Source organism: Labilibaculum filiforme (assembly GCF_002843315.1).
GTDB lineage: Bacteria > Bacteroidota > Bacteroidia > Bacteroidales > Marinifilaceae > Labilibaculum > Labilibaculum filiforme.
The window spans coordinates 173,014-288,356 of record NZ_MVDD01000006.1; the positions used below are offsets into that span (position 1 = coordinate 173,014).

Consider the following 115,343-nt stretch of genomic DNA (forward strand, 5'->3'; position numbering starts at 1 on the left):
TAAAGAATTAAAAAGAATACGAAACTTATTCTCACTCTGTTTTAAATTATTCTCAACAATCTTACTTTCGGTAACATCAGTAATATATCCTTCTATAAATAACGGTCTGTTTTTCTGATCTTTAATGGTAATTCCTTGTTCAAAAACCCATTTAAGCTTTCCATCCTTACTATTAATTCGATACTCGATAGTAAATCGTTCATTCCTTTCACTGCCTTCTTTTACCACCTCATCTACATAGCTTCTGTCATCGGGATGTATCAAATCATTATAGGCAATAGTGGAATTATAATTTAATTCTTCGGGTGTATGACCTGTTAAACTCAAAACACCCTGACTAACATACAGCATAGTCCAGGATTCATCAGCTAAACAACGATATACCATGCCGGTAAGGTTTCCCATTAATGTAGATAATCTCCTAGTTGCCTCTATGGATTTACGATGCAATCTTTTTTGCGCCGTTACATTCCTAACAATAGCAGTAGTTTCACTTTCACCACTATTACTAATTCTGAATTCGAAATAACAAACTCCTCGATTCTCTATTCGTTGTCGATAATCAAAAACCTGTACTCTTCTAGATTCTGAAGCTTCTGTCATAGCTCGAACGAACTCTTGCGTTAAACTCGCTTCAAATACTTTACGGATATCCAAACCAACTACTGATTCTTCCAATAAAAACAGGCCTTCCTCCTCCCCGTGAAGATCAATCACCTTACCACTTTTTGATATTCTTAAAATTAAATCGGGAATGGTTTCCAGTAAGGCATTTGCTTTTGCTTCGCTCTCTTTTAAGCGTTTTTCGGCTACTAACCTTTCGGTGATTTCCTCGAATATTGTGAAAACCTGTTCTATTCCTCCTGTATTTTTATTCAAAAGAGGTGTAGAGGTGATAGAAACCCAAACAACAGCCTGTTTTTCGGGGTTATATATACCAATAATAGCGTTAGTTACTTCTTTTCCCGTTGTTAGTGCAATATGTGCTGGATGAAATTCTTTGGTCATCAAAGTGCCATCTGGCAAGATATTTTTTAGCTGTGGTTCAAAACTTTCTGTATGCAATAAAAATTCTTTGTCGACACCTAAAATTCTAGAAGCAGACGGATTCACATAAACTATTTTCCCAATCTTATTTCGAATAATAATTCCTTGATTGGTAGTATTAAAAAGGACATCCGCTCTGTCAATACCATCTTTGCGTTCCTGATTTTGCGTAAGTTTATCTCTCTCTTCCTTTACTTTCTCAAGCAAATTTTCTAACTCAACAATTCGCTCCTTATATTCAGAAAGTTTCCTTTCGAATTTATCAAATGACATATATTGATTGTTATTAGACATAAACTTGAGATGTTACAACACCATTTAAAAATAACCTATTACAAGTTACAAAACCCTTGCAAGATTTTAAGTAGAAACAGAAATAAATTATTTCATCACAAAAATACTTATCGTATGTAATACTCAGATGTTTGCTTAATTTCTTTTATCACAAAAGTACTGTTCAGCACTCCAATATTTTTAATTTTCGACAGCTTATACCGAACAAATTCATGATATTCTTCCAGACTTTGAACGTGAATTTTAAGAATAAAATCAACTTGACCAGCCACATGATAACATTCCTGTACTTCTTGCAAATTCTGTATCTGCTCTTCAAATTCATCAATAAATGCCTCGTTGTGATATCGCATGGAAACCTGACACATGGCGGTGACAGATCTTCCAATTCTAGTTTTATCTAGAATAGCAACATACTTTTTAATAAATCCTTGGTTCTCCAACCTTCTAATTCTTTCGTAAACGGGCGAAACCGTAAGGCTCAACATGCTCGCAATCTCCTTCGCAGTCTTCTTTGAGTCGTTCTGAAGTATCCTCAAAATTGTTTTATCTGTTTGATCTATATTCTCCATATCAGAAAAAATTACTCCATTTATAACGTTTGCATAATCCTAACAAGTAAAAAATACGGTCATCCTTTAAAAATGCAGGAATTATTACTTAAATATTTTAGAAATATATGAAATAATACGGAAAGCCATTTACTTTGCTAGAAAATAATACGGTTGAACCTTAAAAAAACCAATTCGAAAAGATCAAATGAAAAAGGATGTAATTTTAATTATTGGAGCAAACGGACAAATTGGTTCTGTGCTTACAAAAACTCTTCAGGAAAAATTTGGAGTTAGTTTTGTAGTTGCCTCTGATTTGCGAAAAGATCCTAATTTTGAAGGTGTTTTTGAAGTAATTGATGCTACGGATTTTGAACAAATTCAATCTGTGGTAAGCAAATACGGAGTCAACCAAATTTATCATCTGGCAGCTATTTTATCTGCTAAAGGCGAACAAGCTCCATTGGCTACTTGGGATATCAATATGAAAACCCTTTTTAATGTATTGGAGGTAGCTCGTTTAAATAATCTGGATAAGGTATTTTACCCAAGTTCCATTGCTGTATTCGGCGACGCTGCAGCAATGAATAACACACCACAAGATGCATTTTTGAATCCCGCTACGGTTTATGGAATTAGTAAATCATCTGGCGAAAACTGGGCACAATACTACTTTTTGCGTTACGGATTAGATGTTAGATCGCTTCGTTATCCTGGAATTATTGGTTACCAATCGTTACCAGGTGGTGGCACAACCGATTATGCTGTTGATATTTATCACAAAGCAGTGCTAAATGAAGAATTTACCTGCTTTTTGAATGCGGATTGTGAACTACCTATGATATTTATGGAGGATGCCATTCGTGCCACTATTGAATTAATGGATGCTCCTAAAGAATCAATCAAGATTAGAACCTCCTACAATCTTGCTGGTGTTAGTTTTTCTCCGGCAGAGGTAGCTCGTTCCATTCAAAAAATATATCCTGATTTCAGTATTAAATACGAAGCAGATTTCAGACAAGATATTGCTTCTAAATGGCCAAACTCTATTGATGACTCGAAGGCTAAAGCGGATTGGGCTTGGAAACCTGAATATGATTTGGAAACAATGACTCGCACCATGATTGAAAAACTGAAACAGCAATACAAAAAAAAACAAGTAGAACTTGAAAATATAGGTTAATCACCGAAGTAAAAACAACAACAAACACACACAACACACTTACAAACACTAATTCGAACGCCTCGTTTCCATCCGGAATCGAGGTGTTTTTTTTGAATATGACTCGAAATTGATCAACAAAACTAATCCGATTATTAAAATCGAGCTAAGTTTAGCAAAATCTATAAAAGAAAAATGGATGTCTGCAAGAAGTATATTTAAATACAATTTAATACCGTAAATATACAGAATCATTAAAACCATGAGGATACTTTCATCCATTTCTCAGTATAAACAAACTCGTTAAGGGAACAAAATAGTTTCTAATAAAGCCAAATAATTTATCTTTTTTTAGGACAATTGCTACTCTTTAATCATTTCCGCTTCATTCATATGATATAACCTTCCATATTCTACTTGTATTCTAAACTTTGCATCCTTATCAATCAGTTTATGAAGCACATCACAAGTTTCTTTATTCGAAAAAAGCTTAAAGCATACATCACAAATAGCATCTTCAATATACCGATCGGGTAAAAGTCTCTCGTAACCATTATCTTTAAGTAATTTAACTAACACTTTAGGACCAAATGTGCGAATTGCATGAAGAATATAATTCATTTCGGCCCTATTGAAAATAGTAGCAATACTCTCCTTATTTAAATTTCCCAAATATAAAGGATTCGTTTCGGGCAAAGTTATAGGAGGTCCTATACAAGCAATAACATTTCCATTAGGAAAAATAATTGGAAAACTTGCCATTGGGCATGCACTTACAGCAGGAGATGAAGAATAATTAAAAAGACTGGAATCAATTTGTTTCTCGGCTCTACCAACCGGTAATATAATTGAAGTATTAATAAACTCCCTATCTACAAACTCTAATACATCATCAATTATATTCAAATACTCAGGAGAAGTTTCACTTTCGGTAGCTACAGCAACATTATATATTTTATTCAATTTTTTTGCTGCCCATATCGCATTTCGGACATATTCTATGGGAATAAATTGCTGATGAGATGAATCAGTACTGATAGAAATCATCTGAATAGACTCACACAAACTCATTATTCGAAGAGCTTCCTGCTTGGATGTTGCCCAATATGCGTTACTCACCACAGTCGTAATAAAACCAAGTTTATGTGAGTAATCAGCTACTTTTATTAAATGCTGAAGATTGTAAAAAGGTTCTCCTCCCGTTAAAGAAATACCACAAACAAAACCATCTCGATAAGCCTTTATTTGATCAAGCCAAGCATACGCAGACTCTAAAGTCATTTCTTCTTTTCTATTTGGCCCTGCTTTTACAATACAATGCTTACATGCGATTGTACACTTATAGGTAAGCATTATTCCCACGTTACTCAAAAAAGGAACTTCTTCCATTTGATTTTTAGTCATTACTATACTTGGTTATAAGGTAAAAATAAGTTTGCTTATCGAATAGATGTATCAACAAGCAAACTTTCCTGTAAGTTTCAAACTAATAAAATATCATACTTTCGGAGTAAGGATCATATCAAACTTTCTATAATCAATCTTAGCATTTTTAAGCCATCTCCAAGGAATTAGTAGCCCACACAGAGGAATTCGACTAATAATACGTCCTTCGACAGAAACTAATCCTAATTTTGAAAAATCCTTTTTAATCTTTACTCCTGAAGCACCAACAAGGTCTACATTTACAGATTCATTCCTTTTAACTCTAATTGATGAACCTCGCTCTTTTTTCAAAACAGATTTCTCCTGCAGAATTTTATCTTTATAAACAATCGCAACATCATACCTTTTCATAATGTCTTTATCTTTCATTAACTCAGGTATTCTTTCGCGTAACTCTTTAAGCTTGAGTATATCTACAGGCCACATCCCTGCCGGATGTAATCGATCTACGATTCTTATCGAACCTTTAAACAAACTAAGAATCTCTTTTGAAATCACGATATCTTTTACTCTAATCATGTCTTTAACATCAGTATTCATAAACTTGTTTTTTTGATTACCCTACTCGTATGGCTTTTCAGTGCCGCCCTGTTTTTAAAGTGTTTCAAGACTCCACTTGTAATTCAACACCATTATATTATTAACTATTATAACAATATTCATTACGCACTATCTAATTTAACATGATATATCCTAAAAGTCAATAGCTAATTTAATTATTTCTAATAAATCGATAAATAAACCTTTGCGCACCAACATTAACCAACTAAACTATAAGCCTGTAAGAATATTAACGACACATACAAACTTCAACTAACTTGATGTGCGAAGCTACTATTTAGATAACTAAATCACTTTAAAACAAACAATAATTATAAACATAACATAGATTGAAATAGCTCGAATTTAATTAGCCAGAAATACCCATTAATTAATGCAATACCAATTTCATTTGAAAATAGACTTTCATTAAAAATGAATTAATTTTTAGCTGTAACGAGGCAAAAAAGTAAAGCATAGCCAAGTTACGGTGCATCTTTTTTAACAAAGATATAGCTGACAAGAAACATTTTATAGAACTTATTTTGATGTTAATTTACCAATCAACACCTAAAAACCGCACATCATAACAAGTATTTTTTCAAGCCAATTTCTCTTTTTTATCTTTCCTTATTTCAGTTAATAAAAAATAAGATGCTCACTTAACTTGTTATAATACTGACAGAATATTTTAAACAGCCTCTTATAACAAAAAAAAATGCGCTCTTTTCAGAACGCATTTTAAAATAAAGTATTTGATTATCTATTTCTTAAGATCGTAACCATCAACAATTCCTTTTTTAACAGCAGGAATCCCATCAATCATCCATTCTGGAGCAGGTTTTCCCTTTAAATAAAAATCAAAAAACTGCATGGTTCGGATGGATAAATCCATTCTGTTAGGTCGCTTTTTTAAATTATGATCTTCGTTGTTGTAAGAAAGCATCCAACAAGGCTTTTGCAAACGACGCATTGCCACAAACAATTCAATTCCCTGATACCAAGGCACCGCTCCATCCTGATCGTTGTGCATCATCAGTAAAGGAGTTTCGATTTTTGGCGCATAGAATATTGGTGAATTTTCAATGTACTGCAAAGTACTGTTCCAAAGAGTTCCTCCTATTCTGCTTTGAGTATGTTCGTACTGAAACATTCTACTCATTCCTGTTCCCCAACGAATTCCACCATAAGCCGATGTCATATTCGAAACTGGAGCTCCAGCCATTGCACATTTAAATAAATTGGTTCTCGTTACCAAATAAGCAATCTGATATCCACCCCAACTTTGTCCTTGTAATCCAATATTCTCCTTATCGATGAACGAATAACGATCGATCATACTTAATGTTCCGGTAACAATAGAACTGTAAGCACTTTCGCCCGGATAGCCAACTTTATGGTAGGTAATATCCGGCATAAAAATAAGGTAATCATTACTCACGCAATAACTTGGATTAATAATAGACCAATTGGGTTGTGGTACATGATGACGATGCAATTCATCTGAACTTCTCTCGTAAAAATAAACGAACATTGGATATTTCTTTTTTGGATCGAAATTTTCAGGTTTGTAAAGTAAACCCTGCAACTCTTCTCCATCACCCGAAATCCATTTTACCAGCTCAACATCTCCCCATAAGTATTTTTTTTGCTGTGGATTTGCATCCGAAACCTGTTTATAATCCTTCAATTTTAAATCACTAACCCACAAGTTTGGATATTCTTTAAAAGTAGATCGCGTCCAAATTAATTGATTCGCTTTTTTTGCTTTTACTGGAGTACTAAAATTCGCATCCTCGAATATTATTTGGTTGGGTTCTTCATCTTGTTCTAATGTATAGAATCCTGATTTTTTATTGAACTCGTGAAATGCACTTAGTATAATTGGCTTTCTCAAATCAATAAATAATTCTTCCTCATCCAGCTTCACGTAATCAAATCGAATTTTATTTCTTCGACCAAAACTATTGGTTAAATTTTCAGCCCCTCTTATTCCTGCTGGATCTAATTTCCAAAAGTCATATCGATCACTAATAATTACTTCCTTGTCTCCATTTGTCCATCCAACAATTCCGTATGGACTTGGATCGCTTGGTGTGTCGTGAATTTCATCGTAAAAATTCGCTTTAATTTTTTTGGTTAAGGCTACTGTTTCACGACTTTCAATTTGGAAAGAATACCAAATACTATCCTGAGTTTCGAACCAAACCAGGTATTTTTGAGCAGGTGAAATAGTTACTCGTGAATTTTTCTTCTCCAATAATAAATCCTTCTTTCCCGACTTGGTGTTCACTACATAATAGTCTGAATACCAATCATCCCAAGAGATTAACTGCTGATATGGCAAACTCGAGGAACCAAGTGCCAATGTTGAATTTCCATTGTCGTAAAGTTTTACTTCGGGTAAATTCTCATCGCCCAACTGCAAAAGCATATCGTTTCCCGAATTATAAACAGCCAACCAAGTTCTTTTCTTCTCTTTTTCGGCCTGTACTTTTTGTTGTGGCTGCAACAAAGGATCTTTCCAGTTCCAGACATCCACATGGTATTTTTCATCCTCCAACAAAGTATCCTTTGGCTCATTAACTGGTCGCGGAGCAAGTCCGAAAAACAATTTTTCACCATTCTTCGAAAAATAAATTTCCCCATTTTCACTCACTGTCCACGCTTTTTGAATCTCCTTACTTAGCGTATCAACAATAATTTTAGGCTGTTCTAATTTTTCATTTTGATAGTACAGAGCAAAAGTTTTATTCTTAAGTGTGTCGGCAGAAAACAAAAATGAAAGTTGATCGCCATTGGGTGCAATTGATGCTTTCTTAGCTTCTCCCACTTTTTCAAAAACAGTTTTTACCTGCTCGTTTTTAGCAGTAAACCAATTCACTTTCGAGGTTTTAATGCTATCGCCTTCCATTTGAATAAAGGAAACTGCATTTCCATTTTCTGCTAAAGCATAATCAGAAACATCTTTATATCGATATTCTTTTCCAGTTAAAAAATCGAAAATAACAAGTTCTCCAGTTTCAATTTTATCCTTCTTGCCTTTTTTCTTTTTCGATTTTTCTTTCGATAATTCGAGAGAATCTACTATCAAAGTATCTTTTATCTCCTTTGGCATTTTCAATAAAAAAGCCATCCAATCGCCTTTCTCTTTTGGCAATTTAAACGACTCCAATTCCGCAAACTTACGAATACTGTTCTCCTGTAAATTCCATATTCCCAACGAATCTTTTGGTAAATCCTTTTTTTCAAGCTTTTTTACCTTTGCTTTACGAATCGTATCGAACTGCGCTTTAATGTTAAAACTTAACACATCACTACCTGGCGAGAATACGGCTTTGTAGGCTCTGGAAACAGAATCCAACTTCCCTGAACTAACCTGATATAAATAAAGGTAACCATCCCCTTTTTGTGGATTTACTTCATACGAAATCCATTTTCCATTATCGGAAATTTGTTGGTTTTTAAGATTTTTCCAACTATCATAATCGGTATGACTCAATGGAATTTTATTGGTTTGTGCCATTAAGCTGCCAATAAACAGACAAAGCAATATGGCAAATATTGATTTTTTCATTCCCTATATTTTATTGCGTTTATATCTATCGTTTTAGTATTGTCTTTTACAAATAAACCAAGGATTTAAAAGATCTGGTTTATTGTATGAAATTTCAAGATCAGATTCTAAATGTAAAACCTTTCCGCCCGAAGCTGTTACAATTGCATGACCTGCAGCAATATCCCATTCCATGGTGGGAGCATATCGGGGATACACCTCTGCTTCCCCTTCCGCAATCATACATAATTTTAAAGAGCTTCCCTTTGATATTAGCTCCACATCATCATGCTTCTCTTGTAGTTTCGAAATAAAATCTTTCGTTTCCTGATTCATATGAGAACGAGATCCTACCACACGAATCGCTTTTCTATCTTGAGCAATTGGAAGTGTTTTTGATAGTTCTATTAATTGATCCAAATCACCAGTCCAATCTTCGATAGCATCCATTCTGAATGCTCCCAATTCCTTATCTGAAAAATACAATTGCTTATAAACCGGCACATAAATTACACCAGCAATGGATATTCCATTTTCTATTAAAGCAATATTAACTGTAAATTCATCATTCCTCTTTATGAATTCTTTTGTACCATCTAAAGGATCAACAATCCAACAATATTCCCAACTTTTTCTGATTTCGTAATCTAAATGCTCTCCTTCCTCGCTAAGTACTGGCAGACCTAGATCATCTAATATTGCCACTATAGCTTGATGTGCTCTTTGATCAGCAATTGTTAATGGGCTATTATCCGACTTTGTCTGAATTTCAAAATCTTTAGAATTATATACTTCCATTATCTCTTTGCCAGCATTTAAAGATGCTGTTATAGCCGCAAAAAGAAGTTCTTTTCTTTTACTAAAATTCATTTATATATAAGCTTAACAATCGCAATGGATTGTGAAATTATCGATTAATAAAAATAGATATACGATAGTATTAAAACAGTTACCAGCATATAAATAATGGTGAGAGGAAATCCAATTTTAAAGAAATCCTTAAAGGTATACCCTCCTGGACCATAGACCATTAAATTGGTTTGATAACCAATTGGAGTCATGAAATTTGCTGCTGCCGCAAAAGCAACCACTAACACGAATGGCTCCGGATTTAAATGAAGATTTAATGCAATTGTAAGAGAAATAGGAAATACAATTGCAACAGCTGCCTTATTCGTTATGTAAGCTGCAAGGACCGATGTAATCAAATAAATTCCAAACAAAACTCCAACTCTTCCCATTGGAATAAAAACCGATATCAATAAATCGGCAATGATCTCAGCTAAGCCCGATTTAATCATAGCTGTTCCAAAAGCTAAAGCCAGAGAAATAATTAAAGCCAAATTAAAATCGACTCTCGAAGCAATATCTTTAGGGTTGGAAATTTTTAAGGCCAGAATAACGATAATCATTACAATTAAAGTCATGAATAAAGGCACAATCTTAAATGCTGAAAAAACAACAGCTAACACAGTTCCTCCAAGTAATAACCATATTTTATAGCCTTCCTGCTTTCTGAACTCTTTTACTTTTGATATAAAGTAAAAATCCTGCACTAAATGAGAACGATCTACAAAATCGTCTCCTCCTAAAAGTAATAATACATCACCAGCACGAAGTTTTACTTCTCCGATTTTACCATTCACACGACCGCCATTTCTATGTATTCCGATTACTGCAGCATCAAAATGTCCTCTGAAGTTAGCCTCTTTAACTGTTTTTGAAATTAAAGTTGAATTGTGCGAAATAACAATCTCGACAACCTCGATATGCTTTTTATGAGTAAGCATTCCAACGGTTGGAAGTGTTAATCCAGAACTAGGAAGTACTAAATCGGCAATGGTTTCTGTATCGCCTGCAAATAACAATCGATCGCCTTCTTTCAATCTATAATCGTGCGAAACTGCAGCTATTCTAACATTCCCCCTATTGATCTGAAAAAGGTAAAGACCTTTTAGATTCCTTAAATCTGCCTCTTCGATAGATTTTCCGATTAAATCGGAATTTGGTTTCACGTGCGCTTCAACAATATACTTTCGTGAATTTTCGGAAAATTCACCCAAAACATCCTCTTTTTCCGGCAACCATTTCTTACTTACCAATAAAAGATAAGCCGAACCAACAAACATCATGGGTATTCCAACATATGCAAAACTAAACATATCAAGAGATCCCATTGCAGGTATAATCTTCTGATCAATCACCATTCCATTAACAATCAAGTTAGTAGATGTTCCAATTAAGGTAATACATCCTCCTAATATAGCTGCATACGATAAGGGAATTAGTAATTTTGAAGGTGAAATATTGTTTCGTTTGCTCCAATTATGCACATACGGCATCATTACTGCAACAAGAGGTGTATTATTTAAAAATGCCGAAAATCCTCCAACCAAAAATATCATGCGAGCCATAAATTGCCGATAGGTTGTGGCCTTTTGAAATACCTTGTCAAAAAGAGTTTCTACAATCCCCAAATCCCTGATAATATCACCAATAAGCAGGAGCATTAAAATTACAAAGACCTGATCATTAGCAAATCCAGCTAGTATTTCGGAGGGAGTTAAAATTCCAAAAATACCTAACACTACAACTCCAATTAGGAATGTAAAAGCAGGTCCAACCCATTCTTTATAGAATGATATCAGAATAAAAACCAATACGATTAATACAACGATCGCATCAAATGAGAGCATAGAGTGGGTTTTGGATTGAGTTTTAAGATACGAAGATACAAAAATACTATCAGTAGAAAACTCATTTTTCAAACCTTTGCAATCAAACGGTGTTAAATAGATTAAAATTATGTCCTTTAACCTATAAAGGAGACAGATGCAAAGTGTTTAAAATAACTAAATTTACGATTCCGAAAATACTGTGAAAATGATAAATTACCAAACAGGCTCCTTGCTAAAAAAATACCATAACATTCCCATAACTATTCATTTTAAGCAAGTTAAACTTAAAATAAAGGAATTAAAACCTTACCTAAACCCAAAAAAATTTAATACCTATTGCGAAGCCTGCCCGAATCATTCTCAGAAATGGACTTGTCCTCCAAACTGCCCACCTTTTGATGATTATGCCAAAGACTACTCCCATATAACCCTCTACCTATTTTACACTTCGCCAAATCAATTTGAAAAAGCAAAAAATAAAGATAAAGCCTTAGATGCCTACAACTTTATAAAAGAAGAACTGCAAAACTACCTTCGGGAAGTAGAACCCAGCACTGGGAAAATGATTGCTGCAAATAGTTGCGAACTTTGTAAAACCTGCGGGCTTGTTGATGAGAAAGAATGTTATATGCCAAACAAAATGCGTTACAATTTGGTTGCCTTTGGTTTTAATGTGAACCAACTAATGACCGATTTGTTTCAACATGAACTGCAATGGGCAACAAAAAACCAAACACCTAATTTTGTAAGTAGTGTTGGAGCTATTCTAAAAAAATAGTCCGATAAATTACTTAACGGACTTTACTTGTATGCGATTAAGTGTAAAACTATACTTTCAACCTTTCTTTAAAAGGAAGAAAAGTCATAAAATCGGCATGATGTACAATGTAAGCTTCGGTGCTTCTTTTCACCATATTTCCTTCGCCAGCATGCGTTGCAATAATATGACAAATCTCTGGAGGAATACCACACTCCTGGGCAAGCGAAACACCTGAAAATGGATGACGAATATATTTTCCATAGGTCCCCTGCACAAGTTTATTCTCCTCATCAAGAACATACTCTAATAATTTACCTACATCACAAAGAATAGCTCCCGAAAGCAATACATTCATATTCACAGGTAGTTCCTCTTTAAAAAAGGAATTCATTTTTTCGCCACATTCCCTGGCAATGTGCACTACACACTTCTTGTGATCCATGAAACTCACCTTAAGATTAGGACCAGCTAGAAGCGTAAAAGGAATTCGTTGCAGATCTTGGGCAGACAGCTCACTTCTTTCCAAAGCAATTTCCCACACTTTAGCTGTTTTTTCTCTTAGCACCTCCTCTTTAATCCAATCGAGTTCGGGCCACAATTCCTTAACTATTTTTCTCGTATTCATAATCAGGATTGTTGAAGTGTTTTGCTTTTAACTTTTCGATGATACCATCAGCCATTTGCCGAGTGGATGCTGCTCCTTTTGATATAACATCCGCATTTCCATTCATCCTCATCATATCATAAGTTTGAATCTTTCCTTCTTTAATTACTTCAGCAACTGCTTTTCTAATTCTTATTGCAATTTCCTTTTCTTCCAAATAGTCCAACATCATGCAAGCCGATTCTACCATCGCAATAGGGTTTACAATAGAAATAGCATAATCAGCATATTTAGGAGCAGAACCATGAGTTGGCTCGAACACGGCAATTCCATCCTCTGACATTTGGGCACTGCACGCAAATCCCAGACCACCAATAAGCCCGGCAAATCCATCAGAAACAATATCTCCGAACATGTTCCCTGCTACAATTACACCATAATTTTCAGGATTTTTAGTCAACCACATCATTTGAGCATCAATATTCGTGTTCCAAAGTTCAATTTCAGGAAATTTTTTCCTTTGAATCTCTTTTGCCAACCGAAACATCATTCCGGAAGTTTCACGAATAACATTTGGTTTTTCGCAAAGTGTTACTGATTTATATCCTTTCTTTTTAGCGTAATTAAAAGCTGCCATTACTATTCTTGTAGTACCTGTTTTTGTGAAAATTCTTGTTGAAATGGCTAAATCCTCTCTTGGCACATTAGCAAAATTCTTCACAAACTTTGGATGTGAAGTGAGCGCTGCATATACTATATTATCCGGATTAGACCATTCTACACCACTATATAAACCCTCTGTATTCTGTCTGAAAATCACCACATCAACTTTTGGCTCTTCAATACCACCATCTTTTCCTCTGCGGATAAAATTTAATGGATTTCCTTGATAGCTTTTACAAGGACGAATACAAATATCAAGCTTAAAATATTGTCGTAAACCAACAATTGGACTTGAGTATACCAATCCTTTATTTTGTAGAACTGCAGCCAATTCTTTAGTCGCATCCTCCTTTGGTTTAGAGGTAATAGCACCAAACAATCCTATTTTATATTTTTCGAGTAATGCAATCGTCCGTTTAGGAAGCGGGTTTCCTTCTTTACACCAGAACTCCCAGCCGATATCACCCGTCACGTAATCCGCATCAAATCCTGCAACCTTTAAAATTCGAATCGTTTCATTAAGTACAAGTCGGCCAATTCCATCCCCTGGCATAACAACAATAGTTCTTCTGCTCATAAGTTTCAATTTTGCAAGTTAGGTACGATATATCTATCTTAAATATATCAAATTAGAACCATTTATCATATGAGTAAAATCAGTATTTAGACCAAAAAAAAAGCTCCAAAAGGAGCTTTATATCGATATTATAATTAAGTTTTAGTTTGAATTTCGAAAACTAACAGGAACCTTGATGCTCAAGATCCTATCATTTTGATAGCTTGTTTTCTCGACTGCAACAATATGAATATCTTTTTCGATAGTAAACCCCTTCGGCACACTAATTCTCAATTCACCAACACCGGCTACTGTTTGCATTGCCTGAAAACCTCTTCCATCGGCAGGAAAAAATTGTCCATCGATTAATTTTCCCTGATAAAACTGAACTTTCTTGCGTGCATTACTCAATCGGAACTTTAGAACGTACTCCTTTTGAGACTTTATTAAATCTATTTTTTCCACTTTAATAAAAGGAGTGCTTTTTTCTTTTCCTTGATTATTAATTTCTTTTAAGCCGATAGCAGGCAAATCATTTTTGTATAAAAGTTCCGATTTTAGTGTTCCCTTGTCCCAGAATTTTTTTTGATATCCGTTCTTTTTTCCTTTTGCATAACTAGTTTCGCGATAAACCTTTCCATTTTTATAGTACCAGTTTACAAGACCATGCTTCATTCCATCTACATAGGGAATATCGTACTGCTTTTCACCAGATTTGTAGTAAGTAGTACTAACGCCTACTTTTTTGTTATCCTTATATTCAACAATGGATTTTAATTCCCCGGTATCAAAATAATACTTCTTAATTCCATTTTTCAGTTTTGAAACTGCAGGTTTTTCAGCTACAACCACCTCATTACTATTCACTTTTTCCGATTTCCCTTTTAGAAAATCACAAGAGTTAAACACCAGAAGGACGCTTATCAGTACAATAAAATTTCTCATTTAGTTCGTTTTTTGAACCCGTTAAGGTAATAGGAATTCAATTTGGATACAATAAGAATTATACCTCTTCAATTTCGGAAAGCTTGCCATAAAGAACAAAGGCTTTTACCTCCTCGAAACCAAGCTGTTGAATTAGTTTCTTATAAGACAACACCTGCTTCTTGTGACTATTCTCTTTTTTCTTTCCAAACTTAAAATCGATTACAATAGCCTCTTTTCCTTTGTAAATTACTCGGTCTGGTCGTTGCACTTCGCCTTTCCCCATTAAAATGTCGCGTTCATTAACCACCGTCCATTCTTTCGAAAACCATTGGGAAACCGTTGCGTCATTCAATAATTCGGCAGCAAAAATAGTAAGCTCATCGGCCTGAATTTGATCCAATTTCCCTTCAAATTGTAATTGGCTCACCGCTTTTTCAACATCCTCTTTATACTCTATCAATTGAAATAACTGATGCAAAATATTCCCTCTACTCACTGGCGAAAAGGTCTCCACGGATTCTGCTTCTGAGAAATCGAAATAATCTGCAGAATGCGCCCGCAACTTTAAGCGATCATCGAGTAAAGAAGCGGGATATTCCTTTCGCTTCTCTTTCGGTTTTTGAATTACTTCCACAGTCCTGGCTTTTAGTTCGCCCATTTCAAAAAAGTGACCTTCCTTGTTCCAATGTTGCGCTAAAGACACAATTTTATTCCCATTAAAATCCGAAGAATAATTATCCGAGTTTTCGAAGGCAATTAGAAGCAGATCCGATATATTTTTCAGATCTCTTTTGGCAGAAAGTGGCGAATAGCTAATAAAAACCTCTTCGGCTCTGGTTTGAGCAACATATAAAAGATTCAAATTATCGATATAAGACTGCAACTTTTCCGTAAAATATTCCTGATAATATATGGTCTCCTTTAAACTACTACTATAGCGAACTGGAAGAATATCCAACGCATTAAAACCTTCCACCTTTGGCTGACACCATAATATATTTGTATGCCTTGTATTGTCCAAATCCCAATTACAAAATGGTAGTATCACCACTTTAAACTCCAATCCTTTCGATTTGTGAATCGTCATAATTCGAATGGCATCCTGTTGATCGGAAACAGAAATTACCTCTTTATCTTTTCGTTCGGCCCAATAAGTCACGAATGAATTTAAATCGGGAGCATCTGTTTTTGTAAATCCTAATACTAAATCCTGAAAAGCTTCTAAAAATGGAAAATCCTGAGCATGCTTATTCAAATTAAAAATCTGGATCAATTTCTCAACCAAATCATACAAAGCCTGTCTTTTCAATTCTGGAATATTAGCAATAAATTCGTCAGGAAAAACCGATTCAAAGGTACTCTCCTCTAAAGAAATTGTATATAATAAATCCTTATCCGCTGGCACTTGCTCTTGAATATAAACCAGGTATTCCTGTTTTAAAAAGCCCAAATTAATTTTATCATTAGGATATACAAAATAGTGCAATAAATGCGTCAGAAAACTAATCACCGAAGAATTCTTTAGGTAAAGAGAATCATTCGATATTACATCGTAATTAATACCTTCTTTTGCATTTTCGCTAGCCCGATATGCCATTAAAGTATCTGCTATTAGGCCTCCTTCTTTCCCATTTCGCACTAAAATAGAGATATCTCTGGCCTGATAACCCATTTCCTGAAATTGTTCGATTTTCAATGGCAAATCTTCCAATACTTTTTCCATCCAATCGGAATCACTTTCCTTCTCAATAAAAAGTGCCTTTATGTATCCAGAAAACTTACCTTGACTATCGGGAAAGTACTGATAAACATCCTGATAAGCATCTATAATTTTTTCCCGTTCCTCTAATAATCCATCCGAAATTTCGGCAGGAATTGAGGCATTGTATTCGTTTTGTAATAACTGTGCTCCTAGCGCAAACACAGCATTATTATAATTAATTACATTTTTAGAACTTCGCCAATTGTAATTTAAAGTCATGCCATTCACTCCAAAACCATCAAAATCCTTATCTAATTGTTCCGATAAAATTTTCCAGTCGCCGTTTCTCCATCTATAAATGGATTGTTTTACATCTCCAACCACCAAAGAATGATTCCCTTCGGCCAAAGAATTTGTTACCAATGGTCTAAAACTCTCCCACTGCATAGATGAAGTATCCTGAAACTCATCGATCATGAAATGCTTATAAACATTCCCAATTTTCTCATAAATAAAAGGCGTTTCATTATCTCCAATAATACTTCGAAGTAAACGACTAGCATCCGAAAGAAGAAAAATATTTTCACTTTCTGAATACTCCCGAATCTTTTTAGACAAATCAGTAAGAACACCTAATGTGTAGATATAACTCAAAGTCTTATCTGTTGATTTATACAACATTGCCTGCTCATCGTAATGATTTATTGCTTTCTTCAACAAGTCATTCAAACCCGAACTATAAACCGCTCCTACTGCTTGTTTAGTAGCCGCACTAGCCTTGCCTGTAGTCCATTTTTCAGGAGTATCTACTGCCGATCTAGCTCTAATTCCGGGCTCCATTTTTCCTCCCTCTCCTAATCCATACAAATAACCAGCAACACCTGATTTCCCATAGGCAAACTCCGTTATTTCTAAGGCATGTTGCTCCAAAATACGTATGGTTTCTGCACCAATTTTATGAAAAAAGCTTTCGAAATCATCCTTTATTTCCTTCAATATTTTGCGATAGGAACTCAGAAATTTTTTATCGGAAAGTTTCTCAATTAATTTATCGGAGAAATTTTTAAAATCTTCTTTAAAGACTTCATTTCCCACCTCTAAAATTTCCTGTTTAAAATTCCAGTTTTTTCCTTCTCGGATTTTTGATTCTGCAAAATCGGTAAGCCATGACCTTAAGTGTGGATCCTTATCTACATCAGCAAATAGTAAATCGGCTACCTCGTTCAGCACTCTACGTTGATCCAATTCAATATTATACCCCATCTGCAAACCAATTTCCCGGGTAAAGGATCGAACTACTTTCTGGAAAAAACTATCAATTGTTGTAACCGAAAACCGGGAATAATCATGAAGCATCCTGTTCAAAATTTCCTTTGCTCTGGAAATCAATTCCTCTGAATTTAAGTGATGCTTCTCTTTCAATTCGTTAGCATAAGGAGAAACATCCGATTGAGAAAGTAGATAAATCTCCTTCACAATCCGGGATTTCATTTCGTCGGTAGCTTTATTTGTAAAAGTTACAGCAAGAATACTTTTATAATTTAATGGATTTTCAAAAACCAAATTCAAATACTCTTTGGTTAGCGTGTAGGTCTTACCAGACCCTGCGGATGCTCTATATATGGAAAGTTCGGACATGTTTGAATCTATATTTAATCCGAAAATAGTAATAATAATTAGGAGGCAAGGAGCAATATTCAAATAAAATATTCATTTAACTACATTACTTCTATAATTTCTAAATAAGCACCATATGTAATAAATTTCACACTAAACTTAATTATCAAATTAAGTTTAATTAAAAATAACCTGATTTTCATCAATATTAAATAAATACATCCCTATTTATTTACAATAATACAAGAATGTAACTATTTTTCACTAATGAAACATAACTATTTTTTATTTGTTGAATGCAACAATAATTGAACCCATCATAACAAATTACTATTGACATAGTCTGTATTTATACCTAACTTTTGTTTTGTTATCAAAATATTCACTATAAACCATTAGTTATGAAAAAAATCTTTACTCTTCTTATTTGTTGTATTTTTATTATCTCATCGGGATACTCCCAAAAACGGGAAGTCGATTCGGATGGAAAATACCAAGGAATTATTCGTATAAAATTTACATCCAAATCGGATAAAAAGGTAGCCGATCTGCACCAGCTTCTTATAGATAGAAGTAAATTACAAACCAAAAGTGCCGAAGAATTTGTTCGTACCAACATTCCGAATCTCGACAAGGTAAACCAACTGTTTAAGGCAAACAAAATGCGTCGTGTTTTTCGTGATGCTGGTAAATTTGAAGCTAAACACAAAGAATTTGGTTTACACCTTTGGTACGAAGTGGAATTTAATTCATCTACACCTGTATCTCAGCTAATTCAATCGTACCAAGGAGTAGCTGAAATTGCAATGGCTGAAGGAATTAATGCAACAAAACAAATAGAAGGTGTTCAATTTCTGGAAGGTAATAATAATCCTGTTTCAACAGCTCTTCCGGTAGGTACTAATGATCCACGTTTTGGAGATCAGTGGCATTACGAAAATACCGGACAAAATAATGGAACTCCAGGTGCTGACATTAGTTTACTGGATGCATGGAAGATTGAAACTGGTAATTCCAGCGTAATTGTTGCAATTGAAGATGGTGGTGTTGATTTTGACCACGTTGACTTAGCTGCAAATATGTGGATAAATCCTGGTGAAATAGTTGGCAATGGTATCGATGATGATAATAATGGATATGTTGATGATATTTATGGTTATAATTTTGCTGATGATACTGGAGAAATTTATGTAGGCGATCATGGAACCCATGTTGCAGGAACAGTAGCGGCAGTATCAAACAATGGTATTGGCGTTAGTGGTATAGCAGGAGGTAGTGGAAATAATGATGGTGTTAAATTAATGTCCTGTAATGTGTTTTCGGCCGGCAGTGGTGGTTTTGCAGAAGCTTACACCTACGCCGCTGATAATGGTGCAGTTATCTCTCAAAACAGTTGGAGTTATTCCTATCCATACCAATTCGATCAGGCTGTTTTGGATGGTATTGACTACTTTATTGCAAATGCAGGTGGTGCCAATGCACCAATGAATGGTGGTATTGTAATTTTTGCAGCTGGTAATGATAATTCTCAAAGTAGATATTATCCTGCTTATTACGATAATGTACTTGCAGTTGCTGCCACCAATAAGAACGATGTGAAATCTTACTATTCCAATTATGGAACATGGGTAGATATAGCGGCTCCAGGTGGTGAATTAGAAACAACCAATGAAGATCCTACTGCCGTGCTAAGTACTTTTCCAAATGATAATTATGGCGTTTTTCAGGGAACATCCATGGCTTGTCCTCACGTATCCGGGGTTGCTGCTCTTATTATCTCCAAGTATGCAGGAAATATTACTCCGACAGAATTATGGACGAAATTAGTTGACAATACCGATCCTATCGATGCCTTGAATAATTCTCGTTATGCAGGGAAACTTGGTAGTGGAAGATTGAATGCTTACCGTGCACTTACTGATGATAATTTACCTTCTGTACCTTCTGGCTTAACTGCTACAAATGTAACTCAAACCAGCTTTACCATTGGATGGAATGCTGTTAGTGGTGCGCAAAGTTACGACCTTCAAATAAGAGAACAAGGAGGTGCCTGGCAAAACATCAACACAGCAGAAATTACCTATAACTACTCTGGTGCAACTGCTGAAACAACTTATGAATTTCAGGTTAGAGCGAATAATGATGCAGGATCTAGTAGTTATTCTGCAATTGCATCCGTTATAACCGAAGCTGCTCCAACTGTTCCTGTAGCTCCATCGAACCTTACAGCCTCGAATATTACTTATAATTCACTCTCTGTAAATTGGGATTCTGTAACAGATGCGACAGATTACGATCTTGATTCACGGCCATTAGGGGGAACTTGGACTACGGTAAATTTAACTAGTACAAATTTCGATTTCACGGATCTAATTTCTGAAACTACTTACGAATTTCAGGTTAGAGCAAATAATGCCATTGGCACTAGTGCTAACTCGAACTTAATAGCTGCAACTACCCTTATTGCTCCAACCGCACCTAATGTACCAACAAATTTAATTGCTTCGAACATCACTTACGACTCCTTTACCATTACTTGGGATGTTACTACCGATGCCACCGAATACGATTTAAACGTACGACCAGTGGGGGGAACTTGGACAAGTATAACCCAAACTACTACTAGTTACGAATACTCTGATTTAACTGCTGAAACAAGCTACGAATTTCAGGTAAGAGCAACTAACAGTATTGGTTCAAGTGAATATTCAGCAATTGAAACTGCTACTACCTTAATTGCTCCTGCAGCACCAACTACACCAGTTAATTTATTGGCATCGAATATCACCTACAACGCCTTTACCATTACTTGGGATGCAAGTACTGATGCTACTGATTACGATTTAAACCTACGACCAGTTGGTGGAACTTGGACAAGCATAAATCAAACTGCAACTAGTTACGAATACACTGATTTAACTGCTGAAACAAGCTACGAATTTCAGGTAAGAGCAACTAACAGTATTGGTTCAAGTGAATATTCAGCAATTGAAACTGCTACTACCTTAATTGCTCCTGCAGCACCAGCCACACCAGTTAATTTATTAGCATCGAATATCACCTACAACGCCTTTACCATTGCTTGGGATGCAAGTACTGATGCTACTGATTACGATTTAAACGTACGACCAGTTGGTGGAACTTGGACAAGCATAAATCAAACTGCAACTAGTTACGAATACACTGATTTAACTGCTGAAACAAGCTACGAATTTCAGGTTAGAGCAAACAATGCTAATGGTTCCAGTGCTTACTCGGGTATTGTGAGTGCAACTACTTTAGTAGGTCCTACAGCTCCTGTAGCACCTTCGAATTTACTAGCAACAAACATCACCTACAATTCATTTACAATTAGCTGGGACGTTGTTACAGATGCAAGCGATTACGATTTAGATATTCGAGAAGCAGGAGGAACTTGGTCAACTATGAATACTAGTACCACCACTTACAATTACACCTCAGCAATAGCTTCTACTATCTACGAATTTAGAGTTCGATCAAATAATGAGATTGGTTCTGGAGAATACTCAGCTATTGAATCATTAACAACAGATCCTATCCCTGTACCTGAAGTACCAACAGCACTATCGGCAAGCAATATTACCTCAAGTTCGTTCAGCTTAAGCTGGGATAATATGGAATTTGCAGCTACTTACGAGCTTCAGATTAGAGCACAAGGTGAAAGTTGGGAACTTTTCACTACATCGGCTACAAGTTTCGACTACTCTGGTGCAATGGCCGAAACGAGTTATGAATTTCAAGTTCTAGCGAGTAATAGCACTGGTTCAAGTGCATATACTTCAATTCAATCCGTAACCACCTTGCCTGAAGCTGCAACTCCAGATTATTGTGAATGCTACGGTAAAGATACTCGATATGAGTATATTGATTTAGTGGAATTAGCAAATATGAGTAATCCATCAGGTGACGATGGCGGATATGGCGATTATACCAATATGATCGCAAATGTTCAACCAGGCAACAATTATACTCTAAATTTCTCATTAGCATACAAAAGCAGAACTTACACTGCTAACTGGAGTGTATACATTGACTTTAACCGAGATGGAAATTTTACAGCTAATGAATTAGTTGTTTCAGGTTATACTGCAAGTGCAGCTATTTCAACATCTAATATTTCTATTCCAGCAAGTGCAGCAATTGGACATACTAGAATGAGAGTAATTCTTAAACACAGAAGAGCTGCCAAATCTGGATGTGAAATATTTAGTCAGGGCGAAGTGGAGGACTATACTCTAGACATTAGTAATACCGCTCCAGCAATAGCTGCTAGGTCATCAGCAATCAATTTTGGCGCACCACTTAGTCAAACCCCTCCTATCGAGGAATTAAAATTATTCCCAAATCCAGCTAAAGATTATGTAACCCTTTACATACAAGGAAACATTCAATCTAAAGTGAAAATTAGCTCTATAACAGGGAAAACAATTAAAATGCTAACACTTGATCAGGAAAATAATACCATAGATGTCTCCAATTTACCTTCGGGAATTTATTTTATCTCGATTGAAGATGGTGATGAAATTATTTCTAAAAAATTGATAAAATTATAACTCAACCTGCTATTACTAGTTTCGAGGACAGGATTAATCTCCTGTCCTTTTTTTTACCTCCCAAATCAAAAAATATCATGCTAACGTTTCAACTATCAAACTCGTATAATTAAAAACAGCTTCGAAATTACGAACTATTCCTTTTACGATACCTTTTCTATTGGATCACTAAATTTGTATTGTCATGAAAAAAGTCACTTATCTAATTGCGATTTTAGCCATTACATATGGATGCTCCAGTTTTTCCTCATTCAAAACTCACCCGGTACAGAAGAAAGAAAATATATTACTTACAAAAGATAGTGTTGAATATGAATTGCTAATTATTGATTCTGGATTTGAATCGTGGTTTGCTGCCAGAAATACAATTGCCACAGTACATTCTGATATTTACTACCAAAACTGGAATCGAATTTACGTAGTGGAATGGAATCAACTATATATGCAAGGAAGACCTTTCATTGAAAATTATATAGAATATGATCCGGCGGAAAATTATGGTTTGGAAATAAACTACAAGCTATACTATTACTTTCAGTTTGTTGAAGAAAAAAATCGCATTTCAATCATTAACAGATAAGAAAAGCGGAAGAACCTTAACTGATGGTTCTTCCGCTTTTTATTTATTTAAAGGAGTAAACTTCTACTAAACTTACTGCATTTAAAATTTGTAAGCCAATCCAATCCCTACAATTTCTTTAAACTGAATTTTTGGACCTTTTCCTTCGTAATCAATATCATCATCATATACTAAGGTTGTATTAACGGTAGCAGTTAAGTAATCATTAACTTTCATATTAATCATCACATCCCACAATACATCAATATTTCCAAAACTATCCGAGTAATTGGTAAATAAATCTAAAGTACTCTTCAAACTTACATTTTTCATGATATCCTTTTTCAAGGTCATTTTTGAAAAGGCACCAAACTCTCCTCTAAATTTATCACCTGGATCAACTCCATAAGCACCAGCATCCGATAAATCATCATCGTTAACAACAGTCATTTTTGAAGTTAAGGGAGACAGGTAAGCTGAAAACACATCGTTTGGTTTGTAATCCATACCTAATGATAATGTAAGATACGCTAGCGCCAAAAAATTTGATACTTTCACATCATCCACACCATCGGTATTCGAATATTTATATCCTTTCGCAAATTGTGTTTTAAAATCTAATAATGCACTATAATACCAATGTCCTCCGTTCTTATGTCCAAATTTGGTAGTAAAATCAATTTTATCGATACTTTTACGAACGCCTTGATCGCCTTGTTTAATCATACCATACTCTAAATTTAGAGTGTTTTCCCAACTATTCTTTCCTTTGTTATAATTAGAAAATAAATTTAATAATGCATTGGTAGATATTGCATTATCACCACCACCCGACCAATTGGTAAGAGAGGTTTGAGAAAAAGTAATTGAAGCAAGTCCTCCTTTTTTCCAGTAAGAGGTATCTTGTTTTTCCTGTGCGGAAACGAATATAGCCATGCAAACAAATAACAGGGCAAAAGTAATTTTTTTCATCTTTCAAAAATTTTAGGTTCTTACATAATAGATCTCATAAATAAGATCATTACTTATATTCAATCTAAGTTAGTTATTTTTTTATCCCAAAAAAATACATAACTAAATTTAGGTGTTAAATTATTTGCAATTCATCAGGTACAATTGGCACTAAGCCAAAAATTGAATACTTTTGCATCTTGAAAAACAAGGATTTATTAGTGATGAAGAAAAAAGTTGTAATCGGATTATCGGGTGGAGTGGATTCTAGTGTTGCTGCACATTTATTGATTGAGCAGGGATACGAGGTGGAAGCACTTTTTATGCAGAACTGGAACGATACCGTTGGGTTAAAATCAGAAGAATGCCCATTTGAAGAAGATGTTCTATTTGCTCAGATGGTAGCTAAAAAGTTAGGAATACCATTTCATTTTGTAGATTTAAGCGTAGAATACCGCGCGAAAGTAATTGATTACATGTTTGCCGAATATGAAAAAGGACGTACTCCTAATCCGGACGTACTATGTAATCGTGAAATTAAATTTGATGTATTCCTGAAAAAAGCTCTTGAGCTTGGAGCAGATTATGTGGCTACAGGTCACTATTGTCAAAAGGAAACTATTATAAAAGATGGCAAAGAAATTCACCGATTAATTGCCGGAGAGGACAACAATAAAGATCAAAGTTATTTCCTGTGCCAGTTATCGCAGGAACAACTGTCAAAAGCAATGTTTCCTATCGGACACATTATAAAACCTGAGGTTCGGGAAATTGCCCGTCGCGAAAAAATGGCTTCTGCCGAGAAAAAAGATTCACAAGGCATCTGCTTTGTAGGTAAGGTTGATTTACCTGTATTCTTGCAGCAAAAGCTAAAAGCGATGAAAGGCAATATTATTGAAATTATGGCCGATAAGGCGGATGAAATCATCCCAAAATCTGAAGCTTTAGCGGATATTTCAGCACCATATCATTTTAAACCAGAACACGGAACAGTAGTAGGAGAACACAATGGTGCCCATTTCTTTACTGTTGGTCAGAGAAAAGGTTTAAATGTTGGAGGAAAAAAAGAACCTTTGTTCGTGATTGGAACCGATGTGGTGAAAAACATTGTTTACGTAGGCATGGGACATGGCCATCCTCTATTGGCAAGAAAAGCGCTGTTCATTCCAAAAAGTGAAGTGCACTGGATTCGCGAAGATTTAATGCCAACCGAAGAATGTGAAAGAAGATACGATATCAGAATAAGATATAGACAGCCTTTGCAAAAGGGAACTATCTATTTTAAAGAAGAAGGCATTTATATTCTGTTCGATGAAGCACAACGTGCGGTGGTTTCGGGACAATTTGCTGCCTGGTACGAAAAAGAAGAACTACTTGGTTCGGGAGTGATTGACTAAAGAATTGAATTTAACTAGATACAGAAAAGGCTGTTCATTTCATTTTGAACAGCCTTTTTTATTTTCTCTTAAAAATACTTTACTTCTTCCGCTTTTGGTATACGTACACAAAAAACTCTACAGCAGCTATGAACAACAACGTGTAGCCGAACAGCTCACATCCCTCTTCTACCGCATTTTTGACCCATCTTTGCACAGGTTCAAGTGTTTCCACATCAAATAATGCTCTCCAAACATTCTTTGTTCCAAATAATCGAGAAAAAACAAATACGCACAAAAAACCTGCAGTAAATACACCAAATGCAGGAGTAGAGAAAAACTCTTCCAGATTTTCCCAAATTTGCTTTTTCTGACGATAAACCAAAAATACTGAAACTAACAAAACTACCATGGCAAAAGGGAACCACGCACCATGATAAATCTGATCGAAATACACATCCAATTCTCTTATTAAAGCAACCATAGCACCTCCTCCAAAAAGGTAGGATATCGCCTTATGTGAATTGGAACGAATACCGGCCAAAATAAAAATTAAACTTGTTAACAACAAAAATAATTCTTGCATCCATTCGGTTTGAGAATTTTCTCCAAACTTAAGACCATCGATAATAATTGCAGCATCACTTTTTATTATTAATGCAGCAGCTACAACTGGAATAGCATACAATACTACTCGAAAAGCAGCGTAAATAATTGGCTTTAGATTCATCGTTATTAGATATTTATGATAATTTTTAAACTATTTTATTTCATTAAAGACTCTTCTCTTCCCTACATTTTTCAACGATTAAAACAAAAATATACAGAAAAGGCCATCATTACGAATTGCAAAGTTCCGATTAAAGAAATTTGATATATTCTAGCAATGGGATATGTTTCTTCTACTGGTTTTTTAATTAAACTAGTTTGAAAGTACCTTTTCAACAAAAAATATCCTAAATAAGCCATTACAATTCCAATTAAAGCTCCTCCAATAATATCACCTGGGTAATGTACTCCCAAATAAATACGGGAATAGGATATAATTACTGCCCAAAATACAAGAAAGTAAGTTGTAAGCCTATCCTTTACAATTAAACTTACCAAAACAGCCAAACCAAAAGCATTCGCTGCATGAGATGAAACAAAACCATATTTTCCTCCTGTGTAACCTTGTACTAAATTTACTAAATGACTAAACTCAGGATCTCTGGATGGTCTAAATCGTTTAAATATTGGCTTAAATATGCCTGAGGCTATTTGATCACTTACAACAACTACAAAAATTAAACTTAAAAGAATTATTCCACCCTTTTTCCATCCAAATATATTCACAATACAAGAGGCAAGTACTATATAGAACACATACCACATTTCTTTTTCAGAAATTAGTCGCATTAAATAATCCCAAAAATAATTTTGCTGGCCATTTAACAATAATAGCAACTCCCTATCTAAATTTAGTAACCAATCTAACATATTTTCTATTTTTATACTTTTACTACTTCATTTGTACTACTTCAATCTGTTTCAGAATTTCAACATTCAAAGTCTCTGCTAGAGCTTTAGGCTCCCCATCCACATGATATGTTTCCGAATTAGAATCGATTACCAAATTGTTTACTTTTACAAACTGGACATATTTAGAATTCTTCAATTTTCCTAAAAACAAACGAATTACAAAACCCGGTACTACATAAAAGGGAATTTTTTTTATCAAAACCAAATCGAGCAAACCATCGTTGTAGATTGCCCCTGGTGCAATTAAAGCATTGTTTCCAAATTGTCGTGTATTTGCGATGTTAATCATGTGGTACTTTCCTTCAATAACAGAACCATCAAAAGTAACTTTCGCTTGTATCGGTTTGTATTTTATTAGTGCCTGAATGGTACAATAAACATAGGTCTTTAGTCCGCGAGTAGGCATTTTATCGAACTCATTAGCCACATAACTATCAAAACCCAAACCAAGCATATTACAGCTCAACTCATTATTTACTTTTAGAAGGTCGACCATTTCGGTTTCCCCTTTCAAAATTTTATTCAATAGTTTTTTGATATCCCCGGTAAAACCAAGTTCGCGAGCAAAACCATTGCCCGACCCATTGGGCAAAACTGCCAATTTAAGATTTGGATAACGTACCAAATATTTAAGCGTGGTATTGATTGTTCCGTCTCCTCCACAAATAATTAGCACCTTATATTTTTCACATTTAGTGGTAAGAAACACATCAAATTCTTCGAGAGAATTACTAATGAAATAATCAACTTCGGGAGCAATTTGAATAAACTTACGAAGAATTTTACTTGATTTTGTACCTGAATGAGGGTTGATAACAAAAATGATATCCTGTAAGGTAATTTTTTTCATATTTACTATTGGCCTTTGCCTCTATATCTTTTTTTCATGAGAAATAACACCATCCTCATTTAATAATTCCCAGCCAAAAGTAGATAATTTATTTTAGATGTTCCTCTGCCCAAGCCAAATCATCTGGTTTTCCAAGGTCTGACCATATTTTAGAATTATCTTTAAAAGCCAATATTTTTTCATTTTTAGCTAGGCGTAAATACAAATCGATAACGGAAAACTTACCTTCCTCAGTAATCAATGAAAACAGTTTATAATCTAATAAATGAATTCCACTAAAAGCCAGATGTTCCGATTTAGTCATCTCTTTCCTGGCCACCTTTATTTCTCCGGTTTTACAATTTTCCCATCCGGTTAATTGATTATCCTTGTTAAAATATAAATAGCGACTACTAGATCGTTCTCGCATCACCATACTTACCAATGCTCCGGTAAGCTTGTGAAAATTAATCAGCTCTGTTAAATCCAAGGATGAATAAACATCAACATTATAGATTAAAACTGGTGCTCCAGGAATAAATAAACCTGCTGCCTTCTTCAATCCTCCTCCTGTATCCAACAATTCTTCCCTTTCATCTGAAATGCGGATATCTGCACCAAAATTGTTATTTGCATGAAGAAATTCCTCAATTAGATCGGCATAATGGTGCACATTAATAACAATACGATCCACTTTTAATTCTATTAGCTTCCGAATTGCTCTTTCTAAAAGTGGCTTTCCTCCTAGTTCAACCAAAGCTTTGGGTTTTGAATCGGTATAAGGTTTTAAACGAGTGCCTAAACCCGCCGCAAAAATCATAGCATTTAACATCCTATTTAATTAAGAATTATAAATTAATAATGGAGAATTATTATTCTCAAAAAGTTACATTCAGCTAAGCTTCTTTATTGGTTTGCATAGTTTTTTTGCCATTTTGGCAATCCTGTTGCATTTTTTGCAAACAAAATTCTCCGAATCGCATACTTTTTCTGCATATTCCTTCGGTGATAATTTACAACGTTTCTTGCCCATACTAGCTTCCTTCTATTTCTCTCTCGATGTGACGTAAACTGATATTTACATCAAACTTTTCACGCAAATGTTTTGCCAAACTCTCTGCCGAAAAAACGGAACGATGCCTCCCACCTGTACAACCAAAATTCACTTGTAAATTGGCAAAGTTGCGACTAATATATTTATCAACACTCATATCTACAATACTATAAACGGAGCTTAAAAATTCCTCCATTTCACTGTGCTCTTTAAAAAATTCAATTACCGGCTGGTCTTTTCCTGTCATTTCTACATATTCCTGATATCTTCCAGGATTATGAATGGCTCGACAATCGAAAACAAAACCTCCACCGTTAGTCGTTTTATCTAAAGGAATTCCTCGGCGATACGAAAAACTATTTATTTCGACATGCAATTTTGGCTTTTCTTCTTTGCCTACACTTTTCAGAAAATCAGAAGAAATTACAGCTTTAAGAGCATTCAGCAATTCAGGTAATTCAACGGGAATATCCATTCTTTGCAAAATAGTTTCCAAATTTTTCAATGCGAAGGGAATTGATTTTAAGAAGTGATCTTTTCTTTCGTAAAAACCTCTAAAACCATAGGCTCCCATTGCCTGCATGATACGAATTAAAACATAACCCTCGAAAAATGAAGTAAAAGCTTTTGAATCAACTTCCTGTACTTTTTGAATTTCCTCCAGATAAAATGCCAATAATTCATCTCTAACATCCTGTGGCAGATCGGCTTTGGCATCGTACAACAAGGAAGCCAAATCGTATTGCAATGCTCCTTTTCTTCCTCCCTGATAATCGATAAACCAAGGCTCACCATTTACCAACATGATGTTTCTGGATTGAAAATCCCGATACAAAAAGTAATCGCGGGGAGCATCTAATAAATAATCCGAGAATTGCTGAAAATCATTCTCGAGTAATTGTTCATCGAATGGAATTTTTGCCAATTTCAGAAAATAGTATTTGAAATAATGTAAATCCCAAATCATCGATTGCTTATCGAAACTATCTCTGGGATAGCAAACCGAATAATCCAATCCATTCTCTCCTTCTAGCTGAAAACGAACCAATTGAGAGATAATCTTTTTGTAAATTACGATTAGATCGGTGGCGAAACCTTCACCTATTCTCAAATGAAGTATGTAATCGAATAAAGTTGTATTGCCTAAATCCTGTATAAGATAAATATCATGATCAAGATTCTCGCAGTATATTTCAGGAACAGATAAGCCTTTAGATTCAAAATGTTTACTAAAACTGATAAAAGCAATATTCTCCTTTTTATCAGCATTATAAACTCCAATAACCGTTCTCTTTTCTCCAACTAAGCGGATGTATTCACGATAAGAACCTGATTGAGGTAAAATTTCTGTTTCAATTACTCTATCGTCAGCCCATTCTTCAAATAAATGAATTAGAGCAAGTTTAATTTCTTCTTTCAAATCGTATGTATTTTGATTGCCTAAAAGCGTTTTCTTATGAATACAAATCTACAAAAAGATCTTCTACCTACTGGTATGTGTTGGCTTACTAATCTTTCAAAAATTGATCCGTACCACTATCCAACTTATTCTAAGTTAAAAAGAGGTAACATAACAATACTTCTACCAACAAAGCGGGCAGCATATTTAAAATTTTTATTTTTTTTATTTCTAAGATACTAATTCCTAATCCTATAATAAGGACTCCACCAACTCCGGCCATTTCGGTGATAATGGTCTCGGGAATTACTTCGCCAAAAACTGCTGCCAATAAGGTTAATCCTCCTTGATATATCAGTAAAGGAATTACCGAGAACAAAACTCCAATACCCATTACTGCCGCCAATGCAACTGCCGAAAATCCATCCATCATCGATTTGGTAAGTAGCAAGGTTGGTTCTTTGCCCATTCCTTCCTCCATACTTCCTAAAATGGTCATCGCACCTAGACAGAACAACATGAATGAGGTAACAAAACCTGTAGAAAATTTATCATCCTTACTTCCTATTTTCCTCTTTAATAAGTCACTGAATTTTTCAACTCGCTCCTCTAAGCGTAAAAATTCACCGATTAACGCCCCAACCACCAAACTAAATACCATCAGCAATAGTTCGTTGGCCTTTAGAGCCATACTTACCCCAAGGTATAAGGTGAAAATCCCAATGGCTTGGAAAACAATTTTAAACATTCGCTCAGGAATTCTGGTCCTAAATAAAAGGCCTAAACTTCCACCTATTAAAATGGCAACAACATTTACCAGGGTTCCGATCATAAAATGATTTTATTTTTGAAAAACTAAATTTAATAGAAAATCAGCAAAAGAGGCGATTTAGACAAAAAAAAACCGAAACCTAATAAATAGGTTCCGGTCTACTAGCGATAATATATACTAAATCAAAAAAATATACTATAATACACCCTGACTATTACCCAAGGCAATAATTACAACACCAATAATCATACAAGCAAGTCCGATGTACAAATACAATCTTGCTTTTCCTGATGCTTTTACCCACTCTCTGGTTAGTAAACCACCAACAATTGCAACAGCAACGCAAATGGTATTAAATATTGCATATCCAACCGTATTGCCAGCTTTTCCAAGCTTGAATGCTGCGTAAGCAAAAGTTGCCGATGCTGCAAAATTTAAAATAGCCATAACAAGAATAAGCAAAGTATTTTTTCCTAAATGTGGAGTTTTAAAATTTTTCCACAAGCCTTGTTGGGTTAATTTAACGATAAAATAAGGTGTTACAACCAAACCTCCACATACATAAATTACAAACATCACTGCTACCGAAGTTACCCATTCTGGATTTCCTGTAGCTTGACAAGCTTCATGCAAATAAGGTCTTCCTACTGCGTTTGCAAAACTAAATCCTGTAGCTAATAAACCTCCAACTACAGCGATAACAATTCCTTTAGTCATGGATACCTTCTCTGTTGTACTATCTGACTTTTCATCAGACTCTCTAACCATACCGGCTTTTCCATTCACAATAACACCAACAAGAACAATGGCAATACCTACCAAAATATAAACAAGCACATTACTTGGAGGCAATCCATCCACCAAAAAAGGTAAAAGGGAACCAACTAATATTACGGTTCCAATAAAAATTGAAAAACCCAATGAAAGACCAATATAATTAATTGCCTTTCCCCACATCATAGCTCCTATTCCCCACATAACACTGGCGATAGCCATTTTCAATAAAATATCGGTTGGTATTCCACTAAGAACGCCTCCAAAACCTTTTATTAGTAGCGCTGCAGAAATAATTGGGATTAAAAACATGTTTAACGTAAACATAAGTCCCCAGGTATTTTCAAAGGCAAAATCTTTCGTAAATTTCTCTGGTAAAGCATAGGTTCCCAGCATTATGCCGGCTATAATTGCCCATATAATTCCTTCAATCATGATATTACTATTTTAGGTGATTAGCACTTGTTTATTATTGGATTAAAATGTCAATCGAAAAATGGTTTGACTTTCGAATATCTCATTTGGTTTGGTAAATGTTTTTGGAGAATTTGGAATGTTTGGACCATTTTGATAACGGTGGGTTTCGCAACAAAAACCTCGATATTTTCCAAATTGATTACCAGTTTCGCGTTTCAGTTCATTAGAAGTATACATTCCTGTATAAAAAAGCATACAAGGTTCTGTAGTTTCTACCTCCAATTTACGACCACTTTCTGGCTCAACAACTTCGGCAACTTTCTGTAATTTGAATTTTGCATCATCGAATATAAAAAAGTGTTCGAAACCGGTTCCCATTGCCTTATGAACATCTGCAACTGTTTTCCCAGCTCTTAAGTCATCTACCGCATTATCCAAGTTCAATACAAGACCTGTTGCAGCTCCAGTTTCATCTAATTCTAAGCGTTTTCCTGTTAATACAGATACTTTATGACCTGTAATATCCTTTTGAAAACCAGATAAGTTGAAGTAAGTATGATTGGTTAACGAAAGTGGTGTTAATTTATCTGTTGTTGCTTTATAGCTAATGATTATCTCATTCTTATTCGTTAATTGGAACGTAACGGCAGCCACAACATTTCCAGGAAAGCCTTCCTCCATGTCTGGACTTTTTACTGTCATTTCCACACCTACGGTATTGTCACTATTTATTGATTTTGCCTGCCATACTTTCTTATCAAAACCAAGTTTTCCACCATGCAAATTATTTTCGCCAGCATTCTTTGCCAATTGATACTCTTTCCCTTCCAAATTGAATTTCGCATTCTTTATTTGCGAACAATACCTCCCAACAGTACATCCAAAATAAGGTGAGTTATTCACATATTCTTTTGAAAAGTAGCTGTCGAAATTTTCGAAACCACAAACCAAGTCTGTTCTTTCGGAACTGTTGGCAACTGGAATAGACACAGAGGTTATACATGCACCATAATTCATGATTTTCACAATCATTCCATTATCATTTTCCAATGCAAATAAATCTATTTTACTTTCCTGATAATCTCCAAAGTGTGATTTCTGAATTTTCATATTTTTTGAGCTAAGGATTAATATAACTTATTTTTTTATTCAAACGTTTGAGGGAGGTCCAACTTCTCAACAATCCGACAAGAAATGCAATTTGCTTATTTACCAGGTTCGCAAAAGAGAAGATCGTAAATAAGCAAATGAATATTAAATTTGATAAGGAGCTAACTTTTCCCAGTTAAACGTAACACCGACACCTGGAGCATCTGAAGCAATGGCTCTATGGTTTTCGACCACTAAAGGACGAGTTGTGTATTCATCTATTGGAAAGCTATGAACTTCGAGCCAACCCGAATTCACCTGCGATGAAACGAGGCTTACATGCAATTCCTGCATTCCGTGGGAACAAACAGGTAGATTGTATTTCTGAGATAATTTTGCCGCTTTCAGCCAACCTGTTACCCCTCCACAATTCGATGCATCGGGCTGAATATAGGACAATTTAGCTTGCTCGAAAGCATATTCGAATTCGTGAATGGTATGAAGATTCTCTCCCATTGCCAAAGGCATACCAGTAGCTTCGGCAATTTTCGCAAAACCTAAATAATCATCAGGAATGGTAGGCTCTTCGAACCAAAGAATATCATATTTTTTAAAGGCGTTTGCAGCTTCAATGGCTTTCTCAACACTCATAGAGTAATTCGCATCCACCATAAAAGTAACATCAGGTCCGATTAGTTCCCGAACCGCCTTGATTCTTTGAATATCTTCCTCTAAATTGTCACGTCCGATTTTTATTTTAACAGCATTAAATCCTGAGGCAAGATATCCTTTTATATTCCCTAACAATTTTTCAAGCGGAAATAACAAATCGATACCTCCACAATACGCCTTACAACTGTTTGAATAACCACCAGCCATTTTCCACAACGGTTGATTTGCTTTTTTACACTTAATATCCCAAAGAGCAATATCAACAGCCGATATGGCAAAAGAAGCAATTCCTCCTCTTCCTACATAATGAATATGCCATTCCATGAAATCATAGATCTCATCAATTTTAGATGCATCTTTTCCAATAATAGCTGGAGCAAGATCATGTTCAATCATTGCTTTTATTGCATAACCACCTTTTCCTCCGGTGTAAGTGTACCCTGTACCTTCGCTACCATCTTCCAACACGACAGTTGCTGTAACCAGCTCAAAATGATAATGATCACCATGCTTAGCATCAGAAAGAACCTCAGGTAAAGGTACTTTAAACAACTGTACTTTGATATTTGAAATACTACTGCTCATTCGAAATTAATTATGAATGTAAATCTTCTGAATAAAATTTTCGTCATCCCTTTCCTTCGCAGAAATGACGAAAAGATCATCTTTAAACAACACTTAAGTTTAACTACCCTTTAAATCTTACGTAGAATGTTTTCTTCTCGAGATATTGCTCGAATCCATATTTTCCATCTTCCCCGCCAGTTCCACTCTTTTTATATCCATTATGGAAACCTTGATGCAATTCACCATGACCACGATTCACATAAATTTCTCCAAAATCCAACTGACTATTACAGCTCATGATTTTATTCATATCGTTGGTATAAATCATTGCAGCTAAGCCAAATTCACAGTCATTTGCATATTCAATTACCTGATCGAAAGATGAAAATTTGATTACCGGAAGAATAGGACCAAAAGCCTCTTCGTGAACAATTGTCATGTTTTGTTTTACATCAGTAAGGATGGTAGGCATGAACCAATTTCCTTTTTCGAAGGCTGCACCTTCTGGAGCTTTTCCTCCATATGCCAAAGTCGCACCTTCTTTAAGGCTAATTTCAACCAGCTCGTGCATGTGTTTTAACTCCGATTTATTTACTTTAGCTCCCATATCGGAAGTGGCATCGAATGGATCACCAACTTTAATTTCTTTTACTTTCGCCATAAATTTCTTCATGAACTCTTCGTAGATATCTTCGTGCACATACATTCTTTCATTGCAAGTACAAACCTGTCCGCAATTATCGAAACGAGAATGCAAGGCACCTGCAACAGTTGCATCAATATCACAATCTTCAAAAGCAATAAATGGAGCTTTTCCACCTAATTCAAGTTGCACATGAGCTAAATTCTCTGATGCAGCTTTAAAAATAGCTTGTCCGGCAGGTGTACTACCTGTCATACTTACCATTTTGGTGATTTCGTGCTTGCATAAAGCTGTTCCCATGGTACGGCCTGGACCAGTAATGATATTTAAAACGCCATCAGGAATACCTGCTTTTTTTGCTAATTCGCCTAACATTAAAGTAGACATTGGTGTTTCGGTAGTTGGTTTTACAACAATCGAATTTCCAGCAACCAATGCAGGACCTATTTTTCGACCCGCCAATGCTAAAGGAAAATTCCAAGCTGTAATAGCCACAACTACTCCACGAGGAATTTTCTGAATCCAAATTTGCTCGTTCTCATTGTCTGAAGGAATAATATCCCCTTCGATACGACGAGCCCATTCACAAGCATATTCAATAAATGAACAACAAACATCTACTTCGAACTGAGCTACTTTAAATAGTTTACCTTGTTCTTTGGTTAACACCGTTGCAAGCTCTTCCCGATTTGCTTTTATCTCTGCAACAAAAGCATACATTAACTCAGCTCTTTTACGTGCTGGTATTTTCGCCCAGACTTTTTGGGCTTTTTCTGCCACTTTTAATGCGATAACTGCATCCTCTTCGTTTCCGTTAGCTACGGTTCCAACCACTTCGTCGTTAGAAGGATTAAAAACATTAGCAGTTTCTCCATTAGTTGGTTCTACCCAAGCTCCGTTGATATATTGTTTGAAATTTAAATCCATATTATTTCCGCTGTTTTATTTAAGTATCCTGATTAAAGTAATAGGTAAACAAGTATGAAATACCAAGTGAAATAGGAACAAGTAACAGGAATGTAAATAAAAAACATCCTGGTACTTGTTCCTTATATTTTTGAAACGATTCAATTTATCGTCCCATCCAACCACCATCAACCAATACTATGCTTCCTTGCATATACGATCCGGCCTCTGAACAAAGAAATACGATCGGTCCACCAAAATCTTCTGGTTTTCCCCATCTTCCTGCAGGAATACGTGATAAGATTTGCTCTGAACGAACTGGATCGTTACGCAAAGCTTCTGTATTATCGGTATCGATATAACCTGGTGCTATTGCATTCACATTTACTCCTTTAGATGCCCACTCATTTGCAAAAGCCATAGTCATTTGACCAATAGCACCTTTACTGGCAGCATAACCAGGAACAGTGATACCTCCTTGAAAAGTTAATAAGGAAGCTGTAAACACAATTTTACCAGCACCCCGAGCAACCATTTCTTTTCCAATTTCACGAGTCAAAATAAACTGAGCATTTTGATTTACCTCAATTACCTTATCCCACATTTCATCTGGATGCTCCACTGCAGGTGCTCTTAAAATAGTACCCATTTAAAACAATACGAGTGGAATATAAAGTAATAAATATGGAGATCAACATTTTCCCATAAAGGAAACCAGTGCTTAAAACGACTCTTTTTGCTGCTTGCATTATTATTTTTTAACTTGCTTCCTCTTTTTTCAGGTAGAAAACAATTGTAATATGTAAGGTTTTGAATAGTTATAGTGAATTCCTCTTAGGCACTAAAAAGCCTCACCCCCGCAGCTTTTTGCTTCGGTTTGGTACTTCGGAGGTGCTCCCCCCTACTTAAAAGCTTCGGTTTGGTACTTATTTGCTTCGGTGTCGAAGCTTTTTGCTCCGGTTTGGTACTTATGAGCATCGGCTTGGTACTTATTTGCTCCGGTTTGGTACTTCTGAAGTACCCCCTAGGGTGTTAAATAGAAAAGGCGCTCTTTTTATTTGCCTCGGTTTGTATTCGAGGCGATTGCAGCAGTCGTTTAGGCTTCTTCGCAATGACAACTATCCTTTTTTTTGCTCGTCTCGTCCCGATTAAATGGGATCGTCATTCGTAATTATTTCGCCTTTGGCGAAAAACCCAGACAGTGGGTAAATATTACTATATATCTATTTTCTTACTTTTTAGAGTTACCGGGGAATCTTTTACTTAGATCCTCGTAGATCATATCTGTTCCAGGCACGCCAGCTTTTCCGGCTCCCTTCACGTAATTGTAAAATGCAAGTGCGCCAATATAAGCTTCACTTCCTGAAAGCAACATGGTATCGTCCAATAAATTGGCCAACTGCTGTATGGGTCCATACACTTGCTTTAAAGATTGTACCGCTTCCAAGTCTACTTGTAACTCATCGACTGCCACATAGGGTGGCACCAGATTGGGATTGGCTTGCATGTGCGCATAAGCTTTGCTCACAAAAGCAAAGGTTTTGTCTCCCATTTTAGGAATCACACGGCGGTCGTCGGCCGAAAGATTCTTTAAGTGAGGTAATAATTTATCATCCAATATTTGAATGGCATCCATAACAGCAACTAGGTCGGCCTCTGGAATTTCTACTGAAACTTGGTTTTTAGTTATCATTTTGTTTTTTATTTTGAGTTAGAACCACTGTCTGAAGTTCATTCCTTGGTTTACATCGTTTCACAATAGTACAACGACATAATTTCCGAACTAATGTACAGTAATTTTTCAAATTAAAAACCATCTGCCTAAACAATATATTTATTACTACCGCTCAAAGCCTAGTAAACAAACGTAATTTTTATTTCCCGTGAGCATTATTAGATAATAAGTTAAGATGTATCCATAACGAATACCTACCTCTTGCATCTCTCACTTTATACTTATGTTGCTTTTTTTAATGTTAACAGCCTAATTACCTTTTTAATCTCCTATTTTGTCGCTTACTACTTAATTCCCCAGCGATCCTTCGTATCCCGACAGCTTTCGGGACGAGGTTCGTATAAATTGGCATTGTAACGAACGCGAACAGATTGCCACGGCATCGTTCCTCTGCCTCGCAATGACAATTCAATGTTGCGGTATCTGCGTTTTAATTAATAATTGATAATCCGTAATTAATAATTATCTCTTGTTTATTCTCCTTTACCAATATTATAAACTTTAAAACCAATCGCACTTAATTCCTCTTTGTCCACCACATTTACCTTAATGTGCGGGCATTTTTGGGCAAGAACTGCCATGCTTGGCCCACCTACGTATCCTGCTCCTATGCAACAAATGTTTGTTATTTTTTGTATTGTCATGTTTATATATGTCTTGAAGAGTCTTTTTCGTCGCACAGAATGCCTTCTTCTCCAAATAAGATTAGCTCGTGCGCCGATTTGTATGATTACCGCGTAAACCCAGGGTGACATTCGCTTCACTCATTTGCCCTGAGCTATCATCTATTTGCCCTTCAGGCAAAAGGAGAATTAAAAATTATAATTATTAATTTTTGGCTTGAGATTAATAACACCCCCTTTCTCCCGCCTGAATGGGGGACTAGTGCTTCGGATGAGCTTTATCTTTCCAGCTTTGCTGGTCCCGGCACCTCGGGATTATCATCTTTAATCAAACTTTTCTGCGTAATCTGCGTCAGAATTCTTAATTCCCCAGAGATCCTTGGTCCTTAGGCTTCTCTTAGAGTGACGAGCAATGAGGAGCATCCAGTCTCTGAATTGGTAATTGATAATTTTCAATTCCTAATTGACTCCTCCCTTGTTGGGACAGCCCATTACATCTTCCGCTTTAATTTCTGTTAATACGCAGGCACCCAAAGATTCGAAACGGATGGCCAACCGATGTTTGCCACGCACTTCAATCACCTCACCAAAAACTCCCTTTAAAGGACCGGCAATTACTTTTACCCGATCTCCCATTGCCATATCTGCGCCTCTCATCTCGATTTCCCGCCCCTTATCCGCCAAAAAACAACGAAGTGCATCAATCTGAGCATCGCGAATAACGACCGCTTTTCCAGCAATTCGAACGTAACAAACCGCATAAAAAGAATGCAATACCTCGTCGTACTCTTTTGCACTTACCTGCGCAAAAACATAGGAAGTAAAAAGAGGAGTTTCTACCCATTTTTTTCGATCGCTCCAAACCCGAAGTTGCTTTTGCATGGGCAAATAGGCTTTAATTCCTTTACCACAAAGCTCATCGTACAATTTTTTTTCGGAACGTGATTTGGTATAAATCGCATGCCAGGCATAATTCTTCTTTATTTTTATGATTTGTTTCTCTGTAGTCATAACATTTCACATCATCAATTACAAATAATACCTTCCATACAATTAACAATACAAAATAAGTACTTCCACAAATAAGAGAATTATCTCATTTTATTAAAAACCAAGGGTATAGATACAGCTTCGCCCCTTCAGTCACATGCTATTCATGACTTATTTAACTAATTATCTATCTCAATTGTAAATAAAAAACCTTACTTATGTACTAAAAACACATTCTATCCACAGAGAAAGTCACTGTTTAAAAATGAGAACGCAAATATAATCAAACAGTATAAATAATGCGAATGGTTTGTTTTTATTTGCAAAAATCCCCCAATTAAGGATAAACGTTTTTTTTTGCAAAAAAATATGGGATAGGTAAATTAAATTGAATTTTACAAAAATAGTTTCTTTTTAAAGATGGATACTTGCTTTTATTTGCAGACAAATTCCAAGTAATAACCACCTCCTGTTTTGTAGTTTTGAAGGAACAAAACCTAGCTATATTCCTAGTTACTATATACAAACAATCTTATCGGCCAAACGGATTTTTGTGAGCTTACTGCGAGAAACAAAAGAAACATAAAGTGATATATTTTCAAATAAAGAATAAGAGGTCTGTTATTTATATTATTTATCAGAAAAGATTAATTTTGTTTTTTTTGAGAGAAAAAAAATAAAATTAAGACAAATTAGCTTATAAAAATTACAAGCGCTAAAAAATGAGCAACTGCAATTTTTAGCAATAAAACGCTAAAAATTAGACCATACACACCATTTATCAAGCAATTAATCAATAATGTAATTTTATAAATAATATTTTGATTATTTTCGTGCGTTTAGATGTAATAAACCAAACCCGAACTTCTATGAATTTAAAAAACATCCTTGTTTTATTGACTTTTTCGCTATTCAGTCTTTCGCATGTTACTGGTCAAAAATTACTATCGGTGAAAAAAAGTGATTTTGTGGATGGTAGTGAAAAATCTAATCTTGCTTACTTTAAAATTAAACAAGCAATGGACTTTTCTCAACAAAATGCTGAAAATACGGATCAATGCCTTCCTTTGTTTTTACAAGCTTATGCTTACAAACAAAACAATCCGGAACTAAACTACAACATCGGAATTTGTTACCTGAATGGTCATTTAAAAGAAAATGCAAGCAAGTATCTGCTGGACGCTTACCAATTAAATGCTGCAGTAAGTAAGGATATTTGCTACCAAATAGCTTTGGCACACCAATACGATTCCAATTTCGAGAAGGCCATAAAAATGTATCAGCTTACTATCGAGAACCTTGTAAAAGACAGAGGAAATCGGAACAAAGCACTCATTGAATCCTGCGAGAAACACATCTACGAATGTAAAAACGGCATTGTTTTGCAAGCAATTCCCGCTACCCTAACAGCAAACCGCTTGAATAAAGAAGTGAATTCAAAGTTTAATGACTTAAATCCAATAAAAAAGGGGGATACCTTTTATTTTAGTTCCCAAAGATCGGTGAACTCGAAAGGCCAGCTAATTGAAAAAGTTTACTCGGTAAGCATAGATAATAACAACTATCGGGATCTTAAAAAGGAATACATTCCTTTTGGAAAGGACGAAAATGTAGCTATCGTTAACATCGAAGACAAGGATAAGTTCGTTTTTTACACAGGGATTGATGGTGGCGGAGATTTTGTTTTAGCCAAACAAAAAGGCGGAAGATGGATTGCAAGCGGCGACTTTCCTACCGTAAATTCAGCCATCTCAAGAGAAGCTTCGGCATGTATCGCAGGCAATGAACTGTTCTTTGTTAGTGACAGAGAAGGTGGCGCCGGAGCATGCGACATCTACTTTTGTACCAAAGATAAAAATGACAATTGGTCGCAGCCAAAGAATATTGGACTTAGTATCAATACTGAATTTGATGAAGCAGACCTTTTTGTTACTCCAAACGGAAAAGAATTGTACTTCAACTCCAAAGGACACAACGGCATGGGAGATTACGACATTTTTAAATGTGATCGTCTCGCTAATGGCACGTGGAGCTCTCCTAAAAATATGGGAATTCCGGTGAACAGTCCCTACAACGACATTCAATTTTATAAATCGGAAACGGGAGAGCAATACTTTTCTTCGGATCGAAACGGAGGTGCGGGAGGCTTCGACATCTACAAAACCGAAAAGATTAAAGTAAATACTCCGGATCCTAAAGCTGTCGAGACTTATGCCGCCGCACCTGCAGCACAAGCACCTATTGTGCCGCAAGCGCCAAAAGAAATTATTCCTGAGCTAATCTACCGAATTCAAATTTTAGCCTGTAAAAATGAAGCAAATACCGACCAACTATACAAAATATATCAGGGAAAAGAGCCTATCGAACAACAATTTTTGGATGGATGGAACAAGTATGCCATCGGAAAATTTAAAACCTACGCAGAGGCAGAAGCCTTTAAAGACTCCTGTGGCATTGAGGGAGCTTTTATCGTTCTTTTTAAGAACGGACAACCATTAAAAATAAGAAGGTAAGAATTGATTTTCTTAAGAAACAGTACAAAATAGCTTAGCAAGCACTTAGTAAAAACGAAGAAGAGCCATTCATAATCATTGAAGGCTCTTTTTTTTTTGGGAGCTGCAGATGGTTTTTGGTTTTGTTAAAACCGAGCATGCATTTAAATCAATTTCAAAAGGAAATGAATTTTCGTTCGCCCCTTTGTCATCACTTTTTTTCCGAGCCTAAAGGGCTCAAATATCATAAATCAGGGTAAATGAGCCGCGCGAATACCGCCCTGAAATATTGAACTGACCTGAAAGTGCCACCCCAGATAAAAAAACATTTGGAAGCAATTCTCGTTTGCGTCGGGATACTAAACAACAATAAATCGATTGTTTGTCTATTTGCAAGTATTTTTACCAATAATAATTGCCAGTTCTGCCGCAATATTATTTAGCAAACTTCTTTCTTCCGTAAAAAAAGGCCCCTCGTTCATATCCGGACATTTTTCGGTATAAATAACTTCTACAAGTCCGCATTTTTCATTTTCAACAATAATGGGCGCCACAAGTTTATGCTCACAACTAGTTATGGGAGCGCTGGTATATTCGATGCCATTTACCGTAATTCGGGCTTGAGTTATTTCTGGGTACTGCCAGGCAGGTGGTATTAAATTAATAATTTGATGAATACTATCTTTCAGCGAAACGGAACTTTGCTTGGTAATATTTGACATCTCGTACAAGAAAGCCAACTCTTTTACTCGTTCCTGTAAAAGCGCTTGTGTATACTGGTTGATGAGAATGGCACTTAAAGTTTGTGCAAATTCTTCGAATAAATTAGTGCCCAAACTCGAAAATAACTCTCTCTTAATATTTTTAAGCTGCAGCAAGCCTACTCTTTTATTTCCATATAAAAATGGGATAATTAAAAGTGAACAACTACTCTTTGGCTGCAGTAGATTACTATTTTCAGCCAAACCTAATTTCCGGCGATAAGGAATGGAAAAATTATTAAAATCTATGGTCCAAAACGTTCCTTTTTCGGTAAAAAAAGTGGATGTAGAATCAAAATTATTCGTCAATATTGGCTCCCAAAGCATTGTAGTTTCGTCTTCAGATAGCTGTTGCAACAAGTCTTGTAAACTTATTTTTTTGTATTCAAAAGCGTCCTTTGTGCCGTGTACAAATTCGAACTGCAATTCATTTTCCCGCGTCTGAAATAAAAGCCTTAGTTCCGAAAACTTCAACGAGTCAAGAAGTAAGTTCGAAATTTCGTTCAGAAAAATAGACCTTGGTAACTCGCGGTTAGCAATTTTTAATATTTCATACGACAAGGTGGGAAGGATATTTTTCATTTTCATTCTTTAGATAAATGCACAAAAGCTACTTTTGGCAAAGATATTAAATGCTTGGAATTATTAAAGTACCTAAGCTCAATCATAAAAAAAACAGCAACATGCTATTTGTTGGTACTATTCAAAAAAGAGAGGATGTCCTAAATCAGGAACATCCTCTTCATTTAATGGTGAAGTGATTTATTTTATTCTCCTCTCCCCTTTATTATGCTGCTTTTCCAGGCTTTAGTATCCTTACTTGAAAAAACAGTTGCATCGAGCAGGCATGGGTAAATGTTTGCTTTTTCGCACAATAGCTGAATGCCGTTGGATATAAAATGATAAAATGATTTATCCTGAAGCGCTATCGGAGAAAACAAAATTGGAAACCCAAAATTCTTTAACCATCCTATAAATTGAGGGGTAATGGGAATTTCGTATTTTGTTAAACCTAAAGTTTGTAAAAAGCTTCGTGCCTGTATAGAACCAAAACCTTTAAATACCTTATCGATATAATCAGCCAATTCTCTTTCTTGAGCTACCGTATAATCTTCTGCACTGCACTTCTCCAGCTCAACCATTATTTCCCAATTCGACTGCAAAAGGTAAAAGTAATTTAGAATGAAAAAGTTGATCGTTTTACCCGATGGAATAATTCCATTTGAAGCCAAAGCCTCTTGTACAGCGCTTTCAATATCATATTCTTTCGAAAGAAATTCATCGGTGAATAAAAATGGTGTTTTATTGAAAAAGGCATTTAATTTTTTGTCTTGATTTATATCCTGCTGCCCTGTCAGCAAACATCTTAGCATCTTTTTTAAAATGATATCCTTACTAATAACCAGCTCTTTTCGGCGAATATTTTTAAGCATTCGTTTTTCAACCAAGAGCGTTTTATTATTATTTACAAAATCAACGACCTTCTTGATATCCGAATCGTTTACATCCCAAATAATTTTCATTTTCCTGACCTTTATAAGTTAAAATCACCTGCAGCCTCTGGTTGATAAACTATTTCATCAATTCTTAATTCGGTTAATCCAGCAGGTACCACCCATTCGATATGATCGCCAATTTGATAGCCGATTAGTGCTGTGGCGATGGGAGAGAATATGGATATTTTATGTTCTTTAAAATTTGCATTCCCAGGATAAACAATTTGAAATTCGACTTGTTTGCTGCTGTTTAAAAAACTCAATTTCACAATAGAATTCATAGTAACAACATTGGAAGGAATGGCCTCTGGCTCTACTATTTTGGCCGAATTTAATTCAGCTAATAATTTAGCGGCTTCAACATTGTTAATTGAATTAAACTGTTTAGCATCATTTATGCACTTTTTAATTCGAGCGTAATCAAGTCTGTTTACAATTAATTTACTCATAATTACAAGTTTAAAATTAGTTTGATGTTTTTAAATAATTCGTAACACAAAAAATAACCGATGTTCCTTCTTCAAAATTTGGATTGCTTTTTATCTAGTGAATCACATTCCAACTGCCCGGTAAAAAAATAATTACAGAGAAAAGTCGAAATCATCCTACCAGCAAATTAAGGCATATTATTTAAATTTCGGAACTAAAAAACAGCAAATAGGAAATAGGATTTTTACGGACAAAATCGCCTTCATTTTAATCAATATAGAGCTGGTGAAATGCCATGTAGTAATAAGAAAATTTCCTTTTTTAAGTGGGACTATTTTTAAAAACAGGAGCTGCCTGTATAAACAATCGGCACAACTTCTTTATCCTTCCATTATCTACGAAAAAGAGATAAAGTTGAAGAAAGCTGTCGTCTAGCGAATTGGGTCAAAAGTCCGATAATCAAATTCACTTGTGACGCTGAATAACGAACCCGAAGTATTTTTTTAAGAAGGATTTGTTCTCAGAAATAATCACTTTCCTGCAAATAAATATCCTGTTTCTTCTAATGGTATCATTTTTATGCTAAAAATATAAAAACAGAAATCTCTGTTACTACTAATTACTTAACTCCAAACAACATCAAAAATATTTTTGAGTTTTTTGAAATGTAATAGCCTACGAGGCCATCCTTCTTTACACAAAAAGTATTTTTAGTGAGGTTTTAAACTAATTTTCGTTTACTATTTTTTTGGAAAAAGCTTTGTAGATTTATCTGGAAAAATTACATTTGCACATCATATGCCTTTTGGTGCATATGAGTTATTTGTATTTCCTTTTAAGTATGGGGGCATTGAGCAACGAAAAAATAAGGAAATAAAATTCACATTACGCGAAATAGCTCTTTAAAAAGAAACCTTTAATTATAATCCAATGAAACCTACGCTACAATACAGCATTACTATTTTTAAAGCTTTATCCGAAGTAACTCGTCTTAAAATTATATGGCTTTTAATGAATATGGATTCTAAAATCTGCGTTTCTGAAATCATTGAAGTCTTAGAAGAACCTCAATACAATGTTTCTCGCCATCTTAAAATCCTTAGTAAAGCTGGTTTACTTGAAGAAAGTAAAGAAGGTAAATGGGTTTACTATTACATAAAAAAAACAAATAGTGAATTTTTACAACACATTAAAAATGCGGTTAGTATCATATCTAAAAACGATATGACAATGGAAATACAACGTTGTAAACAAAAACTATTAACTCGGGATAAATAAGTTAAAATCAAAAACTCAAATATAATTTGTTGGGATTGCTATGCTTTTTCGTATGCACCATAACGCATATGACGGAGGTTATAATCTTATTTTCAGTAACTATAATAATTAAATAAAAAACAATGAGAGAAAATTTAAAATTGGCATTTGATGAATTTATGCACGTTGGCGTAGCCTTATTCTTTATTATTGCATTCGTTTCTATTCTTACCGGATTTATTAGGGCATACATTCCACAAGATAAATTGCAAAAACGATTAAGCACAACGGGTAAATTTAGTGGACTTATGGGTGCTTTACTTGGAATTCCAACTCCGTTTTGCAGTGCATCAATGGTTCCTGTATCTATGGGGATGCTTGAAATGGGAGCTCCTTTAGCAATGGTATTTTCATTTTTATTAGCCGCACCATTAGCAAACTTTGTGGTAGTAGCTTTTATTTTTGCTGTATTTGGATTGAAAGTTGCCACCATTTACTTTCTAATTGTATTTATCGGCGCTGTTGTTTTTGGAACCATTATCGGCAAAACATCCCTGATTAACCAAGTGAAAATAATTGGCTCTAAGTCAAAAGTGAAAGATTGTTCTGGTAAATCATCTAAAAATTACAATGGTAACACACCTGCCCCTTCATCGAATACAACAGCCTGTTCCGAATCGCCAATTTGTGTAGAGGCAAAACACATTCAAAACTCCTGTACAGGTATGCCAACAGTTTCAGCTTGCGCTGGCAGCGGTAGTACTTGTTTAAAAATTTCAGCAATTAAAAATGAAAAGGCAAGAGAAGCACTTGACTTTGCTTGGTCGCTATTTAAACGAATAATGCCCTATGTGCTTATTGGTGCAGTAATAAGTGCAATATCGGTAGTTTTTGTTCCTGATGCATTTGTTGAAAAATACCTAGGCAACGATAATCCTTTAGCGATATTTTTAGCTGCCATTATTGGTGTACCTTTATATCTTCGCATTGAAATGGCTATTCCCTTATTAAGTGTATTAATAGGAAAAGGAATGAGCATGGGTGCCGCTATGGCTTTATTAATTGGAGGAACCGGAGCTAGTTTACCCGAAATAGCAATAATTTCGTCGATGTTAAAACCTAAAGCAGTGGCCGCATTTGTTGGCTCCATTGTGGCAATAGCAATTATTGGTGGTTTTATATTCTACTTTCTATTTTAATCCTCTTACTTTAGGTCCCGAATTTTGGGATAAAAGATCTAAAGTTCTACACTTATTAAAATCATTAGTGCTCGGTACAAGATTTATTGTCCCGGGCATTTTCTATTTAAACTTTGTTCAACCTAAGGCTTTTCAGCTAATTGAAGAACAGGTTTTGCATTGGAGAGAACTTCAAAAACATTAAACCACTGCATTTACTAATGATAATAGGTACAATTTTAGAATTATCCAGGTATCATCGCATTTTAACAGCTACAAATTTTACCAATTTCAAACAGCAATACAAGCCATTCACGTTATTCTTACTATTGATTTAGAGAAATTGACGAGCTTACAGAAAACGAAACATTCACAGTATGTCTGTTCTCGATATCGTTTCGCTTAATACGCGGCTATTTGCCTTTAATGGATGTTTTCAAAAAACAAAAAAGCGCTTAAGTGCATGACTTTAAGTGCTTTTGTTTTTATTTAACAGTTAAGAAGTGCCCAGAAAAAGACTCGAACTTTCACGACCATACGGCCACCAGCCCCTCAAGCTGACGCGTCTACCAATTCCGCCACCTGGGCAAGGCTAGCAAAAGTAACAAAAATGTGACAAAAGCAAAACGAATCCCTCCATTCCTAAAATTTATTAATAAAATAGTACTGGCTTTGTTTCTTATTCTTTGGAGATGCAATTCATTTTCTATCTTTGCCACAAATTAGTACAGAACAGATGGCAGAAAATAAAAAAGATTACTCCTACTTAGATAAATGGGCAGTTCAACCTGAAAAATGGCTGGAATTAGATCAAAATGAATTTCAGGTAATGACATTCAGAACTTGTTTTTTATATGGCGTAAGTCAGAATAAAAAAATGATTCCTGTTCTTTTTCAAATCTACGAACACCTTCAAACCATCACCAATACTGAACAAAGAGTAAAACTTTTAACTGCTTTAAGTGCTACCATCCGAAAAAGCAAACCAAAAGCAATCATGGCATTATTCCCTTTCATTCAGGTGGAAGAGGAAGGAGAAGTAATAAGAGCCGCAAGTCAGTTTTTTGTGAATTTGTCCGTTTTAAGCAATAAAGAATTCAAATCTGGAGCCTCAATTTTATTGGAATTGGTAAAAGATGCTCCTGAAGATCGTAAATCTGCCTACCTGCTTCTTGGTCTTCTAGATATCAACAACAAAAAAGTGGACCAACTCGTAAGTCCTTTTAAATCAATTATTGGCAACGAAGTAAAGAGCATTTTACACAACAACGGAATCACCCTTTAAATCTACTTTTAGCTGTACATAGAGGAATATTTTCCTCTCATCAAATACAACTATCTATATTTTTGCATTTTTTAACAGACTATTTGTGTCGTGTGAGATATATTTTTAATAGATTTGAATAATTAAAAATAGATTCGGATATTATAGTATCTATTGTAAAACGAAATTATTCAAACACATGAGAAAAATAGCCCAATTAACATTTCTATTGGTCTGCATCACCATTTTAAGTACTGCAAACTCAATAGCACAAAGTAGTTTAGAAGAGGCACTGCAAAAAGCCAAAACAGAAAACAAATATGTATTTGTAAACTTCTCGGGATCGGATTGGTGCAGATCGTGTATTCTGCTTAAAAAAACAATATTAAATACCGAGGAATTTAAAAAATTCGCTTCCGAAAAATTAGTCATTCTGGATGTCGACTTCCCAAGATTAAAAAAGAACAGCTTGTCCGACGAGCAGACAGCTGTTAATGAGAAACTAGCTGCAAAATACAATTCCAATGGTCAGTTCCCTACCATACTCCTACTCGATTCGAATGCGAAAGTAATGGGGAAAACGGGATACAAAAAAGTTTCTCCGAAAGATTATGTGAGTCATATTCAATCTATTATAGCACAATAAGCATGAAACAACTTGGCCTATTGATCGCTTTATTAACAAGCTTCCTGTCTGCCACAAGCAGTCAGAATAACCAATCGTACACCGAAGTACTACTGTTAATGGGATCGCGATTTGAGATTACTGCAGTAGCTACTAATGAAAATCAAGCCAAACTTGCCATAACTGCCGGAATTGAAGAAATTAAACGAATCGAACGATTAATCTCCTCGTGGGATGCCAAATCACAAACCAGTAAAATAATTGCTAATGCCGGAATACAAGCGGTAGAAGTGGATCAAGAACTTTTCAACCTAATTCGGCGTTCCATTAAAATATCGAATCTTACTCATGGTGCTTTTGATATTAGTTACGCTTCGATGGATAAAATCTGGAAATTTGACGGCAGTATGAAAAGCATGCCCGATTCTGCTTCTGTTGCTGCTTCGGTTTCCCAAATCAACTATAAAAACATTATTCTTGATGAAGAAAAACACAGCGTATTTTTGAAAAACCCTGGAATGAAAATAGGTTTTGGAGCCATCGGAAAAGGATATGCGGCGAATAAAGCTCTCGATTTAATGGCTAAAATGAATCTGGACGGAGCACTGGTAAACGCATCGGGCGATTTAATTAGTTGGGGAAAAGACCAAGGAGGAAAAGATTGGAAAATTGGCATCTCCAACCCAAAAAATAAAAGCCAGATTTATTCCTGGTTAACAATTGGAGAAACTGCCGTTGTTACCTCCGGAAACTATGAGAATTTTGTAGAATTTAATGGTATAAAATACAGTCACATTATCGATCCTAGAACTGGATATCCGGTAAAAGGATTGAGTAGCGTAACCGTAATTTGTCCCAATGCCGAACTAGCAGATGCTTTGGCAACCTCTGTTTTCGTTTTAGGAAAAGACAAAGGTTTAGAATTAATCAATCATTTAAATGGCATTGAGTGCATTCTGGTTACCGATGAACAGGAGCTAATTACTTCCTCTAACCTAAAACTGGAATATCACGATACAAAAAAGAATTAACTATTAATTACAAATTGGAGAAACCAATGAAAAAGAAAATCAACTTACTCATCCTGGGTTTATTTGCAATACTGGCAATGAACAGTTGCGTTTCCGTTGCAGCTTATCAAAAAACCTATTTAAACGATGAAGAAATGGCACTTCAGGCCAAAAAACTAGAAGTTTATGAATCTAATTTCCAAGCCTACCGCGAAGGAGCTGCAGGCGCTAATGGTGGAAAATCAGGAGGAGGATGCGGATGCAACTAAAAACTATTTTATCCCTAAGCATATTCTTATCGGCAGCATTTGCAGTAAATGCTCAAACTGATAAAAACAGCATCGACGACAAACAGGAAGAGAGTCGTAAAAAAGTAAAATCATCGGAAGAGTATCAGGAAACAGAAGTAAATTTCTTGCTGAATTACTACGAACAGGATGGAGATCATTCGCCGGTAACAGGCGGACAAGGCACCGAAGAATTAACCAATGTAGCTCCTAGCTTTGTGGTACATATCCCAATGGATTCTTTATCGAGTCTCGATTTGAATTTTGGTATTGATATCTACTCTTCGGCTTCCACCGATAATATCGATTACTTCGATACACATAAAACTTCTGCTTCGAGCAAAGACGCAAGAGCTCATATTAATGCATCCTACTCGCACCAGTTAATGAATTCGGGCAATGCATACAGTGTTCTTGCCGGATTTTCACAAGAATACGATGTTAGTTCCTATCATGCAGGAGGTTCCTATACCTTCAATTCTAAAGATCAGAACCGATCTCTTAGTCTTAGTGGAGTGTATATGAGTGATAAATGGGATCTTCTTTATCCAACCGAATTAAGAGGCAACTCCAACGAAACACTAAAAGATGATACTCGAACTACTCTCACCTTTGGTGTAACGTATTCTCAGGTTATTAATAAGCGTTTACAAGCTTTATTTTCGGCCGAAATGGTATCGCAAAGCGGATTGTTATCAACTCCTTTTCACCGGGTATTTTTTGATGATGCTTTTTCTTTTGCAGCAAACAAAACAGAATTAGCCAGCAGAAGCCATATCGAACGACTGGATGATAGTAGAATTAAAATTCCAGTATCCTTGAGAGTAAATTACTATTTAAGCGATTTTATTCGATTAAAAACCTTTTACCGATACTATTCGGATAGCTGGGGAATTTCGGCACATACAGCAAGCTTAGAGTTACCAATGATGGTGAGTCCCTCCTTTATTGTTTCTCCATTTGTGAGGTATCACACACAAACTGCTGCCGATGATTTTTATGAATTTGGACAAGCTAGTTCCTCTTCTGAATTTTATACCTCCGATTACGATTTATCCGATTTTAATAGTGTGAAAGTTGGTGTGGGATTCCAGTATTCGCCGGTAATGGGAATCAGCAACTTTAAATCTCCTTTACGGAAAAATAAAGTAGCTCAATTAAAAAGCATTGGCTTGCGAACTGCCTACTACGACCGCAGCGATGGTCTTAACGCCTGGTTAGTAAGTCTTGATTTTGGATTTACATTCTAATAACATTCCTATAATAACAGTACATGGGTTGCTAATTATGGCAACCCATTTTTTATATAAAATAGGATCAAATTATAAAGCACAAAAAAAACTGTTCCATGTAAATGAAACAGTTTTAGCTGAGCGAGAAACGAGACTCAAACTCGCGACCCCAACCTTGGCAAGGTTGTGCTCTATCAACTGAGCTATTCTCGCATTTTCCTTTTTGCAAAACTCTAATTATTGAATAAAAGGATAACATCAATAATTCCTGGAGCGAGAAACGAGACTCAAACTCGCGACCCCAACCTTGGCAAGGTTGTGCTCTATCAACTGAGCTATTCTCGCATATAATCGAGTTGTGCTCTAACTCCCGAAAGCTTTCGGAATGAGCTATTCTCGCATTAAAAAGAACAATTGTTCTTGACTTCTGCGATGCAAATATAGATATTCCAACGCTTCTAACAAGTGGTTTTCTAAAAAAAATATCAAAAAAATCATCGCATTAAGGCTAAAAAACTGACTATTTGAGCAAAAGAATAGAGGAAACTGTAAAAACAATCTCCTCTATTCCTTATTGCTTGCCTTTTTTAAAGGCTATAATTTATCTTTTAAAAATTGATTGAACCGATTATACAAGTGCAATCTTGTTTTTCCACCATATATACTATGATTTCGATTGGTATATATTTGCATTTCGAATTGCTTATTGGCCTGAACCAAACGTTCCGACAATTCGTAAGTATTCTGAATATGCACATTATCATCTGCCGTGCCATGACAAAGCAGAAGCGCTCCTTTTAATTTATCGACATGATTAATAGGCGAGTTATCGTCGTAGCCTTTTGCATTTTCCTGTGGAGTTCTCATAAATCTCTCGGTATATACCGAATCGTAATACCTCCAATTGGTAACCGGCGCAACAGCAATTGCCGCAGCAAACACATCGCTCCCTTTCTCTAAACAGAGTGTTGACATGAATCCACCATAACTCCATCCCCAAATTGCAATTCTATTTTCGTCAATAAAACTCTCCTTGGCAAGGCTTCGCGCTGCCGCGATTTGATCATCAGATTCTAGTCGTCCCAATTGCATGTAGGTGCACTTGCGAAATAATTGTCCTCTGGCACCCGTTCCTCGTGGATCCACACAAACAACAATATATCCTTCCTGAGCCAAATATTGATACCAATCAAAACTCCACGAATTCTCAACACTTTGCGAATTTGGACCGCTATACTGAGTCATCACAACAGGGTATTTTTTACTTGGATCAAAATTAAACGGCTTAATCATCCAGGCATTTAACATGGTCATTCCATCGGCGGCAGGAAGCATCGTGAATTCTTTGGGAGTATATTGATATCCCTTTAATTTAGCAACCAATTTTTCGTTATTTTCCAACACACGAATTAACTTCCCTTTACTACTATACAAACTAACCGTAGTGGGTTGAGTTACACTCGAAAAATAATTGATATAGTACTTAAACCCATTGCTGAAAACCGTGCTATTTGTTCCCTTATCAGGAGTAAGCAATTTTTTAGAGCTTCCATTTAATTTCACCGAATAAACATTTCTATCCATTGGCGACACCTCTGCAGATTGGTAGTAGCAAACCTGATTTTCTTCATCGAAGCCTAAAAATTCGGTAACATCCCAATCTCCTTTTGTAATTTGCTGTACCGACTTTCCGGTTGCCATATCATACAGATACAAATGATTAAAGCCATCCTTCTCGTCCAAGTAAATAAAATGCTTCCCATCTTTTAAATAGGTTAACTTATCAAAGTTACCTTCCTCCACGTAATATTTATTCTCTTGAGTAAATAGTACATTCGAACTGCCAGTTCGCGCATTTGCAAGTAAAAATTCCAATTTATTCTGATGACGATTCAAACGATAAATGCTTAGCATTTTCGGATCTTGAGTCCATTTAATACGAGGAATATACTGATCCTTCTCCTCGCCAACATCCATTCTTTTTGTAATTCTATCCTCTACATTATATACAAACACCTCTACAGTAGAATTCTTCTCTCCCGCTTTTGGATATTTATAAGTATAGTTTTCGGGATACAAAGCATTTTCATTTACCTGAGGATATAAGCCTTCGAACTTATTCATATTGAATAACTTCACATCGCTTTCATTAAACTTCATATAAGCCAGAAAATCGCTATCGGGCGACCATGCAAAAGCTTTATTAAATTCAAACTCCTCCTCGTAAACCCAATCAGGTGTTCCATTTTGAATCTTATTCCATTCTCCATCTTTTGTAATTCTAATTTCAGAACCAAACAAAACGTTATGAATAAATAGGTTGTTATCTCTTACAAAAGCAATACGATTACCATTTGGCGAGAAAGTAGCCAATCGTTGCTTTCCATTTTTCGATAAAGGAACCAACTCAGTGTTTTTAAACGAAAAAACGTAATAATCTGCAGTGAAAGAACGTCGATAAATTCGCTCTGGATTAGTCATTAACAGAATGCGACTTTCATCTGCACTAAATTCATACTGATTAATGCATTTTATTTCCACCTCTTTCATCTTGCTTAAATCCAACAAAACCTCTACAAGTTTACCGGTAGCATAACTGTACTTTACAATTTTGGTTCCGCCTTCTTCTAGTGTGGTATAATGAACGCCATCATTCATCGATAGTAATCCTTGAACAGATTCCTGACGAAACGTGCCATTAAGCATCAAATCCTCCATGCTTATCTTATGATTTTCCGTCTGCGAAAAAGACAAAAATCCAAAACACATAAAAATGCAGAAAGTAAATATCTGTCGACTCCTCTTCATAATTTTAAAATTTATTTTGAATATAGTATTGGTTGTTTTTAATTACTCAAAGATTCTATTTTTTTACAGAAAAGAAAAATTACTTCGCTACTAATTATAATCTCCTAGCCATCTCGGCTTTAATTCAAACTACTTTTTTTCGCACTTCATTCAGATCTATAGGTAAAAACAGATCTCCATTTAGAAAGCAAACCAAGCATTTTTTAACATTATTCTATTTTTTTCGAAATATTGACAGGCAAATCCACCTGAAAATTAGGCAGAAAGTTATATCTTTGACGATTCTATTAGAAAACGATTATTTAAAATTATACAATGATTAAAATTACATTTCCTGATAATTCTGTAAAAGAATTTGAAGCGGGGATTTCTGGCCTTGGTATTGCTAGAAGTCTTAGTAATAGTCTTGCCAAAGAAGTTTTATCTATCACTGTAAATGGTGAAATTTGGGATATCTCTCGTCCAATCAACGAAGATTCCAACATCAAACTACATACTTGGGATGATGCTGAAGGCAAATATGCATTTTGGCACAGTTCAGCTCACCTTATGGCTGAAGCACTTGAGGCCTTATATCCTGGAGTGAAATTTGGTATTGGTCCGGCTATTGAAATGGGCTTTTACTACGATGTTGATTTAGGAAATGATACGGTTCTTTCCGATAAAGACCTTCCTAAAATCGAACAAAAAATGCTCGAACTTGCTCGAAACAAGAGCGAATATCAACGTACCGATGTCACTAAAGAAGAAGCCCTTCAATTTTTCGCCGATAAAAACGAAGAATACAAAATTGAGCTAATCAACGATTTAGAAGACGGTACCATAAGCTTTTACAAACAAGGTGATTTTACCGATTTATGTAGAGGCCCTCACTTACCGAACACAAGCTATATTAAGGCAATTAAATTAAACTCAATTGCTGGAGCTTACTGGAGAGGTGACGAAAAACGACCTCAACTTACCCGTATTTACGGAATTACTTTCCCAAAAAAGAAATTCTTAGATGAATATGTAGTAATGATGGAAGAGGCGAAAAAACGCGACCACAGAAAATTGGGGAAAGAAATGGAATTATTCACTTTCTCTCAGAATGTTGGTCAGGGAATGCCATTGTGGTTGCCAAAAGGAGCTCAGTTGCGCGAAAGTTTAGAAACCTTTCTGAAACGTGTTCAGAAAAAATTTGGCTACGAGCAGGTTATCACTCCACACATTGGAAATATTAACTTGTATAAAACTTCGGGACACTACGAAAAATATGGTGCAGATTCATTTCAGGCAATTCAAACTCCTCAGGAAGGAGAAGAATATTTACTGAAACCAATGAACTGCCCTCATCATTGCGAAATTTACAAATTCAAACCTCGTTCCTACAAAGATCTACCTATTCGTTATGCTGAATTTGGTACTGTTTATAGATACGAGCAAAGTGGTGAGCTACATGGTTTAACCCGTGTAAGAAGTTTTACTCAAGATGATGCCCATTTATTCTGTACTCCAGATCAATTGAAAGATGAGTTCAAAAAGGTAATCGATATTATTTTCATTATCTTTAAAGCGCTCGACTTTACCGAATATACTGCTCAAATATCTTTACGCGATAAAGTAAATCGTGAAAAATATATTGGCAACGATGAAAACTGGGACAAAGCAGAGCAAGCGATTATCGAAGCGGCAGAAGAAAAAGGTTTAAATACCGTTGTTGAATACGGCGAAGCTGCATTTTACGGTCCTAAACTCGATTTCATGATCAAAGATGCTATTGGTCGTAAATGGCAGTTGGGAACAATACAAGTAGATTACAACTTACCAGAACGTTTCGAATTGGAGTATGTTGGTAGTGATAATCAAAAACATCGACCAATCATGATTCACAGAGCCCCATTTGGTTCTATGGAACGATTTGTTGCCGTATTGCTGGAACATACTGGTGGTAAATTTCCTTTATGGCTAACACCTGAACAGGTTGTGATTATGCCAATTAGCGAAAAATACAACGATTATGCCCAAAAAGTTTTAAATTCGTTAAATAATTCCGATATTCGCGCCGTATTAGATGATCGCAACGAGAAGATCGGACGAAAAATCCGTGATAGCGAGTTGAAAAAGACCCCATACCTTATTATTGTAGGTGAAAAAGAAGCTACCGATGGTACTGTATCTGTTCGCAGACAAGGAGAAGGAGATTTGGGATCTCAGAGCATTCAGGAATTTACAGATTTTATAAATAAAGAAGTAGAAGATCAATTGTCTTCTATTGAAAAGTACTAACTTAATTAGGAGGACCTAGACATAGCTGGATTTCACCATAAAAACAACAGGGGGCCAAGAAAACCTCAAGAAGCTCTACACAAAATTAATAAATTAATTAGGGCACGTAGCGTTCGCGTTGTTGGAGAGAACGTAGAACCAGGAGTTTATTCTATTTCTGAAGCATTAAAACTTGCCGAAGATCAAGAATTAGACTTAATTGAAATTTCACCGAATGCCGATCCGCCAGTTTGTAAAATCTCTGATTACCAAAAGTATCTTTATCAGCAGAAAAAGAAACAAAAGGAGCTAAAGGCAAAAACGGTTAAAGTGGTTGTAAAAGAGATTCGTTTCGGTCCAAATACCGACGAACACGATTACAATTTCAAACTAAAACATGCCGAAAAGTTCTTGAACGAAGGATCTAAAGTGAAAGCTTATGTTTTCTTTAAAGGACGTTCGATTCTTTTTAAAGACAAAGGTGAAATTCTTTTATTAAGGTTCGCTCAGGATCTTGAAGAACTTGGTAAGGTTGAACAACTTCCTAGATTAGAAGGAAAACGTATGACCATGTTTTTAACACCAAAGAAAAAGTAAAGTAATTTATATATAATCAATAATTTGTTGTACAATGCCTAAGATGAAAACAAATTGCAGCGCAAAGAAAAGATTTACTTTGACTGCATCTGGAAAAATCAAAAGAAAGCACGCTTTTAAAAGTCATATTCTGACCAAAAAGAGCACAAAAAGAAAGAGAAATCTTACTTATTTTGGTTCTGTAAATAAAGCAGATCAGAAAAACGTTAAGTTGATGCTTAACATGTTGTAGAAATCAGTATTTGATTTTTAAAGTTTATTAACCGGGTGATTTAGCAAAAAAAAGAGTCCTTAAATGGAACGCTAACATTCTAAAAACAGAAACAATGCCTAGATCAGTAAATTCTGTAGCTTCAAGAGCTAGAAGAAAAAAGATTTTAAAAGAAACCAGAGGTAACTTTGGAGCAAGAGCTAACGTTTGGACGGTAGCAAAGAATACATGGGAAAAAGGTTTGCAATATGCTTACCGTGATAGAAAAAAGAAGAAATCAAACTTCAGAGCATTGTGGATTCAGCGTATTAATGCTGCTGCCAGACTGGAAGGTTTGTCGTATTCACAATTAATCGGTTTGATGCACAAAGCTAACATCGAAATTAACCGTAAGGTTTTAGCTGATTTAGCAATGAATCATCCTGAAGCATTTAAAGCTGTTGTTGGAAAAGCACAAACAGCTAAATAATACTATAAATTATTTACTTTAGAACGGGATTGTTTACTACAATCCCGTTTTTTTTGTTTATCTCCCAAATCCAAATACTTAATGGGTGCTTTCTACAACTTATCGAAAAAGCCTTCCCATATTAGACAATAATCGGCTTTAGGTAGCTTAATTATGCCTTGGATTTATTATTTTTGGACTTGTATAATACGAGGAAGACTATTAACCATATCAGTTCCTCAAAAAAACCACCTATGAGAATAGCATTAATTGGTTACGGAAAAATGGGCAAAGAAATTGAACAAGTTGCTCTTAGCCGAGGCCATCAAATTGGATTAATTATTGATCAAGAAAATCAGATGGATCTGTGTTCCGACAAACTCAAAAATATAGATGTTGCCATTGAATTTACAAATCCAAATTCCGCATTTCAAAACTATCAAATTTGTTTTGAGGCTAATGTCCCGGTAGTATCCGGAACAACCGGATGGTTGGATAAAATTGAATTAGTGAAAGAGAAATGCAAACAAGGAAAAGGATTTTTTTACGCATCGAATTTTAGTTTAGGAGTAAACTTATTTTTCGAACTAAATAAGAAACTTGCAAGCCTAATGGCTCCTTTCAACGAATACAATGCCGATTTAGAAGAAATTCATCACATCCATAAGTTAGATTCGCCAAGCGGAACCGCAATTACTTTGGCAGAAGGGATCATTGAAAATCATCCTAAAAAAACAAAGTGGATTGAAGCTGCCAGTTTAAAAGAAGAGGAGCTAAGTATTTTTGCCAAACGTCATGGTTCTGTTCCTGGAACCCATTCCATTACCTGGCATTCCGAAGTAGATGAAATAAGTATTCAACACTTGGCCTACAGCCGAAAAGGCTTTGCTCTGGGTGCCGTTTTAGCAGCAGAATTTATGCCTGCAAAACAAGGCTTTTTTGGAATGAAAGATCTTTTAAAGTTGTAGTGCCAACTTAGAACAATAAAAAATTAAATAATCATTTAAAAAAAATTGAATGAGCAGTATACTAAGAAACAAATGGTTTAAATTTTCAGTCGCTCTCATCATCTGTCTGATGATGATTGTTTGGATTGGTAACTATTGGCTAATTTTAGGCCTTCCCATCCTTTTTGATGTGTATATCAGTAAAAAAGTACATTGGGCTTTCTGGAAAAAAAGAGGCGTTGCAAAACAAAGTGCAACCGTAGAATGGATAGATGCCATTATTTTTGCAATAGTTGCTGCTACCATTATTCGAATGTTCTTCATCGAAGCTTACACAATTCCTACTTCATCCATGGAAAAATCTTTGCTAGTAGGAGATTATCTTTTTGTAAGTAAAGTTGCCTATGGTCCTAAAATACCAAACACACCACTATCCTTCCCTTTTGCGCATCACACAATGCCTTTAACCAAATCAACAAAATCGTATTTGGAATGGATTAATTGGCCATACAAACGTCTTGCCGGCATCAGCGAAGTAAAAAGAAACGATGTGGTGGTATTTAATTTCCCTGCTGGGGATACTATTATCGTTGGAAGAGAAAACCCTGATTATTATACCAACCTAAGAGGCTTAGGAGATCAATTCATGTCTGATGACATGAAAAAAGGAAGAGCTCTTCAACCTGAGCAAAACTATATTAGTATGGCTCGAAAATACCTTGCCCAAAACACCGAAATAGCTTCCAGACCAGTAGATAAAAGGGAAAACTACATTAAACGATGCGTTGGAATGCCTGGAGATACACTATTATGTGTTGATGGGGAATTGTATGTAAATGGAAAACCTCAGGATAAGATTGAGGAGATGCAATACAACTATGTGGTTCGCACCAATGGAACTCCTATCAATCCAAGAAAACTAGAAGAACTAAACATTGCAAAAGCGGATATTGACCACAGAGGTTCTGATTACAACCTACCGCTTACACTAGGTAAAGTGGAAGCCTTAAAAAAATTAAACAATGTGGTTTCTATTATCAGACGAAATTCTACTTTAGGAATATCTGAGGATGTTTTCCCTTTTAGTGATCATTTTACCTGGAACCGAGATAATTTCGGTCCATTGGTGATTCCTAAAAAAGGAGTTAGCGTAAAACTAAACTTAGAAACGCTTCCTTTGTACGAAAGAGCTATTAATGCTTATGAGGAGAACGATTTAAAAGTTAAGGATTCTACCATTTATATTAATGGTGAAATTGCAACAGAATTTACTTTTAAAATGGACTATTATTGGATGATGGGTGATAACAGACACATGTCGGCAGATTCAAGATATTGGGGCTATGTTCCTGAAGATCACATCGTAGGGAAAGCTTCATTTATCTGGTTATCTCTTGATAAAGATAAAAGTGCTTTTAGCAAGATTAGATGGAATCGAGTTTTTAAGTGGATTCACTAACAACAATAGATTGTTAGATTTTAGATGTAAGCTATAAAGTTACTTTAAACTACAATCTCTAAGCTCTTTAAGTCGAAAGTACAATTTCATAGTAGTTCTGATAATCAAATAATTACAGAACTTTCATAACCAATTGACCAATAGACTCGCAAATTGCATAAAAGACACCTCCGGCGGTGTCTTTTTTTATGCCTTATTTTTCTATTTTTGTATTTTCATAACAAGTGCTTCCAAATAAACATGAATAATACAAAAGTCTTACTCGCAACCTCTTTTTTTGCACCCATTCAATACTATTGCAAATTAATTCAATACCCCGAAATTGTAATTGAACAATGGGAGCATTATTCAAAGCAATCGTACCGCAACCGCTGTAATATTTATGGGGCAAATGGAGTTTTACCACTGTCTATTCCTGTAGTAAAAGCCACCAATAAAAAAGTACTTACCAAAGATGTTAAAATATCTTACGATACAAATTGGCAAAAATTACACTGGAAAGGAATTGAAGCTGCTTATAAATCGTCCCCGTTCTACGAATATTATATCGATGATTTAGAACGATTTTTCACGCAAAAATGGGATTCGTTGCTGGAATATAACAATGAAATTCAGTCGGAGATATTCGGAATTCTTGAACTAGAACCAAATATTCAATTTACGAATGACTTTATTGAATTTGGAAGTCCAGAATTCGATGATTTCCGGGAAATTATACACCCTAAAAGTTCGAAACAAGGCCCAGACAATACATTCAAAGCAAAAGCATATACTCAGGTTTTTGGCGACAAATATGGCTTTATAGAAAATCTTAGCATTTTAGATTTGATTTTCAACTTAGGACCAGACAGTCTAGATTATCTGGAATCTGTTCACTCGAACTTATAGTTGTTTCAAAATATCAGCCATAATCTGATCGTGATCGAAAGCAAGATCTGGTATCTTCTCCAGGTCTATCCACTTTGCTTGTTTTGCATCATCATCGCCCTTTACAATCGGAAGTTCATTAGAAACAATTGTTCCTGTATACACAACAGAAACGGTTCTTCCTCGAGGATCCCGGTTTACGGCACCATAAGTTTTAAACTGCTTTAAACCAAAACCAACAAAACCAGTCTCCTCTTTTAATTCGCGATAGGCTGCCACTTCTATATCCTCATCCATATCCACAAAACCCCCCGGAAATGCCCAACTATCCTGAAAAGGCGCATTCGCACGTTGAATTAGTAAAACATAGAGTTTGCTATCGAGTTTGCAAAAAACAGCACAATCGACAGTTAGTGCTGGTCGTGGATACTTATAGGTGTACATAGGAATATATAGAAACTAAATTCTTAAATAATTTACAGATTGATTATTCTTTTAATTACTCTCAACTTATGGGTATACAATTTTTTGTCTACATTAAAAATGCCTTGATGATCGACATTATCGATACGAACATTACCCGAAGCATGTATAATTTTATGTCGATCCCAAATAATACCAACATGAGTAATTCGACCCTCTTCATTATCGAAAAAAGCCAAATCTCCGGGCATTGCTTCCTCAACAAAAGTTAAAGTTTCTCCAATTAACACTTGCTGACTGGCATCTCTTGGCAAAACAATGCCATTTAATTTATAAACAATTTGAGTTAATCCCGAACAATCAATTCCATACGGAGTTCTTCCTCCCCACAAGTATGGAGAGTTGAAATATTTTAATGCACTTTCGATAATAGAATCGCGCAAGTGCTCGGCAGAAGAATTTTCGGAAACTTTGCCTTGATAAAAATAATTTTTATCGGCTATTTGAAACGATTTCTTCTCTAAATCGCAAAATGGAAAGGAACTACCAGGTACAATCAATTTATTTGAGTAATCCTGCTCCTGAAAAACCAGATTAAATGTATCATTAGCAACAACTTGCAACTCCTTATTTAAACTTTGAAAAAGGCTTGCATCAATTGTTGTAATCATCTTTGTATCCACCCAACCTTCGTAATTATCAAAAGCCAACCGAACTTTTGACCAATTCTCATTGGCTTCGAGAATCTCAAAATGCTCCCCAAACAATAATTGAGTTACCATTTCACTTCGTTCTGCCGGCTCTTTTCGGACAGGAATAATACTTAGATCTGAGATTCCATAATTCATTAATCGTTCTATTTTAACGTAAATATCAAATATAAAGAATTAAATTATGTTTTTACATTTGCTTTCGTAAAATTGCCTTTAAAATAAGTCTTCTAAAAGAAATGACGAATAGTTTTTCAGCACAAAATATTACATTATTTTTATAATCGGAATTTCGGCATAATCAACACTCACAAATACCAAGCAAAAATGAGTAAATACTTCAGGTGGATTCGACAGAATTTAAATAACATCTACAGGTTTTTGATCACATCAATGACCATAATTCTTATCACCTTATTGTTTCCTAATATTGGCAATTTTAAATACGAATACCAAAAAGGAAAACCATGGATGCACGAAACATTGATTGCGCCATTTGATTTTGCTCTTTTAAAAACAGACAGTGAGATTTCAAAAGAAAAAGATAGTATCTTAAATAAGTTTTATCCTTTTTACAAAAAGGATACTGCCGTAATTGCGGAAATAACCACTAAATTCAATACCAATTTTGATAAAAACTGGAACAATTTCACAAAATCTACTACCTATAAAAAACTAAATCATACCAATCAAACCACCAACAAGGAAAGCTTACGATTTAAAGAATATCTCCTTTTAAATTTGAATCAAATTTATGATTTTGGAATTGCTGATTTTCAAATTGAACAAAAAGAGTTAGGCTACAAGCGTCCCAATTTTATTAATAAATCAGTAAACAATCTTAACGAAATAGTTCCTATTGAAAATATTTATACTCCTAAAAGTGCTTACCAATTTATTTCGAAACAAGTAAAAGCAGATTTCCCCTCTCCTGCTTATCAAGGGTTTATTCAAGATTTAAATATAGACTCGTACCTACTTCCCAATCTATTTTATGATGCAAACATGTCGGAACAAGTTAAAGCCAACATGCTGTCTATGGTATCCCTTTCGAAAGGAATTATTGAATCGGGAACTCGAATAGTACTTGTTGGTGATATTATTGACGATCATACGTTTCTGGTGCTGGAATCACTAAAAAAAGACTATGAAAACATTCTAGGATCATCACAAAACCATTATCTGATTGTGATTGGACAATGTATGCTAATTATTTCCTGTATTCTTCTGCTGTTTCTATACCTTCGAAATTTTAGAAAACAGATCTTACACGATAATAAAAAACTACTTTTTATATTGCTGTTTGTACTACTATATGTTGCATTAACAATTCTTGTTCTTAAATTCACTATTGTTAACGTCTATCTAATTCCATTTGCTTTAATAACGATTGTTGTTAGAACCCTTATGGATAGTAGAACTGCTCTCTTTGTTTTTATTATTACCGTTTTACTTACTGGATATCTTGCCCCAAATGGTTTTGAATTTATATTCCTTCAACTTTCGGCTGGAATAATGGCCATTTATAGCTTACCAAGATTAGAGCGCCGTGGACAATTAGTTTTAACGGGAATCATCACCTTTTTAACCTATAGTGTAGTTTATTTTGCATTTGCTCTTACTCAGGAAACCAATATTGCAGCAATTAAATGGGAAAACTTTATATTTTTCGCAATAAATGGTCTGTTTTTAACATTTTCATACTCGCTGATCTACATTTTCGAAAAGCTGTTTGGTTTTCTTTCGGATGTTACTCTTATTGAATTATCGAATCAAAATCATCCTTTGCTACGTCAGTTATTGCAACACTCACCAGGTACTTTTCAACACTGTCTTCAGGTTGCCAATTTAGCCGAAGCTGCAATCAATAAAATTGGAGGAAATCCTTTATTAGTGCGTACTGGAGCTTTGTATCATGACATTGGGAAAATGAAACACCCCGCTTATTTTATTGAAAATCAATTAGGAAGCCAAAATCCACATGACAAACTGGATTTTGATAAAAGTGCTCAGATTATTACTGACCATGTTAAATTTGGAGTGAAAATTGCAAAAAAACACAAACTTCCTCAGTTAATTATTGATTTTATTGAGACGCATCATGGTGCCGGAAGAGTTCAATATTTCTATACCTCGTTTAAAAATAAGTATCCTGACAAGGAGATTGACGAAGAAAAATTTACTTATCCAGGTCCAGATCCATTCACAAAAGAAACCGCTGTTTTAATGATGGCCGATTCTGTAGAAGCATCCTCGAGAAGTTTAAAGGAAAAAACTCCTGAAAGTATCCGAAATCTTATCGATAAAATTATTGACAAACAAATTGCTGAAAATCGTTTTCAAAATGCTGATGTAACCTTTAAAAACATCAATCAAATTAAAGATATTTTCACCAAAGCGCTTATCAATGTGTATCATGCACGAATTGAATATCCTAAAGAAAATAAATAAAACCTGATCGTTATATTTTTACCAACAACTTGATTTCAATCTAGAATCGAAGCCTCGAAACTAGATTGAAATCAAGAAACTATAAAGCAATTCAACTTTACCAACTGCTTTTTCACTCGTTTTACCTCAAATTGTACATTCGGATTTGCATTTTTTTCTCGAACCATTTTTTCGTAACTTAAAACTACTGTTAGTTTTTATTCTCACGAAACAAATGAAGCTTATTATATAAACTAATCACAGTGTTTTTCATTCAAAACCCCAACAATTATGATACGAAAACCTCTATTTTTATTTGCACTCATCTTTTCAATCTTTTTTGGTTTTTCCTGTCAATCGAATCAAAAAACAGAAGAAAAAGAAAAATCGGATTCGGTAATGGAGCGCAAATTGGCTAATTATGCGAAAGTTAGCCTCTCGGCCGATTTAAGTCACCTAAGCCTAAATCAGATCAAGTTATTTTCTCAGCTAATTAGAGTTTCAAATGCTATTGATGAAATTTATTGGTTACAAGCATATGGAAATAAAAACGATCTACTGAGTAAAATAACAGATCCTGTTATGAAAGAATACGCAATGATTAATTATGGTCCATGGGATCGTTTGGATGGATTCGCACCATTCACCGACGACTTTCCTCCTCGCCCCTTAGGTGCAGGTTTTTTTCCCGACAATATTAATCCTGAAGAATTCTTTTCTTTCAAAAATGACAATAAATACAACGCATATACAACATTAACACGGTCTGAAAATGGCGAATTAGAAGTAATACCTTACCACATTGCTTACCAAAATCAACTAAACAATGCAGTAGCAGCACTAAAAATTGCTGCAGAACTCAGCGAAACAGAAGATTTTAAAATATATCTATTGCAACGTGCCTCCGATTTACTTGCCGATAATTTCGAAAAAAGTGACCAACTATGGATGCATCTAAAAAATAACCCATTAGATTTTATTGCTGGTCCTATTTCAAACACCGAAGATCATTTAATATGGACTAAGTATTCTTACGGAGCTTTTATTTTATTAAGAAATCAGGAATGGACAAAAAATGTCGAGAAATATTCGTTACTACTTCCCTATTTACAAAAAAATCTTCCAGTTGCCGACAAATATAAAACAGAAATACCCTCGGAATCGGCTCAAATCGTAATTTACGATGTTTTATATAATTCGGGATATTGTAACGCTGGGAATAAACTTATTGGTTTGAATTTACCCATTGGTACGAACCTTACCAGCGGAAGTAAAAAACTGCATTTTAAAAATGTTATGCAGGCTAAATTTGATCAAATTCTTCAACCAATTACCAATTTGGTTATCGATGAAAGTCAACGTAAGAATGTATTATTCCAATCATTTTTTTTAAACACTATTTTTTATGAAATAAGTGATGGTCTTGGAATAAAACAGACTATCAACGGAAACGAGAGTGTGAAAAACGCTTTAAAAGAGCACTATAATGTGATAAACGAAGTAAAAAACGATGTGCTTCGAATGTTTTTTATTGGGCAGCTTAATGATATGCGCGAAATAAAAGATGGGGAACTAATGGATAATTACGTTACCTATATGGCTGACGTATTTAGATCTATTCGATTTGGTGTGAAAGATGCTCAAGGTGTCGCAAATATGATTCGATTTTACTATTTTGAAGAAAATGAGGCTTTTAAATACAACGCTAAAAATGGCACTTACAAAGTTAATTTTTACAAGATGAAAAAAGCCATTGAATCTCTATCGAAATTAGTTCTTGAAATTCAAGGAAACGGCGATTATGAAGCGGCAGATCGGCTAATTAAGGACAAAGGATATATTCATAATGAACTATTGCAAGATCTGTATCGAATTCAACGAGCAAAAGTTCCTAAAGATATTGTTTACGATCAAGGTGAAAAAGTTATTATTTCCAGTAACTAACTCACCTATTTAGTAAAAAAAAGGCATTCTCGGGAATGCCTTTTTTTATTTCCATTTTTCAAATAAAATATTAATCATATATTTGAACTCAAAACTCAATCCCGAAAAATTTATAGCAAATGCTTCGTCTCCTTCTTTGTTTTCTATCGCTCTTTACTTGCATAAGCGGTTTCTCTCAGATGGTTAAACTCATCGATTCGGAAACCCAAAAACCGATAGAGAATGTGTATCTATTTGATTCTAAAAATTCAACACTAAGCAATTCCAAAGGAGAAGCAAGCTTGGTAGGTTTTTCAAGAAACGATCAGCTCTACTTCCAGCATCCTTCGTATAAAAACATTCAACTTTCCTTTTCTGAACTTGAACAAAAATCGTTTATTATCTCCTTACAGTCGGATATCTTTCCAATATCCGAAGTGGTAATATCTGCAAATAAATGGGAAGAGAATAGTAATGAAATTCCAATAAAAGTGATACAAATTACTCCCGAACAAATTAAAAACAGTACTGCCCAAACAAGTGCTGATTTATTAAAAGAAGGAAATCAAATTTACATTCAAAAAAGTCAATTAGGTGGCGGAAGTCCCATGATTAGAGGTTATGCAGCCAACCGAGTTCTTATTGTTTTAGATGGCATTCGTCTTAATAATGCTATTTACCGAAGTGGTAACCTTCAAAATATTCTTAATGTCGACCCCAATAGCCTTGAAGGTGCTGAGGTAATTTTAGGTCCAGGATCCATTATTTATGGAAGCGATGCAATTGGTGGTGTAATGGATTTTCATACCATTAAGCCTCGTTTATCGACTTCCCAAAAACCCTATACCAACTTTTCATTCAAATCTCGCTATTCGTCAGCAAATGGTGAAATAATGAATCATGGCAAATACAATTTTGGCACCTCCAAATTAAGTTTGGCAGGTAGTATTAGTTATTCCGATTTCTCGGATTTAAAAATGGGACAGCATGGTCCTGACGATTATTTACGACCAGAATATGTGATTAGTAAAAATGGTATCGACGAAATCGTACAAAATTCAAATTCGAAACTACAAAAATTTAGTGCTTATTCGCAACTTAATATTTTGCAAAAAATACGTTACAAAGCCTCCGAAACTCTTGATTTTCAATATAGTTTTCATCATTCCGAAACTTCGGACATTCCACGCTACGATCGACTAATTGAATATTCGGGAAACCAGCTAAAATATGCCGAGTGGTTTTATGGTCCACAGAATCTGCAACTACATTCTTTTAAAATTAACAACTCCCAACCAACATTTGCCTATAATTCCTTTACTATAATAACAGGATATCAGAAGTATCAAGAAAGTAGAAATAGCAGGAAATTTGGTACTACAAATCTCACAAAACGTGAAGAAAATCTTAAAATATATTCGATAAATGTAGATGCCGAAAAACAAGTAAACTCATTCACTCAATTATTTTATGGTAGCGAATGGACGTACAATAAACTTGATTCCTACGGAAATGATATCGATATATTTACGCATAACAAGCAGGAAATAGCAAGTCGTTACCCCGATAATTCAAAATATTCCAGCTTTGCTTTGTACACCAATTTAAAATGGAAATTGAATACCAAATGGACACTAAATACAGGGATACGGTATTCTCATGTTTGGATTAAATCTGATTTGGATAATCAATTCTACAATTTCCCATTCGATAATCTGAATCTTTCCTCTGGTGCACTAAACGGAGGTATCGGAATAAGTCATTTGTCGAATTCTGGATGGTTACTTAAAATTAATGCGACATCTGGTTTTAGAGCTCCAAACATTGATGATGTTGCCAAGGTATTTGATTCGGAACCTGGAAAAGTAATTGTGCCTAACCAAAATTTGAAACCCGAAACTGTTTACAATTTTGAAACGAACCTGAGCAAAAACTTCTCCAACCTTCTGTTTGTTGATTTAAATTTATTTTATTCCTTTTTAGATCAGGCGATGATCAGAAAAGATTTTTCCTATAACGGTCAAACCTCTATGCTATATGATGGAGAAGAAAGTACCATTCAAGCCATTGTAAATGCCGATAATGCAAAGATATGGGGTGGCAATTTTAGTACTATTCTTAAACTTTCTGATCACTTTTCTGCCAATTCTAGTATTACAATTACCAATGGCGAATATAAAGATGGTAGTCCGGTACGACATGTACCTCCACTTTTTGGAAATATTTCGCTTACCTACAAAGGAAAATTCTTGAGTTCGAAGCTTGGTTTTGAATTCAACGATAAGATCAGCTATAAAGACCTTGCAGATACAGAAAGAGACAAAGCCTATTTGTATGCCAAAGATAAAAATGGAATGCCCTATTCTCCTTCTTGGCAAATTCTTAACCTGAACAATCAAATTCAAATTAGTAAACTACTCCAAGCTAATATAAGTGTCGAAAACATCCTTAATAAGCGTTACAGACCTTATTCATCCGGAATTAGTGCTGGTGGTAGAAATTTTATTTTAGGTGTTTCTTACGACTTGTAAGGAAACTTTTAATTTAAACAAACTAATACTCGATCAATTTGACTTTAAAATGATAAGGAATACATCTCATTTATTAGGAAAATTAGATTCTCATTTCCAACTAAGTCTGTAGTAAATGTTTTATTTTACCCTTTAAATATTTAATGCGAAACTATAAAAAAATCCAGTGAACAAAAGTCCACTGGATTTTAATGTATTTAATATTTTGAGTCATTCAGTAATTTGAATACATCAATTCTTAATTATTTTTCGATATCGTACTCTTCAACAACAGCATGGAAAGATACAAAATCGTCAGCTTCAACCCTTGACTCGTTTACACCGGTAATTTCAATAGTACCATAGTAATCTTTCGAATCACGCATTGTTTTTACGATAAACTTATCACCAACTGTTACATTCATAATTACAGTCTCAGCAGTACCAGCATCATAAGCTGCTTTTAAAAGTGGAGCATTACTTACTTCCATTAAATCTTCCTCAGTAATTAGAACAAGACCTGTAGAGTTAATTGCAGTAATCCCTTGATACAACTGGTTAAAATCATTAGTGAATTGGATCATACATGCGGCATTAGCTACGTTAATAATTGAATCGCCAATTAAATCGTAACCAGGTTTTTCAATATTAACCATACCTTCCGCTACATCACCAAGAAGATATTCATCAACGGTGAATGAAGTAGAAACAGTATCTCTAAAAGTACCAACAGAAGCAACTAGACGAACAAAAACAGTATCTCCAAGCATATAATCAGCTCCTTTTACACCAATATTTAAATCAGAATCATCATATGATTTTGACCAAAGATCAGCCCAAGTACCAGCTACACCAACTTTAACTGTTGCTTTAACATTAACACCAGTTGCAGTTTTTGGAGCAACTTTATAAGTAATGTTTTTTACTACATTCGATAGTTCATATATAGCATCGGAAACTTCAATATCATCTCCATCTTCATCAACATCCATATAAAAAGGATCTTTAATTGAAGAAGCCGATATCATACTAATGGTTGTATACATCTCCTTAACCTTACCATCAACAGTCGCATTCACATAAATACGCTGAGAATCTCCAATTTCATTCAAACCAAGATCTGAACGAAGTAAAGTAACAGCAAACTTATTATTTGAAGCTGTTCCTGTATATAAAGAAACACCATCTTTTAATATAACAACATCAGTAACCACTTTTGATTCTGACATAAAATCAATTATAGTAGCGAGTTCAGTATCTAAAACCGTAAACTTCGTAGCCGATAAATCCAATTTAACGGAATCATAATAGTTAATGTCTTGGTCATAATCATCACACGAAAAAAGTGTAATTCCAAGAAACATTACTAAAATATATTTTAAAATATTTTTTTTCATAGTTTTTATATTTTTTAGAATTTATCCCACCAAAGTTTAGTTGTTGCTGTATCCCCACCAATTGCAGCCGCAGCATCATGATAACTTGGATTCATGTCGTTCTCTGTATAAGGATATGGGAAACGAGTTGGAATATCAGAATAAGACATTCCTACAGGAAAGTTTAAAGTAGGAGCATCAAGTCTTCTCCACTCAGACCATCCTTCAATACCACGATTATACATCGCTAACCATTTTTGAGTACCAATTTTTTCTTTCCAAGTTCCAGGAGCAGTACTATAAGCAACAGATGATTGAGCTAAGTATGCATCAGCATCAGCCTGTGTTCCACCATAATACAGAATACTTGCTGTAATTCCATTATTATAATGTTGCTCAGCGGTTCCACTAATATTCCATCCTCTTTCAACAGCTTCTGCTAAAAAGAATTCCATTTCGGAATAATCAGAAAGAATAGCTTCCAATGTTGGGTCATAAAAATGATCTGTAAAATGTGAATAACTATTATAAGGTACTCCATCTACTAAACCGAAAGGAATTCCAACATATTCACCATCCTTTTGAGTAAACCATAATGGTAAACGTGGATCGTTTAATGCAACCATTTTATCGATTAAAGTATTAGAAGGACAGTAGTCATTACGATTATCAATTACAAAACCATCGTAAATAGTATTCACATAAGGATCTGTACCAATATATTCAAAAAATGCACCTTCAAAATTAGCATCGTATACACCTGCAGCAACAGCTGCTTCTACTTTAGCTTGAGAATTAAAAGCTGGAACGTCTGCCATACGCATAGCCATTCTTAACTTAAGTGAATTTGCAAAAGTTTTCCATTTAGCAATATCACCATCAAATAATAACTCTTCAGCACCAAATGAATCATTATTAGCATTTAAAGCCGCAATCGCAGCATCTAATCGAACGAATAAGTCTAAATATATAGTTTCCGCATCGTCATACTTTGGTACAAAATTTTCTGCACCTAAAACTGCCTCGGTATAAGGAACATCACCAAAAGTTTCAGTCAAAACTGAATAAGTGTAAACTTCTATAATTTCGATAATCGCTTTTTGGTTAATTGCCTTATCAGCTAAAGCACCCTCATAACCAGCGTTATCTATCACCATTTTAGCTTCTTCAAGATCCATTAAAACATCTCTGTAGAATTCTGCCCAAAAAGTATCTGGAATACCACGATCCTGAAAATCGTAACGAGAACCATCTGTATAAGTAACATCAGACCAATACTGCGCTAACAAACGTGAAATGTTATAATTTACATTCATATTGTTATACTGATCGACAAAAGCGATCTCTGCAGTAGTAAATAAGGTTTCTACAGGGACTTCACTTGCGTGCTTAGGATCAATATTATCCTCCAATTCGCAAGAAACAATTCCCATCGTAGAAAAAATTCCTAATAATAAATATGTTATTTTTTTCATCTTATTTTTCTTTAATATTAAAATCCTAAAGTAACATTAAAACCATATGTCCTTGTAGTTGGGTAGGAACCATTAGCGATACCTTGCTCATTACCAGAACTCTGACCTGTTTCAGGATCAAACCCAGGGGTATTCTTATGAATAATCCAAAGGTTACGTCCCACAGCTGAAACGACAGCATTAGTTAAGAAAGTACTATTCAAGATTCTTTTTGGTATTGTATAAGACAAAGAAACTTCTCTTAGCTTAACATATGAAGCATCATAAACATATCTTGCAGTAGGTGTTCTTCCATAGTATTGATCACCACCCCAAGAATCTGCTCTTGCAAAAGTAGTATTTGGTGTTCCATCTATGTTAACCGCATTTGCATGTAAAATACCTCCACCATTTGAAACGGCGTCACGCTTAGGATTTCCTTTTGAATTCAATCCTGCAGTTTCCTTATACAGACCTGTAGCTAAACCATACTTACGGTCTACAGAATAAATATCACCACCTTTTTGAATATCCACAAGGGCACGAAGTGTAATTCCTTTGTAAGAGAACGTATTCGTGATTCCACCAGTCCAATCAGGCTGAATATTACCAATTACCTTATCATCATCAGCAGTTTTTGTATAGTAACCATTTGCGTCAACGGTTTTCTTTCCATTGGTATAAACAAAATCAGTTCCTTTTAGAACTCCATATGCCTCACCAACCGTTGCATTCATAGTTACATCCCATGCTGATAAAATCTGAATATTATTCACCCCATTGTATAGACTAATAACTTCATTTTTGTTTTTAGCCCAATTAACGTTCATATCCCAGGTAAAATCATTCATTTTTACAGGAGTAAGATTGATCCCCAATTCTATTCCTTTATTTTCAATTTCACCAGAGTTTACAAAAGCACGTGAATATCCACTAGCTCTTGAAACATTCACATCCATAATTTGATCGAAAGAATTAGACTTATACAAAGCAAGATCAAAACCAAATCGGTTATTGAAGAAATTTGCCTCTAAACCTACCTCATAACTATCAGTACGTTCTGATTTTAGTTCCGGATTCTTTAGAGTTCCATTTACAGAGAACGAAGCGTTACTACCCCAGTTAACATACTGAGTATAAGCAGATGTAATGTTATATGGATCTGTATCATTTCCAACTTCAGCATAATTAAGTCTTAACTTAGCAAAAGAAAGGAAAGATAAGTCTTTAATAGCACCCAACTCTGAAAGAATTAAACTACCGGAAACTGCAGGATAAAAATAAGTATTTTCGCTTGTAGGTAAGGTAGATGTTCGATCAACTCGAAAAGATCCTTCTAAATATGCAAAATTCTTATAGCCTACAGAAAAACTACCGTAACCTGATTTTGTATTTTTCTCTAAAAGAGTTTCTGTTGGAGATTTTGCAACTTGGCTATTCGCAACAGTATATAAACCAGGAACAACTAGTCCACCTGAAGTAGAACCAAATATTGACTGAATATTTCTATCTAAATAGTTAACTCCTAATAAACCATTAAGGCTAAAATCATTAACCGTTTTCTTAAATTTCAACATCAAATCAGTATTCCACTCAGAATAAGTTCTATCATAGGTAGAAAACTTTGACTGTGTATTAGATCCTACTGCTATTCTTTCATTTTGTCTTTCGTGATAAAAATCGATAGAAGTTCTATATGTTAAGGAAAACATATCATTCAACTCATAATCTAAAGCTGCGTAACCAAACAATCTATTTCTTTCATCGTCCTCGTAATTTTTATAACGAGTCCAATAAGGGTTATTCGCATAGGCTGGAGCTAATTCATTTGGATTACTCGCATTCCATGTTAATTGACCACCATCAGCGGTTTGATAATTTTCCTTCATTCTGTCGAAATCCAAGTTGGTTTGAAACCATTGTGCAAAATTCTGCATTGGATTATTATCATCATAACCGGTTCCAAAACGACCTTTACCTTTTGTGTTCACATAGTTGGCACTCGCACTTACTTTCAACTTTTCTGTCAGTTTATAGTCAGCTTTTATTGCCATACTATTCTTCTTAATCGAAGAATTAGGTAAAATACCACTTTCATCAGAATTGGTATATGACAACCTAAAACTTCCGAAGTCATTACCTCCATTTAAAGCAACGCTATTAGTATATTTCACACCTGTTTCGAAGAAATCATAAACAGTTGACTTAGGAGCGATCCAAGGACGTGTTTCCCCATAATTATCAGCATTAGGATCAAGAGCATCCCAATGAACAACTTGCAAGTTAGGATCAAATGCTGGACCCCATGAAGCATCGTCATTTGTATTAACTACAGTCTTACCGTTCAACCCATCAGAACCTTCAAAACTCCACTCTGGAGCATAACCTGCACCATATTCGTATTGGTACTCAGGCATTGTTTCTTTATTAATAGTATTAAAAGTAATACCTGAATTTACAGTAACTCCAATACCATTCTTTTTCTTTGTTCCTTTTTTAGTTGTAATTAATACAACTCCATTAGCCGCTCTAGATCCATAAAGTGCCGACGCCGCAGCACCTTTCAAAATAGATACGGATGCAACATCATCCGGATTAATATCGGAAGCCGCATTTCCATAATCATAACCCCCTCTACCACTTGACTGATCAGCAGTATTAGTATTGGAGTTATCCATAGGTACACCATCAACCACAAAAAGGGCCTGATTGTTTCCCATTAATGAAGCAGTACCACGAATCAATATATTCGCAGATCCACCCATTGTATTTGCTTGACGAATATTTACACCAGCAACCTTACCAGATAAAGAATTTACGATATTTGATTCTTTACCTTCTGCAATAGACTCTCCGCCTAATTCAGTAACAGCATAACCTAATGATTTCTTCTCACGAGTTACACCTAATGCTGTAACTACCACTTCATCCATACCAATAGACTCAGTTTCCATTACAATATTAAAGCTTGTTTTCTCCCCAACTCTAACCTCTTGGGTAATCATACCAACGAAACTAATCAGCAATACATCGGTAGGCTTAGCTTCTAAGGAAAATTGTCCATCAATATTAGTACTAGCTCCAATAGTAGTACCTTTTAAAACAACAGACACTCCGGGCATACCCAGACCATCTTCAGCACTGGTAACCGTACCAGAAATCTGCTTGTTTTGCGCATTTACTACTTGCATTCCCATAAAAATTAGGAATACAAATAGTCCAATCATTTTTTTCATAAAAAAAACTTTTTAGTTAGTAATTAAGTAAAGATGCAAAATGGTTAATGGTAATTCTAGAGTCTAAAAATAGCATATTTAAACCTTTTAACAAAAATTAACAGCTTTTTAACACTCTTGAAATCATGACATATGTCATATTTAAATGCGAAACTTAAAACATTCCTAAATTGCCACTTTCCATAGAAAACATGTTGGATTTTAAAAATCAAGACTATAGCTCACCAACTAAATTTTTTAATACCCATTAAAATCCTCTAAAAAATATTTTAATTTATTTAAAAAAAAATACACCATACGCAAGAAAAAACACCTATCCAATCACAAACACCCCCTAAAATAGAATGGGTCAAGCTTAAAAAAACCAAATTATCACGACCAATACCACATATAAATAGTACCTAAATATTAAACATACATATTCATTGAAATCCTTACAAAAAATAGAATGCCTTTCTAAACAAACATCAGAATTTGTTACATTTGAGAAAATTTAAACAAAATGGAAAAAATACTAGCAAAATTACAACCCTCTGAAATTTGGAAACATTTCGAAGATATTTGCCAAATCCCAAGACCATCAAAAAAAGAAGATCGAATTATCGACTTTCTATTGGATTTCGGCAAAAAACATAATTTACAAACAAAAAGGGATGAAATTGGCAATGTTTTAATTACGAAACCTGCCACAACAGGAAAAGAAAATCTGAAAACCATTGTTTTACAATCGCATATGGATATGGTTTGCGAAAAAAATAATGAAACCGTTCATGATTTCGATAAAGATCCAATTATTCCATGGATAGATAATGGATGGGTAAAAGCCAAAGGAACTACTCTTGGTGCTGACGATGGTATTGGAATGGCCGCAGAAATGGCTCTTCTTACTGCTACAAATATTGAACATGGACCAATAGAATGTCTTTTTACTGTTGATGAAGAAACGGGACTATCTGGTGCCTTTGCCTTACAACCCGGATTTTTTAATGGTGATATATTACTTAATCTTGATTCGGAAGATGAAGGTGAAATATTTATTGGTTGTGCTGGAGGTATTGATACTTTGGCAACATTGGATTACAGTAAGGAAGATGTTCCAAGTGGTCACTTTCCCATTCGTATTGATATAAAAGGTTTACTGGGCGGACACTCAGGAGATGAAATTAATAAAGGTCGTGGAAATTCTAATAAAATTCTGAATCGTTTTCTTTGGCAAATAAATAAAAAGTATGGTATTCGAATTGCTCAATTTGAAGGTGGTAATTTAAGAAATGCCATTCCTCGTGAAGCTTATGCTATTATCACTTTGCCTTCTGAATTTAAAGAAAATGTGCGCGTAGATTTGAATATCTATGCTGCTGAAATGGAAGAGGTTTGGAAAATTAGCGAACCTAAATTAAAAATCGCTTTAGAATCTACTGACAAACCAGCATTTGTAATCGACCAAGCAAGTTCTTCAAACTTAATGGATGCTTTATATGCTTGCCCACATGGTGTATTCTCCATGAGTACAAAAATGCCAGGCATGGTAGAAACATCAACAAACCTTGCCTCTGTTAAATTTATAGATGGCAATAAAATTCAGATTACAACATCGCAAAGAAGTGATGTAGACAGTGAAAAATATAATATTGCTCAAATGGTTGGCACTTGTTTTACCATGGCCAATGCAAAAATAATACATTCCGATGGATATCCTGGATGGGCTCCAAACCCTTCATCAGAAATACTTTCGGTAGCTGTTAATTCCTATAAGAAACTTTTTGAAGTTGATCCTATTGTACGTTCTATTCACGCTGGACTAGAGTGTGGTCTTTTTCTTGAAAAGTACCCTAATATGGATATGATTTCGTTCGGACCTACCCTTAGAGATGTGCATTCTCCCGACGAAAAAATAAACATTGAAACGGTAGATAAATTTTGGAAACACCTTCTTGATATTCTCAAAAATGCCCCCTTTAAATAAAAGATATTTAATTTCTTTTCACTTTTTAATAACGGTAGTTCTAACACATAGAACTACCGTTTGTTTTTATACCTTCAAGTCATTAATTTGATACAAAAAAGAAGTGTCATGCTGGAACTTTTCACATCGCTACAGGAAATGAATATTTACTCTTTTCCAATTATTTGCTTGCTTTTACTAGCTGGATTTACGGTTGGGTTTATAAATACTATTGCTGGAAGTGGTACAGTTATTTCTTACTATTTATTTATGTTTTTAGGTCTATCTGCCCCAATAACAAATGGTACAATTCGACTTGGTGTAATCCTACAAACCTTAGTCGCTTCCTATAATTTCAAAAAACAAAACGTTCTTGAGCTAAAAAAGGGATTCAAATTAGCTTTACCTACGGTTCTTGGATCGATTTTGGGTGCTCAGATAGCAATAAGTATTGACAAAGATTTTTTTGAGATTTTAGTTGCCGGCGTTATGCTTCTCATGGGACTCCTATTATTTTTCAAACCAAACAGATGGTTAGTTGGATCACAAATACTTCAAGAAAAAAAAATTGGACTTAAACAATTTATTATTTTTTTCGCCATTGGAGTTTTTGGTGGTTTTATTCATATAGGTGTTGGTATTTTTTTAATTGGTGTTCTCGTTCTTGAAATGGGATACGACCTGATAAAAGCAAATGCATTAAAAGTTTTTATTGTACTATTATACAGTCCATTTGCCTTAATTATATTTATAATGAACGACCAAATTCATTATGGAATTGGAGCCATTGCCGCGATCGGTAACATATTTGGAGCTTATGTTGCTTCCCATTTTGCAGTAAATTGGGGTGCTAATTTTATTCGGTGGATATTATTAATTATTATTCTCACCTTTTGTATGCAATCTTTTAATTTAATTCACCTTTAATTAAAGCTCTTTGACACCCTATTCTTAATCATTTATCAAGTAGTAGTCTTTATACTAATTTTCCTCAAATCAATACTGGTTAATTTCCCTTCCTAAATTGGATAAAAAAGAGTAGTTTTGTGCTCAATTTTTAACAACTAAGAAGTGAAACAAGAAGTCTACAATAGTATAGAAGCATGGTTTAATTCCTATGTTGCTGGTTTTGAAAATGAGATCGAAGAAATTAAGCTTAATATTAATTTGAAGCGGAATCATTCATTTCGTGTAGTTAATTTAATTGCAGAACTTAGCGAAGAGGCAAACTTAAACGAGTCTGATGTTATTCTGGCACAAATCGCTGCTTTATTGCACGATGTTGGTAGATTTGAGCAACTAGCTAAGTATGGCACATTTTCTGATACCGAAGATATAAATCACATTAAACTAGGTATTGCAACCATCACTGAAAATAATATTCTATCAGAACTCACAGAGGAGGAATCGAAGCTTGTTATTGAATGTATCAACTATCACAATGAGTTGGTTCTTCCAAAATCGATTGATGCAGATCTGTTGCCTTTTGTTCAAATTCTAAGGGATGCAGATAAAATTGATATCCTTCATATTGTTTCCGACTATTATTCAAACAATAAACAGGGAAACAATAAACGATTGGAAATGGAATTATTGGATAAAACCGATATTTCTAAAAAGCTGTATCAGAGTATCTGCGACGAAAAACATGTTGATTTTAAAGATGTACTTACGCTAAACGATCTAAAGCTTTCTCAGATGTCTCTTATTTTTGATCTTAAGTATAAAAAGAGCTTTAAGATTGTGAGTGAAAAAACTTATTTAAAGCAAATTTTTGAGACTCTCCCTAAAAAAGATCTTGTAATCGATATGTACAGACAGATGAAGATATACCTTGAAAATCAGCTCTAAAAAAACCTATTTCCTCAATGTTATCTAGAATCATTAAAAATAACACCCTCGAATTCGATGGATTAAATCGAATAATGTATATATTTACAGCAGATTATTATTAAAAGAAGAAAAACAATGAGGGATATAGTTTGTAACTGTCAGATGGTAGACAGAAAAACCATAGATAATGCAATTCATCAGAAAAATGCAACTACAATAGAAGAAATTAGAAGGTACACTGGAGCTAATACAGGTTGTGGAAAATGCATTGGGTACATCAATAGCATATTAGATACTGAAGTTCCAAAAATGGCAGTAAAAATTGAAAATACTCCACCAAGTAAATTTAAACTTTGGTAAAATAATAAAGCTTCGGAAATTCCGAAGCTTCCTTTTTTATAGCAATTTGTACTATACCACTTTTCGAACCACATCGATAATGGTTCCATCCACCCACTTAATAGCGGCCACTATTTCATCGGACAAAACGAGTTCATCCATAACTCCACATATGGCTTCTGCCTCTTTCTTTAATGCTTGAATCGATTTAATAGGCAAACTACTTCCCTTCAGTTTTCTTAATAAATCTTTTCGCAAAGGATTAATTGCTATGCCACGTTCGGTAACAATAACATCTATTAATTCACCAGGTCCACAAATTGTTGTAACCTCTTTTCTTACAACGGGAATTCTATTCCTGAAAAGCGGTATTGGCAAAATAACCGTTTTACTAAACAAACAATTTTGCCAACCTCCAATACCATGCAATAAGTACCCATCGGAATGGGTTACAACATTGGCATTGAAATTAACATCTACCTCGGTTGCTCCCAAAATTGCAACATCAACCATTCCGGCAAAATTACCTTTACTATGATAGTTATAACTTGTAAAAGGGCTTGTCCATACATGATTGGGATTTTCCCGCATGGAACGAACTCCTTCCAAATCGAAAGTTTGACCATCTAAAATATATTCTATAAGTCCTTCCTCGAGCATTTTAACTAGATATTTATTACTCCCTCCTCGAGCGAACCTTGCTTTTATGCCCTTTTCTTTCATTATTTTGCGAAAAAATTCACCAATTGCTAATGAAGTACCTCCTGCTCCGGCTTGAAAGGAAAATCCTTCCTTAATAATTCCCACCTCCTCGCATAATCTTGCGGTTAACTCAGCTATTAATAAACGATCTGGACTTTTTGTAATTTGTGTGGTACCAGAAACAATTTTTTCGGGAATACCAATAGATTCCATCTCCACCGTAAAGTCGACAAAATTTCCTTGAATTTGCCAAGGCACACAAGGAAAAGTAAGCATGTTATCGGTTGCGACAATTACCTTATCTGCAAACTGAGAATCAACCAAAGCAAATCCCAGCAAACCGGAAGCGGAATCGCCGTTAAGTCCATTTGCATTACCAAAACAATCAGCACTAGAAGCTCCTATAATCGAAATATCGATATGAACCTCCCCGTCCTGAACTGCTTGATACCTTCCACCATGAGAACGCAAAATAGCCACTCCTTTCATTTTTCCCTCGGAACAATACTTACCTAATGGCCCATTCATACTTCCCTCTATGCGAGCAATAGTACCATCCTCCAAATAAGGAATAAGATGAGCATGACATGGGAAAGAAGCAGATGGAAACCAAATTAAATCTTTTATCCCCATCTCGTGAGCAATATCAAACACTTTATTAGCCAATAAGTCGCCATCTCTAAAATGATGATGAGTAGAAATTCTCATTCCATTTGCTAAGCCTGATTTTTGCAAGGCTTCTTTCAAATCTTTCACTTTTTTATTACCATCTAAAGGGTAATCAGCATTGGATGGTATTTTGCAGTTATACTTTCGTTTTTGAGGCTTAAATTTACCTACTCCCATAAATGGAATAGAATCCTGCCCATTAATCTCCGTCGGAACCATTCGTCCAAGCGCATTCTTAACCCATTTAGCAACCATAATCGTTCCTCCAATCTTTAGATAATGCTCCAAGATTAATTGCTAATTCAAGCACCTTTATCTGACGTTTTACTACAGGAGGATCAACCATTTTAGTTCCAACAGAAACTACTGCTAATCCTTCCCTTTCTGCCTCATAAAAAGCATTTACAATTTTCTTTGCTTTTTCAATTTCTTCGGAATTTGGCATAAAACCTTTGTGAATTACAGCTATTTGTCGAGGATGAATACAACCCATTCCTTGAAAACCTAGCGCTTTTGACCTTTTTACATTTTCAGCCAAAGCCTCTACATCACCAACATCAGAAAAAACGGAGTCGATTGCTTGTACCTTCGCGGCATGACAAGCATTTACAAAACGCATGCGAGCATATAATGACTCTTCAGCACTATTGGTTCGTTGCACTCCCAAATCAGCTGTATAATCTTCCAGACCAATTGCCATTGCAACAATGTTTTGTGAAGAAGAAGCTATTTCGTAGGCATTTTCGATACCTAAAGCACTTTCTATAATTGGCATTAAGAAAATATCCCTGAATATATTTTCTTCCTTCTTAATTATATCAATTCCCTGTTCAACACGACAAATATCACTTTTCGATTCACATTTAGGTATTAAAATAACGTGAACATTGTGCGGCACAATAAAAGTCAAATCTTGTATGCCAAGATCTCCTTGATTTATTCGAACCATTCTCTCAGCTCCATAAAAACTCTGAGAGCGTAAAGCATTTCGAACAATATACCGGGCTTCCTTTTTTTTTGAAATTGCAACAGCATCTTCCAAATCGAGAATAATACCATTCGGCTGATGGAGTCCGGCATTTAACATCATATACGGATTATTTCCAGGCAAATACAATCTTGAAAATCGAAACTTATCTTTCTTGGATGTATATAAATTATCGGGAATAAAATCGAAAAGAAACTCCTTCTTAGAAGTAACTATTTGCTTAATAGCGGCCTCCATTCGAGCCGCAATTACATATGGCAAAGCTCCATTATCTTTCAGTACAACCCTTGCATTTTCAATAGAAAAAAAAGCGAGTATCGACCTAACTAGTTTTTCGATTGACTTCCCGTAAAAAACTTTAACCTTAGATTCTAATTCCAAACAGATACCTCCCGATGACTTTAACTCCATACTAATAAGACAGTCTCCTCTGTTTTTGGAATCGCAATTTCCCGACACGCTACTTTGTTCTCCACGTTTCATAATGAATGAGATTTAGGTCGCCAAAATTTCAAACTGAAAAAAGGGAGATAAGAACATATAATCAGTTCCCACCGCCCCTTTTATTACCATTTTTACATCTGATCAATTAATGTACTTAAATATAAGCTTTTACAAGAGATAAAAAAAATGACAATAGTCAAGTTTTAAAGCAAAAAAAAGGGGTTGCCGAAACCGACAACCCCTTTATAATATCTATAATGATGCAAATTACATCAAGAAACTCAATAAAATACCAGCAGCAACAGCCGATCCAATAACACCTGAAACGTTTGGTGCCATCGCATGCATCAACAAGTGATTTGTTGGATCATTTTGCAATCCTAATGTTTGAACAACCCGAGCACTATCTGGTACTGCAGATACTCCTGCTGCGCCAATCATAGGGTTAATTGGACGATCTTTTGGTGAAAGCCAATTCATTATTTTTGCAAAAATAACTCCTCCCGCTGTAGCTACAATAAATGAAGCCGCTCCTAATCCAAAAATTAAGATTGAATCCTTAGTAAGAAATACATCCGCCTGAGTAGATGCTCCAACGGTAACTCCCAACAATATAGTAATTGTATTAATTAATGCATTACTAGCAGTATCGGCCAAACGATTTGTCACTGTTGATTCTTTTAATAAATTACCAAAGAATAACATTCCTAATAGAGGAAGTGCTGTTGGAGAAATGAAAGCTGTTAATAACAAACCAATGATAGGGAAAATAATTTTCTCAAGACGAGTTACCGCACGTGGTGGCTTCATCTTAATTTTTCTTTCCTTTTTGGTTGTTAATAAGTTGATAATTGGAGGTTGAATTACCGGAACCAAAGCCATGTACGAATACGCAGCAATAGCAATAGGCCCAATTAGATTCTTAACCGTTTCACCATTTGCCATTACATTCATTCCATTTGCCAGCTTCGACGACAAGAAAATTGCGGTAGGACCATCGGCTCCACCAATAATTCCTATTGCACCAGCTTCTGGTGGAGCAAAGCCCAACCAAAGAGCTCCCAAAAAGGTTGCAAAAATACCAATCTGAGCAGCTGCACCCAAAATCATTAACCTTGGATTACTAATTAAGGAAGAGAAATCAGTCATTGCACCAATTCCTAAAAATATTAATGGTGGATACCAACCATTAACCACTCCCGAATAAAGTATATTCAATACCGAACCTGGCTCATAAATACCTAATTTCAAGTTGAAATCTACCGCTTGAAACATTGGAATATTACCAATAATAATACCTGTTCCAATCGGAATAAGTAATAAGGGTTCGTAATCGTATTTAATAGCTAGAAAAATAAAAACCAAACCAATTAACACCATAAACAAATGTCCAAGTGTAACGTTTGCGAAACCTGTGAATTCATAAAAATTCATCAAACCAACAACCGCTCCTGAATTGTTAACACAATTAAGGTCTGCATTTTTAAACTTCAGAATATCCCCTTCAACTTTGGCTATACGCGTGCCAAGCTCCAGTTTTTCTGTTGTTGAAAGATAATTATTCGAACCTGAGTTCGGATCTAAATTTTTAGCTAAATGAGTTACTACTTGCGGATTAAATTTAATAATAACATTTTCTCCTTGTGCTTCCCATTTCCCTGTAAAGCGTTGCTTTACCGAATCCATAATAAATGTATTATCTACTTTGAATTCGAAAATCTTATATCTTTTTACTGTTATATCGGAATCGCCAACAGGATTTGGGATGTAACCATCTTCATGATTTACCCATTTCCCTGTTGTCAATTTTTCTGCAGTATCCGATGATTTTTGAGCAATGGAGTTAAATGCTAACCCCATTACCAAAATCATTGAGAATACCAATGAATAAAGTTTTCTCATTTATATAGTTTTTGCCTTTAAGTATTAAAATGTTACGCTATTTCAATTAGTACGTCATCCTGAAGTACGCTATCGCCAACTGCAACCTTTATGGCTTTAACGGTTCCTCCTTTTTCGGCTAACACATTATTTTCCATTTTCATTGCTTCCATCACCAAAAGAGTATCTCCTGGGTTGATAGAATCACCAACTGCAATGTTAATTTTAATAATGCTACCTGGAAGTGGTGCCTTTACTGTTGAAGCACCTGTTGCTCCTTTTTTGATGTTACCTTCGCCTGGTTTGTTAACAACCGGCTTGCGAACCAATCTTGGAGTTTTTGATGATTTATCTGCAACATGCACATCCACATCATAACTCGTTCCGTTCACCTCAATTTTGGCATTCGATCCTTGAAAATCCTTGATCTCCACATCGTATTCTTGCCCACGTATTGTAAATTTGAACTTCTTCATTTTGCTTATCTTGGTTGATTCATTACTCCATAAATCTTAGAACTCCATGGAGAATAATTCTTAGTAACTTTTTTAATTGTAATGATATTGCTTTCATCATCGTGGTTTTGGTTAAAGTGCATGTGCAAGGCCATTGCAATAGCAGCATTAACACCACCTTCGATGTTTAAATCATCAGTTTCAGCGCCAGATCTGCCTTCTCTCATCAACTTTTTTCTTAAGTTAAGATGGAAGAGTTTTGGCAAATTGACAAAAACAATTACTAGTAGTACCAATGCAAGAAATACAATGGAATAACCTACAATAGCAACAGTCCATCCACCTTGACTTCCTATAGATAAAATATTCATTAACATAGAACGTTTTTTTTATAATGGAATATTAGAATGTTTTTTAGGTGGATTCACTTGCTTCTTAGTCTGAAGAGACTGGAATGCGCGAATCACTCTGAAACGTGTATTACGTGGCTCAATTACATCATCAATATAACCGTAAGATGCTGCATTGTATGGATTAGCAAAAGCTTCGTTGTACTCAATTTCAGTTTCTGTAATAAACTTCGCTTTATCAGCATCGTTTAATTCAGCCATTTTTCTTCCGTGAAGTACTTCAATTGCACCTTTTGCTCCCATAACAGCAATTTCAGCTGTAGGCCATGCATAATTTAAATCACCACGAAGTTGCTTACAAGACATTACATCATGAGCTCCACCGTAAGATTTTCTTAGAGTAATAGTTACTTTAGGAACAGTAGCTTCACCATAAGCGAACATTAATTTCGCTCCATGAGTAATAATACCACCAAATTCCTGACTTGATCCAGGTAGGAAACCAGGAACGTCAACCAATGTTAAAATTGGAATATTGAAACAGTCACAGAAACGAATAAATCTAGCCGCTTTTCTTGAAGATTCGATATCAAGTACACCTGCAAGGAAACTAGGCTGATTAGCAACAACACCTACTGACATTCCACCCATACGAGTAAAACCTACAATAATGTTTTTTGCATAGTGACGATGAACTTCCAAAAATTCTGCATCATCGGCAATCGAATAAATTACATCCTTCATGTCATAAGGCATGTTTGGATTTGCTGGAATGATTTCATTAAGAATATCATCCAGTCTATCGATTGGATCTGTACAAGTTGTAATTGGAGCTTCTTCCAAATTATTAGAAGGCATGTAAGACAATAGCTTACGAACAATCATGATTCCTTCTTCTTCATCTTCTACCATGAAATGAGATACTCCTGATTTAGTAGCATGCATTTTAGCACCACCTAAATCTTCAACGGAGATATCTTCACCTGTAACCGTCTTAACAACCTTAGGACCGGTAACAAACATGTACGACTTTTCTTCTGTCATCATGATAAAATCGGTAAGAGCTGGAGAATAAACAGCACCACCTGCACAAGGACCAAAAATTGCAGAAATCTGAGGAATTACTCCTGAAGCAAGAATATTTCTTTCAAAAATCTCAGCATATCCTGCCAAAGCAGTTACACCTTCTTGAATACGAGCTCCTCCTGAATCATTAAGACCCACTACTGGTGCGCCCATCTTCATTGCCATATCCATAATTTTACAAATTTTCTGTGCGAATGTTTCAGATAACGATCCACCAAAAACTGTAAAATCCTGAGAGAAAACGAAAACTAAACGTCCGTCGATTGTTCCCTGACCGGTAACAACACCATCGCCCAAAAATTTTGTTTCCTCCATACCGAAGTTAGTACAACGGTGTGATACAAACATATCAAATTCCTCGAAACTTCCTTCATCAAGAAGCATATCGATTCTTTCGCGAGCTGTGAACTTGCCTTTCTTGTGTTGAGATGCAATTCTACTTTCACCTCCACCAAGCTTAGCCTCTGCTCTTAAATCAATTAACTTTTTAATTTTATCCTGACTAGCCATAACTAAATGAGTTATTATATATTTATTGAGTATTCTTATTTATTACCACAAATCTCAGTCAATACACGCTGAGTTGATTTTGGATGAAGAAATCCGATTTTAAGACCTTCTGCTCCATTACGAGGAGTTTTGTCAATCACCTCACAGCCAGCTTCCTGAACATCAGTTAGTGCTTGTTGAACATCCTCAACAGCGAATGCCATATGATGCATTCCTCCGCCTGTTTTTGCAACAAACTTACCTATTGGACCTTCTGGATCGGTTGATTCCAACAATTCAATTTTGGTATCTCCAACTTTAAAAAAAGCGGTTTTAACCTTCTGATCTACTACCTCTTCAACTGCGTAACACTCCAAACCCAAAACTTTTTCGTAAAATGGAATTGCTTCTTCTAAGCTTTTTACAGCTATACCGATATGTTCAATATGCGATGGTTTCATTATAGATATATTTTAAATTAATGATGATTGCAAAAATATCAAATTGAAAAACGGCAATCAATGATCTGTAACATTATAAAAGTTGTTTTTCAACATGTATGCAAAACGAGAAGATCTCACTTTACTTCTAAAAATCAAACAAATAAGCTCAAAATATCCTCTAAACTCTCTTATTTAGAATTTAAAAGATCGAAAACCTTTGCGTAAAAAATAGAATTCGAAAAGTTTCCAACTAATTTGCGACCAAAGAAACTCTCTTTTCACTTAATAGAGAAATTTATTTTACTATTTCTCAACATATTCCCTCTCAAATATGTCTTTGGTAAACATTAGCGATTAGGTATAAATACTAACACTTCCATTTTATCATTCTGCATTGATATCGTATCCCCTTAAAATTCGATAGACTTAGGGGACTCATTTTGTAAGCTTGTGTAAAGTCTTTTACCTATATTTGCATTTTGAAAAAGGTTTCAACCATTATTATAAATTTCATAAGTAGACTCTAAGATGATACTATTCTTCCAAAAAGACGAAGTACACTTTGTTGTTCAGACAACTAACCAATTGAATGTTTTGGATTTTAAAAAGCTTTCGTGGCTTTTCGGGGATGCCACAAAAATTCAAGAAGATGAATTAGAGGGATTTTTTATTGGCCCAAGAAAGGAAATGATTACTCCTTGGAGTACAAATGCAGTTGAAATAACCCAAAACATGGGAATTTCTGGAATTCTTCGAATTGAAGAATTTAATAAGGTAGAAAATGAAAAAGCGGCATACGATCCAATGCTACAGGCTTTTTACACCAAAATTGGTCAAGATATCTACACCATTGAAAAGCAACCAGAACCTATTATAAATATTGAAAATATTGCAGTTTACAACCAACAAGAAGGTTTGGCTCTTAGTAGTGAAGAAATTGATTATTTAGACGGCGTTTCGGAAAAAATAGGTAGAAAATTAACCGATTCGGAAGTATTTGGTTTCTCGCAGGTAAACTCCGAACACTGTCGGCATAAAATATTTAACGGAGTATTTGTTATTGATGGCGAAGAAAAAGAAGCTTCCCTTTTTCAATTGATTAAAAAAACATCTCAATTAAATCATAACCGCATTGTATCTGCCTACAAAGACAATTGCGCATTTTTAGAAGGACCTAAAATGGAACAGTTTGCTCCTGTCTCTCATGACAAAGCAGATTTCTTTCAAACCAAAGATATTAATACTGTTATTTCGCTGAAAGCGGAAACACATAATTTCCCAACAACGGTAGAACCATTTAATGGTGCTGCAACAGGAACTGGTGGCGAAATTAGAGATAGAATTGCTGGAGGAAAAGCATCAGTACCAATGGCTGGAACAGCTGTTTACATGACTTCTTATCCAAGACTAGAAGCATCGCGCACATGGGAAAATGCTACCGACCCAAGAAAATGGTTGTATCAAACTCCTGAGGAAATTTTAATTAAAGCATCGAACGGAGCAAGTGATTTTGGAAATAAATTCGGTCAGCCGCTTATTTGTGGATCGGTACTTACTTTCGAACATTTCGAAAACAATAAAAAATACGGTTACGACAAGGTAATTATGCAAGCCGGAGGAATTGGTTACGGAAAATTAGAGCAAGCTCAGAAAGACGTTCCAGAAAAAGGCGATAAAGTAATTCTTTTAGGTGGTGACAACTACCGAATTGGAATGGGCGGTGGTGCTGTTTCATCTGTTGCAACGGGAGAATTTACGAATTCGATAGAATTAAATGCCGTGCAACGTTCGAATCCTGAAATGCAAAAAAGGGTTTGTAATGCAATTAGAGCAATGGCCGAAATAGACGAAAATCCTATTGTTTCAATTCATGATCATGGTGCAGGTGGACACTTAAATTGCTTGTCGGAATTAGTAGAAGAGACCGGAGGTAAAATTGATTTAAATGCACTTCCGGTTGGCGACCCTACTCTTTCGGCGAAAGAAATTGTTGGTAACGAATCTCAGGAAAGAATGGGATTGGTTATTAAAGAAAAAGATGTTGCGCTTTTAACGCGTATTGCCGACCGAGAAAGGGCTCCTATTTACCAAGTTGGTGAAACAACTGGAGATATGAGATTTACTTTTGAAGATAAAAAAACCGGACAGAATCCAATCGACCTTGCTCTTTCGGAAATGTTTGGCAAACCTCCAAAAACGGTACTTACCGATACTTCACTACATGAAAAATTTGAAGCTGTTACACACGATGCATCAAAAATAGAAGAATACATCGAAAATGTGCTTCAGATAGAAGCTGTTGCTTGTAAAGATTGGTTAACAAATAAAGTAGACCGATCGGTTACTGGAAAAATTGCCATGCAACAATGTGCTGGTCCGCTTCAACTACCTTTGAACAATTTAGGTGCGGTTACTATCGATTTTCAAGGTGAGAAAGGAATTGCCACCTCTATTGGACATACTCCGATTGCCGCTTTAGTTGATTCTGAAAACGGATCTCGCCTTTCCATTGCCGAATCGTTAACCAATATGGTTTGGGCTCCAATTGAGCAAGGACTTAAAGGTGTTTCATTATCGGCAAACTGGATGTGGCCTTGTAAAAATGCCGGTGAGGATGCTCGCTTGTATCAGGCCGTTCAATCCATCAGCGATTTTGCGATTAAATTGGGAATTAATATCCCAACAGGCAAAGATTCTCTTTCCATGACTCAAAAATATGGAAAAGACGATGTTGTTTATTCTCCAGGAACTGTAATTATATCCACCGTTGGTGAAATAATTGATATTAATAAAATGATTTCTCCGGTACTGAAAAAAGTAACTGGATCTCATCTTATTTATATGGATTTCTCGAAAGATGATTTCCAATTAGGGGGAAGTAGTTTTGCACAAATCGTAAATAAATTAGGTACACAAACTCCAGATGTTAAAGATGCCGACTATTTTGCGAAGGCATTTGAAACACTTCAACAATTAATAATAGATGGTAAAATTCTTGCTGGTCATGATATTTCGGCTGGTGGTATGATTACTGCTTTATTGGAAATGTGTTTTGCTGACAACAGACTGGGTGCGAACATTGACCTTTCCAGCATTGAGGAAAATGATCTGATCAAAGTATTATTTAGTGAAAACCCCGGTGTTCTATTCCAAGTTCAGGAACTGGAAACTATTTCCGAAATTCTTGTTGCTAAAGGAATTAAATTTCATGTAATTGGTACCCTTGCCGAAGCTGGAAAAATGAATATCTCGAAAGAGGAGAAAGTACTTCATTTAGACATTCCTTCGCTTCGCGATCTTTGGTTCAAAACTTCCTATTTGTTAGATAGAAATCAATCTGGCAATAAACTAGCGCTAGAAAGATTCAAATCGTACAAGGAAAATGCTTTGGAATATAAATTCAAAGCCAACTTCACAGGAAAGTTTGCACAATACGGTATCGATCCAAAAAGAAAAGAAAAATCGGGTGTTAAAGCTGCTATCATTCGTGAAAAAGGGGTTAACGGCGACCGTGAAATGGCGTGGATGATGCACTTGGCTGGTATGGATGTTAAAGATGTTCACATGACAGATTTAATTGCCGGACGTGAAGATTTATCGGACGTAAACATGATTGTTTTTGTTGGAGGATTCTCTAACTCGGATGTATTGGGTTCTGCAAAAGGTTGGGCCGGAGCTTTCCTTTACAATGAAAAAGCGAAAAAAGCGCTTGATAATTTCTATGCTAGAAAGGATACTTTAAGTCTGGGAGTTTGTAATGGTTGTCAGTTAATTTCTGAGCTAGGATTAATTTATCCAGATCATGAAAAGCATCCAAAACTACTACATAACGAATCACATAAATTCGAATCGGGATTTGTAAGTGTAGCCATTCAGGAAAATAACTCGGTAATGCTTTCGTCTTTAGCAGGAAGTAAATTAGGTATTTGGGTTGCTCACGGAGAAGGTAAATTTGCATTGCCTTACGGTGAAGATCAGTATCAAATTCCAATGAAATACAATATTGATCAATATCCTGCCAATCCAAACGGTTCTCCTTTCGCAACTGCTGCTATTTCCTCGAATGATGGTCGCCATTTAGCAATGATGCCACATCTTGAAAGAGCAACTTACCCATGGAACTGGGCTCATTACGATGAAAATCGTGTAGCTGATGAAGTTTCTCCTTGGATTGAAGCATTTGTGAATGCAAAGAAATGGATTATGGAACATCAATAAAGTCAACAACTTAAATATACAATACCTCCTTTTTTAAGGGGGTATTTTTTTGCTCTATTTAAAAACTTTTAAATCAATTCGAATACGATATTACGTATAGTAATGCATCATCTCCAGACAATAAAAAAACCCTCGGATGATAAATCTGAGGGTTTCATTCTGGATTAAAAATCGCTTTCTATTTAGAATTCTTTATTTATTTAATTACCTGAATTTTATTAGATACTACTTTATCATCCATTGTTACTCGAACGATATAAAAACCAGCCTCTAACGATCCAAATCGAATGGTGTTAGCTCCTACATTCCTATCCTTTTGTGTATACACTATTCTTCCACTTAAATCGAGAATTTCCACAGAAAAATCTTTCGTTAAATTTCCAAGCTGTAACTTAAATTCATCTCTACATGGATTCGGATAAATCTTCATCTCCTCTACTTCTTCCGTTATGGTTTCAATATCAGTAATAATTACTTCCACTTCTTTTGTATTTGATTGGTAAGAAGAATTAAACATGTAACCGATGATATATACACTATACACACCAGATTCCTCTACATATAATTCATGATCAGTAGATCCTATTTCAAACTCACTTACCGTTTTGTAGATTTCATCGTTAATGTAGATCTCAAACTTATCGTACAGTACTGGAATTTGCACTCCTAAATTTAATTTATGTTCTGCTATCACCTCAAGCACTGTAACTTCTGGAGTTTTATCTTTCACTTCCACCTCTTCTTGGTTCGACTTAAAAGATTCATCGCCAAAATAACCAATCACATAAGAATTATAAACTCCTAATTGATCCACTGCTATATTAAAAGTCTGCTCTCCTTTTTCAGGAGTAGTTACACTTTCATGTAAATCTCCATTTAAATAAATTTCCAGTTTATCGTAATCAACCTTTACATCTATATTAAGTCCAATCACCTTATCCTGCACCTCTTTATATTCTATAATTTCAGGAACGCGATCAATCTCTGGAATATCAACACTCCAAACACCTCTACCATGAGTTGCAATCACCACTTGATTACCAACAATGTGCATATCGTAAATGGTAACAGGAGGTAAATTACTATCCATAGGATGCCAAGTTGCGCCATCATCTGTAGATTCAAACAATCCGATTTCGGTACCCGCCCAAAGTGTTTTAGTGTCGCTTGGCAATACAATCATACAGTGAGTCACTACATCTGGAAAACCATTAGTACTCTCATCTCCTGTACCAAACCCCGAGATATCATCCCAAGTTTGACCGAGATCCGTAGTTCTTAAAATTTTAGGAGAATCACTATTCGAAAATAGCAGATAAGCTGTAGATGCTTGAGATGGATGAGTTGCAATTCCACTAATATAAGCACTCATATTCTTAACCGCATAATCATTCACCGCAGAAAAAGTTTCCCCCTCATCTTGCGATACGTGAATTTTATAATCTCCATCGGTTATCATTGCGGCTCCAGCCCATACAATGTTCGGATCGGCAAGAGATACTTCCACATTGTGCTGACTTGTAACTCCCTGCCAATAAGACGCTATTTTTTTAATTGTCCAATTAGCACCAAAATCTGTTGATTTATAAACTCCTTCTTTTGCAACTGCGAAAACAACATCAGGATTCCATTTTGAGGCCGACAATTTAGTAATAAAAGGACCATCATCTTCGGTGATTCCTTTCACTGAACTCCAAATATCTCCACCAGTAGTTGATCGATATATCGCATTATAATAAATACTTCCTAAGAGCTTTTTAGAGTCTTTCCTATGCCACAAGCATTCAAAACCATCTCCTCCCAATCTAAAAAAGTAATGAGAACTCGATGAAGCATCTTCGTTTGATGCAGATTGCCAGGTTCCATTATCCTGCATTCCTCCAATGTATTCATTCGCATCCGGATTTTTAGCTACTCCATAAAATTGGGTAGTAATGTAATTATTGGCTTTCTGACTAAATGTTACACCATCGTTTAGAGACACTCCAATTCCACCATCATTACCATTCACAACTCTAAATTTGTTATTCTCCAGAGGTATTATCGTAATATTGTGATGATCGGGATGCAAACCAGGAATTTTTGTTTGATCAAACCCTGCATTTTGATCATATTTATTTGATCCTCCATAATTACTATAAGCATCAGCAACATTTGTTTTTTTACCATCGTATACCTCTACGGCCCCATATTCTACAACTATTTTCGAAGTTGGTAAATTCGCAGCATCCCAAGTAGAACCAGACGTCAACTCTGGCCAAATCATATAAAGAGCTTTATTTAGATGTCCCCCAGCAACTGCAATCGTTGCATCGGCAGTACTGGCATTGTATTCTATAGCGTTCACAAATATGTATTCTCGCCCTAAATCGCCATAAGCATCACTAGTAGCACTACGAGTATATAAATTAAATTTTCCATCCTTTTCCTGATCGCGAAACGAAACCATCAATTGCTTATTGTTGGTTATGTCCCATACTTGAAAAGGAACATCTACATAATCAGCATAGGTGTAACTCGATGCCAAAACTCCTGAAGTTGCCTCATTTGGAACTGTAAAACGATGTGCTTTTTGACTGATTCCGGCTCCAAAACGAATTTCTACCGAAGCCCAATCAGTAGCTAGAAGATTAGTTCCTTCCTCGATACTTAAGCCACCATTCAAATAGCTACCTCCAAAACTTACAAAAGATAGAAAATCTGTATCCTCAGTATATGCAGCTTTTACTGCGGCATCCTTTTCTGTAGGTGTTTTATTAAAGGCAAGTTTCCACATATCAACACCCGCAACATATACAACACTATCTATAAATGGGTGAGCTTCAATGGCATTATCATATCCTCCTTGACCTCCAAGAAAATTTTGAGCATCATTAAATTTAGCCCAACTATTAGCATTGTCCATCGATAAAAAAACCTCCGATACATCATCAGAAATATCAATACTCGTATAAACAAAATTTCTGTTTACAGGAGATACGGCAAGTTCGTAGCGACTCCCGGACGAAAGTCCTTTTGAGACAACACTCCAGGTTTCACCGCCATCTACAGTACGAAGAATCCCTTTTCCATTTTCTCCTGCAAAAATAGTATCCCTTGCAGTAGAATAAGCTGCTAAATCTTCTACTCCTCTTGTACTCTCATACACCTGAGTCCAAGAGCTTCCCCCGTCAACCGATTTAAATATACCAGCTTCCGTAGCGGCAATTACAATATCCGCATTAATAGGGTTCACAAAAAGACGATTTACATATCCAAATTTTACATTTGTAGCAGTACTCGCTAATTGTGTCCATCCTATTCCGCGATTCACCGACTTCCAAATACCATTCCCTACATTTTGTGCACCACCTGGAAAACTTTCGCCGGTACCAGCATAAATAATATCGTGATTTGATGCTGCCATAGCTAAAGCATTCACCGACAAATTGGTTAAATCATCGGATAGGTTGGTCCAGTTTTCGGCACCATCGGTAGTTTTCCAGATTCCTCCTGTAGCACTACCTGCAATCCAGGTATTTTTATTAGCATCATCTGGATCGACAAGAATGGCACGTGTACGACCACCTACATTAGCAGGACCGCGTTGAATAAAATCCAGACTCGCTTTTGTACTTTTCAATTTAGAGCTATTGGATTGTGCCTTTTGCAGCTCTATAGTTTTATAATTCATTTTATAACCAGATTCACTTGCTCCAATTCTGGTTGTGATGTCTTTAAAGTACTTACTGTACATATCTGGTTTGTTGGCTTTACTATAGCCCACTTTTCTTTTCTCTTTTTTGGCTTGATATTGATTTTGCCAAAATTCTTCAGGCGTAAATTCTTCCTTAGAAAATTTCTTTTCCTTGGGTCGAGTGAAATTATTGACAAGAATCCCAGACAAAGCAAGGAATCCCCCAATAAGCAAAAGATGTTTTGTTTTCATAAATACTTGTAATTAGCTGTGTGATTTTTATTGTACTTTTTTTTATTGTACTTTTTTAACTGTGATTTTCTTCTTTGATTTAAGATCAAAAATATAAGTCCATTTTCCAGTATCGGCTGATTCGGAAATGTACCCTTTCTGATTTACTATTAGTAGTTGCGTATTGTTGTGCCAAGATATTTTAGCATTAGCAATTTTGTCCGAATAAATAATTTCTTCCTTTTGCAGATCGTATACAAAAAATTCCGCCAATTGGTTTGGATTGATCAGTGGTTTTGAAAGCTCTTTCGTGCATAACACATAGTTCCCGTTTGAATTTAGAATGTACTCCCCTTTTTCTCCAAACTCTTCTTCGGCAATTTGTTGATAAGTTTTCTTTTGAAGATCAACATCATTCTTAAGAACTTGAGCGGTCGACGCACATCCGAATAAAAAAACCAGCAAGAATAATTGAAATAGATTCTTTTTAATAACGATGATATTTAGTGTTTTCATTGGTAATATTTCTTAAAATTCGACATAACTGATCGTGAAGTTTGACTGTGTTTTCACCTAAAAGCCAATAAATATAAGCACATTAAATAACATTAACAGGTATTTTTAATTCAATAGCACTTCTACCCATATTATTTAGAACAGTAATAAGACTTCCTTTTGCAGCAATTAATCGACCCAACGAAAAAATTTACAAAGGGAAGCTAATGGTTAAATAAGAAAAAAAGAGTCTCCTACCGAGCGAGAGCATTGAAAAAGTACCTTAAATAATAAAATCAGTAAAAAGTTGATCTATTCTTCTTTTTACGCTTTTTTATATCTTGTTCTTTATTAAGATATCGGATATATGTTAGCTCAACAACAAAATCTCCCCTTAAGTTCCTATTCAGAACTTTATGATTTAATCATTCCTCAGGATAACATTCTGCGTTGGCTCAATGATTTAATTGATTTCAGTTTTGTGTATGAAGAACTTTCCTCCAAATATTGTTATACTAATAGACGTAATGCAGAAAGTCCAATAAGAATGTTCAAATATCTTTTATTAAAAGCCATCTATAATGTTTCTGACGTCGATTTAGTTGAACGTTCAAGAATGGATATGTCATTCAAGTACCTTTTAGATTTGATTGATTTTGCTTTCGGAAAGGTACTTTTTATCAGATAGTAGCTTCGTAAGCTGTCAAATTAAGTGTCTTTTACATTCAATTTAGCTCTTATTGAATCGTTGTCGATGTTTTATACTACCCTACCAATACTATTAACTACTATGTAGATGTTATCTTCTACTCTACCGATGTTTTATACTATATTGGAGATACTATTAGCTATTTTATAGATGCTTTTTACTACTCAATCGATTTTATATAGTACCCTGCCAGTGCCTTAAATAGTCATAATAAGATATTTTAGCTATCTTAGAATTGATTTTACACTCAAAAACAAGTAACTTTCCTACTAACAGAATAAAAATGGTTATTGACTACCCTTTTTTGATCTGAAATCAAGCAAAACACGACCGATATCAAGCTAAATTTTAATTCAAACGCATAATAATGAATCAAAAAATCGAAGATGCTCTTTTTAGTATTAACAAAAAGATAGTAAATGTGCTTCATGAAAAAGGAGAAACGGTAAGTTCTTTGGCCCGAAAAATCAACATCCGACCTGTTACACTGCGTCAGCAATTAGAAAGACCCACATTGCAGGTTAATCGGCTTTGGAGTATTTGCCATGCAATGAAAATTAATTTTTTCCAGGAGATTGCAAATAGCTATGAACAGGAAACACTAAATAATGCCGATGATATTGATGGAACTGAGTACATAAACATCCAGAAAGAACTGCAAGAAAAATGCGAGCAATTAGAGCTCCTGAAAAATGAAAACAAAACCCTAAAAGAAGTTATTCAATTGTTGAAAGGTTAGAATAAATAACAAATAGCACCCATTTGAGCTGTTCAAATTTGGTGCTATTTGCTTTTGTAGTCAGAGAATAGATTTAACTATTCAGCTGATCCAATAAACTATCCTCATCGTCGAAATTCGTATTGGAAAAATTCAATGCTGTTTCGATGATCGCTAAATGCGAATAGGCCTGCGGAAAATTCCCAAGCATCCGTTTCGATACAAAATCGATATCTTCGGCAAACAAACCTAAATGGTTCGAGTAGCTAAGTAATTTATCAAATTTCTCTTTTGCTTCCTTCTTTTTGCCAATTTTGTATAAACTGTTGATCATCCAAAACGAACAAATGGTAAATGCTGATTTTGGCGTTCCAAAATCGTCCTTATTTTTATATCGATACATTAATCCGTCATGTTCCAACTCCTTCTGAATGGTTAACACGGTTGATTTATACTTTTCGTCGGTGGCATTAATAAAACCATAGCTCTCCATTAAAAGAACCGAAGCATCCATGTCCTCAGAGCCATAATATTGAGTAAATGCCTGCTTTTTCTTACTCCAGGCTTTTTTTAGAATATCTTCTTTCACCGAATGTCGCAATATCGTCCATTTCCCAACGTAATAATCTCGTTGCAATAAAGAGGCAATTTTTACCGCCCTATCGAAAGCAACCCAACACATTACTTTACTAAAGGTAAAGTGCAAGCTTTTCCCGCGAATCTCCCAAATTCCTCGATCGGGTTTTTTCCAGTTCTCTTCCACCACTTTCACAATACTTCTCACAATTGTCCACAATTCCTCACTATGATCCAAGGAATTTTCAAACATTTCGAAATGTTGATGTATTAAATCGAGTAATATGCCATAAATATCGTTCTGTTTTTGCTTGTAAGCAGCATTCCCAACACGAACAGGTTTCGAACCTTCATAACCATCCAGATGTTCCAACTCGTATTCAGAAAGTTTTCTTTCCCCATTGATACCATACATGATCTGAATTTTCTCATTCTTTTCGGGAATGATATCCATGATAAAGTTCAGGTAGCGCTTTGCAACATTAAAATGCCCCATTTGAGTAAGAATTTTCACTACCATAGAACCATCCCTGATCCAGCAAAAGCGGTAATCCCAGTTCCTTACTTCGCCAATTGTTTCGGGCAAAGACGTAGTTAATGCAGCCAAAACCGCCCCACTCTTTTGATAGCTCAGTAGTTTTAAAACCAATGCACTTCGGCTAGATTCCTCGTTGTATTTAGGAAGCTCTTTCGTTTTCTCACTCCAGTTCAACCAATAAGTTTTTGTACGCTGCAATTTCAAATAAATTCGATCGAGCGTTTGTTCCAACAACTTCTGATTATAGCTTACTTGGCAAAACTGATCTTGATCCAATTCAATTACTTCCTGATTTAAAATATCCGAATAGTTAAAACTCGAATACAAATACAGGGAATCGTAATTTCCTGATGTGGTGTAGGATTTTATATAATCTCCTATAGATACGTTAGTTTCGGTAGTATTTCGAGCGTAGTCGAGCTGTGGATTGTATTTAATCCGAAATTTTGGTTTTCCATAAACCAATCGAAAAAAACGAACTACATCCGGTGGCATGTAGTAATCATTTTTTTCGGTCACATATCTTGGCATAAAATCTAATACCTCAAAAACTCCATCGATACATTCAAATCGTGTTTTTAAAATATTTGTATTTTTTCGATATTCCTGTGTTATATTTGTCGCTTGTTCGGGTAAAATTTCAAAACTCCCTCCCTTATTGATATCCAACAACTTAGCAAATGCCGAAGAGGAATCAAATTGTGGTAAACACACCCAATCCAACGACCCTTTTTCTGATACAAGTGCCGCACTTCTACAATTTCCTATTACCCCGTAATTTAAATTCTTCATAAAAAAATGCTATTTTAGAGCTTAACCATATAATAATGTCACGGAAAATAAATATTTTTCGTGACAATAAAGAGTTTTTAAACCAAAATTTAATTTACATTTTATGAATAGAATTCACATTGTCTCCAACAGACTTCCTGTTAGTATAAACGTAGAAAATGACGACATCGAATTAATTCCAAGCGTTGGTGGACTCGCAACAGGAATGAGGTCGGTATATAAAGAATACAATGGGAAATGGATTGGCTGGCCAGGATTAGCCAGCGATGATCTTGATGATCAGCTAACTGCGAAGATTGAAGAAAAATTAATTGAAGAAGATTGTGTATCTGTTCATTTATCAAAACAAGAAATAGATTTGTACTACGATGGTTTTAGTAACCGAACTATTTGGCCACTATTTCATTATTTTGCTCAATATATTGATTATACACCCGAACTATGGGATGCTTTTGTTAGTGTAAATCAAAAATTTGCCGATAAAGCATTAGAAACCATCGAAGAAGGTGATACTATTTGGATTCACGACTATCAATTGTTACTGGTTCCAGAAATGATAAAATCGAAAAAACCAGGTGTTACTATTGGATTTTTCTTACATATTCCCTTTCCCTCCTACGAGGTGTTTCGAATTTTACCCTGGAGAAAAGAGTTGATACAGGGAATGCTGGGAGCTGATTTAATAGGCTTTCATACTTTCGATTATCAAAGGCATTTTTGCAGTTCGGTTCGCCGATTAATGGGATACGAAATTTCATTCAACGAAATTCACATCGAAGACAGAATTATTCTTGTTGATTCCTTTCCAATGGGAATCGACTACGATAAATTTAGAGAGGCGGCCACTCAATCTTTTCAAAAACCACTTCAGGAAAAATCGAAGCTTCATCGGGAGTTAGAAAAATATTTTCTCGTTTCCCCAGAACGAAAGCTAATTCTTTCTATCGATCGGATGGATTACTCGAAAGGAATTCCGAATCGTTTACGTGCATTTTCAAAATTTCTAGAAGATTATCCCGAATGGATTGGAAAAGTAACTTTGATTATGCTCGCAGTTCCTTCTCGTGGAACGGTAGAACATTATATCAACCTAAAAAGAGAAGTAGATGAATTGGTTGGAACGGTAAATGGAAAATTTGGAAGCATTAACTACACTCCTGTTTGGTACTTTTATCGATCTTTACCTTTCGAAAACCTAATAGAATTATACAGCTCGTGCGATGTTGCTCTAGTAACACCTGTGCGCGATGGAATGAATTTGGTTGCTAAGGAATATGTAGCTTCAAGAACCAATAGAACAGGCGTAATTATTTTGAGTGAAATGGCAGGTGTTGCCAAAGAAATGGGCGAAGCTTTGATTATTAATCCAAATAATATTAATGAAATTGCCAGCGCAATTAATCAGGCCTTAGTGATGCCTCTTGATGAACAACGGGAACGAATGATATTTCTTCAGGACAGAATAAAACGATACGATGTATTTAAATGGTCTAGTGAATTTGTAAAATCTTTATCCAAAGTAGAGAAAATTCAAAACTCATTTAATGCGAAGAAAATCAATACTAAGATTATGGAAAAACTTAATTCGGAATATCATGCTGCCGAAAAAAGAGCCATATTCCTTGATTACGACGGAACCCTGACTGGCTTTAGATCGAACCCTAATGATGCGAAACCAAATGAAGAACTTCATGATATTCTTTATAAACTAGAAGAAGATCCCCGCAATGTAATTACAATTATAAGTGGAAGAGATAGAGATAGCCTGGAGAAATGGTTCGAAGGACATAAAATTAACCTAATTGTTGAACATGGTGTTTGGCTAAGAAAATATCAAAAAGAATGGAAAATGCTGACCAATGCTTCGGATGCATGGAAACCAAATCTTCGCCCTACCCTGGAAACCTTCGTTGATCAAACTCCAGGATCTTTTATCGAAGAAAAAAACTATTCTTTGGTTTGGCATTTTAGAAAAGCAGAGCCAGAACAAGGAGAATTGAGAGCAAATGGACTTAGAGATGAGTTAACCACAATGATCGCGAATCACAATCTTGAAATATTAGAAGGAAATAAAGTGATTGAAGTAAAAAGTGGTGGTATTAATAAAGGACTGGCAGCCATGCAATTTCTTCAAAACCAAAAAATTGATTTTATAATGGCGATTGGAGATGACTGGACGGATGAATACATGTTCCGAGAACTTCCTGAATCAGCTCACACCATAAAAGTTGGACTTAAGAAAACGGCTGCAAAATACAAAGTTGAATCGGTTGCATCGGTTCGAAAATTACTCTCCGAATTTATTAAATAGTTATAAATAGTAAACAAGCGATAAATGAAAATTTATCGCTTGTTTTTTGTTCGACTAAATATGTAAATAAAAATTATTACTAATAAAATTAGCAAATACTGCTCCTGTTCTTCAAAATTCGTATAATTTTGCATCCAATAGGGGCAATTTCCCTATTTTCGCACAAATCAAGATTTTTAATAATGCAACACAAAAAGTTCGATTATTTGGTAATCGGAAGTGGATTGGCTGGCTTATATGCAGCTCACTATGCTTCCCGTTTTGGGAAAGTTGCCATTTTAACGAAATCGAAACTTGATGTTAGTAATTCTTACTACGCTCAAGGCGGGATTGCCGCTGTAACCGATCCAGAAGATTTCCCTCAATATCATTTAGAGGATACTTTGACCGCAGGCCGTGGCCTGTGTGATTCTATCCCAGTAGAAATCCTTGTTAACGAAGGACCCGAACGAATTCAAGACTTAATTGATTTAGGGATGCAATTCGATAAGGAGAATGGCAAGCTGTCCCTCGGACTTGAAGGAGGGCATCACCGAAGAAGGATACTGCATGCAGGTGGTGATTCTACAGGAAAAGAAATGACGCTTTTTTTAATTGACAAGGTACTGCACAACAATAAAATAGAGATATTTGAGAACCAATTGGTTTTTGAACTACTCGTTGAAAATAAAGTTTGTGCAGGAGCAAAAAGTTACAATGTAACTAATAATACCAATCTCCTAATTGAAGCTAAGCATACAATTCTAGCCAGTGGAGGAGCCTCCGCAATCTATCAAAGAACAACCAACCCGCACACCACTGTTGGTGATGGAATTCATCTTGCCTATAAAGCAGGTGTTGCAATCGCAGATATGGAATTCATACAGTTTCATCCTAGTTCCTTTTATTGCAAAGAAGGTTATACATTTCTGATTAGTGAAGCTGTTCGTGGAGAAGGTGCTTATCTTCTTAATTCAAAAGGAGAACGATTCATGCTCGCAATTCACCCACTTGCCGAATTAGCTCCCCGCGATATTGTAGCCCGATCTATTTTCAATCAGATGAAACAAAGTGCAAGCACTCATGTAATTCTTAGCCTAAAACATCTCGATGAACAAAAAATAAAAAATAGATTCCCTTCAATTAATAAAAATTGCGAAGCATCGGGTGTTGATATGAGTCAGGAAATTCCAATTGCACCCGCCGCTCACTATATGGTTGGAGGTATTAAAACCGGAATTAACGGAGAAACAAACATTTCGAGACTGTATGCATGCGGAGAAGTAGCATCTACTGGAGTTATGGGAGCCAACAGACTCGCCTCCAACTCCTTACTTGAGTGTTTGGTTTTCGGAAAAAGAGCAATCGATCATGCAAAAGCAACTTCTACTTCAACCGATTCATTCCCTTTCCAGCAAAGTAAGATGCACCTTAACGCAAAACTTGAGCAATTATTCCTGAATCACAGCAATAAAATTGCTATGGAAATGAATTTGAAAGCCGGTATTGTTCGAAGTAATAAGGAACTAAGTGAGGTTCTCACGTTTTTAGAAGCAATCGAAAATACATTTCCTTTTGAAACGAATGAATATTACAGTGTTCGCTTGCAAAACCTTATTAAGGTATGTTCGCTGTTGTGCACTGCAGCCTTAGCAAGACAAGAAAGTCGTGGAGGCCATTACAGGGAAGATTTTCCTAAAGAGAGATCTATTTTTCATACTCATTCCATTCAACAAATCAATAAAACAATCCATTTTACACCCGTAGACTAACAATCACGATATTAAAGCCTTAACTATGAAAAAATCCGAATTTACCATTCAGGAAATCGAACTTATCATTAATCATGCTTTTCAGGAAGACATAGGGAGTGGCGATATTACCACCAATAATTTAGTACCCGAGAATACATTAGCTACTGCAAGTATGACTGCAAAGGCTGATGGAATAGTTGCAGGTTTGGATATCGCAGAAATGGTATTTCGAAAATTAGATGCTAATTTGGAATGGTTTCCAAAAGTTAAAGATGGCGATAGAGTAGCAAAAGGAGATGTTATTCTGGAAATAAAGGGAACATACAGAGCTCTTTTAACCGGAGAAAGATTGGCTTTAAACTTGATGCAAAGAATGTCGGGAATTGCAACTGAAACTGCAAAATATGTAGCCGAAGCGAAAGGAACAAAAGTGAAAATTCTAGATACAAGAAAAACAGTTCCAGGCTTACGTACATTCGACAAATATGCGGTTAAAATGGGCGGAGGAACCAACCATCGTATTGGTTTATACGATATGGTAATGATTAAAGACAATCACATAAAAATTGCAGGAAGTATTACTACTGCTGTGGCACAAATTCGGAAAGCAGTGCCTTCCACTATTAAAGTTGAGGTAGAAACAACAAATTTCGACGAAGTGAAAGAAGCTGTTTCTGCTGGTGCAGATATTATCATGCTCGATAATATGAGTAATGAAGCAATGAAAGAAGCTGTCCACTTTATTGATGGCAAGGCTTTGGTAGAGGCATCCGGGAACATGAATATAGAAAGAATTGCAGGAGTTGCTAAAACCGGAGTTGACTTTATTTCTATTGGTGCTCTTACTCATTCCGTAACCGCTTTAGATATAAGTCAGAATATTATTTTAAAGTAAAAGCTATTAACTTGACTAGATTGCTAAAGCACTAATAATTTTGAATTCGAACAGCAGATTTTTTTTTGACCCTGGAAATTTTTCATGAAAATTGGTTGCTAAACGAACTTTCCATTAAATTTATTTCTTGAATTGTTTAGTCCCAAACAGTTATAAGGCAAAAGTGTTAAATAAATCACAAACAGAATTATTTACCCAACGAAAAAAGTAGGCATTAACTATGAATAAAGGTCTTTAGCACAATTGGATGTGTATTTTTACTCTCCAATAATACCATATACTAATGAAATAAGACTTATCAAAAGAATAATACTTTCATGCCAAACAAAAAACATTGTTGTAAAAGCACTATATTTCGACTCACGAATTTATTTTTAGACCAAACCACCTAAAAACAAAATCTCTTGTAACAAGAAAATAAAACCTAAGACCTTAACAAAAATGAATTTTCCCCTAAAACTCATCCTTTTTTTTGTCTTACTAATTAGCAAAGCCACTTTTGCTAATTATTTGGAAGAAGATTTGAAAGAGCAAGTAAAAATATGTGAAAGCCAAAAAAATCCTGAACTATATTTAAATTTATCTAAGGAATACCATAAAATAAATATAGATAGTGCCCTGTACTTTGCCAATGAAGCATTGCGATTATCCAAACTAAAAAAGAATTACAAGCTTACCATCCTTTCTCAACTTGAACTTTCTAGCATTCATTTAGACAACGGAAACAGAATACTTTCGAAAGAATTAATTGATGATGCGAATCAAATCGCTTTACAAATAAACGACTCCTTAAGTATTAGCAAAGTATACTATAGATTCGGCTCCTACTATACAACAACCAGTAACTACGACGAAGCAATTTATTACTATAATAAATCCATAGACATTTGTGATTTAATTGGTGAAAAAGAAACTAAGATACATAATCTTGTTGGTATTGGTATAATTAATTGGGAAAGAGGTGATTTAGAAATAGCCTTGAATCATTATGTAGATGCATACGCAATAGCCGAAAAAATTGACAATAATAACATTAAGATGACTTTGCTATTCAATATGGCAATAATCTATTCTGACGAGGATCAAAAAGAGAAAGCAATTGCATACTACAACCATGTTTTGGAACTAGCTAATCTGGAAAAAAGAACAGATCTATTGCCTAGTTTGTATAACAACATGGCTATTTTATATCAAAATGATTTGGATTACAAAAAAGCCTTAGTCTATTTTGAAAAAAGTCTTGATATTTATGAAAAAATGGGAAACCAATCGGGTATTGCTTTAGTTCTAAATAATATAGGAGAAAATTATTTTAAAACAGGAGATACCGAAAAAGCTATTGAATATTTACAACAATCCTTATCTATTAATCAACAGTTAAATCTCGAAACCGAAATTGTATATAATCTTGAAAGTTTAACTCAAATTTACTTAAGTAAAGGGAATTACAAAGAAGCTTTCCCTTATTTAGAGAAAGGAATTAGCCTTTGCGAAAAATTAAAAATAAGAGGAAAAAAAGGAGATTTACTTTTACTACTTGGAGAATATTATAATAAAAAAGGAGACAACACAAAAGCTTACCATACCATATTGGCATACAACTCATTAAGAGATAGTCTGCTCAACGAATCTCGCTCGAATAAAATTGCACAACTTCAAACCAAATTTGATACGGAAAAAAAAGAGAAAGAAAATGAAATATTAAGAGTTAAAAATCAATTTACTCAAGAAAAATTGGAACAAGAAAAATTAAGAACCAATTATCTGTTTCTATTTTCTTTTTTAGCAATTCTAGTCATCGTACTTATCTTCATTTTATTTCGCTCCAAAGTGAAGGTCAACAATAGAATTAATGTGATTGTTGGGAAATTAGAAGAGTCTAATTCGAAGCTAAAGCTTATGAATGCAACTAAAGACAAATTCTTTTCCATCATAGCGCATGATCTTCGTTCTCCATTTAATGCCATTTTAGGCTTTTCGGGACTAATAAAAGATGAAATTAATACCAGTAAAGACATTGCTACTATTGAAGAATATAACAACGCTGTTAGTGAATCTGCTCAAATATTATTTACCCTTTTAGAAAACTTATTGCAATGGGCAAATACTCAAAGAGGCAAAATGGATTTCTCACCTACATCATTTGATTTACACGATCTAGTACAATCTAACTTAAATATATTCACTTTAAAAACTTCGGATAAATCAATAAAGCTTAACTCTGATATTCAACCAAATACTCTAGCTTACGGAGATATCAACATGGTGAATACTATAGTTCGAAATTTAATTAGTAATGCCATAAAATTTACCCCCGTAAATGGGGAAATATTTTTATCTGCGAAACAAGAAGGTGATTTTATTTTTCTATCTGTGAAAGATACAGGTATAGGAATCAGTAAAGAAAATCAAGAGAAATTATTTAGAATAGACTGTAACTATACAACAAACGGAACCAATAATGAAGCTGGAAGCGGTTTAGGTTTAATTCTTTGCAAAGAATTTGTAAACCAAAACGGCGGCGACATATGGGTTGAAAGTGAAATAAATAAGGGAAGTAACTTTATCTTCTCCATCAAATCGGCTTAATTTTTAAATCATATCAAAAAGGCAATTTCACAAACAGAACTTGCCTTTTTTCTTTTCATCTATTAAAGAAGAATATATCTTTGCAATCCAAAATACAATTACATGGAATTAATAAGTATTGTTTTTCTTGCCCTCGGCCTTTCGGTTGACTCTTTTGCAGCATCGGTATGTAGTGGATTGGCAATTAAAAAAATTCACTTTTTTCAAGCAATTAAAATTGCCTTTTTTCTTGGCATTTTTCAAGGGGGCATGCCAATTATTGGTTGGTATACAGGCTGGGAATTAAAAGATTTAATTAAAGATTTCGATCATTGGATTGCCTTTATTTTACTCGCAGGCATGGGAGGAAAAATGATCTATGAAAGTATCTTTGTAAAAGAAAAAGACTGCGCGTTTAACCCCTTAAAATTAGTTGTTCTTATTGGAATTTCTATTGCCACCAGCATAGATGCCCTGATTGTTGGCTTAAGTCTAGCCTTTATAAATGTAAATATTTGGTTTCCAGCAATAGTTATTGGAGCAATCACCTTTATTGTTTCGATGCTTGGCATGTTGCTGGGAAAAAAAATTGGCAATAAATTAAGCCAAAAATTTGAAATTCTGGGAGGTGCCATTCTTATTTTAATTGGACTCAGAATTCTAATCGAAGATTTATTTTTTCAAATTTAAATTTTCCCCTTCGCTTTTAACTCACTTAAAAGTAAGCTAATCGATTTTACTCCTTTTGCCATTGACGGAGCCGAAATAGTTGCACCAGAGATTCCATCTATATCTTTACCAAATTCCATCTCCTCACCCCTTACTTTTCCCTCAAACTGGTTCAACCACGACTTGGCCATGATCTCACCACCGTAAGAAGATCTGTAAATTAAGACTACCACCTTTTGAATTTCTATTTTTTCGTTGAAAACAATCATGTAATCGAAAAAATCATTCTTCCCTTTTGATGAAGCAAAACAGGCAAAGCCAATTAATTTATTGGAGACTTTTAGTGCACTCAAACGTAAATCTCTCACCCCTTCACAATTAAAAGAATCCAAATTTAGATTGTCAATCTCATCCATTGTCAAATCTTCAAAAGTAAAAGTCTTCTGGATTTCTTTATCAATCTTTTTCTGTATCGATTTAGGAAAGTCACTTGCCTTTGTGGCAAATGTTCCACTAATCAATACCAAAATAGTTACTATCCGAATAATATCTCTCAATCTCTTCATCTACAAATCTCCCTTACATGAAAATTTCAAAGCAAAATGAAAACCCAAAATGCTTTGAAATAAACTATTTTAAAATGTATTTAATTTAAAACCAAACACCTACACCACAATTCACAAAATTCTTTTTCACATCCTTAGCGTCTTTCGACATTTGATAATCAGCTTTTACGACTGCTCCCTTGGCCAAATGATAACTTACTCCAAAAAATATCTCTTCTCGATCGTAAGCTTTATTTGCGACCATACTTCCTCCCACTTTATGGTGAGTGTTATAATTTTCGTAGCGCACAAACGGAACCAAAGCCTGCTCTTTACCATGCAATAAATCATAACCAGCTTCCAAATAATAACCTTGCATCTGCTTTCCAAGATCCTTACCTGTTTTATCATTGTACTCAGCTACATCGCTAATAAAAGAATGTATGTACTGACCTTTTAATTGCAAAGCATCTAGCTTATAACGTACATCCATTCCAAACATACTGATTCCAACTCGGGTTGAATCTGCAACTGCTTCAGCAAAATCATCATTTTTATCCAAACCATTAAAAGCAGATGACTGGGTTTTTCCAAAATATCCAGCCATACCAATATTTAATCCTTTCACGCCATAATAATCAACTTTAGCTGATAATGAGGGAGATGTAAATGTAGATTCAGCACCTTTCTGACGACCTTTTCTTAATCCATCAGAACCACGCAGTACTCCTCCATCATTGTATCCATTAAACCCATTCATTACATACAATTGGTATTTGATTGGCATTGAAGGAACACGTCCACTTACTCCAACTCCAATTTCGCGCCATGTAGTAGGTACAATGCTATTATCAACACTTGGACGCTCTACACCATTAAAAGTTGTTGGTTCGTGATATTCATTTACAATACCCATTGGCACCAACATTAAACCTGCTCTTAAGCTAGTACTTGGGCGAACATTATAGTTTAGAAAGGCTTGTTCAACATACAATTCCTTTACGTGTTCGTATTCAATTTCGGTTACAAACGAAGTTTTTTCATTAAACTGATATCCAAAAAACAGAACCATTCTGTGAACATCCATATTTCCGTTGTAACGAGTATTCCCACTAATTTGTTGATTGTAATGAACCTCTCCGTATCCTCCAATACTTAATTTCTCATCTTTAGCTCTTTCTAACATAGTAGTGCCAATACTTTTTGGCTCCTCAGTATCCTGTGCTTTTGCTGTATAAATAGCAGCAATCATCGCTACAAATAGTAATCCTTTTTTCATCAGTTTAAAACAATTAGGTGTTGGTTTCATTGCTCCATTTAGGAGCATTATTTCGACTGCTAAATTAGACTAAGTCTCAATAAGCATAAATACCTAGATGTTGGTATTTTTAGACCTACAGCTCTTTTATTACTGATAAACCTTATATACTTATCCAAATATTTTAATACTTTTGAGTCTGAAAATGCTCCACACAACCTAATTACAAGAGCAAGTCTATCAATAAAAGAAACTCAACAATGGAATATATCAATCAATTTTTCATCGATTTTATAGATATCCTAAATGAGATGTCACCCTACTTACTGCTCGGATTTTTATTTGCAGGGATTTTAAAAGTAGCTTTTCCTCAAAAATTTATCGACAAATACTTGGGTCAAAAAAATGGGAAATCGGTTCTGTATGCAGCCTTGCTTGGTATTCCTCTGCCCTTATGCTCCTGTGGAGTTATCCCTACCGGAATTTCATTTTATAAAAGTGGTGCCTCTAAAGGTTCTTCCGTTTCCTTTCTCATATCAACCCCACAAACCGGTGTCGACTCCATTTTGGTTACCTATTCGTTACTAGGTTTGCCTTTTGCTATTATCCGACCATTTATAGCGTTAATTACTGGCCTTTTTGGTGGCTTACTTACCAATCATTTCGATAAAGATGAAAAACCAATACCCGAACTTTCCTCGGATACTTGTTGTTCCAACGAAAAAGAATCAAACTGTGCTTGTGAAGGTGATTGTTCCTCCGAAGCTAAAAAGAAAAAATCGCCCTTTTATACCATGTTTAAATACGCTTTTGTAGATTTTTTACAAGACATTTCGAAGTGGCTGATTATTGGACTTCTTTTAGCTGCTGCAATTTCTGTTCTAATTCCCGATGATTTTTTCTCTAGTTATATTGGAAACGATTTTTTGGGCATGTTAGTAATTCTCATCGCATCCATTCCTCTTTATATCTGTGCCACCTCATCGGTACCAGTGGCAGCCATTTTAATGATGAAAGGAATTTCTCCGGGTGCAGCCTTAGTTTTTCTAATGGCTGGTCCTGCAACCAATGCAGCAACTATTACAGTTCTAAACAAAGTTCTAGGTAAGAAAACCATGTGGTCCTACTTAATTTCAATTATTACAGGAGCCTTGCTTTTCGGTCTATTAATTGATAATGTTTTTCCTCGCGAATGGTTTACACTAGGGCCATTGCATAATCATATGGACGCTCATGAAGGACATTGGATGCTTCCAAAATGGCTGCAATGGGGAAGCAGTATTAGCTTAGTATTATTGATACTTAATGGCTATTATCAGAAATATGTTTCTGGGAAAAATAAACCGCAACCAATAGCGACTGAAACTATACTTACCGAAAAATTATTGATCGTAAATGGAATGAGTTGTAATCATTGTAAAAACAGTGTAGAAAAACATATTGGTGCTCTCAAAAACATTACCAGTGCCAAAGTGAATCTCGAACAAAAATCCTTACACATTACGGGTAAATTAATCGAGTTAGATATTATAAAAAAAGAAATTGAAAGCCTTGGCTTTGAATTTGGAGGAGAAGTGAAAGCGAACAATTAGTTCGCTTTCCGTACCTAAAACATTCCTTTTCTAGAAATAGATTCGCATAATTTCGTATCAAAAGCATTCATTTTTTCCCTTATTATCGTTCTATCCACATAATTTTAATAGAATCTAAGACTTGTTCTTCAACATAATTGGCGTTTTTCACCCAATTTAAGATTTTTTAATACTACAATCCAATTCTTGAAAAATATAAATTTTACAAGGTGTTGATTTACAGACGCATTAAGACTATTTAGATAGTCCATTCTTAGGCTCTTCAGATGTAAACATCTTTATATTTAATTACTTGAAAACTTCGAAATTTTGATTACTTTTAAATGTTCTACAACATACTTATGCTGTATATTATTCTTTTTAAGGAAACATTTCCTTAACTAACATTTCAATTAGTTGATTAAAAACAAAGCTCTTACGAGCTTTTAACGAAGACCAAAATATGATCAAGAAGATTTCAAAAGTCCTTGTTGCAAATCGAGGTGAAATTGCTCTGCGTGTAATGCGTTCATGTAGGGAATTGGGAATTCTTTCTGTTGCTGTGTACTCCGATGTTGACCGAACCTCCATGCACGTTCGATATGCCGATCAGGCTATTCATATTGGACCAGCAACTTCAGCAGAAAGCTATTTGAATATTGATAAAATTATAAATGCTGCGAAACGTGCTAAAGCAGATGCCATTCATCCTGGCTATGGATTTTTAAGCGAGAATGCCGAATTCTCGAAACGTTGCGAAAAAGAAGGTATCATTTTTATAGGTCCTACTCCCGAAGTAATTGGAACAATGGGCGATAAAATAACTGCTCGTAAAACCATGATTACAAGTGGAGTACCCGTAGTTCCCGGAACGAAAGAGAACCTAAAGGATGAATCGACAATTCTTAATACAGTTCGCGAAATTGGCTTACCTGTAATGATTAAAGCTTCGGCTGGTGGTGGTGGAAAAGGCATGCGAATGATTGACAAAGAAGAAAATATTCTGGAAGGACTAAGAGCTGCTAAATCGGAAGCAATGGCATCCTTTGGAGACGACGCTGTTTATATCGAAAAATACATTTCGTCTCCTCATCATATCGAATTTCAGATTTTAGGAGATAAACATGGAAATGTAATTCATCTTTGCGAAAGAGAATGCTCTGTGCAAAGACGACACCAAAAAGTAGTTGAAGAAACTCCTTCTCCGCTAATGACAGCCGAATTAAGAGCTCAAATGGGAGAACATGCAGTTGCTGCCGCCAAGGCCGTTAATTATCATGGTGCAGGTACTATAGAGTTTTTGGTAGATAATGACCACAACTACTATTTCCTCGAGATGAATACACGACTGCAGGTAGAACATCCTATCACCGAAAGGGTAACTGGATATGACCTTGTGAAACAGCAGATTTTAATTGCTGAAGGACACAAATTAAATATAAAACAGGAAGATGTTTTTCAATTTGGACACGCAATCGAATGCAGAATTTATGCGGAAGATACCGACAATAACTTTATGCCGAGTCCGGGAGTAATTACTCACATTACCGAACCTATGGGCTTAGGAGTGCGAACAGATGGATACGTTTACGAAGGATATGAAATCCCTATTCATTACGACCCAATGATCTCTAAATTAATAATTTGGGCAAGAACCAGAGAGGAAGCTATAGAAAGAATGAGACGAGCTCTCTTCGAATATAAAATTACAGGAGTAAAAACCTCCATTAAATATCTTGAAAAAATCATGGACTGCGACGACTTTAGAAACGGCACCTATGATACTCACTTTATTCAAAACAACGAAGCATTTCTTCTTGCTCCCGACGAAGCTAAAGAGTCTTTTGAAGATCTGGCCATCGTTACCGCCTTTATTGATTATCACCACAAACTTAAAAACACTCAAATTTGTCCGAAATCCTCGCAACAAAGCAAATGGAAAGAATTTGGACGCAGAAGAGAAATGTATAGAGCCAGTGAAAATTAAAGGATAAACAAAAATATAATAAAATGGCAATTGAAATAAAATTGGGCGATCGATTGGCAAAAGTCGAACTATTGGCCGAAGAAGGCAACCAAATTCAAATAATGGTTGACTCCAAAGAGTATGATCTGGATATGCAACAGGTTGAAAACGGTGTGTATTCCGTTCTGTATAAAGGCCGTTCCTATAACGTAGAACTGATTGAAACCGATTCTCCAAAAAAGTATTCGGTAAACACTTTTTACCACTCCTACGATGCGGAAATTATTGATGCAGAAACGAAATATCTGCAAGCAAGAAATTCGGGAAACCTAGCTGCTGCGGAAAGTACTATTAGCTCCCCAATGCCTGGAAAAGTAGTTAAAATTCCTGTTGAATTGGGCAGTGAAGTAAAAAAAGGAGATACCGTAATTATTGTAGCCGCCATGAAAATGGAAAGTGAATACAAAGCCATGAAAGACGGTATTGTAAAAGAAATATATGTTCATGAGGAAGATATTATCGACGGCAATCAACCTCTGGTATTTATTGATTAATTAAAATTACAAATTAACAATTATGAATTCTAAATTAGGCATTTATCGTCACAAAAAGACATGCCAAATTGACCATTCAAAATTTATAATGATAAAGAAATGCTGACACTTGAAGATAAAATTAAAAAGTTCGAGGAATTAAACACATTAGCAGAGGCTGGTGGCGGACAAGATAGAATTGCCAAACATCATGCCGCAGGAAAGAAAACAGCCAGAGAACGAATCTTGGATCTATTGGATCCTGAAACCTTCGTAGAAGTTGACAAAATGGTTACCCATCGTTCCACCGATTTTGGAATGGAGAAAAATAAATTTCTAGGAGATGGAGTTGTTTGTGGCTATGGAAAAATAGATAGTCGTTTGGTTTACGTTTTTGCACAGGACTTTACCGTTTTTGGAGGTTCGCTAAGTGGTGCTAACGCAGCTAAAATTGTTAAAATCACTAAATTAGCCATGAAAATGGGCGCTCCTATTATAGGATTAAACGATTCCGGAGGAGCACGAATTCAAGAAGGTGTGCAAAGTTTAGCCGGATATGCTGATATTTTTTATCAAAATGTAAGAGGCTCTGGAGTAATTCCACAAATATCAGCAATTATGGGTCCTTGTGCCGGCGGAGCAGTTTATTCGCCTGCTCTTACCGATTTTATAATGATGGTAAAAGATACCAGCTACATGTTTGTTACTGGTCCGGATGTGATTAAAACAGTTACCCACGAAGAAGTTACCAAAGAAGAACTAGGCGGTGCAATTACCCACAATGCGAAAAGTGGTGTTGCCCACTTTACCGCCGATAACGACGAACAAGCTATGATGATGCTTCGGGAGTTAATTGGTTTTCTTCCTTCGAATAATATGGAGGATCCACCAATAAAACCGTGCACCGATAATATTCATCGCGAAGATGAAAAACTTCAAAGCTTGGTTCCTGTTGATCCTAACAAACCATACGATATTAAGGATATAATTGAAACAGTAGTAGATGATCACAACTTTTTTGAAGTGATGCCTCTCTATGCTCAAAACATAAGTATTGGTTTCGCCCGACTAAGTGGAAAACCTGTTGGAATTGTTGCAAACAATCCCGCTTTTATGGCTGGAGTATTAGACATTAACAGTTCGGTTAAGGCTGCAAGGTTTGTTCGCTTTTGCGATGCTTTTAACATTCCGTTAATCACTTTTGTGGATGTACCTGGTTTTTTACCTGGAACTGCACAGGAATTTGGTGGAATTATAAAACATGGCGCTAAACTTTTATATGCTTTTGCGGAAGCCACAGTACCAAAAATTACGCTAATTACCCGTAAAGCATATGGCGGAGCTTATGATGTAATGGCTTCGAAACACATTGGAGCAGATGTTAATTACTCCTACCCAACTGGCGAAATTGCTGTTATGGGTGCCGAAGGTGCTGTTAATATTATGCACAAAGGACTATCAGAATCGGAACGTGTACTTGCTATTGATGATTACCGCGATAAGTTTGCAAATCCATACAAAGCGGCAGAAATGGGATACATCGATGAAATTATTCAACCCAAACAAACCCGCCATAAACTGGTGCAAGCTTTAGATATGTGCGCCAACAAAAGCGAACAAAATCCACCTAAAAAACATGGAAATATTCCTTTATAGAAAAGCATTTACACAATAAAAACGGAAAGCACAGTAAAAAATACTGTGCTTTCCATTTTTCTAATTTATTTAAAAATTAAATCGTAACCACCTACACAATATAAACACTTACTATGTTTTTAAATACCTTCATCAACACTGCAAACGATTGTGGTCAATTGCGAAAACATTTTCGACACTACAAAAAGGGGTTTACATAAATTGATTGCAAAAAGCCAACATTTAAATAAACTTAGTTTGACAATGATTCCGTAAATTTAGTTAAATATTAACCCTTTAACCCCGCAGATATGAACACAAAAGATGAAGCGCTTAGAGATGTTTGTCAAGAAGCATTAGAATGTTTAAACAAACCAGGCAATGCAAATCACGATGAACTTAAATCTAAACTAGAATATGTTATTGGTAGCTACAACTACGACAAAAATCCAGTTGGCTTATACGAGATTGGTAATCAGGCACTTGTTGTCCTAGAGGAAATTAGTGCAACAAAACCACGAAAAGTAAAAAAAACATTACTTAAAAATTTAAAAGAAAGCTTACTTCAAGAAGCTTAGGCACAAATAGCAACTTATTTAAAAAGAGCCTATTTAAAATAGACTCTTTTTTTATAGATATTCGACTTTCTGATTCGTTTATTAGTAAAAGAAAATAATTATAAATTCACACCTTAGCCTAACTATCCAGACTAAAGATAAGCTTATTGACATAGTTCATCTTAAAGTACTTTTTCCTCAATATCCTAAATCAAATTGATTTTATATATTTTAGTAGTCGTATCGGTAATCTTAAAACGATCATCCATACGATGCCCAAGCACCCACACAATT

86 protein-coding genes, 3 tRNA genes and 2 pseudogenes (2 of these 91 only partly in view) are annotated in these 115,343 nt (G+C 35.2%); 40 read left to right on the top strand and 51 right to left on the bottom strand.

Annotated elements, in window-relative coordinates:
• Positions 1–1,320: the 5' end (the start) of a PAS domain S-box protein gene (locus BZG02_RS10235; RefSeq protein ID WP_180335690.1), read on the bottom strand. The gene continues 2,031 nt to the left of window position 1, outside the view; only the first 1,320 of its 3,351 coding nucleotides appear in the window; its start codon is at positions 1,318–1,320; its stop codon lies off the left edge, out of view.
• Positions 1,321–1,448: 128 nt separating this feature from the next.
• A complete protein-coding gene (locus tag BZG02_RS10240) occupies positions 1,449–1,913 on the bottom strand; it encodes an Lrp/AsnC family transcriptional regulator (RefSeq protein WP_101261336.1) in 465 nt (154 codons plus the stop codon).
• A gap of 187 nt (positions 1,914–2,100) precedes the next feature.
• Here BZG02_RS10240 and BZG02_RS10245 point away from each other — a divergent pair, with 187 nt between their 5' ends.
• A complete protein-coding gene (locus BZG02_RS10245) occupies positions 2,101–3,075 on the top strand; it encodes an NAD-dependent epimerase/dehydratase family protein (protein WP_101261337.1) in 975 nt (324 codons plus the stop codon).
• 342 nt (positions 3,076–3,417) lie between these two features.
• On the opposite strand, the gene BZG02_RS10250 is transcribed toward BZG02_RS10245, so the two are convergent.
• From BZG02_RS10250 to BZG02_RS10270, 5 genes are all read right to left on the bottom strand, one after another.
• Positions 3,418–4,458, bottom strand: a complete 1,041-nt coding sequence (locus tag BZG02_RS10250) for a radical SAM/SPASM domain-containing protein (RefSeq protein ID WP_101261338.1) — start codon at positions 4,456–4,458, stop codon at positions 3,418–3,420.
• 93 nt (positions 4,459–4,551) lie between these two features.
• Complete coding sequence (locus BZG02_RS10255; protein ID WP_101261339.1) at positions 4,552–5,040, bottom strand: hypothetical protein; 489 nt, start codon at positions 5,038–5,040, stop codon at positions 4,552–4,554.
• Between the two features lie 763 nt (positions 5,041–5,803).
• Positions 5,804–8,617, bottom strand: coding sequence for an alpha/beta hydrolase family protein (locus BZG02_RS10260; RefSeq protein WP_101261340.1), 2,814 nt, complete (start codon positions 8,615–8,617; stop codon positions 5,804–5,806).
• 33 nt (positions 8,618–8,650) lie between these two features.
• On the bottom strand, positions 8,651–9,466 hold the full coding sequence (cysQ, locus tag BZG02_RS10265; RefSeq protein ID WP_101261341.1) for a 3'(2'),5'-bisphosphate nucleotidase CysQ: 816 nt from the start codon (positions 9,464–9,466) through the stop codon (positions 8,651–8,653).
• A gap of 44 nt (positions 9,467–9,510) precedes the next feature.
• The gene (locus BZG02_RS10270) at positions 9,511–11,292 is read right to left on the bottom strand and encodes an SLC13 family permease (protein WP_101261342.1); all 1,782 of its coding nucleotides are present in this window, start codon (positions 11,290–11,292) and stop codon (positions 9,511–9,513) included.
• 187 nt (positions 11,293–11,479) lie between these two features.
• Here BZG02_RS10270 and BZG02_RS10275 point away from each other — a divergent pair, with 187 nt between their 5' ends.
• On the top strand, positions 11,480–12,052 hold the full coding sequence (locus tag BZG02_RS10275) for a DUF2284 domain-containing protein (RefSeq protein WP_101261343.1): 573 nt from the start codon (positions 11,480–11,482) through the stop codon (positions 12,050–12,052).
• 49 nt (positions 12,053–12,101) lie between these two features.
• Here the strand turns inward: BZG02_RS10275 and BZG02_RS10280 are convergent, their stop codons facing one another.
• From BZG02_RS10280 to BZG02_RS10295, 4 genes are all read right to left on the bottom strand, one after another.
• The gene (locus tag BZG02_RS10280) at positions 12,102–12,659 is read right to left on the bottom strand and encodes an HD domain-containing protein (RefSeq protein ID WP_101261344.1); all 558 of its coding nucleotides are present in this window, start codon (positions 12,657–12,659) and stop codon (positions 12,102–12,104) included.
• Positions 12,637–13,878, bottom strand: a complete 1,242-nt coding sequence (locus tag BZG02_RS10285; protein ID WP_101261345.1) for an isocitrate/isopropylmalate dehydrogenase family protein — start codon at positions 13,876–13,878, stop codon at positions 12,637–12,639. The genes BZG02_RS10280 and BZG02_RS10285 overlap by 23 nt, the downstream gene beginning before the upstream one ends.
• A gap of 141 nt (positions 13,879–14,019) precedes the next feature.
• On the bottom strand, positions 14,020–14,802 hold the full coding sequence (locus BZG02_RS10290) for a toxin-antitoxin system YwqK family antitoxin (RefSeq protein ID WP_101261346.1): 783 nt from the start codon (positions 14,800–14,802) through the stop codon (positions 14,020–14,022).
• 58 nt (positions 14,803–14,860) lie between these two features.
• Complete coding sequence (locus BZG02_RS10295; protein ID WP_101261347.1) at positions 14,861–18,124, bottom strand: UvrD-helicase domain-containing protein; 3,264 nt, start codon at positions 18,122–18,124, stop codon at positions 14,861–14,863.
• A 380-nt stretch (positions 18,125–18,504) separates the two neighbouring features.
• On the opposite strand from BZG02_RS10295, the gene BZG02_RS10300 reads away from it, so the two are divergent.
• Positions 18,505–22,677 carry a fibronectin type III domain-containing protein gene (locus BZG02_RS10300; protein WP_101261348.1) on the top strand — a complete coding sequence of 1,391 codons (4,173 nt, stop codon included), beginning with the start codon at positions 18,505–18,507 and terminating at the stop codon, positions 22,675–22,677.
• 184 nt (positions 22,678–22,861) lie between these two features.
• Entirely contained in the window at positions 22,862–23,257 is a 396-nt protein-coding gene (locus tag BZG02_RS10305) for a DUF6146 family protein (protein WP_218972212.1), read from the top strand.
• 81 nt (positions 23,258–23,338) lie between these two features.
• Here the strand turns inward: BZG02_RS10305 and BZG02_RS10310 are convergent, their stop codons facing one another.
• Positions 23,339–24,208, bottom strand: coding sequence for a DUF3078 domain-containing protein (locus tag BZG02_RS10310; RefSeq protein ID WP_101261349.1), 870 nt, complete (start codon positions 24,206–24,208; stop codon positions 23,339–23,341).
• A 203-nt stretch (positions 24,209–24,411) separates the two neighbouring features.
• Between BZG02_RS10310 and mnmA the strand changes: the two genes are divergently transcribed.
• Positions 24,412–25,584 (top strand): tRNA 2-thiouridine(34) synthase MnmA, encoded by a 1,173-nt coding sequence (gene mnmA / locus BZG02_RS10315; RefSeq protein WP_180335691.1) that lies wholly within the window; start codon positions 24,412–24,414, stop codon positions 25,582–25,584.
• A 79-nt stretch (positions 25,585–25,663) separates the two neighbouring features.
• On the opposite strand, the gene BZG02_RS10320 is transcribed toward mnmA, so the two are convergent.
• From BZG02_RS10320 to BZG02_RS10385, 14 genes and pseudogenes are all read right to left on the bottom strand, one after another.
• A complete protein-coding gene (locus BZG02_RS10320) occupies positions 25,664–26,293 on the bottom strand; it encodes a hypothetical protein (RefSeq protein ID WP_101261351.1) in 630 nt (209 codons plus the stop codon).
• Positions 26,294–26,364: 71 nt separating this feature from the next.
• Positions 26,365–27,042: a phosphatase PAP2 family protein gene (locus BZG02_RS10325; RefSeq protein ID WP_101261352.1), complete on the bottom strand. Its 678-nt coding sequence runs from the start codon at positions 27,040–27,042 to the stop codon at positions 26,365–26,367.
• 22 nt (positions 27,043–27,064) lie between these two features.
• A complete protein-coding gene (locus tag BZG02_RS10330; protein ID WP_101261353.1) occupies positions 27,065–27,934 on the bottom strand; it encodes a diacylglycerol/lipid kinase family protein in 870 nt (289 codons plus the stop codon).
• Positions 27,935–28,022: 88 nt separating this feature from the next.
• The gene (locus BZG02_RS10335; RefSeq protein ID WP_101261354.1) at positions 28,023–28,745 is read right to left on the bottom strand and encodes a nucleotidyltransferase family protein; all 723 of its coding nucleotides are present in this window, start codon (positions 28,743–28,745) and stop codon (positions 28,023–28,025) included.
• 202 nt (positions 28,746–28,947) lie between these two features.
• Positions 28,948–30,387: a RapZ C-terminal domain-containing protein gene (locus BZG02_RS10340; RefSeq protein WP_101261355.1), complete on the bottom strand. Its 1,440-nt coding sequence runs from the start codon at positions 30,385–30,387 to the stop codon at positions 28,948–28,950.
• Positions 30,388–30,517: 130 nt separating this feature from the next.
• Positions 30,518–31,198 (bottom strand): DUF554 domain-containing protein, encoded by a 681-nt coding sequence (locus BZG02_RS10345; RefSeq protein WP_101261356.1) that lies wholly within the window; start codon positions 31,196–31,198, stop codon positions 30,518–30,520.
• 135 nt (positions 31,199–31,333) lie between these two features.
• On the bottom strand, positions 31,334–32,347 hold the full coding sequence (locus BZG02_RS10350) for an L-rhamnose/proton symporter RhaT (protein ID WP_101261357.1): 1,014 nt from the start codon (positions 32,345–32,347) through the stop codon (positions 31,334–31,336).
• A gap of 42 nt (positions 32,348–32,389) precedes the next feature.
• Positions 32,390–33,439 carry an aldose epimerase family protein gene (locus BZG02_RS10355; protein WP_101261358.1) on the bottom strand — a complete coding sequence of 350 codons (1,050 nt, stop codon included), beginning with the start codon at positions 33,437–33,439 and terminating at the stop codon, positions 32,390–32,392.
• Positions 33,440–33,583: 144 nt separating this feature from the next.
• On the bottom strand, positions 33,584–34,675 hold the full coding sequence (locus tag BZG02_RS10360; protein ID WP_101261359.1) for a mandelate racemase/muconate lactonizing enzyme family protein: 1,092 nt from the start codon (positions 34,673–34,675) through the stop codon (positions 33,584–33,586).
• A 103-nt stretch (positions 34,676–34,778) separates the two neighbouring features.
• Positions 34,779–36,227 carry an aldehyde dehydrogenase gene (gene aldA, locus BZG02_RS10365; RefSeq protein ID WP_101261360.1) on the bottom strand — a complete coding sequence of 483 codons (1,449 nt, stop codon included), beginning with the start codon at positions 36,225–36,227 and terminating at the stop codon, positions 34,779–34,781.
• A 145-nt stretch (positions 36,228–36,372) separates the two neighbouring features.
• A pseudogene (locus BZG02_RS10370) lies at positions 36,373–36,852 on the bottom strand (SDR family oxidoreductase); the annotation flags it as partial.
• Between the two features lie 585 nt (positions 36,853–37,437).
• Positions 37,438–37,899 carry a hypothetical protein gene (locus BZG02_RS10375; RefSeq protein ID WP_101261361.1) on the bottom strand — a complete coding sequence of 154 codons (462 nt, stop codon included), beginning with the start codon at positions 37,897–37,899 and terminating at the stop codon, positions 37,438–37,440.
• Between the two features lie 515 nt (positions 37,900–38,414).
• Positions 38,415–38,585, bottom strand: a complete 171-nt coding sequence (locus tag BZG02_RS10380; RefSeq protein ID WP_218972214.1) for a hypothetical protein — start codon at positions 38,583–38,585, stop codon at positions 38,415–38,417.
• 438 nt (positions 38,586–39,023) lie between these two features.
• On the bottom strand, positions 39,024–39,575 hold the full coding sequence (locus tag BZG02_RS10385; protein WP_101261362.1) for a UpxY family transcription antiterminator: 552 nt from the start codon (positions 39,573–39,575) through the stop codon (positions 39,024–39,026).
• An 848-nt stretch (positions 39,576–40,423) separates the two neighbouring features.
• Between BZG02_RS10385 and BZG02_RS10390 the strand changes: the two genes are divergently transcribed.
• Positions 40,424–42,067 (top strand): PD40 domain-containing protein, encoded by a 1,644-nt coding sequence (locus tag BZG02_RS10390; RefSeq protein WP_101261363.1) that lies wholly within the window; start codon positions 40,424–40,426, stop codon positions 42,065–42,067.
• A gap of 365 nt (positions 42,068–42,432) precedes the next feature.
• Here the strand turns inward: BZG02_RS10390 and BZG02_RS10395 are convergent, their stop codons facing one another.
• From BZG02_RS10395 to rnk, 3 genes are all read right to left on the bottom strand, one after another.
• Positions 42,433–43,389 carry a hypothetical protein gene (locus BZG02_RS10395; protein WP_143470451.1) on the bottom strand — a complete coding sequence of 319 codons (957 nt, stop codon included), beginning with the start codon at positions 43,387–43,389 and terminating at the stop codon, positions 42,433–42,435.
• Between the two features lie 185 nt (positions 43,390–43,574).
• Entirely contained in the window at positions 43,575–44,330 is a 756-nt protein-coding gene (locus BZG02_RS10400; protein WP_101261365.1) for a hypothetical protein, read from the bottom strand.
• Between the two features lie 11 nt (positions 44,331–44,341).
• Entirely contained in the window at positions 44,342–44,752 is a 411-nt protein-coding gene (rnk, locus tag BZG02_RS10405) for a nucleoside diphosphate kinase regulator (RefSeq protein WP_101261366.1), read from the bottom strand.
• 910 nt (positions 44,753–45,662) lie between these two features.
• Between rnk and BZG02_RS10410 the strand changes: the two genes are divergently transcribed.
• Together BZG02_RS10410 and BZG02_RS10415 are read left to right on the top strand one after the other, a co-directional pair.
• Positions 45,663–46,010: an ArsR/SmtB family transcription factor gene (locus BZG02_RS10410; RefSeq protein WP_101261367.1), complete on the top strand. Its 348-nt coding sequence runs from the start codon at positions 45,663–45,665 to the stop codon at positions 46,008–46,010.
• A 122-nt stretch (positions 46,011–46,132) separates the two neighbouring features.
• Positions 46,133–47,188, top strand: coding sequence for a permease (locus BZG02_RS10415; protein ID WP_101261368.1), 1,056 nt, complete (start codon positions 46,133–46,135; stop codon positions 47,186–47,188).
• A gap of 483 nt (positions 47,189–47,671) precedes the next feature.
• On the opposite strand, the gene BZG02_RS10425 is transcribed toward BZG02_RS10415, so the two are convergent.
• Positions 47,672–47,755, bottom strand: a tRNA-Leu gene (locus BZG02_RS10425).
• Between the two features lie 148 nt (positions 47,756–47,903).
• Here BZG02_RS10425 and BZG02_RS10430 point away from each other — a divergent pair.
• The 5 genes from BZG02_RS10430 to BZG02_RS10450 all read left to right on the top strand — a co-directional run bounded on the left by BZG02_RS10430 (position 47,904) and on the right by BZG02_RS10450 (position 51,603).
• Positions 47,904–48,452: a hypothetical protein gene (locus BZG02_RS10430; RefSeq protein WP_101261370.1), complete on the top strand. Its 549-nt coding sequence runs from the start codon at positions 47,904–47,906 to the stop codon at positions 48,450–48,452.
• Between the two features lie 178 nt (positions 48,453–48,630).
• Complete coding sequence (locus BZG02_RS10435) at positions 48,631–49,077, top strand: thioredoxin family protein (protein WP_101261371.1); 447 nt, start codon at positions 48,631–48,633, stop codon at positions 49,075–49,077.
• 2 nt (positions 49,078–49,079) lie between these two features.
• Entirely contained in the window at positions 49,080–50,087 is a 1,008-nt protein-coding gene (locus tag BZG02_RS10440) for an FAD:protein FMN transferase (protein ID WP_101261372.1), read from the top strand.
• A gap of 26 nt (positions 50,088–50,113) precedes the next feature.
• Complete coding sequence (locus BZG02_RS10445; RefSeq protein WP_101261373.1) at positions 50,114–50,335, top strand: DUF4266 domain-containing protein; 222 nt, start codon at positions 50,114–50,116, stop codon at positions 50,333–50,335.
• Positions 50,320–51,603 (top strand): DUF3570 domain-containing protein, encoded by a 1,284-nt coding sequence (locus BZG02_RS10450; protein WP_101261374.1) that lies wholly within the window; start codon positions 50,320–50,322, stop codon positions 51,601–51,603. The genes BZG02_RS10445 and BZG02_RS10450 overlap by 16 nt, the downstream gene beginning before the upstream one ends.
• Before the next feature lie 122 nt (positions 51,604–51,725).
• Here BZG02_RS10450 and BZG02_RS10455 read toward each other — a convergent pair.
• The 3 genes from BZG02_RS10455 to BZG02_RS10465 all read right to left on the bottom strand — a co-directional run bounded on the left by BZG02_RS10455 (position 51,726) and on the right by BZG02_RS10465 (position 54,393).
• A tRNA-Gly gene (locus BZG02_RS10455) sits at positions 51,726–51,798 on the bottom strand.
• Positions 51,799–51,854: 56 nt separating this feature from the next.
• Positions 51,855–51,930, bottom strand: a tRNA-Gly gene (locus BZG02_RS10460).
• Positions 51,931–52,179: 249 nt separating this feature from the next.
• Complete coding sequence (locus tag BZG02_RS10465; RefSeq protein ID WP_218972215.1) at positions 52,180–54,393, bottom strand: S9 family peptidase; 2,214 nt, start codon at positions 54,391–54,393, stop codon at positions 52,180–52,182.
• A 315-nt stretch (positions 54,394–54,708) separates the two neighbouring features.
• Between BZG02_RS10465 and thrS the strand changes: the two genes are divergently transcribed.
• The 7 genes from thrS (at position 54,709) to BZG02_RS10500 (ending at position 61,190) form a co-directional block, all read left to right on the top strand.
• The gene (gene thrS, locus BZG02_RS10470; RefSeq protein WP_101261376.1) at positions 54,709–56,661 is read left to right on the top strand and encodes a threonine--tRNA ligase; all 1,953 of its coding nucleotides are present in this window, start codon (positions 54,709–54,711) and stop codon (positions 56,659–56,661) included.
• 21 nt (positions 56,662–56,682) lie between these two features.
• Positions 56,683–57,237: a translation initiation factor IF-3 gene (infC, locus tag BZG02_RS10475; protein WP_101261377.1), complete on the top strand. Its 555-nt coding sequence runs from the start codon at positions 56,683–56,685 to the stop codon at positions 57,235–57,237.
• A 43-nt stretch (positions 57,238–57,280) separates the two neighbouring features.
• Entirely contained in the window at positions 57,281–57,469 is a 189-nt protein-coding gene (rpmI, locus tag BZG02_RS10480; protein ID WP_425432618.1) for a 50S ribosomal protein L35, read from the top strand.
• Positions 57,470–57,563: 94 nt separating this feature from the next.
• Complete coding sequence (gene rplT / locus BZG02_RS10485; RefSeq protein WP_101261379.1) at positions 57,564–57,917, top strand: 50S ribosomal protein L20; 354 nt, start codon at positions 57,564–57,566, stop codon at positions 57,915–57,917.
• A 233-nt stretch (positions 57,918–58,150) separates the two neighbouring features.
• Complete coding sequence (gene dapB, locus BZG02_RS10490; protein WP_101261380.1) at positions 58,151–58,864, top strand: 4-hydroxy-tetrahydrodipicolinate reductase; 714 nt, start codon at positions 58,151–58,153, stop codon at positions 58,862–58,864.
• Between the two features lie 49 nt (positions 58,865–58,913).
• A complete protein-coding gene (lepB, locus tag BZG02_RS10495; protein ID WP_101261381.1) occupies positions 58,914–60,302 on the top strand; it encodes a signal peptidase I in 1,389 nt (462 codons plus the stop codon).
• Positions 60,303–60,542: 240 nt separating this feature from the next.
• Positions 60,543–61,190 (top strand): WbqC family protein, encoded by a 648-nt coding sequence (locus BZG02_RS10500; RefSeq protein WP_101261382.1) that lies wholly within the window; start codon positions 60,543–60,545, stop codon positions 61,188–61,190.
• On the opposite strand, the gene BZG02_RS10505 is transcribed toward BZG02_RS10500, so the two are convergent.
• The gene (locus BZG02_RS10505) at positions 61,185–61,613 is read right to left on the bottom strand and encodes an NUDIX domain-containing protein (protein WP_101261383.1); all 429 of its coding nucleotides are present in this window, start codon (positions 61,611–61,613) and stop codon (positions 61,185–61,187) included. The two genes, BZG02_RS10500 and BZG02_RS10505, sit on opposite strands and share 6 nt — an antisense overlap.
• A gap of 32 nt (positions 61,614–61,645) precedes the next feature.
• The gene (locus tag BZG02_RS10510) at positions 61,646–62,440 is read right to left on the bottom strand and encodes a C40 family peptidase (RefSeq protein ID WP_101261384.1); all 795 of its coding nucleotides are present in this window, start codon (positions 62,438–62,440) and stop codon (positions 61,646–61,648) included.
• Between the two features lie 189 nt (positions 62,441–62,629).
• On the opposite strand from BZG02_RS10510, the gene BZG02_RS10515 reads away from it, so the two are divergent.
• The 3 genes from BZG02_RS10515 (at position 62,630) to BZG02_RS10525 (ending at position 69,186) form a co-directional block, all read left to right on the top strand.
• Positions 62,630–64,753, top strand: coding sequence for an HD family phosphohydrolase (locus BZG02_RS10515; RefSeq protein WP_101261385.1), 2,124 nt, complete (start codon positions 62,630–62,632; stop codon positions 64,751–64,753).
• A 270-nt stretch (positions 64,754–65,023) separates the two neighbouring features.
• The gene (locus BZG02_RS10520) at positions 65,024–66,676 is read left to right on the top strand and encodes a Zn-dependent hydrolase (RefSeq protein WP_101261386.1); all 1,653 of its coding nucleotides are present in this window, start codon (positions 65,024–65,026) and stop codon (positions 66,674–66,676) included.
• A gap of 179 nt (positions 66,677–66,855) precedes the next feature.
• Positions 66,856–69,186, top strand: coding sequence for a TonB-dependent receptor plug domain-containing protein (locus tag BZG02_RS10525; protein ID WP_180335692.1), 2,331 nt, complete (start codon positions 66,856–66,858; stop codon positions 69,184–69,186).
• A 242-nt stretch (positions 69,187–69,428) separates the two neighbouring features.
• On the opposite strand, the gene BZG02_RS10530 is transcribed toward BZG02_RS10525, so the two are convergent.
• The 3 genes from BZG02_RS10530 to BZG02_RS10540 are packed head-to-tail and all read right to left on the bottom strand — an operon-like array spanning position 69,429 to position 75,231.
• Entirely contained in the window at positions 69,429–70,562 is a 1,134-nt protein-coding gene (locus BZG02_RS10530; RefSeq protein WP_101261388.1) for a hypothetical protein, read from the bottom strand.
• Between the two features lie 14 nt (positions 70,563–70,576).
• Positions 70,577–72,016, bottom strand: coding sequence for a SusD/RagB family nutrient-binding outer membrane lipoprotein (locus BZG02_RS10535; RefSeq protein ID WP_101261389.1), 1,440 nt, complete (start codon positions 72,014–72,016; stop codon positions 70,577–70,579).
• Positions 72,017–72,033: 17 nt separating this feature from the next.
• Complete coding sequence (locus BZG02_RS10540) at positions 72,034–75,231, bottom strand: SusC/RagA family TonB-linked outer membrane protein (protein ID WP_101261390.1); 3,198 nt, start codon at positions 75,229–75,231, stop codon at positions 72,034–72,036.
• Between the two features lie 502 nt (positions 75,232–75,733).
• Between BZG02_RS10540 and BZG02_RS10545 the strand changes: the two genes are divergently transcribed.
• The 4 genes from BZG02_RS10545 (at position 75,734) to BZG02_RS10560 (ending at position 79,369) form a co-directional block, all read left to right on the top strand.
• Entirely contained in the window at positions 75,734–77,197 is a 1,464-nt protein-coding gene (locus BZG02_RS10545; protein ID WP_101261391.1) for an aminoacyl-histidine dipeptidase, read from the top strand.
• A gap of 108 nt (positions 77,198–77,305) precedes the next feature.
• Positions 77,306–78,103 carry a sulfite exporter TauE/SafE family protein gene (locus BZG02_RS10550; RefSeq protein ID WP_101261392.1) on the top strand — a complete coding sequence of 266 codons (798 nt, stop codon included), beginning with the start codon at positions 77,306–77,308 and terminating at the stop codon, positions 78,101–78,103.
• Between the two features lie 144 nt (positions 78,104–78,247).
• Positions 78,248–79,027, top strand: coding sequence for an HD domain-containing protein (locus BZG02_RS10555; protein WP_101261393.1), 780 nt, complete (start codon positions 78,248–78,250; stop codon positions 79,025–79,027).
• A gap of 117 nt (positions 79,028–79,144) precedes the next feature.
• Positions 79,145–79,369: a (2Fe-2S)-binding protein gene (locus BZG02_RS10560; protein ID WP_101261394.1), complete on the top strand. Its 225-nt coding sequence runs from the start codon at positions 79,145–79,147 to the stop codon at positions 79,367–79,369.
• Between the two features lie 51 nt (positions 79,370–79,420).
• Here the strand turns inward: BZG02_RS10560 and BZG02_RS10565 are convergent, their stop codons facing one another.
• From BZG02_RS10565 to mce, 7 genes are all read right to left on the bottom strand, one after another.
• Positions 79,421–81,007, bottom strand: coding sequence for a citrate lyase subunit alpha (locus BZG02_RS10565; protein WP_218972216.1), 1,587 nt, complete (start codon positions 81,005–81,007; stop codon positions 79,421–79,423).
• Positions 80,964–82,190, bottom strand: a complete 1,227-nt coding sequence (locus tag BZG02_RS10570; RefSeq protein WP_101261396.1) for an aldolase/citrate lyase family protein — start codon at positions 82,188–82,190, stop codon at positions 80,964–80,966. The genes BZG02_RS10565 and BZG02_RS10570 overlap by 44 nt, the downstream gene beginning before the upstream one ends.
• A gap of 228 nt (positions 82,191–82,418) precedes the next feature.
• On the bottom strand, positions 82,419–84,053 hold the full coding sequence (locus BZG02_RS10575) for a sodium ion-translocating decarboxylase subunit beta (protein WP_245868079.1): 1,635 nt from the start codon (positions 84,051–84,053) through the stop codon (positions 82,419–82,421).
• 32 nt (positions 84,054–84,085) lie between these two features.
• Positions 84,086–84,508: a biotin/lipoyl-containing protein gene (locus tag BZG02_RS10580; protein ID WP_101261397.1), complete on the bottom strand. Its 423-nt coding sequence runs from the start codon at positions 84,506–84,508 to the stop codon at positions 84,086–84,088.
• 5 nt (positions 84,509–84,513) lie between these two features.
• A complete protein-coding gene (locus BZG02_RS10585) occupies positions 84,514–84,864 on the bottom strand; it encodes an OadG family protein (RefSeq protein ID WP_101261398.1) in 351 nt (116 codons plus the stop codon).
• 12 nt (positions 84,865–84,876) lie between these two features.
• A complete protein-coding gene (locus tag BZG02_RS10590) occupies positions 84,877–86,433 on the bottom strand; it encodes an acyl-CoA carboxylase subunit beta (RefSeq protein WP_101261399.1) in 1,557 nt (518 codons plus the stop codon).
• Positions 86,434–86,468: 35 nt separating this feature from the next.
• Positions 86,469–86,873, bottom strand: coding sequence for a methylmalonyl-CoA epimerase (gene mce, locus BZG02_RS10595; protein WP_101261400.1), 405 nt, complete (start codon positions 86,871–86,873; stop codon positions 86,469–86,471).
• 510 nt (positions 86,874–87,383) lie between these two features.
• Between mce and purL the strand changes: the two genes are divergently transcribed.
• On the top strand, positions 87,384–91,073 hold the full coding sequence (gene purL / locus BZG02_RS10600; protein WP_101261401.1) for a phosphoribosylformylglycinamidine synthase: 3,690 nt from the start codon (positions 87,384–87,386) through the stop codon (positions 91,071–91,073).
• 196 nt (positions 91,074–91,269) lie between these two features.
• Here the strand turns inward: purL and BZG02_RS10605 are convergent, their stop codons facing one another.
• Positions 91,270–95,001 carry a T9SS type A sorting domain-containing protein gene (locus tag BZG02_RS10605; RefSeq protein ID WP_101261402.1) on the bottom strand — a complete coding sequence of 1,244 codons (3,732 nt, stop codon included), beginning with the start codon at positions 94,999–95,001 and terminating at the stop codon, positions 91,270–91,272.
• 42 nt (positions 95,002–95,043) lie between these two features.
• On the bottom strand, positions 95,044–95,496 hold the full coding sequence (locus tag BZG02_RS10610; protein ID WP_101261403.1) for a hypothetical protein: 453 nt from the start codon (positions 95,494–95,496) through the stop codon (positions 95,044–95,046).
• Between the two features lie 346 nt (positions 95,497–95,842).
• On the opposite strand from BZG02_RS10610, the pseudogene BZG02_RS10615 reads away from it, so the two are divergent.
• Positions 95,843–96,124, top strand: a pseudogene (locus tag BZG02_RS10615) (transposase); the annotation flags it as partial.
• Between the two features lie 427 nt (positions 96,125–96,551).
• A complete protein-coding gene (locus tag BZG02_RS10620; protein WP_101261404.1) occupies positions 96,552–96,923 on the top strand; it encodes a hypothetical protein in 372 nt (123 codons plus the stop codon).
• Between the two features lie 73 nt (positions 96,924–96,996).
• On the opposite strand, the gene BZG02_RS10625 is transcribed toward BZG02_RS10620, so the two are convergent.
• The gene (locus BZG02_RS10625) at positions 96,997–98,808 is read right to left on the bottom strand and encodes a glycoside hydrolase family 15 protein (protein ID WP_101261405.1); all 1,812 of its coding nucleotides are present in this window, start codon (positions 98,806–98,808) and stop codon (positions 96,997–96,999) included.
• A gap of 103 nt (positions 98,809–98,911) precedes the next feature.
• On the opposite strand from BZG02_RS10625, the gene BZG02_RS10630 reads away from it, so the two are divergent.
• The 5 genes from BZG02_RS10630 (at position 98,912) to BZG02_RS10650 (ending at position 107,005) form a co-directional block, all read left to right on the top strand.
• Positions 98,912–101,119: a bifunctional alpha,alpha-trehalose-phosphate synthase (UDP-forming)/trehalose-phosphatase gene (locus BZG02_RS10630; RefSeq protein ID WP_101261406.1), complete on the top strand. Its 2,208-nt coding sequence runs from the start codon at positions 98,912–98,914 to the stop codon at positions 101,117–101,119.
• 182 nt (positions 101,120–101,301) lie between these two features.
• Positions 101,302–102,870 (top strand): L-aspartate oxidase, encoded by a 1,569-nt coding sequence (nadB, locus tag BZG02_RS10635; RefSeq protein WP_101261407.1) that lies wholly within the window; start codon positions 101,302–101,304, stop codon positions 102,868–102,870.
• 25 nt (positions 102,871–102,895) lie between these two features.
• Positions 102,896–103,747 (top strand): carboxylating nicotinate-nucleotide diphosphorylase, encoded by an 852-nt coding sequence (gene nadC / locus BZG02_RS10640; protein ID WP_101261408.1) that lies wholly within the window; start codon positions 102,896–102,898, stop codon positions 103,745–103,747.
• Between the two features lie 441 nt (positions 103,748–104,188).
• On the top strand, positions 104,189–106,336 hold the full coding sequence (locus BZG02_RS10645) for an ATP-binding protein (RefSeq protein WP_101261409.1): 2,148 nt from the start codon (positions 104,189–104,191) through the stop codon (positions 106,334–106,336).
• Positions 106,337–106,438: 102 nt separating this feature from the next.
• Complete coding sequence (locus BZG02_RS10650; RefSeq protein ID WP_101261410.1) at positions 106,439–107,005, top strand: manganese efflux pump MntP; 567 nt, start codon at positions 106,439–106,441, stop codon at positions 107,003–107,005.
• On the opposite strand, the gene BZG02_RS10655 is transcribed toward BZG02_RS10650, so the two are convergent.
• Together BZG02_RS10655 and BZG02_RS10660 are read right to left on the bottom strand one after the other, a co-directional pair.
• Positions 107,002–107,550: an FMN-binding protein gene (locus BZG02_RS10655; RefSeq protein WP_101261411.1), complete on the bottom strand. Its 549-nt coding sequence runs from the start codon at positions 107,548–107,550 to the stop codon at positions 107,002–107,004. The two genes, BZG02_RS10650 and BZG02_RS10655, sit on opposite strands and share 4 nt — an antisense overlap.
• An 85-nt stretch (positions 107,551–107,635) precedes the next feature.
• Positions 107,636–108,808 (bottom strand): hypothetical protein, encoded by a 1,173-nt coding sequence (locus BZG02_RS10660; protein ID WP_101261456.1) that lies wholly within the window; start codon positions 108,806–108,808, stop codon positions 107,636–107,638.
• 239 nt (positions 108,809–109,047) lie between these two features.
• On the opposite strand from BZG02_RS10660, the gene BZG02_RS10665 reads away from it, so the two are divergent.
• The 5 genes from BZG02_RS10665 (at position 109,048) to BZG02_RS10685 (ending at position 115,070) form a co-directional block, all read left to right on the top strand.
• Positions 109,048–110,379, top strand: a complete 1,332-nt coding sequence (locus BZG02_RS10665) for an SO_0444 family Cu/Zn efflux transporter (RefSeq protein ID WP_101261412.1) — start codon at positions 109,048–109,050, stop codon at positions 110,377–110,379.
• A 442-nt stretch (positions 110,380–110,821) separates the two neighbouring features.
• Positions 110,822–112,345 carry an acetyl-CoA carboxylase biotin carboxylase subunit gene (gene accC / locus BZG02_RS10670; protein ID WP_101261413.1) on the top strand — a complete coding sequence of 508 codons (1,524 nt, stop codon included), beginning with the start codon at positions 110,822–110,824 and terminating at the stop codon, positions 112,343–112,345.
• Positions 112,346–112,368: 23 nt separating this feature from the next.
• Positions 112,369–112,878 carry a biotin/lipoyl-containing protein gene (locus BZG02_RS10675; RefSeq protein ID WP_101261414.1) on the top strand — a complete coding sequence of 170 codons (510 nt, stop codon included), beginning with the start codon at positions 112,369–112,371 and terminating at the stop codon, positions 112,876–112,878.
• Positions 112,879–112,977: 99 nt separating this feature from the next.
• Positions 112,978–114,513 carry an acyl-CoA carboxylase subunit beta gene (locus tag BZG02_RS10680; RefSeq protein WP_218972217.1) on the top strand — a complete coding sequence of 512 codons (1,536 nt, stop codon included), beginning with the start codon at positions 112,978–112,980 and terminating at the stop codon, positions 114,511–114,513.
• Positions 114,514–114,803: 290 nt separating this feature from the next.
• Positions 114,804–115,070 carry a hypothetical protein gene (locus BZG02_RS10685; protein WP_101261415.1) on the top strand — a complete coding sequence of 89 codons (267 nt, stop codon included), beginning with the start codon at positions 114,804–114,806 and terminating at the stop codon, positions 115,068–115,070.
• 185 nt (positions 115,071–115,255) lie between these two features.
• Here the strand turns inward: BZG02_RS10685 and tilS are convergent, their stop codons facing one another.
• Positions 115,256–115,343 carry the final stretch of a tRNA lysidine(34) synthetase TilS gene (gene tilS / locus BZG02_RS10690; protein WP_101261416.1) on the bottom strand. Its footprint extends 1,235 nt past the window's final position, so only the last 88 of its 1,323 coding nucleotides appear in the window; its start codon lies off the right edge, out of view; it ends in the stop codon at positions 115,256–115,258.

Excerpts from the sequence above, each read along its gene's own strand:
- BZG02_RS10570 (WP_101261396.1), bottom strand. The coding sequence starts at position 82,190 with ATGAAACGTGGAGAACAAAGTAGCGTGTCGGGAAATTGCGATTCCAAA.
- BZG02_RS10245 (WP_101261337.1), top strand. The coding sequence starts at position 2,101 with ATGAAAAAGGATGTAATTTTAATTATTGGAGCAAACGGACAAATTGGT.
- BZG02_RS10380 (WP_218972214.1), bottom strand. The coding sequence starts at position 38,585 with ATGACAATACAAAAAATAACAAACATTTGTTGCATAGGAGCAGGATAC.
- BZG02_RS10355 (WP_101261358.1), bottom strand. The coding sequence starts at position 33,439 with ATGAAAATTCAGAAATCACACTTTGGAGATTATCAGGAAAGTAAAATA.
- accC (WP_101261413.1), top strand. The coding sequence starts at position 110,822 with ATGATCAAGAAGATTTCAAAAGTCCTTGTTGCAAATCGAGGTGAAATT.
- BZG02_RS10360 (WP_101261359.1), bottom strand. The coding sequence starts at position 34,675 with ATGAGCAGTAGTATTTCAAATATCAAAGTACAGTTGTTTAAAGTACCT.
- BZG02_RS10445 (WP_101261373.1), top strand. The coding sequence starts at position 50,114 with ATGAAAAAGAAAATCAACTTACTCATCCTGGGTTTATTTGCAATACTG.
- BZG02_RS10255 (WP_101261339.1), bottom strand. The coding sequence starts at position 5,040 with ATGAATACTGATGTTAAAGACATGATTAGAGTAAAAGATATCGTGATT.
- rnk (WP_101261366.1), bottom strand. The coding sequence starts at position 44,752 with ATGAGTAAATTAATTGTAAACAGACTTGATTACGCTCGAATTAAAAAG.
- BZG02_RS10630 (WP_101261406.1), top strand. The coding sequence starts at position 98,912 with ATGAATAGAATTCACATTGTCTCCAACAGACTTCCTGTTAGTATAAAC.
- BZG02_RS10500 (WP_101261382.1), top strand. The coding sequence starts at position 60,543 with ATGAATAATACAAAAGTCTTACTCGCAACCTCTTTTTTTGCACCCATT.
- BZG02_RS10520 (WP_101261386.1), top strand. The coding sequence starts at position 65,024 with ATGATACGAAAACCTCTATTTTTATTTGCACTCATCTTTTCAATCTTT.
- cysQ (WP_101261341.1), bottom strand. The coding sequence starts at position 9,466 with ATGAATTTTAGTAAAAGAAAAGAACTTCTTTTTGCGGCTATAACAGCA.
- BZG02_RS10325 (WP_101261352.1), bottom strand. The coding sequence starts at position 27,042 with ATGTTAGATTGGTTACTAAATTTAGATAGGGAGTTGCTATTATTGTTA.
- dapB (WP_101261380.1), top strand. The coding sequence starts at position 58,151 with ATGAGAATAGCATTAATTGGTTACGGAAAAATGGGCAAAGAAATTGAA.
- BZG02_RS10525 (WP_180335692.1), top strand. The coding sequence starts at position 66,856 with ATGGTTAAACTCATCGATTCGGAAACCCAAAAACCGATAGAGAATGTG.
- mce (WP_101261400.1), bottom strand. The coding sequence starts at position 86,873 with ATGAAACCATCGCATATTGAACATATCGGTATAGCTGTAAAAAGCTTA.
- nadC (WP_101261408.1), top strand. The coding sequence starts at position 102,896 with ATGAAAAAATCCGAATTTACCATTCAGGAAATCGAACTTATCATTAAT.
- BZG02_RS10335 (WP_101261354.1), bottom strand. The coding sequence starts at position 28,745 with ATGTTAAATGCTATGATTTTTGCGGCGGGTTTAGGCACTCGTTTAAAA.
- BZG02_RS10450 (WP_101261374.1), top strand. The coding sequence starts at position 50,320 with ATGCGGATGCAACTAAAAACTATTTTATCCCTAAGCATATTCTTATCG.
- BZG02_RS10575 (WP_245868079.1), bottom strand. The coding sequence starts at position 84,053 with ATGAGAAAACTTTATTCATTGGTATTCTCAATGATTTTGGTAATGGGG.
- BZG02_RS10650 (WP_101261410.1), top strand. The coding sequence starts at position 106,439 with ATGGAATTAATAAGTATTGTTTTTCTTGCCCTCGGCCTTTCGGTTGAC.
- BZG02_RS10440 (WP_101261372.1), top strand. The coding sequence starts at position 49,080 with ATGAAACAACTTGGCCTATTGATCGCTTTATTAACAAGCTTCCTGTCT.
- BZG02_RS10435 (WP_101261371.1), top strand. The coding sequence starts at position 48,631 with ATGAGAAAAATAGCCCAATTAACATTTCTATTGGTCTGCATCACCATT.
- BZG02_RS10515 (WP_101261385.1), top strand. The coding sequence starts at position 62,630 with ATGAGTAAATACTTCAGGTGGATTCGACAGAATTTAAATAACATCTAC.
- rpmI (WP_425432618.1), top strand. The coding sequence starts at position 57,281 with ATGAAAACAAATTGCAGCGCAAAGAAAAGATTTACTTTGACTGCATCT.
- BZG02_RS10545 (WP_101261391.1), top strand. The coding sequence starts at position 75,734 with ATGGAAAAAATACTAGCAAAATTACAACCCTCTGAAATTTGGAAACAT.
- BZG02_RS10560 (WP_101261394.1), top strand. The coding sequence starts at position 79,145 with ATGAGGGATATAGTTTGTAACTGTCAGATGGTAGACAGAAAAACCATA.
- BZG02_RS10285 (WP_101261345.1), bottom strand. The coding sequence starts at position 13,878 with ATGAGCAGAAGAACTATTGTTGTTATGCCAGGGGATGGAATTGGCCGA.
- rplT (WP_101261379.1), top strand. The coding sequence starts at position 57,564 with ATGCCTAGATCAGTAAATTCTGTAGCTTCAAGAGCTAGAAGAAAAAAG.
- BZG02_RS10300 (WP_101261348.1), top strand. The coding sequence starts at position 18,505 with ATGAAAAAAATCTTTACTCTTCTTATTTGTTGTATTTTTATTATCTCA.
- BZG02_RS10465 (WP_218972215.1), bottom strand. The coding sequence starts at position 54,393 with ATGAAGAGGAGTCGACAGATATTTACTTTCTGCATTTTTATGTGTTTT.
- BZG02_RS10275 (WP_101261343.1), top strand. The coding sequence starts at position 11,480 with ATGATAAATTACCAAACAGGCTCCTTGCTAAAAAAATACCATAACATT.
- BZG02_RS10240 (WP_101261336.1), bottom strand. The coding sequence starts at position 1,913 with ATGGAGAATATAGATCAAACAGATAAAACAATTTTGAGGATACTTCAG.
- BZG02_RS10280 (WP_101261344.1), bottom strand. The coding sequence starts at position 12,659 with ATGAATACGAGAAAAATAGTTAAGGAATTGTGGCCCGAACTCGATTGG.
- BZG02_RS10305 (WP_218972212.1), top strand. The coding sequence starts at position 22,862 with ATGAAAAAAGTCACTTATCTAATTGCGATTTTAGCCATTACATATGGA.
- BZG02_RS10290 (WP_101261346.1), bottom strand. The coding sequence starts at position 14,802 with ATGAGAAATTTTATTGTACTGATAAGCGTCCTTCTGGTGTTTAACTCT.
- BZG02_RS10655 (WP_101261411.1), bottom strand. The coding sequence starts at position 107,550 with ATGAAGAGATTGAGAGATATTATTCGGATAGTAACTATTTTGGTATTG.
- BZG02_RS10665 (WP_101261412.1), top strand. The coding sequence starts at position 109,048 with ATGGAATATATCAATCAATTTTTCATCGATTTTATAGATATCCTAAAT.
- BZG02_RS10415 (WP_101261368.1), top strand. The coding sequence starts at position 46,133 with ATGAGAGAAAATTTAAAATTGGCATTTGATGAATTTATGCACGTTGGC.
- BZG02_RS10645 (WP_101261409.1), top strand. The coding sequence starts at position 104,189 with ATGAATTTTCCCCTAAAACTCATCCTTTTTTTTGTCTTACTAATTAGC.
- BZG02_RS10610 (WP_101261403.1), bottom strand. The coding sequence starts at position 95,496 with ATGAAAACACTAAATATCATCGTTATTAAAAAGAATCTATTTCAATTA.
- BZG02_RS10660 (WP_101261456.1), bottom strand. The coding sequence starts at position 108,808 with ATGAAAAAAGGATTACTATTTGTAGCGATGATTGCTGCTATTTATACA.
- BZG02_RS10320 (WP_101261351.1), bottom strand. The coding sequence starts at position 26,293 with ATGAATCTAAAGCCAATTATTTACGCTGCTTTTCGAGTAGTATTGTAT.
- nadB (WP_101261407.1), top strand. The coding sequence starts at position 101,302 with ATGCAACACAAAAAGTTCGATTATTTGGTAATCGGAAGTGGATTGGCT.
- BZG02_RS10675 (WP_101261414.1), top strand. The coding sequence starts at position 112,369 with ATGGCAATTGAAATAAAATTGGGCGATCGATTGGCAAAAGTCGAACTA.
- BZG02_RS10330 (WP_101261353.1), bottom strand. The coding sequence starts at position 27,934 with ATGAAAAAAATTACCTTACAGGATATCATTTTTGTTATCAACCCTCAT.
- BZG02_RS10530 (WP_101261388.1), bottom strand. The coding sequence starts at position 70,562 with ATGAAAAAAAATATTTTAAAATATATTTTAGTAATGTTTCTTGGAATT.
- BZG02_RS10580 (WP_101261397.1), bottom strand. The coding sequence starts at position 84,508 with ATGAAGAAGTTCAAATTTACAATACGTGGGCAAGAATACGATGTGGAG.
- BZG02_RS10550 (WP_101261392.1), top strand. The coding sequence starts at position 77,306 with ATGCTGGAACTTTTCACATCGCTACAGGAAATGAATATTTACTCTTTT.
- BZG02_RS10350 (WP_101261357.1), bottom strand. The coding sequence starts at position 32,347 with ATGATTGAAGGAATTATATGGGCAATTATAGCCGGCATAATGCTGGGA.
- BZG02_RS10430 (WP_101261370.1), top strand. The coding sequence starts at position 47,904 with ATGGCAGAAAATAAAAAAGATTACTCCTACTTAGATAAATGGGCAGTT.
- BZG02_RS10310 (WP_101261349.1), bottom strand. The coding sequence starts at position 24,208 with ATGAAAAAAATTACTTTTGCCCTGTTATTTGTTTGCATGGCTATATTC.
- BZG02_RS10505 (WP_101261383.1), bottom strand. The coding sequence starts at position 61,613 with ATGTACACCTATAAGTATCCACGACCAGCACTAACTGTCGATTGTGCT.
- purL (WP_101261401.1), top strand. The coding sequence starts at position 87,384 with ATGATACTATTCTTCCAAAAAGACGAAGTACACTTTGTTGTTCAGACA.
- BZG02_RS10295 (WP_101261347.1), bottom strand. The coding sequence starts at position 18,124 with ATGTCCGAACTTTCCATATATAGAGCATCCGCAGGGTCTGGTAAGACC.
- BZG02_RS10585 (WP_101261398.1), bottom strand. The coding sequence starts at position 84,864 with ATGTTAATGAATATTTTATCTATAGGAAGTCAAGGTGGATGGACTGTT.
- BZG02_RS10270 (WP_101261342.1), bottom strand. The coding sequence starts at position 11,292 with ATGCTCTCATTTGATGCGATCGTTGTATTAATCGTATTGGTTTTTATT.
- BZG02_RS10345 (WP_101261356.1), bottom strand. The coding sequence starts at position 31,198 with ATGATCGGAACCCTGGTAAATGTTGTTGCCATTTTAATAGGTGGAAGT.
- BZG02_RS10605 (WP_101261402.1), bottom strand. The coding sequence starts at position 95,001 with ATGAAAACAAAACATCTTTTGCTTATTGGGGGATTCCTTGCTTTGTCT.
- BZG02_RS10260 (WP_101261340.1), bottom strand. The coding sequence starts at position 8,617 with ATGAAAAAATCAATATTTGCCATATTGCTTTGTCTGTTTATTGGCAGC.
- BZG02_RS10625 (WP_101261405.1), bottom strand. The coding sequence starts at position 98,808 with ATGAAGAATTTAAATTACGGGGTAATAGGAAATTGTAGAAGTGCGGCA.
- BZG02_RS10510 (WP_101261384.1), bottom strand. The coding sequence starts at position 62,440 with ATGAATTATGGAATCTCAGATCTAAGTATTATTCCTGTCCGAAAAGAG.
- BZG02_RS10590 (WP_101261399.1), bottom strand. The coding sequence starts at position 86,433 with ATGGCTAGTCAGGATAAAATTAAAAAGTTAATTGATTTAAGAGCAGAG.
- BZG02_RS10390 (WP_101261363.1), top strand. The coding sequence starts at position 40,424 with ATGAATTTAAAAAACATCCTTGTTTTATTGACTTTTTCGCTATTCAGT.
- BZG02_RS10680 (WP_218972217.1), top strand. The coding sequence starts at position 112,978 with ATGCTGACACTTGAAGATAAAATTAAAAAGTTCGAGGAATTAAACACA.
- BZG02_RS10385 (WP_101261362.1), bottom strand. The coding sequence starts at position 39,575 with ATGACTACAGAGAAACAAATCATAAAAATAAAGAAGAATTATGCCTGG.
- BZG02_RS10535 (WP_101261389.1), bottom strand. The coding sequence starts at position 72,016 with ATGAAAAAAATAACATATTTATTATTAGGAATTTTTTCTACGATGGGA.
- BZG02_RS10540 (WP_101261390.1), bottom strand. The coding sequence starts at position 75,231 with ATGAAAAAAATGATTGGACTATTTGTATTCCTAATTTTTATGGGAATG.
- BZG02_RS10685 (WP_101261415.1), top strand. The coding sequence starts at position 114,804 with ATGAACACAAAAGATGAAGCGCTTAGAGATGTTTGTCAAGAAGCATTA.
- BZG02_RS10250 (WP_101261338.1), bottom strand. The coding sequence starts at position 4,458 with ATGACTAAAAATCAAATGGAAGAAGTTCCTTTTTTGAGTAACGTGGGA.
- BZG02_RS10400 (WP_101261365.1), bottom strand. The coding sequence starts at position 44,330 with ATGAAAATTATTTGGGATGTAAACGATTCGGATATCAAGAAGGTCGTT.
- mnmA (WP_180335691.1), top strand. The coding sequence starts at position 24,412 with ATGAAGAAAAAAGTTGTAATCGGATTATCGGGTGGAGTGGATTCTAGT.
- aldA (WP_101261360.1), bottom strand. The coding sequence starts at position 36,227 with ATGGATTTAAATTTCAAACAATATATCAACGGAGCTTGGGTAGAACCA.
- thrS (WP_101261376.1), top strand. The coding sequence starts at position 54,709 with ATGATTAAAATTACATTTCCTGATAATTCTGTAAAAGAATTTGAAGCG.
- BZG02_RS10620 (WP_101261404.1), top strand. The coding sequence starts at position 96,552 with ATGAATCAAAAAATCGAAGATGCTCTTTTTAGTATTAACAAAAAGATA.
- BZG02_RS10395 (WP_143470451.1), bottom strand. The coding sequence starts at position 43,389 with ATGAAAAATATCCTTCCCACCTTGTCGTATGAAATATTAAAAATTGCT.
- BZG02_RS10375 (WP_101261361.1), bottom strand. The coding sequence starts at position 37,899 with ATGATAACTAAAAACCAAGTTTCAGTAGAAATTCCAGAGGCCGACCTA.
- BZG02_RS10410 (WP_101261367.1), top strand. The coding sequence starts at position 45,663 with ATGAAACCTACGCTACAATACAGCATTACTATTTTTAAAGCTTTATCC.
- lepB (WP_101261381.1), top strand. The coding sequence starts at position 58,914 with ATGAGCAGTATACTAAGAAACAAATGGTTTAAATTTTCAGTCGCTCTC.